Below are 110,573 nucleotides of genomic sequence, written 5' to 3' on the forward strand. Positions count from 1 at the left end.
GTCCTCCATCATCGCCTTGGCCTTGGCCCAGGCGGCCTCGGCGGCGGCGATGTCGCGGGCGCGGTCCTGGGTGTCCCAGGTGAAGCCCTCCCCCATCGTGTGGAAGTCCACCAGATCCTCGAAGCGCTCCAACGCCACCGTCTCGCCGGTGGACCAGGCGCCCTTGACGAACTGCACCATGCCGACGCGCATGCCGTGCCCGACCGCCCGCATCATCAGCCCGAAGGCGGCGGTGGACTTGCCCTTGCCCTTGCCGGTGTGGACCATGAGAAGCCCCTTCTCGATGGTCTTCGAGGCCAGCGCCCGTTCCTGCAACGCCTTGCGGCGCTTCATCTTCTCGGCGTGGCGTTCGTTGATGTCGGCATCGGCGGCGGTCATGGGGGCCGGTTCGGTCATGGCGCGTTTCCCTTGGCAAAGATCGGCAGGCCGGCGACGGTCAGCACGACGCGCGGCGCCACCGCCGCGACCGCCTGATGCAGCCGTCCGGCGTGATCGCGGAAGCGCCGGGCCAGCGCGTTGTCGGGCACAATGCCCAGCCCAACCTCGTTCGACACCAGAACCACCCGCCCCGGCAAGCCCGCCAGCGCCGCGACCAGCGCCGCCGTCTGGGATTCCACGTCGGCCTCGGCCATCAGCAGGTTCGTCAGCCACAGCGTCAGGCAGTCCACCAGCACGCCCGTGCCGTCCGCCGCGTGGCGGCGGAGCGCGCCGGTCAGGTCGAGCGGCTCCTCCACCGTCGTCCAGCCGGGGCCGCGGTCGCCGCGGTGCGCGGCGACGCGCTCCGCCATCTCGTCGTCCCAGATTCGGGCGGTGGCGATGTAGACGCGCGGACCGCCGAGCGCCGTCACCAGCCCCTCGGCGTAACGGCTCTTGCCGGAGCGGGCGCCGCCCAGGACCAGCGTCAGATCGGGCGCGCTCACCAGGGCGTTCCATCCCGGTGATGATAGGCGCCATCGCGCCAGACCATGTCCTCGTCGGAATAGTCGATGGCGTCGCCCGCGCTGCGGTCGCCGATCTCCAGATAGCTGGCGGGCCGGTCGCTGCGGTTGATCAGGCGGTGGCCGTCCGCCTTGCCCGCCGGGAAGCCGGCGCACAGGCCAGAGGTCAAAAGGGTCTCGCCGGCCTCGGTGACCAGCACCAACTCGCCCTCCACCACATAGACGAACTCGTCCTGGCGGCCGTGCCAATGGCGCAGGGCCGAACTCGCGCCCGGATCGAGTCGCGTCAGGTTCACCCCGAAATTGCTCAGGCCCAGCGGATCGCCCAGCGCGACACGGTGCCGGCCGGCGACCGCCGCGCGGAACGGATCGGGGTAGTCGGTCGCGCCGGTGCGCGCGGTCAGCGTCGCGGGATCGAGAACGGGCGCCTTGGGGGGAGCGGAATCGGTCGTCACGGCCCTCTCCTGGGGTTGCGGGGGTGGACTGTCGCAAACCCGGCCGGCGGCGTCAAACCGGACAGGCGCACCGGCGCAAGGCGGCTGGACGCGCGCCGGTCGGCCCGCCATTGTCACCGCACCGCACAACACGATGCCCGAGCCCGATGTCCCAGCTTGAAATCATCAGCCACCGTCCCGCCGGCCCGGCCAAGCCGACGCCGCTTCTCTTCGTCCACGGCGCCTTCAGCGCCGCCTGGATCTGGGACGCCAAGTTCCTGCCCTGGTTCGCCGAGCGCGGGTGGGAGGTGCACGCCGTCTCCCTGCGCGGCCATGGCGGCAGCGAGGGGACGGACCGCCTGCACAGCTTCGGCATCGCCGATTACGTGGAGGACGTGCTGGAGGCCGCCGGTCGCTGCTCCGCCCCGCCGGTGTTGATCGGCCATTCGATGGGCGGCTTGGTCGTGCAGCGGGCGCTGCGCCGCCGCCGCTTCCCCGCCGCCGTGCTGATGGCCTCATCCCCGCCGCACGGGCTGTGGTCCTCCACGCTGGGGCTGATGTGGCGGGCGCCGGATGTCTACCAGCAGATGTCGCTGCTGACGATGTTCGGCACCTCGGCGGTCAGCGCCGACCTGATCGGCCGCTCGATGTTCGCCGAGGGTATGCCGCGCGAGGAGGCGGCGAAATACGAGCCGCTGCTCCAGGAGGAATCGCGCCGGGTGCTGATGGACATCGGCGGCTGGATTCCCTTTCCGATCCTGCCGCCCCGCGACATCCCCGTGATGGTCATGGGGGCCGAGAAGGATCTGCTGTTCCCCCGCGCGGAGGTCGCCGCCACCGCCCGCGCGCTTGGGGTCGACCCCGTCTTCATGCCCGGCATGGGCCATGCGATCATGCTGGAGCGCGAGTGGGACCGCGCCGCCGAGCGGATCGACGGCTGGCTGTCCGAGACCCTGGCGGCCAAGCCCGACTGACGGCCCCCGATTGGTTTGTAAACGGATTGTTAGTAATACGATCAATATTCTTGCCTTGAGCGCGGCGCTTGCCGATCCCCGGTTCAGCGGCCGCGCCAACGGTGGGGGTGATCCATGAAGGGCTTCTCGATCGCGGCCAACGACTGGGGTGTCCACGCCATCCTCTACAAGGGCTTCACGGAGGCGGATTCGGCGGCTTGGCTGGCGGCACTGCGCGAAGCCGTCGGGATGGTGGGCAAGGCCGGGCGGGCGTCGAGCCTGTTCGCCGATCTGCGTGACGCGACCCTGTCGTCGGCGTCGCTGGATGGACTGTTCGCCCAATTGACCCGGATGGGCATCGGCCGAAGCGCGGTTCTGCTGTCCGACCCGGCGACGGCCAAACGGCTGCGCGCCGCGCTCGACACCGCCAACGCCGGTCATGCCGTGCGGGTCCTCGTCACCGACGGGCGCGACCGCGTGTCCATCGCCGCCGCCTATTCCTGGATCCTGAACGGCACGGAACCGCGCGCCGGCCGCGTGCCCGACGCCCTCAGCGGGGAGATCCTGACCTTCCCGGCGCCGGTACGGGACAGCTTCGCCACCCAGCCTCCGATGCGCGCGGCGTCCTGACGACGCCATGTTTCAAACCGGCCGCATGCCCGGCGGCGGCGCCTCGCGCAGCCGTTGCGCCAAGTCCCGGAAGCCCGGCGCGCGCGGATCGCTGGCCCGCCAGACCAGACCGATCTCGCGCCCCGGCGCGTCGCCCTCGAACTTGCGGTAGGCGACCAGACCGCCGACCGTGGTGCCCTCCCCGGCCGCCAAGCGCGGCATCAGCGTGTAGCCGGTTCCCGCCGCCACCATATGGCGCAGGGTCTCCAGCCCGGTGGCGTGGCGCATGCCGCGCGCCGTGGCGCCGCAGGCGACCAGGGCCTGGTCGCGCAGGCAGTGCCCCTCCTCCAGCAGCACCAGCTCGTTCGGGTCGAGATCCTTCAGGCCAATGGACGGCAGATCCTCCAGCCGGTGCCCGGCCGGGTGGGCGAGCAGGAAGGGTTCGAAGAACAGCGCCTCGGTCGCCAGCCCCTCGGTGTCGATGGGAAGCGACAGCAGCACGGCGTCGATCCGCCCCTCGCGCAGTTCCTCCAGCAACCCCTCCGTGCGTCCTTCCGACAGCACGAGTTGCGCGTTCGGCAGGTGGCGGCGCATCACCGGCAGAGCGTGGGGGAACAGATACGGCCCCAGCGTCTGGATGGCGCCGACCGACAGCGTCCCCGTCAGCGTGCCTTCCGTCCCCCGCGCCACGGTGAGCAGGCGCCGGGCCTCCTCCAGCACGACGCGCGCCTGCCGGATCACCGCCTCGCCCTGCTGCGTCAAGAGGACGCGGCGGCTGGTGCGTTCGAACAGGGCAATTCCCAGCGTATCCTCAAGCTTGCGGATCTGCGCGCTGAGCGACGGCTGGCTGACCGCGCAACGCTCCGCCGCCTTGCCGAAATGCCGCTGTTCGGCGACCGCGACGGCATACTCCAAATCCCGCAACGACAGCCCCGCCACATTCATAGATATATCCTATGGATTTGTTTGGAACGATGTTTTGGATATATCGACGACGGTGACGGATAACCAGAGGTGAAAGCGGTCCCAAGCCAAGAAAGCCAGAGAGGACACAACGCCATGACCACCCTGACCACCGCCGCCGGCGCGCCCGTCGCCGACAACCAGAACTCCCTGACCGCCGGGCCGCGCGGGCCGGTGCTGATGCAGGATTTCCACCTGATCGAGAAGCTGGCCCATTTCAACCGCGAGCGGATTCCCGAGCGCGTGGTCCACGCCAAGGGGGCCGGCGCCTACGGCGTCTTCCGCGTCACCCGCGACGTGACGCCCCACACCAAGGCGTCCTTCCTGTCGGCCATCGGCAAGGAGACCGAGGTCTTCCTGCGCTTCTCCACCGTCGGCGGCGAGAAGGGATCGGCCGACGCCGACCGCGACCCGCGCGGCTTCGCGCTGAAGTTCTACACCGAGGACGGCAACTACGATCTGGTCGGCAACAACACGCCGGTCTTTTTCATCCGCGATCCGCTGAAGTTCCCCGACTTCATCCACACGCAGAAGCGCAACCCGGCGACCAACCTGAAGGATCCGACGGCGGTCTGGGACTTCTTCTCGCTGTCGCCGGAGACGATGCACCAGCTGACCATCCTGTTCAGCGACCGGGGCACGCCGCGCGGCTACCGCCACATGGACGGCTTCTCCAGCCACACCTTCTCGTGGATCAACGCGGCGGACGAGCGCTTCTGGGTCAAGTACCACTTCAAGACCCGCCAGGGGATCGAGAACTTCACCGCCGAGCAAGCCGCCCGCATGGCCGGCATCGACCCCGACCACGCGACGCGCGACCTGTTCGCCGCCATCGCGGACGGCGATTTCCCGGCCTGGACCGTGTCGGTGCAGATCATGCCGGAGCTCGAGGCCGAGCGTTACGCCATCAACCCCTTCGACCTGACCAAGGTGTGGCCGCACGCCGACTACCCGCTGGTCGAGATCGGCGAGCTGGCGCTGAACCGCAACCCGGAGAACTACTTCGCCGAGGTCGAGCAGTCCGCCTTCAGCCCGGCCAGCGTGGTGCCCGGCATCTCCTTCAGCCCGGACAAGATGTTGCAGGGCCGGCTGTTCGCCTACGCCGACGCCCACCGCTACCGGCTGGGCGCCAACCACGGGCATCTGCCGGTCAACCGCCCGCACGCGACGGAGGCGCGCAACTACCAGCGCGACGGCGCCATGCGCTTCGACGGCAACGGCGGCGGACGGCCGAACTACGAGCCGAACAGCTTCGGCGGCCCGACGCAGGACCCGAGCAAGGCCGAGCCGCCGCTGAGGATTTCCGGTGACGCCGGCCGCTACGACCACCGCGAGGGGAACGACGACTACGCCCAGGCCGGCGCGCTGTTCCGCCTGATCGGCGCCGAGGCCCAGGCGCGGCTGATGGGCAACATCGCCGGCTCGCTGGGGCAGGCCCCCGCCGCGATCCAGCAGCGCCAGTTGCGCCATTTCCTGGCCGCCGACCCGGCCTATGGCCACGGCGTCGCCCAGAGGCTGGGCGTGACCATCGAGAGCGCCATCGCGGCCGAGTGATGCGCTGAAGGGCGCCGGTCAGAGGGCTTCGGACACCCTCCGGCCCTCGACCGGCGACCGGCGCGTCCGACGGAGCGTCCGCTGGCGCTCCAGCGTTAGGCCCAGCAGGATCAGCGCCCCCATGCCGCCGAGATTCACCGCCAGCACGGCGGCGATCCCCTGCGCCTTCAACAGCACGATGGTTCCGCAGAAGGACAGGATCAGACCGAGGCAGAACACCGGCAAGGAGTGTCGCCCGCAATTCGTCAGGAGTTGCATCGGCCCCCATCTCAGCCACTTGGCGTCGCGGGGCACCAGCAGGGCCGCCGCGCAGGCCAGGGCCAGGAAATGCAGCAGCCGCATCGGGCCGAGCGTATGCTTCTCGGCCAGCGGGATGCCCTGCTCCGGTAGGACGGCCTGCATTCCGCCCGGCAGCATCGCACGGATTCCTTCGGCCGCCGCCCCCTTCCACAGCATCATCCCCAGCAGGATCGCCAGCGCCGCCGCCAGCAGCGCGCCCGACCGGGGCAGCCGGTGGCCGCCGCGCAGGGCGAAGGCCATGGTCATGCCCAGGAAGAAGACGACCTGCCACGCCAGCGGGCTGAAGTTCCAGCGTTCCCCCCACAGATTCGGTGGCGAGAGGTCGGGCGCCACCTGCACGCCCGCGTAGAGCGCCACCGGCCCCAGGAACGCCGCCACCCCGAACCGGGCGAGTAGCCACAGATAGGCCGGCGCCGCCACGATCAGCACGATGTAGAGCGCCAGGATGTCGAAGGCGTATGGCAGGTAGAGCAGCACCGCGTGCCACGCCAGCGCCGTCGCCGGCTGCTCGAAAAGCGGCAGAAAGCTGGCCAGCCGGTGCGAATCCGTCACCGAAACCAGCCCGCCGAACACGGAGATCCCGACGATCAGGCCGCAGGTTAGCATGGTCAGGAAATTCGCCACCCAGAGCTGGCGGCAACGGACCAGCGCCTTCATCTGGGAGGGAAGGAAGCCGCGCTCCGCGAAGAGCGGCGCGTAGGCCAGCGCCACGGCGTAACCGGAGATGAAGATGAAGATCTCGGCCGCGTCGGAGGGGCCGAACCGGGCCGGCGTCACCTTCGCCAGAGGGTTGAGGCCGACGTGGTTGACGAAAATGATCAGAAGGGCTAGGCCCCGGAAAAGATCGAGCCGAACGTCCCTCGTTTGCCGTTCCAGCATGCTCCGATGTCCTCCTTCTCCTCACGACCGGTGCGTTCACGCAACCATACGTGCCGGGAAAGGAGAATCCTTCACACCATCATGCTCCGTTTCACCGCCTCCTGGGTGACCCGGATGTCCGCAAGGGAGCACAGGGGGTAGTCGATTCGGAGAGCACTCAGGCCGATTGAGTCGCCCCGGCGCGCCCATACAGCTGGTTGGCCCGCGTCTCGAAGGCCTGCACCATCCGTCGCACGGCTTCGTTGAACAACAGGCCCATGATCTTCTGCAGCATCTTGGAGCGGAACTCGAAATCCACGAAGAAATCGACGCAGCAACCGCCTTCGTGCTCGCGGAAGATCCAATGGTTGTTCAGGTACTGGAACGGCCCATCGGTGTACTGGACGTTGATCCGGCATTCCGGCTCGTTCAGCTCCACCCGCGAGGTGAAGCGTTCGCGGACCATTTTGAAACCGATGACGAGGTCCGCGAACATCACATCGCCTTCCCGGCGGCGGATGCGGGCGGCCAGACACCAGGGCAGAAACTCCGGATACCTCTCCACATCGGCGACCAGCGCGTACATCTGCATGGGCGTGTAGGGAAGAACCTTCTTTTCCGCGTGAGTCGGCATGCCCTTACCTTCAATCCTTCCTGTCTCAGGCCGCGAGGCCGAGCTTCTTCAGCCGGGCCGCCCGCAGCTTCTCGAAATCGGCGCCCGCGTGGTAGGACGACCGGGTCAGCGGCGACGACGCCACCAGCAGGAAGCCCTTGCCACGACCGACCGTGGTATAACCGGCGAACTCCTCCGGCGTCACGAAGCGATCGACCGCCGCGTGCTTCGGCGTCGGCTGGAGATACTGCCCAATCGTCATGAAGTCCACATCGGCGGCGCGGAGATCGTCCATCACCTGCCCGATTTCCTCCTTCGTCTCGCCCAGGCCGACCATGACGCCGGACTTGGTGAAGATGGTGGGGTCGAGTTCCTTGACCTTCGCCAGCAGTTGCAGCGAGGTGAAGTAGCGCGCTCCCGGCCGGATCGTCGGGTAGAGGCGCGGCGCCGTTTCCAGATTGTGGTTGAACACGTCGGGCTTGGCGGCGACGACGATCTCCAGCGCGCCCTTCTTCTTCTGGAAGTCGGGGGTCAGGATCTCGATGGTCGTGCCGGGCGACGCCTCGCGGATGGCGCGGATGGTGCGGGCGAAATGCTCCGCCCCGCCGTCCTCCAGGTCGTCGCGGTCGACCGAGGTGATGACGACGTGGCTCAGCTTGAGCTGGCCGACCGCCTCACCGACCTTCTCGGGCTCATGCGGGTCGAGCTTGTCGGGGCGCCCGGTCTCGACGTTGCAGAAGGCGCAGCCGCGCGTGCAGATCGCGCCCAGGATCATGAAGGTCGCGTGCTTCTGCTTCCAGCACTCGCCGATGTTCGGGCAGGCCGCCTCCTCGCACACCGTGTTGAGCTTGAGGCCGCGCATCAGCTGGCGGGTCTCGTTGTACTCCTGGCTCATCGGCGCCTTGACGCGAATCCAGGCGGGCTTGCGCTGGATCGGGTTGTCGGGCTTGTGGGCCTTTTCCGGGTGGCGAAGCTTCTCGGTCGGATCGACGAGGGTCATGGTCTGAAGGCTCCCGACGGCCGGCACGCTTGCGGCCCCGAAGATGAACGGAAAGGCGTCACGCCCGCCAGTCCGGCGGAAACAGAGCCGCCGGATAGGCCGGATCGAGCGCTTGGTCAAGCGTGAAAGGCGGCTCGACCGGTATGTGCGAATTGGGCACGTCGGCTTCGGCGGCGGCCTTGAGCCGGGCGTCCTCGTAGACGTCGTCGAAAACCTCGGCGACGTAAGGGCGCAGGCTCGGGCTGTCCTTGATGTCGCGGAGCAACTTCTTGCGCTGCTCGCGGATGGTCAGCCGCCACCCGCGCTCGCACCGCTCGCGCAGGTCGGGGCAGCACAGCCATTTCAGCAGATGCACCAGCAGCACGGACAGGCGGCTGTCGATCTCCGATTTCTGGCTGCGCCCCAGGATCTCGATCTCCTCGGCGACGTTCGCCCAGTCGATGGGGGCGTTGGTGCGCTCGGCGCCGGCGCGGCGAAGCTCCGCCGCCTGGGTTTGCGTCCAGGCGTAGAAATCCTCGTCGTATCCGGCGCTTGCGCGGTCCATCACCCGAACCTTTGGAAGAACGTCGTCTCGGAAAAGCTTAACTAGAAGTGGATAGCCCGGCCATAGGCATCAAGCACCGACTCGTGCATCATCTCCGACAGGGTCGGGTGCGGGAACACGGTGTGCATCAACTCGGCCTCGGTCGTCTCCATGGTCTTGGCGACGGTGTAGCCCTGGATCAGCTCGGTCACCTCCGCGCCGATCATGTGGGCGCCGAGCAGTTCGCCGGTCTTGGCGTCGAACACGGTCTTGACCATGCCCTCCGTCTCGCCCAGCGCGATGGCCTTGCCGTTGCCGATGAAGGGGAAGCGGCCGACCTTGACCTCGTAGCCCTTCTCCTTGGCCTTCTTCTCCGTCAGGCCGACCGAGGCGACCTGCGGGTGCGAGTAGGTGCAGCCCGGAATGCCCAGCACGTTCAGCGCGTGCGGGTGCTTGCCGGCGATGTGCTCGGCGACGATCACGCCCTCGTGGCTGGCCTTGTGGGCGAGCCAGGGCGCGCCCGTCACGTCGCCGATGGCGTAGACGCCCGGCTCGTCGGTCTCGCACATCGCGTTGGTCTGGATGTGCCCGCGGTCCGTCTTCACCTTGGTGCTTTCCAGCCCCAGGTTCTCGGTGTTCGGGCTGATGCCGACGGCGACGATGACGCGGTCGACCGTGATGTCCTCGGTCTTGCCGCCATGCTCGACGCCGACCGTCACGCTGTCGGCGGTCTTGCGCAGGTTGCCGGCCTTGCCGCCGGTGATGATGCGCATGCCCTGCTTCTCGAAGGACTTGCGGGCCATCGCGGAGATCTCCTCATCCTCCACCGGGAGGATGCGGTCCATCACCTCGACCACCGTCACCTTGGCGCCGAGCGCGTTGTAGAAGCTGGCGAACTCGATGCCGATGGCGCCGGAGCCGATGACCAGCAGCGACTTCGGCATCACGTCCGGGGTCATCGCCTTGCGGTAGGTCCAGACCAGCTTGCCGTCGTCCTCCAGCCCCGGCAGGGTGCGGGCGCGGGCGCCGGTGGCGATGATGATGTGCTTGGCGCCGAAGGTGCCGACCGGAGCCGACCCCTTGGTGACCGTCACCTGCCCCTTGCCGGCCAGCTTGGCCGAGCCTTCGATGACGGTGACCTTGTTCTTCTTCAGCAGGTGCTTGACGCCGCCGTTGAGCTGGTTGGCCACCTTGCGCGAGCGCTGCACGACCTTGTCGAGGTCGAAGGTCGCGTTCTGCACGGACAGGCCGTAATCGGCGGCGTGCTTGGCGAGATGCAGCACCTCGGCCGAGCGCAGCAGCGCCTTGGTCGGGATGCAGCCCCAGTTCAGGCAGATGCCGCCGAGGTTTTCACGCTCGATGACGGCGGTGCTGAGGCCAAGCTGCGCGGCGCGGATCGCCGCGACGTAGCCGCCCGGTCCGCCACCGATGACGATGACGTCGTAATTCATGTCGGCCAAGAAACTTCTCCCCAGTCAGGAGCGAGGCGTGTCCTGCGGGCCGGCGGCAAAGATGCCCTCCTCGACCCGGCACGCCTCGTCGATGATCATCTGGTACAGGGCGGCCATGAAAACCGGATCGAGGCCGTAATCCATGCCCCGCTCGGCCGCCAGCGCCTTCACCGCTTCGACGCGGTCGGGCAGGATGGCCGGAAGCCCTTCCGCCATCTTCACCACGGCGACGCGGTGGACGACGGACAGGCGCTTGCCCAGCAGCGCGACGATCTCGTCGTCGATGGCGTCGATTTCGGCGCGAAGCGGGGCAAGGCTGGCGATCACGATCCGGTTTCCCAAGGTCAGGTTAGAGGAGCATCGACAGCGGATCCTCGATCAGCTTCTTGAAAGCCGCAAGGAATTCCGCGCCGACCGCGCCGTCCACCACGCGGTGGTCGACCGACAGGGTGCAGCTCATCACTGTGGCGACGGCCAGCGCGCCGTCCTTGACGACGGGACGCTGTTCGCCGGCACCGACCGCCAGGATGCAGCCCTGGGGCGGGTTGATGATCGCCGCGAACTCCTTCACCCCGAACATGCCGAGGTTGGAGATCGAGAAGGTGCCGCCCTGGAACTCCTCCGGCTTCAGCTTGCCGTCGCGGGCGCGCTTGGCCAGATCCTTCATCTCGGACGAGATTTGGGCGAGACCCTTGCCCTCGGCCTTCTTGATGATCGGGGTGATCAGGCCGGTGGGCGTGGCGACCGCCACCGACACGTCGGCGTGGTCGTATTGCAGGATCGCCGAGTCCGTCCAAGCCGCGTTCGCCGCCGGGACCTTCTTCAGCGCCAGCGCGACCGCGCGGATGACGAAGTCGTTGACCGACAGCTTGTAGGCATCCGACCGGCCGTTCAGCTCGGTGCGCACCTTCAGCAGGGCGTCGAGCTGGATCTCCACCGTCAGGTAGAAATGCGGGACGGTCTGCTTGGCCTCGGTCAGGCGCCGGGCGATGACCTTGCGCATCCCGCTGTTGGGGATCTCGGTGTAGGTCATGCCAAGCTTGTCGGACAGGTCCTTGGCGTCCACGCCGGCGGCCGGCTTCGCCGCCGGAGCGGGCGCGGCCGGAGCGGCGGCGGGGGCCGCAGCCGCAGCCGGAGCGGCAGCCGCCGGGGCGGCGGCGGGCTTGGCCGGGCCGGCGGCCTTGGCGGCCTCGACGTCGGCCTTGACGATGCGGCCGTTGGGGCCGCTGCCCTTGACCGCCTTCAGGTCCACGCCGGCCTGTTCGGCGACGCGGCGGGCCAGCGGGCTGGCGAACACGCGCTCGCCATGGGCGGCGGCCGGAGCCGAAGCCGCCGGAGCGGCAGCGGCCGGGGCGGACGCCGGAGCCGGAGCGGCTGGGGCGGGCGCGGCGGCGGCCGGAGCGGGAGCCGGGGCCGGAGCGGCCGACAGCGCGCTCTCGTCCTCGCCCTCTTCCAGCAGGATGGCGATGGGCGTGTTCACCGCGACGCCCTGGGTGCCGGCGGCGATCAGGATCTTGCCGATGCGGCCTTCATCGACCGCCTCGACCTCCATCGTGGCCTTGTCGGTTTCGATCTCGGCGAGCACGTCGCCGGACTTCACCGTGTCGCCTTCCTTCTTCAGCCACTTGGCGAGGTTGCCCTCGGTCATCGTGGGCGAGAGGGCGGGCATCAGAATCTGAACGGTCATGATCTAGAGCCCCCTCTCAACGGTAGCAGGCTTGCTTGGCGGCCTTGACGATGTGATCGACCTGCGGCAGCGCCAGCTTTTCCAGGTTGGCGGCGTAGGGCATCGGCACGTCCAGACCGGCCACGCGGATCACCGGCGCGTCGAGGTAGTCGAAGGCCTGCTCCATCATCAGCGCGGCCAGCTCGGAGCCGATGCCGGCGAAGGGCCAGCCCTCCTCGACCGAAACCAGGCGGTTGGTCTTCTTGACGCTGTTGACGATGGTCTCGGTGTCGAGCGGACGGATCGTGCGCAGGTTGATGACCTCCGCCTCGATGCCTTCCTTGGCCAGGATCTCGGCGGCGGCCAGCGCGTGGCCGACCATGATCGAGAAGGCGGTGATCGTCACGTCCTTGCCGGCGCGCTCGATCTTGGCCTTGCCGATCGGCAGGGTGAACTCCTCGTCCTCCGGGACCTCGAAGCTCTGGCCGTAGAGGATCTCGTTCTCGAGGAAGACGATCGGGTTGCGATCGCGGATCGCCGACTTCAGCAGGCCCTTGGCGTCGGCCGCCGACCAGGGCGACACGACCTTCAGGCCCGGGCAATGCGCGTACCACGAGGCGTAGCACTGCGAATGCTGGGCGCCGACGCGGGCGGCGGCGCCGTTCGGACCACGGAACACGATCGAGTTGCTCATCTGGCCGCCCGACATGTACAGCGTCTTGGCGGCCGAGTTGATGATGTGGTCGATCGCCTGCATGGCGAAGTTGAAGGTCATGAATTCGACGACCGGCTTCAAGCCCTTGAAGGCGGCACCGACGCCCAGGCCGGCGAAGCCGATCTCGGTGATCGGCGTGTCGATGACGCGGCGGTCGCCGAACTCCTGCAGCAGGCCCTGGGTCACCTTGTAAGCGCCCTGGTACTGCGCGACCTCCTCGCCCATGACGAACACCTTGTCGTCACGGCGCATTTCCTCGGCCATCGCGTCGCGCAGCGCTTCGCGGACCGTCTTCTTGACGGTCTTGGCCATGAACTTGTCCTCGTCCGACGCGGGCGCCGCGACCGGGGCCGCCGGCACCGTGGGGGCCGGGGCCGGAGCGGGCGCCGCTTCCGCCGCCGGGGCGGGGGCAGCGGCGGCGGGAGCGGCGGCGGCCGGGGCGTTGCCGCCCTTGCTCAGCGCGCTCTCGTCCTCGCCCTCTTCCAGCAGGACGGCGATGGGGGTGTTCACGGCGACGTTGTCGGTGCCTTCGGCGATCAGGATCTTGCCGACGCGGCCTTCATCGACCGCCTCGACCTCCATGGTCGCCTTGTCGGTTTCGATCTCGGCGAGGACATCGCCGGACTTCACCGAGTCACCTTCCTTCTTCAGCCATTTCGCCAGTTTGCCCTCGGTCATCGTGGGCGACAGGGCCGGCATCAGCACTTCGATCGGCATTCCTCAACCTCCGGCGGCGCGGGGATTCCGGTTTCCCGTCCCACAGGCGCCGCTCCCGCTTATCGTTGACGTCAGGATTCGACGAGAATGTCGGTCCACAGCTCCGACGGATCGGGCTCCGGGCTCTGCTGGGCGAATTCGGCCGATTCGGTGACGATGGCCTTCACCTCGCGGTCGATCTCCTTCAGCTTGTCCTCGTCGGCGTGGTTGCCTGCCAGGATCTTCGCCTTGAGCTGATCGATGGGATCGGATTCCGACCGCATCTTCTCGACCTCTTCCTTCGTCCGGTACTTGGCCGGGTCGGACATCGAGTGGCCGCGGTAGCGGTAGGTCTTCATCTCCAGGATGACGGGGCCGTTGCCGCCACGGATGTGGGGCACCCACTGGTCCGCCGCGGCCTTGACCTCCAGCACGTCCATGCCGTTGACCTGATAGCCGGGGATGCCGTAGGCGGCGCCGCGCTGGTGCAGCTCGCCGGCCGAGGCGCGCTCCTGCGAGGTGCCCATGGCGTATTTGTTGTTCTCGATGATGAAGAGCACCGGCAGCTTCCACAGCGCCGCCATGTTGAAGCTCTCGTAGACTTGGCCCTGGTTGATCGCGCCGTCGCCGCAATACACGGCGGCCACGCCACCGTCGTTGCTGTACTTGTGCGCGAAGGCCAGACCGGTGCCGAGCGGGACCTGCCCGCCGACGATGCCGTGGCCGCCGAAGAAGTTCTTCTCCTGGCTGAACATGTGCATCGAGCCGCCCTTGCCCTTGGAGTAGCCTCCACGGCGTCCGGTCAGCTCGGCCATCACGCCTTTGGCGTCCATGCCGCAGGCCAGCATGTGGCCGTGGTCACGGTAGCTGGTGATGACGCTGTCGCCCTCGTTCAGCGCGGCCTGCACGCCGACGACGACGGCTTCCTGGCCGATGTAGAGATGGCAGAAGCCGCCGATCAGGCCCATGCCATAGAGCTGGCCCGCCTTCTCCTCGAAGCGGCGGATCAGCAGCATCTCGCGGTAATAGTGGAGAAGGTCTTCGGTCGAAGCGGCTTGAGCGGGCGCAGACTCGGTTTGCGCCTTGGTCGGACGGCGTCGGGACGCGGCCATGGTTCCTCCCCAGGGTTCATGCGGCGGCGGCCTTGAGACGGCCGCCGTCACCACGCGTTGCGGGCAACGGATTCCCGCACCGGAAGCGGATATGGCGCGCACAGTACACGAGCAAATCCGCTCGCGCAAACACCTGTTTTTGCAGGCGTATTTCGGATTAACCGGGTTTCGGTTAATTGGCTGATTTGACCGGCTTCTCCGAAGCGGTCTCGTCGTCGTACAGCTTGGGAAGCGTGACGACCACGTCGCGGGCGTTCGACAGGTTCAGCATCGAGCGCGCGCGTTCGTCCAGCATGTCGCGGTCGAGGTTGTCACCGCGCAGAAGCTGGGCGCGGCGCTCCATGCGCTCGCGCTCCCCCTTCAACTGTTCCAGAACGGTTTCGGCCTGCGCGATCTCACCCTGGATCTGCTTCATGGCAACCAAACCACGGTCGCCATGAATCGCGTAGTAGGCGAAATAGGTTACCACGCACGCGCACAACGAGGGCGCAATGGCTTGGCGGAGCGCGCTTTTTGCGGCGCGGGCGAGCGTATCGGTGAGATCGGCGAGCATCGTCATGATGCAGAGTATGGGATCACAGCGGCTTTCCGGGGGTCAAACAAAAAAGAAGCAACACAAAAGACGACACGCTTTCGTGGTCCTTTCGTGTTCTTCGAGCCACAAGACTTTGGCCCTATGCATTGCTTTCTTCCCCGGCCGACCCGGCTCCCGCGAAAAAATCGCAACGCAGCACGGAATGAATCCTGCCGCGCCCATGTTTGCAAGGAACAGCGGTTGCCAGACCGCGCCGCACCCGGTGGCGTGCGATCGTTCGGCAACCAGCCCCATGCGACCCATGGTAAGGAGAGACACTCCCATGCGCAGCAAGCTTCTGATCGCGGCCCTGCCCGCCCTGCTCCTCGGCTTGGCGGCCTGCGACGACCAATCGAACAACAACACCTCGACCGCCGAGAGGCCGGCCGCGACCTCGGGGTCGACCACCACGCCGCCCGCGTCGGGCGTCCCGGTGACCGGCGGCACGTCGGGCAACGACATGAACAGCACGACCGGTCCGACCGTCACCGCGCCGGGTGGCTCGACCGCCGGCGGCTCGGCCGGGGGCGGAGCGGGCACGACTCCGTCGAGCGGTCAGCAGTAAGGGCGGGTATAAAGCCCCTCCCTCTTGCGGGGAGGGGCTTCAAACATCCACGACTCGGGCCGGGCCGGCTCCCATCATGTCCGGCTCGAAGGCCACGCCCTTCACCAGCGCCACCACCGCGCGGCCGGGGGCGAGGTCCAGGTCGCGGGCGGCGGCCCGCGTGACGCGCGCGATCAGCACCGACTCGCCGACCGCGATGCGCAGATCGACCGAGGACGGCCCCGACTCCGCGATCTCCGTCACACGACCGCTCAGCGTGTTGCGCAGGCTGGTGTTCGTCGGCGGCTCCAGCGCCAGAACCACGTCGCGCGCGTGAATCTGCAAACGGACCGGCGCTCCGACCGGGCGGCCGACGCGCGGTACCATCAGCCGACCGCCGTCGAAGGCGAGCACGCTGAGCGCGTCCTCCTCCACATGCCGTTCGACGGTCAGGTCGAGCACGGCGCCGGTGTCGTGGATCCCGGTGACGGCCGACAGGTCGAGCCGCCCCATCACCGCACCCACCGAACCCGAAGCGACCACCCGGCCCTCTCCGATCAGCACCATGGTCGTGGCGAGGCGGATCACCTCGTCCAGCGCGTGGCTGACCAGCACGATGGGGATGTTCATCTCGTCGCGCAGGCGTTCGATGTAGGGCAGGATCTCGGCCTTGCGGCCGGCGTCGAGCGAGGCCATCGGCTCGTCCATCAGCAGCAGGCGCGGCTGCGCCAGAAGGGCGCGCCCGAGCGCCACGCGCTGCTTCTCGCCCCCCGACAGCCCGCGCGGCCGGCGGTCGAGCAAATGCCCCAGCCCCAGCAGATCGACCACCGGCCCAAGCGCGATGCGGCGTTCGGCCGCCGGGACGCGGCGCAGGCCGAACTCCAGGTTGCTGCGCACGGTCATGTGCGGGAACAGGCGGGAATCCTGGAACACGTAGCCGACGCGGCGCTTCTCCACGGCCACGTCGACGCGCGCCGCGCTGTCGAAATAGGTGGTGCCGCCAATGCGGATGTGGCCCGAATCCGGCCGGGTCAGCCCGGCGATGGCGTTGATGACCGAGGTCTTGCCCGACCCCGAACGGCCGAACAGGGCCGTCACCCCGCGCTCCTCCGCCGTAAAGGCGATGTCGAGTTGGAAACGACCCAGGCTTTGGCGAATGGAAACGTCCAACATGGCGCGGCCTACCCCTGCCCGATCAGGCGGCGCAACCGGTGCGCCAGGAACTCCGACACCATCAGCGCGATCAGCGCGACCGAGAAGGAGATCGTCGCCAGCCGCGCCGCCATGGCGTCGCCGCCCGGTTCCTGCGTCGCGGCGTAGATCGCCAGCGGCAGGGTCTGCGTCTTGCCGGGAATGTTGGAGACGAAGGTGATGACCGCCCCGAACTCGCCCATCGCGGCGGCGAAGGCGACGATGGCGCCCGACAGCAGGCCCGGTGCCATCAGCGGCAGCACGATGGTGAAGAAGCGGTCGACCGGGCCGGCGCCCAACGTGCGCGCCGCCGCTTCCAGCCCGGTGTCGATGGCCTCGACCGACAGGCGGATCGCCCGCACCATCAGCGGGAAGGAGGTCACGGCGACCGCCAGCGACGCCCCTTCCGTGGTGAAGATCAGCCGGATGCCGAAGGTCTGCAACAGCCAGCCGCCGATGACGCCCTTGGTGCCCATGGTGATGAGCAGGATGTACCCGACCACCACCGGCGGCAGCACCAGGGGCAAATGGACCAGCCCGTCGAACAGCGTCTTTCCGGGGAAGGAATAGCGCCCGAGGATCCAGGCGGCCAGAACGGCGAGCGGCAAACTCACCACGATGGCCAAGCCCGCGACCCGCAGGCTCAGCAACAGCGCGGTCGTCTCCATCGGCGACAGGAAATCCATGACGCGGAGCTTATGGCAGCTTCGGCGCCGGAGCGAAACCGAACTCCTTCCAGACCGCCATGCCGTCCGGTGACTTCACGTAGTCGAGGAAGGCGGCGGCCTGGCTGTTCTTCGAGGTGGCGACCAGCGCCGCCGGGTAGACGATGGCCGGATAGCTGTCCTGCGGGAAGATTCCGACCACGGTCACGCCGGGATCGACCGCCGCGTCGGTTGCGTAAACGATGCCGAGCGGCGCCTCACCCCGGCTGACCAGCGCCAGCGCGGCGCGGACGCTGTCGGCGCGGGCGAGCTTCGGCTCCACGGCCTCCCACTGGCCGAGCTTCTCCAACGCCGCCTTGGCGTACTTCCCGACCGGAACGTTCGAGGGGTCGCCGGTGGCGATGCGGCCGTCGCCGGCCAGCGCGGCCAGATCGCCGCCCTGGGTCAGCTTCGGCTTCAAGGTGGAGCCCTTCGGCCCGATCGCCACCAGATCGTTGCCCAGCAGGTTGACGCGGCTGTCGACCTTGATGAGGTCCTTCTTCTGGAGATAGTCCATCCAGTCGAGGTCGGCGGAGATGAACAGGTCGGCCGGCGCCCCGTTCTCGATCTGCTTGGCCAGGGCCGAGGACGCGGCGAAGGACGAGGTCACCGTTGCCCCGGTCTTGGCCTTGAACTGGACCGCCAGCTTCTCCACCGCGTTCTTGGTGGAGGCCGCGGCCATCACCAGCACGTCCTGCGCCATGGCGGCCGGAGCCGACACCATCAGGCCGACGCCGAACACCGCCGCCGACACCAGACGCGTCATCGCGCGCTTACGCACACCGAACATTCCGGATCTCCATGAGTTTCGTGTCACAGTTTATATACAAACGGATACAGCGCTTTGCGGACTCGGTAAAGCGGAAATAGCCCCTCAAACAAAAGGGGATTTTGCCGGCGTGGCCCCGCGCGGCCTGTCGTGCTATGGGGAGGCCATCACGCTCCGTCCGTCAGGGAACGCCGTCATGCCCGCCGTCAAAATCTCCCCGTCCATTCTTTCCGCCGATTTCGCCCGGCTGGGCGAGGAGGTCCGCGCGGTCGACGCCGCCGGCGCCGACTACATCCACATCGACGTGATGGACGGACACTTCGTGCCGAACCTCACCATCGGTCCGGGGGTGGTGAAGGCGCTGCGGCCGCATTCGGCCAAGGTCTTCGACGTGCACCTGATGATCTCGCCGGTCGATCTGTTCATCCCCGACTTCGTCAAGGCCGGCGCCGACATCATCACCGTCCATCCGGAGGCCGGGCCGCATTTGCACCGCACGATCCAGTTGATCAAGTCGCTGGGCGTGAAGGCCGGCGTCTCGCTGAACCCGGCGACGCCGGTGGACGCGATCCAGCACGTGCTGGAGGACATCGACATGGTGCTGGTGATGACGGTCAACCCCGGCTTCGGCGGCCAGAGCTTCATCAAGAGCCAGTTGCCGAAGATCCGCGACCTGCGCGCCCGCATCGACGCGCTCGGCAAGCCCATCGACCTGGAGGTCGACGGCGGCATCAACGTCGAGACGGCCCGTCTGGCGATCGAGGCCGGCGCCGACGTGCTGGTCGCCGGCACCGCCACCTTCACCGGCGGCCCCAGCCAATACGCCGCCAACATCGCCGCGCTGCGCTGACGCTTCCGCGCCCGGAAAGCACACACCCGTAGGAGCACCCCACAAAGGTCCCGGCCGTCGCAGAACCAAACGGCGTCTCAAGCGTTATTGGCTCTGGGAAGACGGTCCCGCAACGGAAGGGAACAGGACCATGGGCATTCTTTGGACCATCATCATCGGGTTTCTGGCCGGCATCGTCGCCAAGTTCCTGATGCCGGGCCGCGATCCGGGCGGCTTCATCATCACGACGCTGCTGGGCATCGCGGGCGCCTTCGTCGCCACCTACCTCGGCGCTGCCGTCGGCTGGTACCGGCCGGGCGAGGGAGCCGGCTTCATCGGCGCCATCGTCGGCGCCGTCGTGATCCTGGCGCTCTACCGCATGATCGCCGGACGCCGGACCACGGTCTGAGGCGTTCCGCACAGGATCGACGCCACTCGAAAGCCCTTCTCTCCACCGTGGGAGGAGGGCTTTCCCGTGTCTGGAGCCTTGTCTAGATCAGCGCCACCGGCCGGGGCATGAAGACGGCGCGCGAGATCGCGGCGCGGATCGCCTCGGCGGTGAAGGGCTTGCGGACGATCTGGCCGAGATGGCGGGCGTCCATTTCCTCCAGGTCGCCGTCGAAGGCGGTCACGAAGATCGTGCGCAGCGCCCGCGTGCGCCGCAGATGGCGGGCGATCTCCACCCCGCTGCTGCCGTCGGCCAGTCGCACGTCAAGCAGCGCCAGCGTCGGCTTCTCCGCCTTCAAAAGCGACAGCGCCTCGCGCTGGTTGACGGCGGTGCCGCAGACCACGTGCCCCATGTCGGCCACCAACTCGCCGATCTCCATCGCCAGCAACGCGTTGTCCTCGACCACCAGGACGCGCTGGGTCATCGCGGAGCGCACCATCTCCCGCGCCGCCTTCAGGTGATCGACCGCGTCGAGCGGGGCAAGGTTCAAAACCTGCGCGGCCTCGGCCAGCGACAGCCCCTCCAGCGTGATCAGAAGATAGAGCCGCCGGTCGGCTTCCGGCAACGCCGCCAGCGCCCGTTCGATGGGGTGCGGCGAGGCGGCCGGGCGTCCATCGTAGGCGCCGTCATCGGCCGACTGGTCGAACAGCAGGTGCAGCAACGCGTAGAGCGAAAGCCGCGCCCCTTCCCCCCGGTCCAGCCCGAACCGCGTCGGCGCCATCACCACCACCTCGACGCAGCGCGTCGCCAGCGCGTCGCCGGCCTCGGTCGTCCCGGTCAGAGCGCGCGCGTAGCGGCGCAGGTAGGGCAGATGGTCGTAGAGTTCGTGTCCGTACACCCGCATGGCCCACCATCCGCTTCCGAAATCCATCGTGGCGCCCGCGCCAAGATAGTTAATAAAGCGTTAACAATCTCCAACCCTATCACGCCCCCCCGCCCCTTCGCGACCCGAAAAGAACTCCCGGAAGGCAGAGGCTCAGTGGGCTTTTTCGCGAAGCTGGCGTGAGCGCCATTGCCAGGGTTTCTCGACCTGCCCGGCCCACAGCCCCATCCGCTTGCTCTGCGCGTAGGCCTCGCCCTTCTGGTAGACCGCCGACAGGCTGGCGTAGTGGAAGGCCCAGCCGCGCGACACCATCATCGCTCCCAGATCGACGTTGCGCACCCGACATTCGCCCTTCTTCTCGCCGGTCCGGTCCTTTTCGGCCACGGTGCAGGTGACCTCCTCGTCCTTGACCATGGCGGCGAGAACCGCCGTCGCGATCTTGAAGCAGTCGAGTTCGTGGCCGTAGCGGTTCCTGCATTTCTGCCCTGGATCGGGCGCATCGATTCCCATCAGCCGGATGGGCGTTCCATCGATGCTCAGAAGATCGCCTTCCATCGCGATCGCCTTTCCTTTTAACTCCACATTGGGGGTACCCGCCACCTTGCCTTTGGTCTTGCCGGCCCCCTGCCCCGCCGCCTGCCCCAACGCATAGGCCGGAACGCCAAGTGCGAGCATCAAGGTCAGGGTTGCAACCGCGATCCGGTCAGAACAGCGTCGGCTGGTCATCGCTGGCCTTCCGGCGCGGGTCGGGTGGCGGCGGATCGAGGCAGGACGGGTCATCGTTCCGCACGCTGTTGACACGCGGCCCAACCGGGACGACGTCCAGCAGCCCTTCGGGCGCCGGACGCAGCAGACTCCTTGCGTCCTCCACCGGCGTCGCCGGGTCGAGCCAGCGTTTCCAATCGACCGCGTCCAAAACCACCGGCATCCGTTCGTGCAGAACCGAAAGCGTCGTGTTGGCGGTGGTGGTGACGACCGTCACGCTTTCCAGCGGCACGTCCAGCGGCGGCCCGCCCTTCGGTCCGCGCCACACCTCCCACAACCCGGCCAGCGCGAAGGGCGCGCGGTCGCGGCGGCGGATGACGTGGCCCTGCTTGCTTGTCCCGGCGGCGGTCCATTCGTAGAAGCCGTCGAGCGGCACCAGGCAGCGCCGCTTGCGCAGGGCCTCGCGGAAGGCCGGCTTGTCGGCCACGGATTCGGCCCGCGCGTTGATCATCCGCGCGCCGACCGACGGATCCTCCGCCCAGAAGGGCACGAGGCCCCAGCGGGCGAGCCGCAGGCGCCGCCCCTCCTCTTCCCACCGGATGATGGGAATGTCGTGGGTCGGGGCGACGTTCCAGCCTTGCTTCAGGTTCGGACGGTCGGGAACGCCGAAAATCCGCTGAAGCTCGCTGACGGGGGTGGTGAGCAGCATTCGTCCACACATGCTTGTCAATATGGCGCCCTTTGTCCGGCTTCGCCAGCCGCGACCTTGCGCGTTTGCGACGGTGCCTCTGCGGTCCGGCGGGGTTCCCCTTTGCGGCACGCCGGCCTATCTTCGCAGGAGCCATCCACCGGATCGAACCGGCACAGCGGCCGGAACACACGCCAGAACAGGGGAGTGACTCCATGAAGTTCGGCATCGGCCAAGCGGTTCCGCGCACCGAGGACGCCCGTCTCCTGACCGGGAGCGGACGCTACACCGACGACGTGTCGCTGCCCGGCCAGAGCCACGCGGCGTTCGTGCGCTCGCCCCACGCGTTTGCCGCCATCGGCGCCATCGACACGGCCGAGGCGCTGGCGGTGCCCGGCGTGCTGGCGGTCTACACCGTGGCCGACCTCGACGCCGAGAACGTCGGCCCGATCCCCTGCAATTCGGATCTGAAGCAGCGCGACGGGTCGCCCTACGTCCGGACGCCGCGCCCGGCGCTGGCGCGGGGCTTCGTGCGGCATGTCGGCGATCCGGTCGCCATGGTCGTCGCCGAGACGCTGGACGCCGCCCGCGACGCCGCCGAGCTGGTGATGGTCGATTACGACGACCGCCCCTCGGTCACCGGCACCGCCGAGGCGCTGGAGCCCGGCCGCCCGCTGGTGTGGGACGAGGCGCCGAACAACCTCTGCTTCGATTGGGAGACCGGCGACGAGGCCGCCGTCGAGGCCGCCCTGTCCAAGGCGGCCCGCGTGGTCGAGCTGGAGATCGTCAACAACCGGGTCGTCGCCAGCCCGATGGAGGGCCGCGCCTGTCTGGCCGGGGTGGAGGCCGACACCGGACGCCTGTCGATCCACGTGACCAGCCAGGGCGTCCACAGCCTGCAGAAGCAGTTCGCCGAGCTTCTGAACGAGCCGAAATCCCGCATCCGCGTGCTGACCACCGACGTCGGCGGCGGGTTCGGGATGAAGCTGTTCAACTACCCGGAATACGTCGCCTGCCTGTTCGCCGCCCGCCGCCTGGGCCGCGCGGTGAAATGGGCCGCCGAGCGCACCGAGGGCTTCGTCAGCGACGATCATGGCCGCGACCACGTCAGCAAGGCGCGGCTGGCGCTGGACGCCGACGGGCGCTTCCTGGGGCTGCGGGTCGACACCGTCGCCAACCTCGGCGCCTATCTGTCCAACTACGGACCGTTCATCCCGACCGACGCCGGATCGGCGATGCTGGTCGGCTCCTACCGGACGCCCGCCGTCCACGTGCGGGTCAAGGGTGTCTTCACCCACACCCAGCCGGTGGACGCCTACCGGGGCGCCGGACGGCCGGAAGCCGCCTATCTACTGGAGCGGCTGATCGACCACGCCGGCCGCGTCACCGGGCTGGGGCCGGCGGAGATCCGGCGGCGCAACTTCATCCCCGGCTCGGCGATGCCCTACGCGACACCGATGGGGCAGGTCTACGACACCGGCGAGTTCGCGCAGAATCTGGAGGACGGCCTGATCCTCGCCGACATGGCCGGCCTGCCCGCCCGCAAGGCGGAGGCCAGGGCGCGCGGCAAGCGTCGCGGCGCCGGCCTGTCGACCTACATCGAGGCCTGCTCGGGCGGCGGGCCGGAGCAGGCGACCGTGCAGGTCGGCGGCGACGGCAAGGTCGTCCTGCTGATCGGCACCCAGACCAACGGCCAGGGCCACGAGACCGCCTACAAGCAAATCCTCGCCGACCGCCTGGGCGTGCCGCCCGAGGACGTCGAGGTCGTGCAGGGCGACACCGACCGCATCAGCTTCGGCGCCGGCACCGGCGGGTCGCGCTCCGTCCCGGTGGGCGGATCGGCCCTGGCGGAAAGCGCCGCGAAGGTGGTGAAGACGGCGATTCCCGTCGCCGCCGACCTCCTGGAAACCGCCGAGGTGGACATCGAGTTCGCCGAGGGCCGCTTTACCGTCGCCGGCACCGACCGCAGCGTCTCGCTGAAGGAGGTCGCGGCCAAGGCGGCGGCCGCCGGAGGCGGCATCGCCTTTTCCGAGCAGGCGCGCTGGACCCCGCCGGCAAGCACCTTCCCCAACGGTTGCCACATCGCCGAGGTCGAAGTCGATCCCGACACCGGCCATGTCGAGGTCGTGCGCTACAGCGTGGTCGACGATTTCGGCACGGTCGTGAACCCGATGCTGGTGATCGGGCAGGTGCATGGCGGCATCGCCCAGGGGCTGGGCCAGGCGCTCCAGGAGCGCGTGGTGTTCGACCCGGACAGCGGCCAGTTGCTGACCGGCTCCTTCATGGACTACCAACTCCCGCGCGCCGAGGACATGCCGCCGATCGAGGTGAAGCTGAACTGCGTTCCCAGCACCACCAACCTGCTGGGCATGAAGGGCGCCGGCGAGGCCGGAGCCATTGGCGCCCCGCCGGCCATCGTCAACGCGCTGGTGGACGCGCTGTCGGAATACGGCGTCGAGCACATCGATATGCCGGCGACCCCGCTGGCGATCTGGACGGCGATTCAGGGGGCACCGAGCCGCGCGGCGGCCGAATAGGGGAATCCGGATAGACGAAGGTGTTGCCGTTGTCACACCTCCGTTGGGTTAACACCCGCGACGAAACCGCCTATTTATGAACTTGTTTGCCTGGGCACACGAGCGTTGGAAAGAGAGGCTGGACGATGACGACAGCGGGAGCGGGTTGCGGTGGACATTGCGCCGAGAAATTTCCTCTGGATTTCACCATGGCGTTCCAGCCCATCGTCGATCTGGCTGCCCACGGCGTCTGGGCGCATGAAGCGCTGGTTCGCGGAGTCGAGGGACAGGGCGCCGGCTGGGTCCTGGGGCAGGTCAACGAGGGCAACCGCTACGCCTTCGACCAGTCCTGCCGGGTCAAGGCCATCGAACTGGCGGCCGGGCTGCCGATGAACGGCGCCCGGCTGTCGATCAACTTCCTGCCCAACGCCGTCTACAAGGCCGAGGCCTGCATCCAGGCGACGCTGGCCGCCGCCCGGCGCACCGGCTTCCCGACCGACCGCATCATCTTCGAGGTGACGGAGAACGAGCGGATCGTCGATCACGACCACCTGAAAAGCATCTTCACCGAGTACAAGCGCCAAGGCTTCCTGACCGCCATCGACGATTTCGGCTCGGGCTATTCCGGGCTGAACCTGCTGGCGGAATTCCAGCCGGACATCATCAAGCTGGACATGGAGCTGACCCGGCACATCGACAGCGACCGTCCCCGCCGCAGCATCGTGAAGGCGATCCTGACCGTCTGCGACGACCTCGGCATCATCCCGGTGGCCGAGGGCGTTGAAACCGTCGACGAGGCCCGCGCGCTCCGCGACCTCGGCGTGACGCTGATGCAGGGCTATCTGTTCGCCAAGCCGGCCTTCCAGGCGGTGGTGACCGACCCGCCGCTGATCCTGGCCGCCTGAGCGGCCACCGCGTTTTCAGCCCTTGGCGTTCTTGCGCCGTTTCTGGGGCGGCGCCGGAGCCGGAGCGGTGACCACCGGCTCCTCCGTCTTCGGCAGCTTCTCGGCGATGCCGAAGGCCTGTTCGCGCCGCCGCAGCTCGGCCATGATCTCGTCCGGCGGAATGCCGAGATCGGCCAGCAGGACGACCAGATTGTAGAGCAGGTCGGCGCTTTCCATCACCACCGCGCCCCGGTCGTCGCGCATCGCCTCGATGGCGACCTCGATCGCCTCCTCCCCGACTTTGCGCGCCATGCGCGCACGCCCCTGGGCGATCAGCTTGCCCGTGCGGGAGGTGTCGGACGGCTGCTGCCGCAGCGCCAGAACGGCGTCGTAAAGGGTGCGGAGCGGATCGGGACCGATGTAATGCGTCATGCTGTCTGAGGTCGGGACCGTCCCCGCTTCCGTCAAGCGGCTCTGCATTTTGCCATTTTTCCTTTTTTGCCCGATCGAAGGGTCCCGCCCGAAGAGTTGCCGGGCTTTCCGCCAGAGTCCGCCAAGATCACAGATCGTTCGCATAACAAACCATCCCTCTTGCCAAACATCCGTCGAAGAAAATCTCTGGGCAGCTGTAATTTTTGCGCCGTCCAGCAATGCAGAGACTGCGTATTTGGCATCTGGTGTACCAGAGTATAGTCCTCTTCATCAGCTTGATGGAGAGCGACATGACCACGACGACCTTCTCCCACAACACCGCCGAACACGCTTCGTCGCAGTCCCTGCACGGCGTCGTCGAGTTCCCGGTCTCCTGGTTCCAGGCCACCCCCGCCTACCTCGTCCTGCGCCCCGTGGCCGCGTTCGTGAAGGAGTGGGCGCAGGCCACCCCGGCCTGCATCGCGCTGCGCGCCCTGCTCCACTGAGTCCCGGCGAACCGTTCCTCTTTCCCTTCCGTCCTTGGAGGCCATCATGAGCACCATCACCGTCCCGCACGCCGGCCATCACCACGAAGCCCCGGTGTCCCACAACGCGGTCGCCGAGTTCGTGACTTCCTGGTACGAGGCCACCCCGGCCGCCATCCTGCTGCGTCCGGTCGGCGCCTTCCTGAAGGCGTGGTTCCACGCGACGCCGGTGTCCATCGCCCTGCGGATGATGTCCCACTGACCGTTCCGATCGTCACTGCTGACGCTTGATTTCGACGCGTTGCCTGGGACTGCCGCCCACCAAGAGGGACGGCGTCCCGCGCACGCGCCTTTTCGCGTTCCGGCCCGTCGCGCCAGCCCCATGGCAGCCGGTCAGGCGCCGCCGCGCACGTCCTCGACCATCTCTTCCAGCCGCGCCACGTCGCGCACCACCAGCGCGTCCGGACGGCGTTCGACCAGCCCGTCGCGGGTCAGGTCGCTCAACACGCGCGCCACCGTCTCGCGCGTGGTGCTGACGCGGGCGGCGATGTCGGAATGGACGGGGATGGGCGCGATCCACGCCGCCCGGCCATCGGCGCGGCCCCGCGTCTTGGCGAGGCGCAGAAGCTCCGCGTGCACCCGGTTGTTGGCGCCCAGCGTGGACAACTCCATGATCCGGTCGGTCGCCACCCGCAGCTTGTCGCACAGCCGCGCCATCATGGTCATCGCCAACGCCGGATGACCGGCGATCAGCTCCCGGAACGGCCGGGGGGCGAGGAAGGCGATCAGCGTGCCCTCCGCCACCGCCACGACCGAGGCCGAGCGCGGACGCCCGTCCAGCGCCGACATCTCGCCCACGAATTCACCGGCCTCGACGTCGTGGAAGCTGATCTCACGCCCGCCGGCCGAATGGCTGACCACCCGCGCGCGCCCTTCCACGATGAAGGCAACGTCGCCGGTTTCCGCCCAATGGTCGATCAGTTGCTCGTCCTGGGCGAAGCGGCGCCAGCGGCATTGGCGCGCCACCGCCGCCCGCTGCTCCATCGTCAGCGGATCGAGCAGGTGGATGCGGTCGAGCGCCAGGGCGTGCGTCGATTCGGCGGGAGTGGACAAGGCGCTGAGACCTTCGAACCGGGGGAAACCTTCGCGCAAAAGAATAACCCGAGCCGCGCAAAGGTGGAAAGGGATGTGACCAATGAACCGCGTCAATCGTCCGTTAACCCTAACGGGTGAGAACGGAGGGAACACGCCATCCGCACCCGCCCGGAGATCGACCGCCATGCCGTCCACCTTCATTCCCACCGCCCGCCGCGTCGACACCCAGCGGCTGCTGTCGGTCGCCGCGATCCCCTTGGCGGCCGCCGTCGCCATGGCGACCACCGTCGCCGCCGTCGGCGGCGTGACCGACCCGGTCGCCGAGGCGGGCGGCGCCATGGCCTTTGTCCTGGAATTCATCAAGTTCTGCTATCTGGCGGTCGCCACCGCCCATCTGTCCGGCGCGATCACCGACCGCATCTGCGGCGGGATGGCCGCCGGCCTGTGGCTGGACGAATTCGACGCGCCGGAGCCCGCGCCGAAGGAGGAGTTCTGGCAATCCTTTCCCAACCACGTCGACGGCGCGGCCATCGCCGGCGCGGTGACGATGCTCTGCATCGCGTTAGGCTGACGCATCGTCTCTGGATGAAGGGGCAACGTTTTTCGCACTGCGGCGGTTGAGCCGCGCGCGCGCTTGCATCACTATGGCCGGAAACGGCTTTCGACGGATGGGCGGGCGTGGACAAGGACGCGACGGAGCAGAATGGGCAGCCGGCCGAACCGCCGCGCCCCCGCCGTGAACGGATCGGTTTCATCGGGCGGCTGCGGGCCTATTTCCTGGCCGGCGTGCTGGTCACCGCTCCCATCGCCATCACGATCTACATCGCGTGGTGGTTCGTGTCCTTCATCGACGGGCACATCCGGCCGCTGATCCCGGCGGCCTACAACCCGGAAAACTATCTGCCCTTCTCGATTCCGGGCATCGGCGTCCTGACCGTCCTGATTGTCGTCACCCTGATCGGCACCTTCACCGCCGGCTATGTCGGCCGTCTGGTGCTGGGGCTGGGCGAGGGGCTGGTGGAGCGGATGCCGGTCGTCCGCACCGTCTACGGCGCGGTGAAGCAGATCTTCGAGACGGTCCTCGCCAAGAAATCCAACGCCTTCCGCGAGGTGGTGATGCTGCAGTACCCGCGCGACGGCGTGTGGTCGCTGGGCTTCATCACCGGCAGCGCCCATCCGGAGGTGCAGCGGGTCAGCGGCGAGGAGATGGTGAACGTCTTCATCCCCTGCGCGCCGCCGACCGCCGGCTATCTGGTGATGGTGCCGCGCCACGCGGTGACGGTCCTGAACATCACGGTCGAGGACGGGCTGAAGCTGGTGATGTCCGGCGGCATCGTCGTGCCGACCGAGCGCCGCGCCGCCATGCCCGCCGCCCTCCCCCCCGCCGACGTTACCACTCAGCCCGAGCGCAGCGTCTTGGCCGCCGCGTCCCGCTCGAACAGGTAGAGCAGCGTCCGCAGCGCCTGACCGCGCGGCGTTGCCAGTTCGGGGTCGCGGTCCACCACCAGCTTGGCGTCGTCGCGCGCCACCGCCAGCAGATCGCCATGCACCGCCAGATCGGCCAGCCGGAACCCCGGCAGGCCCGACTGCCGCGTACCCAGCACCTCGCCGGCCCCGCGCAGCCGCAGATCCTCCTCGGCGATGACGAAGCCGTCCTCGGTGTCGCGGAGCGTCTTCAGCCGGGCGCGCGCCGTCTCGGTCAGGTGCGGGTCGAACAGCAGCAGGCAGCTCGACGGCTTCTCGCCGCGCCCGACCCGGCCGCGCAGCTGGTGGAGTTGGGCGAGGCCGAAGCGCTCGGCGTGCTCGATCACCATCACCGTCGCCTCGGGCACGTTGACGCCGACCTCGATCACCGTGGTGGCGACCAGCACGTCCAGATCGCCGGCCGCGAAGGCAGCCATCACGGCGTCCTTGTCGGGACCGCGCATCTTGCCGTGGACCAGCCCGACGCGCTCCCCGAAGGTGGCGCGCAGGAAGGCGTGGCGCTCGGTCGCGGCGGCGAGGTCGGTCTGTTCCGATTCGTCCACCAGCGGGCAGACCCAATAGACCCGCGCGCCCTCCCCCACCTTGCGGTGGATGCCGTGGACGACCTCCTCCAGCCGGTCGAGCGCGATGGTGACGGTCTGCACCGGCTTGCGGCCCGCCGGCTTCTCGGTCAGACGCGACACGTCCATGTCGCCGTAGGCGGTCAGGGTCAGCGTGCGCGGGATCGGCGTCGCCGTCATCACCAGCACGTCCACCGCCCGCCCCTTGGCCGAGAGCTGCAAACGCTGGTGGACGCCGAAGCGGTGCTGCTCGTCGATCACCGCCAAGGCCAGATCCTTGAAGGCGACGTCCTCCTGGAACAGCGCGTGGGTGCCGACCAGCAATGGCAACTCACCGGACGCCAGCCGGTCGAGCACCGCCTGACGCGCCTTGCCCTTGTCCCGCCCGGTCAGCAGGCCGATCTCCACCCCCGCCGCCTTGCACAGCGGCGCGAGGCTCTCGGCGTGCTGGCGGGCGAGGATTTCGGTCGGCGCCATCAGCGCGGCCTGCGCGCCGGTCTCCACCGCGTTCAGCATCGCCATCAGGGCGACCACCGTCTTGCCGCTGCCGACGTCGCCCTGCAACAGGCGCAGCATCCGGCGTTCGGCCGCCATGTCGGTGTAAATCTCGGTGAGCGACTGGCTCTGCGACCCGGTCAGCGAGAAGGGCAAGGCGGCGAGCGCGGCCTGCCGCAGCGCCCCGTTCCCCTCGGTCGCCCGGCCGGCGAGGCGGCGCTGGCTGGCCCGCACCAGCATCAAGGCCAATTGGTTCGCCAGAAGCTCGTCATAGGCCAGCCGGCAGCGGATCGGCGAGGTGGCGGCGAGGTCGGCCTCGTCGTCCGGCGTGTGGGCGCGCTTCAGCGCGTCGGCCCAATCCGGCCATTGCCGGCGGGCGAGCCATGCCGGATCCTGCCATTCGGCAAGCGTCGGCACGTCGCCCAGCGCCGCGCGCACCGCCTTGCGCAGCGTCTTGGCCGGCAGCCCGGCGGTCATCGGGTAGACCGGCTCCACCGTTTCGATGTCGTCCTTCGATTCCAGCGGAACGACGGCGTCGGGATGGGTGATCTGCGGGGTGTCGTTGAACCATTCGACCTTGCCCGACACCACCATCGTGGTCCCGGCCGGAATCTGCTTGCTCAGCCAATCGCCCTTCACATGGAAGTAGATCAGCTCCAGCACGCCGCTGTCGTCGGTGCAACGGATGCGGTAGGGGTGGCGCGGATTCACGGGAGCGACGTGGGAATCGATCCGCACGGTCAGCGTCGCGATGCGGCCGTTCGGCGCCTCGGCGATCCTCGGCGAGAACCGGCGGTCGACGACCCCGCAGGGCAGATGCCACAACAGATCGACGACATGAGCGCCGGCCAGCTTTTCCACCAGCTTGCCCAGACGGGGGCCGAGACCGGGGAGCGCCGTGACCGGCTTGAACAGCGGGAAGAGGATGACTGGGCGCACGGGCGGGATTTTCACGGGGGCAAGGGCTTGGGACCGCACCCAGAAAGCCGGTTGCCACGCCTCTCGTCAAGGCCGCGCTGTACGGATCGGGAAAGGAGAAGGGTGGCGGAGCGCGCCGGGACCGGCGGTCACTGTGGGGGGCAACGATGGCCGCGAGAATGGCCACGCCGCGCTCCGCCGAGGAGGCCGTCCGGGGGGCTTGCGGGAGAAGCCGGACGGCCGTTTTCGGTGGCAGGGAACCACCGGAAGAGACGCAAATGACAAACGCTTCAACAAGGCTTCAAGGACGGGACCGATCTTGGGGGATAACCGTCCCCGTCACACGACAAACAGTAGCGTCCGGCATGTGTCCCACGCCTGTCCGCACCATGAATTCGTTTTCATGAAACATTTTGCGGGCGGTTTGCCCCCATGCTGCGGCAACCCCATCAGCATTCAAGGCCAGTCATACATCTTCCGGCAAGTCTACAGGCCATGTCACAAGAACAAGCCACCGTCTGTCACAGACCAGGCAAGACAACTACCGCGCATACACACAATATCGAAAGTGGTAATTCCTATTCCCATGACGGATTAGATCGCATTTAATCTTCTTTTAACCGTGATGGTCGTTAATTGGGGCTGTCGGGAGGTTGAACCCGGCAGTGATACAGACCCCAACCCGAAGACAGGGAAGCCGACCATGTCCGCACCGATGATCGCCGATGAAGTCCGCACGGCCAGCCGCATCCACGCGCGCCTTCTGGATGGCTTCATCGCCATGACGGAACAGGAACTCGCCCGTCTCGCCCCCGGCTTCGCCGAGGAAAGCCTGCTGGAATCGCTGGAGCGTCTGCGCGCCGCGCGCAAGTCCTACGGCACCACCGCCGGTGTCGTCGTCGCCACCGTGACCGAGCCGGTCCTGGCCGCGTCCAACGCCGCCTGATCGGGCGGCGCCGGTTTCAAGTTTCAGATCATACGCCTGCAGCGTCCTATGGAACCGGCCGTTCAGGCCGGTACCGTCTTCCGGGCGCGCGGCTTGCGCGCCTTGACCGGCGCCTCGGACACCACCGGCGCGACCGGTTCGGCCTCCACCGCCTTCTTGGCCGATTTGCGCGGTGCCTTCACCGCCGGGGCCGCCGTTTCCGCGGGGATGCCGATGGGCGTGACCGTCGCCGCGACGTCGCGCTCGGCTTGCAGCCAATGGTCGCCGTCCTGACCATGCGGACAGCCTTGTTCCAACCAGATCGTGTAGGCGCGGTCCCGGATGCGCTGCTCGACGTCCACGCTCATGGCACTCTCCTTGGCTAGGGTCGCGTCGGTTTTGTTGCAGTGCAAAGACTGCCGAAGCCTGACGGCTCCCGCAACCGGGCGAAACGTTATCGGCAATTCGGCCGTCAATCGGCCGAGGTTTCGCCGTGGCCGCCCGTTTTGCTCTGCTGGAATTCCCGCCACTTCGCAACGTTCCGGTTGTGGTCGGGAAGAGTCTTCGCGAAGACATGGCCGCCGGTGCCGTCGGCGACGAAATACAGGAACTCGTGCTTCTCCGGTTTCGCAACCGCTTGGAGCGAGGCCTTGCCGGGGTTCGCGATGGGACCCGGCGGCAAACCGGTGATTTGATAGGTGTTGTAGGGCGACTCGAACTTCCAGTCGTTGCGGGTCAAGGCCCGCCCCAGTTCGCCCTCGCCGCCGGTCAGCGCGTAGATCACCGTCGGGTCGGATTGCAGCTTCATGTCGGCTTCCAGCCGGTTGATGAAGACACCGGCCACCTTGGCGCGCTCCGCCGCGATGCCGGTCTCCTTCTCGACGATGGAGGCCAGCGTCAGGATCTGCTGCGCCGTCTCGAACGGCAGCCCTTCGTCCCGGTTCTTCCACACCTCGGCCAGAGCCTGGGTCATGGAGGTGCGCATGCGCTCGACCAGCGCCGCGCGCCCGTCGCCATAGGCGTAATGGTAGGTTTCCGGAAGCAGCGTCCCATCCTTCGGAACGGCGGCCACTTGACCGGTCAGCGCCGGCTCCTTGTCGAGCAGGGCGACGACTTGGGCCGAGGTCAGCCCCTCCGGCACGGTGAAGCGCCGGACCACGGTGCGCCCTTGGCGCATCTGCTCCAGCACCGCTTCCATGCTGATGGCGGCGGGAAACAGATACTCGCCCGCCTTCAGGTCGCGGACGTTGCCCATCAGCTTCGCCCCGGCGGCGAACAGCAGCGGCGACTCGATGACGCCCGCGTCACCCAGCGTGATGGCGATGGCCTCGATCCCGCTGCCGCGCGGGATGACGACCGTCTCGGCGTGTTCGAGCGGTCCGGGAGCCACGACGCGCGAGGCTCCCCAGTACCCGACTCCAGCGGCGGCGGCGCTGACGACGACCAGCACCCCCGCGATGATCCGGAGGCCCCAGCCCATCGCGCTTACGCGAACTCCTTGAAGACCAGCGACGCGTTGGTGCCGCCGAAGCCGAAGGAGTTGGAGAGCGCGGCGCGCACCCGGCGTTCCTGGGCCACCTTCGGCACCAGATTGACGCCCAGGCAGCTTTCCGAGGGGTTTTCCAGGTTCAGCGTCGGCGGGACGACGCCGTGGTTGATCGACTTGATCGAGTAGATCGCCTCGACCGCGCCGGCCGCGCCCAGCAGATGGCCGATGGCCGATTTGGTGGAGGACATGGCGAGCTTGTCCATGTCGGCGCCGAACAGGCGCTTGGCGGCGCCCAGTTCGATCTCGTCGCCCAGCGGCGTGGAGGTGCCGTGCGCGTTGAGGTAGTCGATGTCGCCGGTGGACAGGCCCGACCGCTTCAGCGCCGCGCTCATCGCGCGGAAACCGCCGTTGCCGTCCTCCGCCGGGGCGGAGATGTGGTGGGCGTCGCCCGACAGGCCGTAACCGACGATCTCGGCGTAGATGGTGGCGCCACGGCGCTTGGCGTGCTCAAGCTCCTCGAGCACGACGACGCCGGCGCCCTCGCCCATCACGAAGCCGTCGCGGTCCTTGTCGTAGGGACGCGAGGCCTTCTCGGGCGTGTCGTTGAAGTTGGTGGACAGCGCGCGCATGGCGGCGAAGCCGGCCATGCCGAGGCGGTGGACCGCGCCCTCGGTGCCGCCCGCGACCATGACGTCGGCGTCTTCCCACATGATCAGCCGCGCGGCGTCGCCGATGGCGTGCGCGCCGGTCGAACAGGCGGTCACCACCGCGTGGTTCGGTCCCTTGAAGCCGTACTGGATCGAAATATGGCCCGAGGCCAGATTGATCAGGCAGGACGGGATGAAGAAGGGCGACAGGCGTCGCGGCCCCTTCTCGTGCATGGTGATGGCGCCGGCGGCGATGCCGGGCAGGCCACCGATGCCGGACCCGACCATGACGCCGGTGCGCTCGCGCTCCTCGTCGGTCTGCGGGACCCAGCCGGAATCCTTGATGGCGTCCTGGGCGGCGGCGATCGCGTAGAGGATGAAGTCATCCATCTTGCGCTGATCCTTGACCGGCACGTAGGCGTCGGGGTTGAAGTCCCCCTCGCCGGTGCCGCGCGGGATCTGGCCGGCCACCTTGGCGGGCAGGTCCGAAACGTCGAAGCCCGTGATCGCGCGGATTCCCGATTGACCGGCAACCAGCCGCTCCCAGTTCAGCGCGTGGCCGACGCCCAACGGCGTGACCAGACCGAGGCCGGTGACGACAACACGTCTCATGAGGCTGTTCCTTGACCCTTGCCCATAGAAATTCGTCGACGGCCAGGCCACCGCGTCGCGGATCGCCTGGCCCTCGGGAAACGCTGGACGACCGCGATCAGGCGGCCGAGGCGTTCGCCTTGATGAAGTCGATGGCGTCCTTCACCGACAGGATCTTCTCCGCGGCGTCGTCAGGGATTTCGACCCCGAACTCTTCCTCGAAGGCCATGACCAGCTCGACGGTGTCGAGGCTGTCAGCGCCCAGATCGTCGATGAAGGAGGCGTTCTCCACCACCTTCGACTCCTCGACACCCAGGTGGTCCACAACGATCTTCTTCACGCGCTCGGCGATGTCGCTCATCTTTTAAGACCTTCCAATCCTTGAAACCGCTCGGGATAATCCGGTCGGAGCAACACGCGAAGAACGTGCCGTCCTGCCGCGAAAAGCCCCGTCCGATAACACATTTCCGCAGCCTTGACCAGCGCCCGCGGGGGCCGGGGACTGCGAAGCTTCACAAGAGGCGCGACGCCTCAGATCATGGCCATGCCGCCGTTGATGTGCAGCGTCTGGCCCGTGACGTAGGCGGCCTCTTCGCTCGCGAGGTACACGACCCCGGCGGCGATCTCCCCCGGCTCGCCCATGCGGGCGGCCGGGATGGCGGGGAGCAGCTTCTGCTTCTGCTCGTCGTTCAGGGCGTCGGTCATCGCCGTGGTGATGAACCCCGGCGCGACGCAGTTGACGGTGATGTTGCGCGAGGCCAGCTCGGCGGCAAGGGCCTTCGACATGCCGATCAGCCCGGCCTTCGAGGCGGCGTAGTTCGCCTGCCCCGGATTGCCGGTGACGCCGACCACCGACGTGATGTTGACGATGCGGCCCCAGCGGCGCTTCATCATGCCGCGCATGGCGGCCCGCGACAGGCGGAAGGCCGCCGTCAGGTTCACGTCGAGGACCGCCTGCCAGTCGTCGTCCTTCATGCGCATGGCGAGCTGGTCGCGCGTCAGCCCGGCGTTGTTCACCAGGATGTCGATCTTGCCCAGCGCCGCCTCGGCGTCCTTGGCGAGCTGCTCGGTCGAGGCCGCCTCGGCGAGGTTGCCCGGCACCACGAAGGCGCGCTCGCCCAGATCGGCGGCCAGGGCCTCCAGCGGAGGAACGCGGGTGCCCGACAGCGCAACGGTGGCGCCCTGCGCGTGGAGGGCGCGGGCGATGGACGCGCCGATGCCGCCGGACGCGCCGGTGACGAGGGCCGACTTGCCGGTCAGGTCGAACATGGGATGGGGCCTCACAGGGTCTTCAGGAACGACTCGACGTCCGCCGGCGTGCCGACCGACGACGCGGAGAGTTCCTTGTCGATGCGCTTGGTCAGGCCGGCCAGCACCTTGCCGGAACCGATCTCCACCAGCGTCGTCACGCCCTGCTCCTTCATGAACAGGACGCTCTCGCGCCAGCGGACCATGCCGGTCACCTGCTCGACCAGCAGCTTGCGGATCGCGTTGGGGTCCGACACGGCGGATGCGGTGACGTTGGCGATCACCGGCACGACCGGCGCCGAAATGGTGACGGCGGCCAGCGCCTCGGCCATCGCGTCGGCGGCGGGCTGCATCAGCGAGCAATGGAAGGGCGCGGAAACCGGCAGGCGGACGGAGCGCTTCAGCCCCCGCTCGGCGGCCAGCGCGATGGCGCGGTCGATGGCGTCGGCGCTGCCGGAGATCACCACCTGACCGGCGGAATTGTCGTTGGCGACCGAGCACACCTCGCCCTGCGCGGCGTCGGCGGCGATCGCCTGGGCCTGCTCGGGGTCGGCGCCCAGCAGGGCCGCCATGCCGCCCTTGCCGACCGGAACCGCCTTCTGCATGGCCTGACCGCGCTTCTTCAACAGGCGCGCGGTGTCGGCCAGGGTGAAGGCTCCGGCGGCGCAGAGCGCCGAATACTCGCCCAGCGAATGGCCGGCGACGAAGGAGGCGTGCTTGGCGAGATCGACCCCGCCCTCGCTTTCCAGGACGCGCAGCACGGCGACGCTGACCGCCATCAGGGCGGGCTGGGCGTTCTCGGTCAGGGTCAGGTCGGCCTCGGGGCCTTCGACCATCAGGCGCGACAGCCGCTGGTTCAGCGCGTCGTCGACCTCTTCGAAGGTGCGGCGCGCGACTTCGAACGCTTCGGCGAGTTCGCGGCCCATGCCGACGGCTTGGCTGCCCTGCCCCGGAAAGACGAACGCCCTGGTCATGCTGTGTATGAAGCCCTGATGAAAGCGCCCCGCCCTATCGCGGCGGCACCGTGGATTGGGCGACAGTCATACCCTCACTTTTGGGCAAGTCAAGCGACGCGCGATGATGAAACCGCCAACCGGTCGATAAAATGCACCCGATCCAGGCAAAAGCCACACGAACAGCCGTTTCGACTCCGGCGTTGTTCGTGGGTCCGGGCCGTTCGAATCTTGCTCTGTTCATAAGCTGTGCCGTGAGACCGGCGGCAAAATGGCGGAGACCGCAAGGGATCGCGGTCTCCGCCCCTGGCGCTCAGGCCTTTCCGACCAGCGCGACCCGCGTCCAGGGCCGCATCTGCGCCAGCGCCTCCAGCACCATCGGCCCGGTCAGCCCGGCGAGCAGCGCCACGGTGAACACCGCGGCGTCGTCGAATCCGAGCTTGTGCAGCGCCACCCGCGCCCCCGCCGTGAAGAAGGCGTGGTGGAGATAGATGGCGTAGGAGGATTTTCCGACCGTGCGGAACACCAGGCTCGACGGCATCACGTGCAGCAGGGTCACCGCCCCGCCCATCCCGCACAGCAGCGCCACCACGCTGTTCCAGCCGAAATAATGCTGGATCACCCCGAACAGCGACGCTTGGTGCAACGCCAGCCCGACGAGCAGCGCGGCGGCCCCCGCCCCCAGCAGCGCGCGGCGCGGCAGACGGTCGCGGAACCGGGTGACGGCCACGCCCAGCAGGAAATGCGGCAGCAGGACGAAGGTCTCGTTGATCGAGAAGACGTTCGATTCGGTGTGGATCGTCTGGCAGGCGACCATCGCCAACCCCAGCGCGACCGCGAAGGGCAGCGGCCGGTCGATCAGCTTGGCCGCGTCCAGCAGCGCCACCACGGCGAAGATCAGGAACAGCGACTGGAGGTACCAGAAATGGGCGTAGGAATAGACGTAGATCTCCCACATCGCCCCCGGCGCGAAGCTGCCGTTCGCCCCCGGCGCGCGGGTCTGCACCAGATAGAAGAGCGTCGAGACCACCAGGAACGGGAAGCCCAGGCGGCGCAGCTTCTTCACGAAGAAGGACGGCAGCGCCCCGCCGCGGGCCGGGCGGTAGGCGTAGACGAGCCCGGAGATGAAGGTGAACAGCGGCATCCGGATCAGTTCGAAGCTGCTGGTCGCGTAACGGTAGATGGATCCGTCGTCCACCTGCATGCCGGTGCCCGGCACCCCGACCACATGGTAGGCCACCAGCAGGATGCAGGCGAGGCCGCGCAGTTCCGCGATGTGGAAGGACTGGGAGTCTGTGCGCATTGGTTTCCCCGTGCGAGCCGAAATGTGGATGGCGACCGTCGCGCCGGCCCGGTGACCTTGTCTCCCGGCCTAGCGAACGCCGCACGGCCCTGGGACGCAGGCGGGAACGGCGCTCCTGCGGGCTTGTTCTGCCGTTTGGCTGTATGCGTCACGGCTTTCTCGCCTTGGCGCCCGGCGGCGCGTCGGCGTTACCCTCGCAGGTTGGAGCGGGCGTTTCGCGCCGGGGCGCTTGGCGAAGGAAGCAACGCCGGAGGGCGCTTGAATTTCCTTCGGATTTCCACTGGACAGCGGGGCTCGCCTGTGCATACTGCGCCGCTTCATAACTCCTTGCCGACGGCATGCCGCCGGCTAGGCCCGGGCGGCTGACCTCATCCATTGGGGATGACGGCGCAGCGCCGGACCATGAACAGCCATGGGGAGTGCAATGGCACTTTACGAGTGCGTGCTGATCGCACGCCAGGACATCTCGGCCGCCCAAGCCGAAGCGCTCGGTGAGCAGTTCGCCCAGATCGTCCGCGACAACGGCGGCACGGTCGCGAAGACCGAGTACTGGGGTCTGAAGACCCTGACGTACAAGATCAAGAAGAACCGCAAGGGTCACTACACCCTGTTCAATCTCGACGCGCCGGCCGCCGCCGTCGCCGAGATGGAGCGGAACATGAGCATCAACGAAGACGTCCTGCGCTACATGAGCGTGCGCGTCGACGAGCTCGACGCCAACCCGTCGGCGATGATGCAGAGCCGGAACGAGCGCGGTGATCGCGGCGACCGTGGCGACCGTGGTCCCCGCCGCTTCGACGACCGTGGCCCGCGTCCGCCGCGCCGTTCGGAGACCATGGCCGCTGGTGAAGGGGAGACCGCGTAATGAGCGACAAGCAGACCACGGGCGCCCCGGCGGCCCGCACCGGTGGCGGCGCTCGCCGTCCCTTCTTCCGCCGCCGCAAGACCTGCCCGTTCTCGGGCGCGAACGCTCCGGCGATCGACTACAAGGACGTCAAGCTGCTGTCCCGCTTCATCTCGGAGCGTGGCAAGATCGTCCCGAGCCGCATCACCGCGGTCTCGACGAAGAAGCAGCGCGAACTGGCCCGCGCCATCAAGCGCGCCCGTTTCCTGGCTTTGCTTCCGTACATCGTGAAGTAAGCCCGGATCGGGATCGAAGGTTCAGGCAATAGGTTCGAAAGGGTTCCCATGGCCGCCGGTCTGGCCGCTCCGCTGGTTGTCGCCGTCGGTGGCGGTCTGGTCAGCGCGTTCTTCTACCTGTCGGTCATGTTCGGCGGGTTCGGAACGCTGATCCTCGGCTATCTCGCTCCCCTGCCGCTGTTCCTTGCGGGATTGTGGCTGGGGACGCCCGCGGTGCTCTTCGCCGGTCTGGCGGGGACCGTCGCGGTGATGGCCGGGACATCCGGAAGCTGGCTGGTGTCGCTCGCCTATCTGATGACCGGAGCGCTTCCGGCCGTCCTGGTGGTGCGGCAATCGCTGCTGGCGCGGGTGTCGGGCGACGGGAGCCTGGAATGGTATCCGCCCGGCCGGGTCCTGATGGGCCTGACCGGACTGGGTGTGGTGGCCGTCCTCGCCGCCGTGATCCTGACGTTCGACCAGCCCGGCGGGCTGGAGGGCGTGGTGCGCCGGATGCTGGCCCGCGTGGCCGAGCCTCTGTTCCGCGCGCAGGGCCAGTCGGCCCCGGGTCCGGAGGAGATTTGGATGGCGGCGGCCCTGCCGGGGCTGGTGGCGATCTCGTGGGTCATCATGACGATCGTCAACGGGGCCCTGGCGCAGGGCGCCTTGATGCGGTTCGGCCGCAACAAGCGTCCGCCCATGCGGTTGGCCGAGCTGGAGCTGCCGCGCTGGCTGGTTCCCGCCTTTCTCGCGGCGTTGCTGGGAGCGAGCGTCCTGCCGGACACCTTTGGGTTCCTGGCGGTCAACGTCGCGCTGATCCTGGCGGTGCCGTTCGCCTTTGCCGGGCTTTCGGTGGTTCATGTGACGGCCCGGAGCCGATCGGCGCGCACGCCGATCATCGTCGGGTTCTACATGGTGCTGTTTCTCTTCGGGTGGCCGATCCTGCTTTTGGTCGGCCTGGGCATGATCGAGCAATGGATCGGGCTGCGCCGCCGGTTTACCCGTGCCGCCCCCGGTCAGGAGGACGAGTGATGGAAGTTATTCTGCTGGAGCGGGTCGAGAAACTCGGCCAGATGGGCCAGGTCGTCAACGTCAAGCCGGGCTTCGCCCGCAACTATCTGCTGCCGCAGAAGAAGGCCATGCGCGCCACCAAGGCGAACCTGACCGTCTTCGAGAAGCAGAAGGCCCACCTTGAGGCCGTCAACCTGGAGCGCCGCAAGGACGCCCAGGAAGTCGCCGCCAAGATGGACGGTGTCACGGTCGTCGTGATCCGTCAGGCCGCCGAGACCGGCGTCCTGTATGGTTCGGTGAACAACCGCGACATCGCCGACGCGCTCGACGCGGCCGGCTACAAGACCGACCGCAAGCAGGTCGTGATCGAGAACCCGATCAAGACGCTGGGCCTGTCCAAGGTCCGTGTCGTCCTGCATCCGGAAGTCTCGATCAGCGTGACGGTCAACATCGCCCGTTCGCAGGAAGAGTCGGAGCTGCAGGCCCAGCGCGGTGGCATGGTCACCGCCGCCGACCTGCGCGACGAAGAGGACGAGGAAGACACCTACGTCCAGAACACCGCGACCGAGGAAGACGAAGAGGCCTGATCGCCTTTTCGGCCGCTCGGCTCCGGCTTCGGTCGGGGGTGAGCGTCGCTCGTCCGAGAAACCGCCCATCCCAGACCGGGATCGGGCGGTTTTTCGCATTCGGGGTCCGGCTTATGGGCCGGTTGGCCTACCTCCGTACTCGCCCGAATGGGTTAGCAAGTCTGACCTACCGGCGGGTTGCCTTCCGCTTTTCCCGCGCGCCATGCTTGAACGGATATCGCGTGAGGATTTCGGCATGCTGCTCGCCCGCCTGCTCGGCGCCGCCATCGGTGGCGGATCGCTCGACCTCGTCACCGCCGACGGCCGTCGCCGGCGCCTCGGCCCGGCCGGGGTTCCGGCCCTGACGCTGTGGCTGCACGATCCAGGGGTGGCGCGCGACCTGCTGATGAACCCGCGCCTGCGCTTCGGCGAAGCCTACATGGACGGGCGTCTGTCCATCAAGGGCGGGACGATCTACGACATGCTGTCGCTGCTGATGACCGACAGCACCGTGCAGGGCGCCCTGGGGCGTGTCCTGGAGACGCTGTCCCCCGCCCTGCGCCGCCTCCAGCAGCACAACCCGATGCAGCGCTCGCGCCGCAACGTCGAGCACCACTACGACCTGTCGCGCCGCTTCTACGAACTCTTCCTTGACCGCGACATGCAGTACTCCTGCGCCTATTTCGCCGACCCGGCGATGACGCTGGACGAGGCGCAGGAGGCCAAGAAGCGCCACATCGCCGCCAAGCTGCTGCTGGTGCCGGGGATGCGCGTGCTCGACATCGGCTGCGGCTGGGGCGGCATGGCGCTGTACCTCGCGCGGACCACCGGCGCGCGGGTCACCGGCATCACCCTGTCCTCCGAGCAACTCGCCGTCGCCCGCGAGCGGGCCGAGGCGGCCGGCCTGTCCGACCGCGTGACCTTCGAGCTGCGCGACTACCGCGAACTGGCGGCCAGCAACACCGAGCGCTTCGACCGCATCGTCTCGGTCGGCATGTTCGAGCATGTCGGTCTGCCCCACTACCGCGCCTATTTCGACGCGGTGCGCGCGCTGCTGACGGAGAACGGAGTCGCGCTGCTCCATTCCATCGGCCGGCTGGACGGCCCCGGCGCGACCAACCCGTGGATGCGCAAGTACATCTTCCCCGGCGGCTACTCTCCCGCCCTGTCGGAGGTGCTGCCGGTCGTCGAATCGTCGGGTCTGCTCTCCACCGACGTGGAGATCCTGCGCCTGCACTACGCCGAGACCCTGCGCCACTGGCGCAACCGCTTCGAGGCCCGGCGCGACGAGGCGCGGGCGCTCTACGACGAGCGCTTCTGCCGGATGTGGGAGTTCTATCTGGCCGGAGCCGAGTTGAGCTTCCGCACCCAGGGCCACATGGTGTTCCAGATCCAGCTTGCCCGCTCCCTGGGAGCGGTGCCGCTGGTGCGGGACTACATGGTCCACGCCGAACGGGAGCTGGCGCTGGCCGCGTCCCCCCCGGTCCACGGCGCGCGTTCGACGGAGTCGGCCATCTGAAACCACCGCAATCCAGCCATGCTTATGCGACATTGAAGCCGTGCGGTCCGCCGCGCCTTCCTTTCCGTGACGGGGCAGTGCTATATAACCGCGATTAATTTCCGCCCGGGGTACCGGGAGACCGTCCTCGCGCGGTTTCCCGGCAACAAGCGCCCGCTGGATGACGCGCCCGGCATCGAAGGAAACACAACGCCCTTACCCGTTCGGGGAGATCTCGCACCCATGTCCAAGATCAAGGTCGCCAATCCGGTCGTCGAACTCGACGGCGACGAGATGACGCGCATCATCTGGCAGTTCATCAAAGACAAGCTGATCCTGCCCTACCTCGACATCGATCTGAAATACTACGACCTGAGCGTCGAGAACCGCGATGCGACCGACGACAAGGTCACCGTCGAATCGGCCAAGGCGATCCAGCAGTACGGCGTCGGCGTGAAGTGCGCGACCATCACCCCGGACGAGGCGCGGGTGACGGAGTTCAACCTCAAGAAGATGTGGAAGTCGCCGAACGGCACCATCCGCAACATCCTGGGCGGCACCGTGTTCCGTGAGCCGATCGTCTGCTCCAACGTTCCGCGCTACGTGCCGGGCTGGACCAAGCCGATCATCATCGGCCGCCACGCCTTCGGCGACCAGTACAAGGCGACCGACTTCGTCGTGCCGGGTCCCGGCAAGATGACGATCAAGTGGGAAGCCGCCGACGGCGGCCAGACGATCGAGCACGAGGTCTTCGACTACCCGAGCGCCGGCGTGGCGATGGGCATGTACAACCTCGACGACTCAATCCAGGGCTTCGCCCATTCCAGCTTCATGTACGGGCTGGAGCGCGGCTACTCGGTGTATCTGTCGACGAAGAACACGATCCTGAAGGCCTATGACGGCCGCTTCAAGGACATCTTCCAGCAGATCTTCGACGAGACCTACGCCGAGCAGTTCAAGGCCAAGGGCATCGTCTACGAGCATCGCCTGATCGACGACATGGTCGCCTCGGCGCTGAAGTGGGAAGGCGGCTTCGTCTGGGCCTGCAAGAACTACGACGGCGACGTGGAGTCCGACGTGGTGGCGCAGGGCTTCGGCTCGCTCGGCCTGATGACCTCGGTGCTGGTGACGCCGGACGGCAAGACCGTCGAGGCCGAAGCCGCCCACGGCACGGTGACCCGCCACTACCGCGAGCACCAGAAGGGCAAGGAGACGTCGACGAACCCGATCGCCTCGATCTACGCCTGGACCCAGGGCCTGGCCTATCGCGGCAAGTTCGACAACACCCCCGACGTGATCAAGTTCGCCGAGACGCTGGAGCGTGTCTGCGTCGAGACCGTCGAGTCCGGCTACATGACCAAGGATCTGGCGATCCTCATCGGCCCGCAACAGCCGTGGCTGACGACCAAGCAGTTCCTCGACAAGCTGTCGGACAATCTTCAGAAGAAGATGGCCGCCTGGCAGTAACCTTGCCGTAAAAGGCATGGGTGCGACGCCGCGTCCGGGTCAAACCGGGCGCCGGGTCGGCTAGGGTTCGAGCGGGAAGCTTCGGCTTCCCGCTTTTTTTGTTGCCCAATTTTCGGAAAAATCCGGGAGGAAACGACCCCATGCCCAACGACCTGTTCCGCGTCGCCGTCATCGGCGCCGGCGAGACCGGCACGCCCTTGCTGCGCACGCTGCTGGACGCCCCCTTCGTCGAGTTGCTGGGCGTGGCCGACCTCGACGCCGAAGCACCGGGCGCGCGTCTGGCCCGCGAGCGCGGCGTCGCGACCACCACCGATTTCATGGAGCTGGCCCGGCTGGGCGACCGGCTCGACATCCTGATCGACGTCACCGGCGTTCCCGCCGTGCGCGAGGCGCTGCGGCGGGAGATGCTGGACTCCGACAACCACCACACCCTCATCGTCCACGAGACGGTGGTGCAGTTGATCCTATCGCTTCTGTCGGGGCAACTGGTGCGGCTGAAGCACGACGCGCAGGATTACTGAACGCGCAAAAAGCGGAAAAGCCCTTCTCTCCCCCGAGAGAAGGGCTTTTCCGCTTTTGCTTTCGGCGTTCGGGCGGGAAGGAAACGGGCAGCCGGTCAGGCGGCGCCGACGTTCCGAACCCGTTCCTCTTCGCGCTTCTTGCTGGTGCCGGTCGGCTGGTAAGCCAAGGCGGCGTGTTCCGCGCAATAGGGCAGACCGCTGAGCGAGGTCTTGCCGCAGAAATGGAAATCCTGGTGCTTGGGGTCGCCGACCGGCCATTTGCACATGCGCTCGGTCAGCGCCAGGATGGTTGCCCCGCGCGTGGGCTTCTTCTTGATGGGCGAGGGACGGCCCGACAACCCCAGGCGGTGCGCCTTGCCGATCACCGCGTTGCGGCTGATGTCACCCAGAGTGTCGGCGATCTCGCTCGCGCTCAACCCCTGGGACCACAGATCCTTGAGCTGTTGAATCCGCTCGTCCGTCCAACTCATCCCCGTGTACTCCCGATCCGGTGCCGCTGCTTGGCTCGTGGTCGCGGTCTGACGCCGTTTTCCATAAGCCGCAACATTTTGTGCCAGCCGAGGAGGAACCTACCAGATGAACGCCGCAAACGATAGAGGCTCGCGACAACAATCCTGTGCATAAGTCCGGGGGTGCCCCGTCAGGAGTTCAGGGCACCATACACCTCCTCGGCAATTCCGGAAAGGGTAGCCCGATCGAGATCGCCGGTCACGGCCAAGGCCAAGCCGTTGTCACGCCAGTACAAAGCCCGCAAGGATCCGTCCTGGGCGAAGCGGAAGGCGGTCCCCGCCGTGTTCGGGCTGGGCCGGATGTAGAGGGTTATGCGGCGTCCGGCCGCATCCTCATACATATAAAGCGCTACCGGCCCGTCGGCGTCGGCGAGCAGCCGTCCCCCCATCAGCGCATAGCCGCCTCGGGTCACCTTGGGACAGCGCATCGGCTTGCCGATCCGCTTGGACAGCCAAGCGACCAGATGCGCCTCCTGGTCGACGCCGATCTCGATGGGGTGGCGGACCTCGACGGTGAAGACCCGGTGCGCGGCGACGGCGTCGGCGATGAAGGCGGCGGTGGGGGGATCGCCGCGCAGACCCGCGCGGTCGCGCAGCAGCCAGCCGCCCGCCCCACCGGCCAGGAAGACCAGCAGGGACGCCGCCAGCGCCATTGCCCAGAACCGCAGCCGCCCGGTCCCTACGGGCAGGGACGCACGGGCTTCGAAGGGCGGGGTCAGGCGGTCGGGAACCGGCTGGTCGATCAGCGGGCCGAAGCTGTGCGACAGCAACGCGCGCTGGGCGCGGTAGCGCTCGATGCGCCGGGCTTCCTCCGGGTGGTCGGCGAGGTGGCGTTCGACGGAGGCGCGCCGCTCCTCGGGCAGTTCACCGTCGAGCCAAGCGTGCAGGTCGGCCTCGGTCACGGGAGTCTGGGGGCCGTTGGCGCCGGTCGTCATCACTTGATCCTCCTCACCGCCTGCTCCGCACCGCCGTCGAGCAGGACCCTCAACCGTTCGCGCGCCCGCGCCAACCGTGACATCACGGTGCCGATGGGCAGTTCCAGCACCTCCGCCGTCTCGCGGTAGGACAGCCCCTCCATGCCGGTCAGCAGCAGCACCGTGCGGTGCTCGTCGGTCAACTGCCCGAAGGCGCGGACGAAGTCCCGCACCGCCCCCCGGTCGGCCGGCGGGGCGCTGAGCGCCAGATCGTCGGCCAGTTCCTCGACCGGAATTTCCGCTCCGCGCCGCCGCCGTCCGCGCAGGCCCGAGATGTGGAGGTTGTGCAGGATCGACATCAGCCAGCCGCCGAGCCGCGACGGGTCGCGCAGGGCGTGGCGGTTGGCCAGCGCCTTCTCCACGCAATCCTGCACGAGGTCGTCGGCGTCGGGGCGGTTGCCGACGAGCGCGGTGGCGTAGCGCCGCAGCCGGGGCACATGCGCGGCGATGGCGCGGTCGTCGATTTGGTGACCGATCCGGTGATCGTCGGGGCTGGGGCCGGTCATGTCGGGTCCATCGGGGGCGTCTTCACCGGTCATGACGCTCGGCCCCTCCCGTTTATTCCCGCGATCGGATTCTTACCCTGGCGTCGAGAAGCCGGCCTTGCCGTCGAAGTTGCAGAGGTTCTCGGTCTGGGTGAAGTCGATCCCGGCCTCCGCCAGACGGCTCAGCAGTTCCACGATGGCGCCATGCTTGACCGGCCCGCCCAGCGCCTGGAACCGGCAGCGCCAGTGATCGGTGCAGAAGACGTCCAGATTGCCGTCCGGCCAGACCCGCTGCGAACGGTTGGAGATGCTGGTCAGCGTCAGCGCCTCGGTCGAAAGCGGCCCGACCAGATCGGCCAGATCGTTGGGCACCCCGCCCGACCATTGCAGGAAGACGTCCACCCCGACCAACTCCTTCACCGCGATGCGGCGGGGCGACAGCCGGTTGACGCCGTCATAGGCGGGACGCGCGGTGGTGTAGCCGACGGTCGGCATGGTGACCGGCATCTGGCCCAGCCGCTCGACCACCGCGTCGGCGAAGGCACGGGTGCCGACGCGGACGCGGCCGATGCCGCGCGCGAAGATGTCGGCGGTGTGAACGCCGTCCTCGATGGTCTTGAGCCACGCGTTGTGGATGCGCGCGGCGATGTCGCCCTGCCCGATGTGGACCAGCATCATCACGGCGGCCATCAGCAGGCCGGAGGGGTTGGCGGTCCCCTGCCCCGCGATCATCGGGGCGGAGCCATGGATCGCCTCGAACATGGCGCAGGTCTCGCCGATGTTGGCGGAGCCCGCCAGCCCGACCGACCCGGTGATCTGCGCGGCGATGTCCGACACGATGTCGCCGTAGAGGTTCAGCGTGACGATCACGTCGAAGCGCTCCGGCTGGTCGGCCAGACGGGCGGCGCCGATGTCGACGATCATGTGGTCGGCCTTGATCTCCGGATACTCGGCGGCCAACTCGTAGAAGATCTTCAGGAACAGCCCGTCCGTCATCTTCATGACGTTGTCCTTGACGAAGGCCGTCACCTTCTGCCGGTGGTTGGACCGGGCGTAGTCGAAGGCGTAGCGGACGATGCGCTCCGACCCCGGCCGCGAGATCAGCTTGACCGACTGGATCACCTCGTCGGTCTGGCGGTGCTCGATGCCGGCGTAGAGATCCTCCTCGTTCTCGCGGATGATCACCACGTCCATGCGCGGGTGGCGCGTGCGGACGTAGGGGTGGTACGCGACACAAGGGCGCACGTTGGCGAACAGCCCCAGCGTGGTGCGCGCCGTGACGTTCAGCGACTTGTTGCCATAACCCTGCGGCGTCGTGATCGGCCCCTTGAGGAAGACCCGCGTGCGGCGGATCGATCCCCAGCCGGCGGCGTCGAGCCCGCCCGCGTGGCCGCGCCGGTAGACGGCCTCGCCGGCCGGCACCTCCTCCACCTTCAGCCGCGCGCCGGCCGCGTTCATCACATAAAGCACCGCGTCCATGATCTCGGGGCCGATGCCGTCGCCGGGGGCGACCGTGATGGGGGTGATATCGCGCATACACTCGCTCCGAAGGGTCGCGCGACCGTAGACGGAAAGCGGGGTGATTTTCAATGGGGGGAGGTGGCGCACCCCGGCCGCGACGGGACGGGCGCAAAGCGGCTGAAGCGCCCTTCGCCGCCATGTTCGGACGGGTTCGCAATGCCGCGTTGGGAAGGTGGGAGTTCCTGCCATTTCAGCTTGCTTCCAACGCCCCGCTTGCGGTCACTATGCCGCAAAGGTCAACCCACCGCCGAGGACCCGGCAAGGCCCACGTGCCGCTCCGTGGAAACGGCGCGGACCACCGGACAGCGTGCCCCACAGCAGCATGACAAAGAATCAGAAGACGCCGTTGCGCGGCAACGCCATCCTGGCCTCCGGCATGATCGGGCTCGTCGCCGGGATCGACAATCTCGGAAACGGGCTGGCGATCGCCGCGTTGTTGTTTTCCGGCCCGCTGGCCTCCGGGCTGGGGCTGGGCGTCGGCGTCGTGCTGTTGAGCGCGGCGATCCTCGCCCTGCTGGTCGGACTGCGCAGCACGCAGCCCAACACCGTCGCCCTGGTTCAGGAGACCGGCGTCGCCGTGCTCGCTTCGACCGTCGCGGCGATGGCGGCCGACACACCGGACGCCCCCGACGCGGTCCGGGTCGCGACCGCGCTGGCGATCCTGGGAACCAGCACGCTGGTCACCGGCGCCCTGTTCTGGCTGGTCGGACGGCTGCGGCTGGGAACCCTCGTCCGCTTCTTTCCCTACCCGGTCGTCGCCGGCTTTCTCGCCGGATCGGGCTGGCTGCTGGTGGAAGGCGGGCTGACCATGCTGACCGGCGAGCACGCGCCGCTCGCCAACCTGGGATCCCTGGCGAATCCGCCGACCCTGGCCAAGCTGGCGCCGGCGGCCCTCCTCGCCGCCCTGCTGGTCGTGGTCCTGCGCCGCAACGCCCCGCCCTTCGCCCTGCCGGCCGTGCTGGTCGGGGCCGCCCTCGCCTTCCACGCGGCGCTCGCCGTTCTGGGAATCACCCCCGACCAAGCCCGCGCCTGGGAATGGTTGCCGACGGTGTCCGGCGCCGGCGCGGTCAGCCTGCCGTGGCCGACGGAAATCGTCGCGACGGCCGACTGGTCGCGGGTGCTGGCGGCGGCCCCGGCGATCCTGTCGGTGGCGGTTCTCGGCCTCGTCGGACTGCTTCTCAACAGCAGCGGGATCGAACTGGCCAACGGCCACGACATCGACGCCAACGCCGAGCTTCGCGTCACCGGAAGCGCCAACCTGATCGCCGGGCTGTTCGGCGGGCCATCCGGCTTCGTCGGGCTCGGCATGACGCTGCTCGCCGGCCGGCTCGGCGCCGCCGACCGCTGGGCCGGAATCGCCACCGCCGCCGTCATCGGGCTCGGGCTGTTCTTCGCCGGCTGGCTGGTGGCCAACACGCCGGTCTTCCTCACCGCCGGGCTGATCCTGTTCCTCGGCATCGAGTTGCTGCTGGAATGGGCGGTGGCCTCGCGCAAGCGGCTGCCGCGCGGGGACTGGCTGATCGTGCTGGCGGTGCTGGTCGCCATCGCCGTCGTCGGCTTCATCGAGGGGCTGGCGCTGGGGCTGGCCGTGTCGCTGGCGATGTTCGTCTACACCTACGCCCGCCTGCCCGTCATCCGATCGAGCACCACCGGCCACGCGCTGCGCAGCCGGGTCGACCGCTCCCCGGCGGCGATGCACCATCTGACAGAGGCCGGCGGCGCCATCGAGATCCTGCAGCTTCAGGGCTATCTGTTCTTCGGCACCGCCGAGCAGATCGTCCACCATGTGCGCCGGCGCCTGTCCGACGCCGGGGCGCCGCCGCTCCGCTTTCTGATCGTCGATTTCGCCCACATCAAAGGCATGGATTCGGCGGCGGCGAGCGGCTTCACCCGGATCCGCAACCTGACCGCCACGGCGGGCGTCCGTCTGCTCCTCAGCGGCCTGCCGCCCAAGGTCGCCGCGGCGCTGGCCCTGACCGAGCTGGATCTGGAGAGCGACCCGGCGCTGGCGCGCGTCATCGACATCGACCACGCCCTGGAGCATTGCGAGAACGGCCTGCTGGCGACGGCCCCCCTACCCCCGCCCGATGGCGCGCTGATCCGCCATCTGGAAGAGGCCCTCGGCCCACACGCGCGGCTCGCCGACGCGGTGGCGGCGCTGGACGAGCTTCGGCTGATGCCGGAGACGGTGCTGATCCAGGCCGGCGAGACGGCCAGCGACGTGTTCATCATCGGCCGGGGCCGCGTGAAGGTCCAGACCACCCGGCCCGACGGCCAGCGGCTGCGGCTCCGCACGATGACCGGCGGCGCCGTGGTCGGCGAGATCGCGCTGCTGCTCGGCCAGCGGCGCATCGCCGACGTGGTGGTCGACGAACCCTCGGTCATCTACCGCCTGACCGCCGCCACGCTGGCCCGGCTGGAGCGCGAGGACGCCGAACTGGCCTTCGTCTTCCACCGCCTGCTGTCGACGACGCTGGCCGAGAAGCTGACGCGGGCCACGTTGGTAATCGAACAGGCCCACCGCTAGCCGCAATCGCGGGCCCCGGCGCTCCTAAACCATCGAGTCCAGTTCGCGGCGGCGTTCCTCCGACAGGCCCAGGCGGGAGGCGAGGTAGGACAGATACTGGCGATCCACCTCGCTGCCGCCGCGCACCGCCAGTTCGGAGGCCAGATAGACCTGTTCGGCCGTCTCGGGATCGCGCACCGCGCGGACCACCTCGTCCATCGGCTTTGGAGAGCGCAGTTCGGCCTCGACGATGCGGCGGTCCTCCGGATCGGCCTGGGCGGCGTCGAGGCTGCCGAGGATCCGGTGCTGCTCGTCCGACGATATCCGTCCATCGGCGTTGGCCGCCGCGATCATCGCGCGGATCAGCAGCAAGGCCTTGGCGTCGCCGAGGTCGGGTTCCGGTGTGCCGCCGCGCAGCACGCCGGCCAGCCGGTCGCCGAGACCGCCCGCCGCCCCGCCGGCGATTCCGCCCAGAACGCCTCCCAAGGCCCCCCCTCCCCCGGACGCGGCCCCTCCGCCGAGCACGCCACCAAGGCCGAGCCGGTCGAGGATGCCCCCCAGCGGCCCGCCCGCCGAACCGGCCGTCGGGAAACCGGTCGATGGGGTGGAGGGATGGGACGACGGCGCCGCGCCCTTCTGGCCGTCCTGATAGGCGCGATAGGCCAGATAGGCGAGCGAGGCGAGCCCGGCCTTCTGGAACAAGCCCATGCCACCGGCCGGCGCGTGCGGGATGCCGTGCCCGTGATAGCCTTTCTTCTTCCCCTTCTTGCCCATAAGCAGAGGCATCGCGGCGGCGAAGGCCGGTCCCCGCCCCGTGCGGCCGGCCAGCCCGTTGGCCAGGATGACGCCCAGAACCTTGCTCAGATTGCCCATCGTTCCCTTCCTTGCCGGGGGCCGTTCCTTAGCCCATGGCCGAATGCCCATGAACCTGTGGCCCGTGCACACATGGGGAGGCTTCGGGCCGTTGAAACCCGCCCCACCCCCAAGGAGTCCGTCCGCCATTTGTTCGCCCTACGCATTGGTTGTATGCGAACGTTATGGGCTGCGGTGCGGAGCGGAGCGGGTGTAGGCTGGTCGGGATCGTGGTTCGATCCATCCTTTCGCACGCGGACGGCCGGGCGTCGCGCCGGCCCTGAAACGACCGCCGGATCGGCCCCCTCGCGACACCGCATGCACACCCCATCGCGCCCCGCCGACGCTGCGGCCCGCGGTCGGGATGACGGAGGTCGGACGATGGCACAACGATGGTCCATGCCCCACATGCCGAGCCAGCGCAGCATGGCCGACATGGTGATGGTCCCCACCACCCCCATGGTGCGCAGGATCGACGCGCGGGATCTGCGCGACGCCCTGGCGATGGGCTGGCGCGATTTCATGGCGTCCCCGACGCAGCTGCTGTTCCTCGGCATCATCTACCCGCTGGTCGGCCTCGTGGCCGGGCGGGTGGCCTATGGCGGCGACATGCTGCCGCTGCTCTACCCGATGGTCGCCGGGCTGGCCTTCGTCGGCCCGATCGCAGCCGTCGGCCTGTACGAGCTGAGCCGCCGCCGCGAGCGGGAGGAGCCGGTGTCCTGGCTCAACACGCTGGACGTCTTGCGGTCGCGGGCGATCTGGTCCATCGCGGCGCTGGGGCTGCTGATGCTGACGCTGTTCCTGCTGTGGCTGGGGGCGGCGCAGTTGGTCTACGACACGACGCTGGGCACGCTTCACCCCGCCTCGGCCAGCGAGTTCGTCCGCCTGCTGTTCGCGACGCCGGAAGGCTGGCAAATGATCGTGCTGGGCAACGCGGTCGGACTGCTCTTCGGCGCGGTCGCGCTGGCTCTCAGCGTCGTGTCCTTCCCGATGATGCTCGACCGCGAGGTCGACTGGGTCATCGCCATGCAGACCTCGGTGCGCGCGGTGATGGCCAATCCGGGGACGATGGCGCTGTGGGGCATGATCGTGGTCGGCGCACTAGCGCTCGGCTGCCTGCCGGCCTTCGTCGGGCTGGCGGTCGTCATGCCGGTGCTGGGCCACGCGACGTGGCACCTGTACCGGATGACCGTGCGGGGATGAACGTGGACGGCCTCAGTCGTCGCTGGGGCCGGAGCGGCGGCCCTGCTTGACCTCCGAGCGCTTGGCCTTGCCCTCCAGCCGCCGCTGCTTCGATCCGAAGGTCGGCTTGGTCGCGCGGCGGGTCTTGGGCGGGATCGAGGCGTCGCGGATCAGGTCGATCAGACGCTCCCGCACGTCCTCGCGGTTGCGGAGCTGGCTGCGGTAGCGGTCCCCAGCGATGATCAGGACACCCGCCGCCGTCATCCGCGACCCGGCCAGCCGGGCCAGCCGGGCCTTCACGTCGTCCGGGATGTTCGGCGACGCGGCCACGTCGAAGCGCAGTTGGACCGCCGAATCCGTCTTGTTGACGTGCTGGCCCCCCGGTCCGGAGGCGCGGACGAACTCCTCCTGGAGTTCGCTTTCGTCCAGGCTGATGCGGGGGGTAACGCGGATCGTCGTCATGCCGGGGGCGTCGCCTCCCCCGCGAGCGCTTCCCGCGCGCGGTGGGCGCGGGCGAGCGCCGCGAAGCCGGCGACGTCGATCTCCTCGGCCCGCGCGGTCGGGGCGATGCCGACCTCCTCCAGCAGGGCCTCGGCGTTGCCCAGCGACTTCAGGCTCTGCCGCAGCATCTTGCGGCGCTGGCCGAAGGCGGCGGCGGTCACCTTTTCCAGGGTCTTCCAGTCCGCCGGCTCCGGGTTGGCGCGCGGGGTCAGGTGCACGACGGTGGATTCGACCTTGGGCGGCGGCGTGAAGGCGCGCGGCGGCAGGTTGAACAGCACCCGCGCGTCGGACCGCCACTGGGTGATCACCGACAGGCGACCGTAGGCCTTGCTGCCGGGTTCGGCGACCAGCCGGTCGGCGACCTCCCGCTGGAACATCAGCGTCAGGCTGACATAGGCGTCGATGCGGGCCAGCCAGCCGAGCAGCAACGGCGTCGCCACGTTGTAGGGCAGGTTGGCGACGATGGCGCGCGGGGCCGGGGCCAATGTTTCCGGATCGACGGTCAGCGCGTCGGCCTCGACGATGCTCAGGCGGCCGCCGGCGGCGTCGACCACGTCCTGAAGCGCCTCGATGAAGCGGCGGTCGCGCTCGATGGCGATCACCTTCGGCGCGTCGGTGGTGAGCAACGCGCGGGTCAGGCCGCCGGGGCCGGGGCCGACCTCGATGATGGACACGCCCTTCATCGGCCCGGCCGAGCGCGCGATCCGCCCGGTCAGGTTCAGGTCGAGCAGGAAGTTCTGCCCGAGCGACTTCTTCGCCCCCAGCTCGAACCGCGCGATCACGTCGCGCAGCGGCGGCAGGGCGTGCGGGTCGAAAGCCGGCACGGGGGCCGGCATGGGCGCCGGTACGGCAATCGGGGCGGCGGAGTCGGTCGTGGGCATGGCGGTCGGATCGTCGGTCATGATTGGTCTTATAAGCCGCCGCCGCGCCGCCGTCAGCCCTCCACGCGCAGGGCGATGCCGGCGGGCGGCGAGTCGAGGCGCCCGGTGCAGGTGACCCGGCGGGGATCCTCGAAGGCGTCGGGCGCCCGCGCGCCGAGCGTGACCTGCAAGGCGACGCGGTCGGCCATCTGCTCGCCCAGCTCCGGCGGGCGGTTGGCGCCGCGCGCCTCGTGGCCGAACACGCTTTCCAGATACCAGCTCGCGCCGCCCGAGCCCTGCGGCGCGCCGCGCACCAGCGCCCCGGCGACCCGGCCGAACAACTCGACGCAGACCGCCTCGGTCCGGTTGGCGGCCGGCTCCACGAAATTGGCGTAGGCGACGATGCGGCGGTCCTGCGGGCGGTAGAACGCCCCGCTGCGGGCCAGCGTCGAGCGCCCGCCCTGCGCGGCCTCCGCCGCCGCGTAATCGAGATCGCCGCGCAGCCGGGCGATCCCCCAATCCAGCAGGGTCATCGGTTCGCCCGCCAGCCAGTCGAGCGCGTCCACGCGGGGGGCGGCGCGGTGATCCTGGGCGGCGGCCGGTCCCGCCGCCACCCCGACCAGCAGGGCGAGCAGAAGCGCGCGCATCGGCGTCGCGCCCTCAGGCGTCCAGAAGGAAATCGCGGACGACGGCGATCTGGTCCTCGCTCATCAGGGCCGGGGCGTGGCCGGTGTGGGGAAACTCGACCACCCGGACGTTGCCCTTGGCGCCGGGACCTCGCCGGGTCATCTCCTCGGCGGTCTCGGCGGTCAGCAGGTCGGAATCGGCGCCACGCAGCACCAGGACCGGGCATTGGATGCGGTCCCACACCGCCCACAAATCCACGTCGTCCATCGGCTGGTTCTTGAACGCCTCGGCGATGCCGGGGTCGTAGGCGAGGCCGTAGCGCCCATCGGGGCGGCGGCGCGCGCTGTGCTCGGCCATGTGGCGCCAGCAGGAGTCCGACAGCCGCCCGAAGCCCATCAGAACGAAGCGCAGGTAGGATTCGACGGCGGCCAGATCCTCGAAGACCGGATCCTTGCCGACGTAATCGGCGATGCGCTGCAACCCGGCCTTGGCGATGAAGGGGCCGACGTCATTGATCACCATCCGGCGGATCGGGCTGTTGGGCTGCGCCGCCAGCGTCATGCCGATCAGCCCGCCCATCGAGGTGCCGACCCAGTCGACCTCCTCCACCCCCAGCCGGGCGATCAGGGCGGTCATGTCGGCGCAGTATTGCGGGTAGCCGTAGAGCGCCGGCACCGGCAGCCAGCCGCTGCGCCCGCGCCCCACCACGTCCGGGCAGGCGACCCGGCGCTGGCCGGCGAGCGCCAGGGCCAGCGGATCGAAATCGCGCCCGTTGCGGGTCAGGCCGTGGACGCAGACGACGGTGCGCGCCGCGTCGTCGCGCCCCCACTGCGTATAGGCCACCGGATGGAAACCGGCGGCGCTGAGGCCGAGAAAGCTGCGTTCGGACATCGGCACGGGACGGGGTCTCCTGATCCGGGCGGTCGGCTCGCGGGCGGTCCGCTCACCCCTTTTTCGGCGATTTGGCCGGGCGTGGCAACTCCCCAGCGGGGGCGGCGGCGAAGAGCGGCGAGGTTTCTCCAGCGGCGCTCCCGTCGTAGGGGTGGCGGTCGGCGTCGTAGAGGCGGCGGATGATGCGCACGTAGTTGCGGGTTTCCTCGTAGGGCGGGATGCCCTTGTAGCGGTCCACCGCGCGCTCCCCGGCGTTGTAGCCGGCCAGCGCCAGATTGACGTCGCCCTGGAAATAAGCCAGCAGCCAGCGCAGATACCTCACTCCGCCGGTGATGTTCTGCGCCGGATCGAAGACGTCGCCGACGCCGAAGCGGTCGGCGGTGTCGGGGATCAGCTGCATCAGCCCGGCCGCGTCCTTGGGCGACACCGCGTTGGTGCGGAAGGCGCTTTCCGCCTGGATCACCGCCAGCACCAGCGCCGGATCGACGCCGTGCTTGGGCGCGATGGTCTGGACCAGCCTGACGATCTCGGCCGGCGGCGCGGACAGCGCGCGCACCGGACCGGCGCCGGGGCGGCACCAGGGGCGGATGCGGCCCATGCGGCCGGGGATGTAGTTCGCGAGGCGGCGCGCGTCGGCGTGCCCGCGCGAGGCCGCCGCACGCATCCACGCGGTGCCGAGCCGCTGGTTCTTGCGGACGCCGACGCCGAACAGGTAGCGGCGGGCCAGCCGGAAGGCGGCGTTGGCGTCGCCTTGCTCCGCCGCCTCGCAATCGCTCAAGCTCTTGGACAGCTTGGGCGGCGACGGCGGGGTCAGCTCCGCCACGGAGGGAGCGGGCTTATCGGCCGCCAGCACTGCGGGTGCCGCCAGGGCAAGGAACCCCGCCAGCACCACCGACACGACGCGACCGCTCAAACCCTTGTCCTCCGGAACCGAAACCACGCACACGCAACGCTTGGGAAGCACAGGCGAGCCGCGAGTATGGTGACGGGAATGCGCATCGGCAAGGTGGGGGTGGTGCTTATCGGCCTCCCGCATGCCATCCCCTCACCAACGCCGCGACCCGTCGCCCCGCCTCACGCAACCGCCGGGCGGCACGGCGGACGGCCTGCCAGGGCGGCAGCGCCTTCAGCCAGTCGAGCCCGCGGACCGCGCGCGCATAGATCCAGGCGAACCAGGGGATGGTCAGCAGCTTGGGCCGCGTCAGGTGGAACAGCCGCTCGACCAGCGTGAGCTTGACCAGCTCCGCCCCACCCAGCACCAGCAGCGCCGGCCACGGCCGTCCGGTGGCGAACAGCCAGGCCGCGACCGGCTTGGCCGGTTCCAGGATGGCCAGCGGCAGCAGGACCAGCAGCAACGCCGGATAGGGCCGCAACCCGGCCGCCCAACCGGCCACGCGCCCGAACACCGGCAGCCGCCCGATCCAGCGGGCAAAGGGGCGCACCACCCAGTAGACCAGCGCGTCGATCAGGAAATACGCGAGCGCCAGAACCGTCACCAGCGGGCGCAGCACCCGGCGCAGGACGGAGCGGAAAAGGGGGACGCTTTCGCTCATCGGCTATGCCCACACATACGTCTTAGGTCGTTTTCTACCACGAAGGGGGGCCTTTCGTCAGATTGGTGAGGATGGCACGCTCGCCCAAATTGTCATTACGTTGGGGAGAACTCTCCCCCATCCAGTTCAACCCCGACAACTTGGCGATACACCCCCCGTGCCCGGCCATTACGACCCTCTCCTCGTCGCCCTGTCCTACGCCGTCGCCGTGTTCGGCGGCTACGTGGCGCTGGACCTCGCCCACCACGCCCGCGCCATCCGGCAGGGCGGCGGGCTGTGGATGACCGGAGCGGCGCTGGCGTTGGGGGCCGGCATCTGGTCGATGCATTTCATCGGGATGCTGGCCTACCGGATGGAGACCGCCGTCGGCTACGACGCCGGCCTGACGGTCCTGTCCTTCGCGCTGGCCGTGATCATGTCGGGGGCGGGGCTGTTCGCCATGGCACACAACCGCCCACACGGCCTGGTCCTGCCGGCCGCCGGCACCATGACCGGGCTTGGAATCGTCGGCATGCACTATGTGGGCATGGCCGGTCTGCGTATGGAGGCTCGCTTGTCCTACGACACGGCGCTTGTCGCGGCTTCGGTCGCCATCGCCATCGCGGCCTCGACCGCCGCCCTGTGGCTCGCCTTCCGCACCACCCGCCCCCTGGAGCGCGCGGCCGGCGCCGTCCTACTGGGGCTGGGCGTGGTCGCCATGCACTACACCGGCATGGCCGCCGCTGGAATGGAAGCCGAGGTCGCCCATGACGCGATGGCCGAACACGGCGCGATGCCGGCCCTGTCCTCGTCCCTGCTGGCGGCGCTGACCGGGGCCGGGACGCTGCTGCTGCTGACCCTGGCGTTGGCCTCCTCGCTGCTGACCCGCCAGCGGCAGGCGGAGAAGACGGCGGAGCAGGACGCGCGTTACCGCGCCATCGTCGACAGCGCGGTGGACCCCATCGTCGTGATCGACGAGCGCGGTCTCATCGAATCCTACAACCGCGCCGCCGAGCGCACCTTCGGCTACACCGCCGACGAGGCCGTCGGCCGCAACGTCTCCATGCTGATGCCGGAGCCCTACCAGACCGCCCATGACGGTTACCTGTCCCGTTACCACCGCACCGGCGAACGCCACATCATCGGCGTCGGCCGCGAGGTGGAGGGCCGGCGCAAGGACGGCAGCACCTTCCCGCTCGACCTGTCGGTGGCGGAATGGCGGGCGGGGAAGCGACGCCTCTTCACCGGCATCATGCGCGACATCACAGCCCGCAAGGCGGCGGAGGACACCATCCTGCGCGCCCGCGACGAGGCCGAGGCCGCGCGCGAGGAGGCGCTGCGCGCGCAGAGCGCGGCGGAGCGCGCCGACCGCGCCAAGACCAAGTTCCTCGCCGCCGCCAGCCACGATCTGCGCCAGCCGCTGCAATCGCTGTTCTTCTTCGCCCACGCCCTCTCCGACAAGCTGGACGGCCACCCGACCGCGCCGCTGCTGGCGAGCATGAGCGAATCCCTGAACGGACTTCGGGTGATGCTGGACAGCCTGCTGGACGTGTCGCGGCTCGACGCCGGGGTGGTGAAGCCGAGCGTCACCGAATTCGCGCTCGGCCCCCTGCTCGACCGGCTGGCCGAGGAATACGCCATCCGCGCCTCGGAAGCCGGCCTGCGGCTGCGCCACGTGCCGACCGCCGCCTGGACCAGCAGCGACCCGGCGCTGGTCGAGCGCATCCTGCGCAACCTGATCGAGAACGCCATCCGCTATTCGGAAAAGGGCACGATCCTGCTCGGCTGCCGGCGGCGGAACGGCTCGGTGCGGCTGGCCGTCTACGACCAGGGCATCGGCATCCCCGCCGACAAAACCCAGGACATCTTCCAGGAGTTCACCCAGCTCGCCAACCCCGAGCGCGACCGCCGCAAGGGCCTCGGCCTCGGGCTGGCCATCGTGAAGCGGCTGGCGGGCCTGCTCGGCCACACGGTGACCCTGCGGTCGGAACCGGGCCGGGGCAGCGCCTTCCTGGTCGACCTGCCGTCGGCGGCCCCGCGCCCGATCCCCAAGCCGGCGCGCGCCGCCATCGAACGCCCGCGCGGCAAGGGCCTGATCGTCATCGTCGAGGACGACACCATCATCCTGCTCAGCATGCGCGCGATGCTGGAGGAATGGGGCTACGACGTGGTCGCGGCGGTGTCGGCCGACGAGGCCATCGACACGCTGCTGAACATCGGCCAGCGTCCGGCGATGATCGTCGCCGACTACCGCCTGCGCGAGGGGCGGACCGGCGTGCAGGCGATCCGCGACATCTACGGGGTGTGCGGCGTGCGGGTGCCCGCCGTGGTGCTGACCGGCGACACCGACCCGGCCCGCATCGCCGAGGTGCAGCGCAGCGGTCACCGCCTGCTGCACAAACCGGTGTCGCCGACGATCCTGCGCGACATTTTGTCCTCGGCGGCGTAAGCCTCTCCCCCGACCTCCCAAAACCGGAACCCGCCGGTTCCAATCCCCGTTGCACGGACCGTGATGCCCCGCCGACTTCTCATCCGCATCGCCATCGCGGTGGCGATCCTGATTCTCCTGCCGCCGCTGTTCGCCGGCGGGCTCTTCCTCTGGATGCGCGCGCAGCAGCCGCAGACGGCCGGGAACGTGGCGCTGCCGGGGCTGGACGCACCGGTCGAGATCATCCGCGACGCCCACGGCGTGCCGCACATCTTCGCGACGAACGAGCGCGACGCCTACCGCGCGCTGGGTTACGCCCACGCCCAGGACCGGCTGTGGCAGATGGAGACCATGCGCCGCGCCGGGTCCGGCCGGCTGGCTGAGCTGGTCGGCACGCGGTTCGGCGATTTCGCCCTGCGCAACGACCGGATGATGCGGACGCTGGGCGTCCGGCGGTCGGCCGAGGCGATGCTCGGCACGCTGTCGGCGCAGGCCCGCGACGCCTTCGAGGCCTACGCGGAGGGCGTGAACGCCTACCTGGATACCCGGCGCGAGGCCCTGCCCATCGAGTTCCAGCTTCTCCGCCACACGCCGGAGCCGTGGACGCCGACCGACAGCCTGGTCTGGGCCAAACTGATGGGGCTGCAACTGTCGGCCAATTACCGCGACGAATTGTTCCGCGCCCGCGTGCTGGAAAAGCTGACGCCGCAGCAGGTGGACGATTTGTTCCCCCCCGACCCGCCGGGATCGCCGGTGACGCTGGCGGCGGAACTGCGCGGGCTGAACCTGCAACAGGAACTCCGTCGGACCCTGGCGGCACTGCCGGATCTGGGCTTCGACACCGCGTCGAACGAATGGGCGCTGACCGGTGCCCGCACCACCACCGGCAAGCCGATCGTCGCCAACGACCCGCATCTGGGTCTGGACGCGCCGATCCTCTGGTACCTTGCCCGCATCGTGACGCCGCAGTACAGCATCGCCGGGGCGACGGTCCCCGGCGTGCCGCTGCACGTCCTGGGACACAACGGCAAGGTCGCCTGGGGCTTCACCACCACCCACAGCGACACGCAGGACCTCTTCGTCGAGAAGATCGACCCGCAGGATCCCACCCGCTACGCCGGCCCCGAAGGCCCTCTGCCCTTCGAGAACCGCGCCGAAACGATCCGCATCGACGGCCAGCCCGACGAGACCCTGACCGTCCGAGCCACCCGCCACGGCCCGGTGATCTCCGACCTTGAGGGCGGCGGGGCAACGCCCTCCGGCCATGTGCTGGCCTTGTCCTTCCCCGGCCTGTCCGACGACGACAGCTCGGCCGAGGCGCTCTATCGCCTGAATCACGCCGAAAACGCCGAGGGCGTGCGCGAGGCCCTGCGCCTGCACGTGGCGCCGCAGCAGAACGTGGTCTACGCCGACCGCGCGGGCGAGGTCGGGCTGATCTCGCCGGCCCGCGTGCCGATCCGCCGCAAGGGCGACGGACGGGTGCCGGTGCCGGGCTGGACCGGGGAGTACGACTGGACCGGCTTCCTGCCCTATTACGCGCTGCCCCAGGCGGTCAACCCGCCGTCCGGGCAGTTCGTCAACGCCAACAACGCCATCGTCGGCGCCGACTACCCCTACCGCATCGCCACCGAATGGCCCGACCCGTCGCGCGCCAAGCGCATCGTCGAGATGCTCGGCACCAGCCGCCATTCGGTCGATGACGTGGCCCACCAGCAGATGGACAGCGTCTCCCTGCCCGCCCGCGAGTTGCTGCCGGAACTGCTGAAATACCCGGTCCCGCGCGGCATGGCGACCGACGCCGTCGCCCTGCTCAAGACCTGGGACGGCACCATGTCCCGCGACCGGCCGGAGCCGCTGATCTTCGAGGCGTGGCTGCGCGAGCTGGTGCGCACCGTCTTCGCCGACGAACTCGGCCCCGACTTCGCGTCCTACTGGGATCTGCGTCCGGCGGCGCTGGTCCGCGTGCTGCGGGACAAGCCGCAATGGTGCGACGACGTGGCGACCTCCGCCACCGAGACCTGCGGCGACGCCATCGCCGCCGCGCTGACCGACGCCTTGACCGCGCTGGAGAAGCGCCACGGCTCGACCGTCGCCCGCTGGCGCTGGGGCGACGAGCACCGCGCGGCGTTGAAGCACCGCATGCTGGGCGCGGTGCCGCTGCTGGGCGGCATGACCGACCTGTCCATCGAGACGGACGGCGGCTTCTTCACGGTCAACCGGGGAACCACCCGCATCCGCGACGCGGCGGCGCCCTTCGCGCATGTCCACGGCGCCGGCTATCGCGGAGTCTACGATCTGGCCGATCTCGACAACTCGCGCTTCGTGATCGCGACCGGCCAGTCGGGGAATCCGCTGTCGCGCCATTGGGGCGACCTCGTTTCGATGTGGCGCGACGGCGGCTCGTTGCGTCTGTCCGGCGACCGTGGCACGCTGACCACGGCAGGGGCGGAGGTGCTGACACTCACACCACGCAACACCGGGACGAACCAATGACCACCACCATCAGCCTGGAGGACGTGCGCGCGGCCGCCGTGCGCATCGCGGGGCATCTGCCCCTCACACCGGCGGTGCCGGCGCCCCGCCTGGGGGACATGGCGGGATGCCGGCTCCACCTGAAGCTGGAAAGCCAGCACGCCACCGGCTCCTTCAAGGAGCGCGGCGCGCTGAACAAGCTGCTGTCGCTCAAGGATGAGGAGCGGAAGGCCGGCGTCATCGCCATGTCGGCCGGCAACCACGCGCAGGCGGTGGCCTGCCACGCGACGCGGCTGGGCATCCGGTCCACCATCGTCATGCCCAGCTTCACCCCCTTCACCAAGGTGGAGCGAACGGAAAGCCTGGGCGCCAAGGTCGAGTTGCACGGCGATACGCTGAGCGACGCGGCAGCCTTCGCCCGGGAATTGGCAACACGCGAGGGGCTGACCTTCGTGCACCCCTACGACGATCCCTTCGTCGCGGCGGGACAAGGCACGGCGTCGCTGGAGTTCCTTGACGCGGTACCGGACCTCGACACGCTGGTGGTTCCCATCGGCGGCGGCGGACTGATCGCCGGCATGGCGACGGCGGCCAAGGCGGTGAAGCCGGGCATCCGCGTGGTCGGCGTGCAGTGCAGTCAATACCCGGCGATGCGGCAGGCCCTGGCCGGCCAGCCCATCGCCTGCGGCGGCGTCACCATCGCCGAAGGCATCGCGGTGAAGGCGCCGGGAGGGATGACCCTGCCCATCGTCCGCGCCCTGGTCGACGAGGTGGTCGAGGTCAGCGAAGCTAGGCTGGAGGAGGCCGTCTACCGCCTCTCCACCATGCAGAAGCTGGTGGCCGAGGGAGCGGGGGCGGCGGCGCTGGCGGCGGTGCTGGACAACCCGGAGGCGTTCAAGGGCCGCAACGTCGGGATCGTGGTGTCGGGCGGGAACATCGACTCCCGCATCCTGGCGCAGGTCTTGATGCGCGGTCTGGTCTACGAGGGGCGGATCGTCCGGCTGCGCATCGGCATCACCGACGCCCCCGGCGCGCTGGCCCGCGTGACCCACCTGCTGGGCGAGGCCGGGGCGAACATCGTCGAGGTCTATCACCAGCGGCTGTTCCACAATGTGCCGGTGAAGATGGCCGAGGTGGACGTGCTTCTGGAAACCCGCGACCAGACGCATGTGCAGGCGCTGATGGTGCGGATGAAGGAGGCGGGCTTCCCGACGTCGCTGATGACGGACGTGTCGTAAGGGAGAAAGCGCTTGCTCCCCTCTCCCGCAACCCGGGGGAGGGTTAGGGAGGGGGCATCGAAGCCGAAACCTCCCCCCTCAAATGCTGTAATTGTCCGCGATCTCCAACCGCAACTGTTCGACCTGCTCGCGGAACACCGAGCCATCCCGCCCCGCGCTGTTGCGCACGTCGCGCACCACCCGCGCCGGGGTGCCGCCCAGCACGATGATGCGGTCGGCCAGATGCACAGCCTCTTCGAGGTCGTGGGTCACGAACAGGATCGTCTTGCCGGTCTCCCGGTGGATCCGCCGCAGTTCGTCCTGGAGGTTGTTGCGGGTGATGGCGTCGAGCGCGCCGAAGGGTTCGTCCATCAGCAGGATGTCTGGATCGACCGCCATCGCCCGCGCGATGCCGACGCGCTGGCGCTGCCCACCCGACAGCTCATACGGCCAGCGCCGGGCATAGCCGTCGAGCCGCACCAGCTTCAACGCCTCCTCGGCCCGGCGCAGGCGCTCGTCGCTGGTCACCGGCAACCCCTCCAGCCCGAACTGAACGTTTTTGACCACGCGGCGCCACGGCAGCAGCCGGGCGTCCTGGAACACCAGCCCGACCGGGCGGTGGGCCGGGCGCGGGTCCTGGTGAATGGTCACGCCGCCGGTGCGCGCCTTGTGCAGCCCGGCGACGACGCGCAGCAAAGTGGACTTGCCGACCCCGGACGGCCCGACGATGGCGACGAAGCTGCCGCGCTCCACCGACAGATCCACGTCCACCAGAACCGGCGGCGCGTCCTTCCCATAGCCGATGGAGACGTTCTTGAGGTCGATCACCGCGGCACCGCTCAGCGGTGCCCCTTTTACCGTTGCCATGAGAGAACCCGCGACTGCACTTGCATGAACAGGAAGTCCGACACGCCGTAGAGCAGCGCGATGGTCACCATGTAGAGCACGACGATGTGGGTTGCCAGCAAGCTCGACGCTTCACCCATCCGCATGCCGAGGCCGGAGATGCCGAACAACTCCGCCGCGACGACGGTCATCCAGCCCTGCCCCAGCCCGGCCCGCAGGCCCGACAGGATGCCCGGCAAGGCCCCCGGCAGCACGATCTTGAACAGGCGCGCCACCAGCCCGCCCTGCCCGAAGGCGTAACCGAGTTCGATCAGATCCTTGTCCACCCCGCGCACGGCGGCGTAGGTGGCGTAGTAGTTGATCCAGAACACCGTCAGCGCGATCAGGAAGGACGCCGCGGCCTCGCTGATGCCAAACCACATGATGGCGAAGGGGATCCAGGCGATGGCCGGGATCGGGCGCAACATGCGCACGACCCAGGCCTGGCACGCGTCCCACACGCCCCACAGCGCCGCGGCCGTCCCGAAGGTCACGCCGAGGAAGGCCCCCAGCGACAGCCCGACCAGATAATGCGACAGGCTGGCCGCCACCATCGCCTGCCAGATTCCGCTGCGGAATTCGGTCAGGAAGGCGGCGGGAACGGCGCTGGGCGACGGGATCAACTGGGCGGGCACGATGCCACTCCGCGCCACCGCCTCCCACAGCAGAAGGAAGCCGATGACGCCGAGCGCCGACAGGGCGAGTGAGTTGCGGGTCTTCATTGAACGTCCGGGTGTCGCTTACTTGGCCACGGCGGCGTCATAGAAGCGGAAATCGAACGCCTCCGCCACCGGAATGACGCCGTCGGCCGAGCCGATCTCCTTGGCGTAGTTCATCATGTTCTCCACCGCCGGGACGACGCCGTGCGGGTCGGCGACGAACTTGGAGCCCGGACCACGGAAGGCGGCTTCCAGGGTCGAGGGCTCCAGCAGGCCCTTGCCGAGATACTCGTTGACGATCTTCGAGGCGCCGGCCGGGTCCTTGGCGATCAGCTCGACGGCGCGCAGATGCGCCTTGATCAGGGCGCCGATGGCCTCGGGGTTCTTCTTCAGAACCTCGCCGCGCGCCGACACCACGGTGCCGGGCTGGTCGGGGAACATCTGGGCGCCGGTCGCCAGCAACGCGACGCTCGGGTCCATCTGCTGGGTGACGGTCACCGTCGGCTCGCGGATCGTGGCGGCGTCGAGCGCGCCGGCCAGCAGCGCCTGCTGGGTCTTCTCGATGCCCATCGGCACCAGTTCGACATCGGCCGGGTTGACCTTCACGACCTTGAACAGCCAGTGCTTGAGCACCGTGTCGGGAACCGAGCCCGGCGGCTGGGTGCCGATCTTGGCCTTGCGACCGTTGTCGGCGGCGAATTTCTTGAAAGTGTCGGCGGTCGGGGTGGTGCCCACCGCCTTGGCGAAGGGACCGCGCGCGGCGACCACCATCTCCTCGACCGCCGAGTTGGCGATGACCGACACGTCCACGCCCTTGGTGCGGGCAACCAGCACCGGCGCGACGCCGGCGTAGAGCAGGTCGATCTGTCCGGCGGCCATCGCCTGGATGGCGTGGGGGCCGGATTCGAAACGGGTCAGCTTCAAGGTGATGCCAGCGTCCTTGGCCCAGCCCTGGCCGTCGATGATGAACAGCGGAGCGGCGGCGAGGATCGGGATGTAGCCGATTTCGAGCTTCACCGGGTCGGCGGCGCGCGACGCGCCGGGCGCCAGGGTCGCGACGGAAACAAAGGCGGCCATCGCGGCGATGGCGGCACGGCGGGTCAAGCTGTACATCGAATCTTCCTCGACAGGGTTCTCACGCTATTTAGCACGAATTCCCCAAGCTGGAAGATCGATTTCAACAGAAGAGCGGAAGAGAATCCCGAATTTCACTTCATAATTTTGTTCATTATCAGCCAAAAAACCTTTCACGGCGGCGCCGCAGTGGCGTCAGGCCAGCATCGCCTCCGGAACCGCGTCCTCGTCGCGGAGTTCTTCCCAGATACGGTCGAACTCCATGTGACGCTCGGCGAACAGCGCGATCAGGCGGGGGTCGAAATGCTGCACGGGGTCGAGCCGATCATCGCCCAGCGTCAGGATGTTGACCGTCTTGTCGTGGCTGAAGGACGGCTTGTAGGGGCGCTTGCTGCGTAGCGCGTCGTAGCAGTCGGCGATCGCCACGATGCGCGCCGACAGGGGAATCTCCTCCCCCTTCAAACGGTTGGGGTAGCCGCCGCCGCCCCATTGCTCGTGATGGCTCAACGCGATCTCCGCCGCCATCTTCAACCGGTCCGAGGTGACCAGGATGGCGTGGCCGTAGACCGGGTGGCGGCGCATCTCGGCCATCTCGCGGTCGTCCAGCCGGCCCCGCTTGTGCAACACCGCCTGATCGACGCTCATCTTGCCAACGTCGTGCAGAGCGGCGGAGAAACGCAGTTCGTCGCAGAAGGCGCGCGGGCAGCCCGCCCATTTGGCCAGCGCGTAGGCGTATTCGTTGACCCGCAGGATGTGGTTGCCGGTGTCCTCGTCGTGGACCTCGGCCGCGCGGGCCAACAGGTTGACCGACACCATGAAGGCACGCTCGGTCTCCTTCTGCTGCTCGGCGACACGGCGGCGTTCCTGGGCCAAGGCGCGGTTGCGTTCCTTCAGTCGCTCCAGCGTCGCGGCGCGCTCCAGGGCGCGGCCGACGAGGTGGTTCACCGGCGCGATCATCGCCTCGTGATCCAGCAGGAAGGGCAGCGGCCCGGCGCTGTCGGCGGAGCGGCGGTTGATCAACTGCACCACCCCCACCGGCTTGCCGCGAAACCCCTTCAGGGCGAAGGCCATGATCGAGCGGGTGCGGAACCCGGTGCGCTGGTCGAAACCCGGATTGAAACGGTAGGGCCGGTCTTCCCCCATGGCGTAGGCGTCGTCGATCAGCACCGTCTCGCCGGTGGCGGCGACGTGCCCGACGATGGAGGACGGATCGACCGGGATGGTGAAGGAGGCCGTCTTGGCGCGGATCACGTCGTTCTGGACGCTGACCGCCTCCAACTGCCGCGACCGCCCCTGGCCGCGCAGCATGAAGACGCTGCCGGCTTCGGCCGCCGTGAGCTCGCGACACTTGTGCAGGACCCGGCCGCTCAGCGAGCGCAAGGTCTGGTTGGGCGTCTGCTCGATGAATTCAAGGAATTGGCCGACGAGACCCACGACACCCGCACTCCCCACAACTAGGCAGTCCCAGACTACCCCAATCGAGGGGGGTGGCAGAAGGGTTTCGACGAATTTATCACAACAGCCTCATCCATCCGCCGCCCCAAAGCCACAACCCGGCCACCGCCATCGACAGCAACGCCATGGGTATGCCGCAACGGGCGTGCTCGGCGAAACTCAGGTGCACCCCGGAGGCCGCCGCCCGCTCCGCCACGATGATGTTGGCGAGGCTGCCGGGCAGCAGGAAATTCCCCGCCAGCGTCGTCAGCAGCGCCAGCCCGTAGAGCGCCCCCTCCGGCGGGGACGGCCAAGCGGCCAGCAGCAGGATCACCGCCGGCACGTTGCCGATGCCGTTGCTGCCGGCCAGCGCCAGCGGCGCCATCACCGCCAGCCGGTCGGGCAGCCAGCCGGCCGTCTCCAAGTCGCGGACCAGCGCGCCCGGAATGCCGGTCAGCCCCAGCGCGTGGTTGATAGCGAACAGCGCCGCGAACAGCACCAACAGATGCCAGTCGACCATCCCCAGCATGTCGCGGCTCGCCAGCCGCCGGCTGATCATCATCACCCCGGCGACCAGCAGCACCGCGTGCTCCTGCGGCATCGGCGAGGCGAACAGGGCGAGCAGCGCCACCGTCGCCGCCACCGCCTTGCCCAGTTGCCAGCGGTCGAGCTTGGTTTCGGCGACCGTCCCCTCCCCGTCCGGCAGGCCGAAGCGCCCGCGCCAGACCAGCCAGACCGTGGCGTAGACGATGACCAGCGCGGCCAGGGCCGGCACGCCGCAGACGCCGAGGAAGCGCCAAAAGTCGAGATGCCCGACCTGCCCGATCAGGATGTTCTGCGGATTGCCGATCACCGTCGCCGCCGACCCGGCGTTGGCGGCGCCCGCCAGCGCGATCAGGTAGGGCCGCGCGTCGAGCCGCCGCGCCGTCAGCCCGACGCACAGCATCGGCGTCATGGCGAAGACGACCACGTCGTTGGCCAGCACCGCCGACAGCCCGCCGGCCACCGCGACGATGACCGCCAGCAGCCGGGCCGGCGACCGCGCCGCCCGCGCGACCCGCAGCGCGCACCAGTCGTAGAATCCGCTGCCGGCGTATTGCGCCGACAGGATCATCAGGCCCAGCAGGATGAAGATGGTCGGGAAATCGACCGCCTCGACCACTTGGCCGGTGTCGAGCGCGCCGGCCGCCAGCAGCAGGATGGCCGCGACCAGCGCGATTCCGGTTCGGTCGATGCTGAGGCCCGGAAAGCGGCCGAGCGCCATGCCGAGATAGGTCACGGCGAACAGAACGAGGATGAGAAGGGTCATGATTCGGCGTGCCGGCTCACCGCAGGGTGACCGTCGTCCCTTCCCGCGCGGCGAAACAGTTGGGAAGCTCGGCCTGCGCCGCCGCCTCGATGGTTTCCATGGTCCGGTCGTCGTGGTCCGGGTCGTGGTGGAACAGGCACAATCTCTTGACGTTGCCGCCCTTCGCGATTCGGATCGCCTCGCGCCACGTCGAATGGCCCCAGCCGATGCGCTGGCTCCATTCCTCGTCGGTGAAGGTCGAGTCGTAGAGCAGCAGATCGACGCCGTCGACCAGATTCAGGATGTTGCGGTCGGGCTGGTCGGGCACATGCTCGGTGTCGGTGACGTAGGCCATCGAATGGCCGCGATACTCGATCCGGTAGCCGGTGGCGCCGTCGGGGTGGTTCAGCGCCGCCGTGTGGATGCGAACGCCCCCCTCCAGCTTGAAGCTGTGGCCCGCCGGCACCTCGATGAAGCTGAGGTCGCCGCCCATCGTCCGCATCGGCACCGGGAACAGCGGGCGCTCCATCTGGCGGGCCATCACCGCCTCGATGTTGGGGCTGCCGGAGAGGTGGCCGGAGACCACGCGCAGGCTGAACCCCTTGGTGTAGGCCGGCGCGAAGAAGGGAAAGCCGCTGATGTGGTCGAGATGGGTGTGGCTGAGCAGCAGGGTCGCCGCCGTCACCCCCTCGGCCAGCAGCTTGCGCCCCAGTGGGCGCAGGCCTGTCCCGGCGTCGAGGATGATCCGCTGGCTGCCCGCCCGCACCTCGACGCAGGACGTGTTCCCGCCAAAGCCCAGATGCGACGCCATCGGACAGGGAATGGTGCCCCGCACGCCCCAGAAGGTGACCGTGAACCCCATGCGTCCCGTCCTTTTCGCGCGCCCCGGCGCCGCCCGATCCCGTTTCGGCGCCGAGTTTAGCGCGAAAGCGTCGCTTTTACACCTTATACGCCAGACGCAAACCGCCCCAATGACGGCCGCGCACCGAGACCGGGGCCGAAACGTCCTTCATCAGCACGTAATTGCCGCCGCCCATGTCGCGCCGGTAGGTCTGGAGCAGGAAGGGCTTGGTGTTGCGCCCGGCCGCCAGCCCGACCCGGTCGTTGAACAGGCGCCGATTGCGGCAGTTGGCGGCGTTCCACACCGGATCGCGCCCCTGCGGCTGGCTGAAGGCCCGGTTGTGGGTCGGCAGATAACCGTTCTCGTCCAGCGCCACGCAGAAGACGATGCGGTCGTGGCCCGACAGCACCGGCTCCTGGATGCCCGGCAGGAGCCGGTCGCAGATCTGGGTAAAGCGGGTGGTGAACTGCTGCGGCTCCGAGCCGACCACCGGCTGGTAGGCGCGGTCGAACAAATCGGACTCGCCGACCTCGCCACGGGCAACGGCGTCCTCGAAGGCGGCGGAGACCTTGGCGGCGGCCTCCGTCACCATCTTGATGAAGGGGGTGTCGACCGTTTCGATGTTCAGCTCGGCGGTGACGCCGATCAGCCGCTCGCTCATCCCGACGAGGTTGTTCACGCGGTCGCGGGCCTGGGACAGGTTCTCGCTGGACAGCTTCACGCCCACCGCCAGATCGGCGATCTCGCTCTCCAGTTCCGCGCAGTTGCTGCCGATCTCCGAGGAAGCGGCGTCGATCTTGTCGGTCTCGCCGTGCAGCTCGCGCATGGCGCGGCCGACCGTCTCGATCACCGTGCCGATGGCGGCGGTGCCCTCGCTGACCGCGCGGGCCTTGACCGCGCTGGCGGAGCTTTCGGTCATCAGGCGCTGCGCCTGCTCGTTCAGGTATTTCAGCGTCGCGTCGATCTCCGTCGTCGCCTCGCTGGTCTTGGAGGACAGCGCCTTCACCTCGTTGGCGACCACGGCGAAGCCACGGCCCGCCTCCCCCGCCCGCGCCGCCTCGATGGTGGCGTTCAGCGCCAGCAGATTGGTCTGCTTGGCGATGGTGAAGATCTCCTTGGCGACCCGGCCGACCCGGTCCAGCGCGTCGCGCAGGCCGACGATCTGGCTTTCGATCCCGGTCACCGAGGACACCAGCGCGTGGATGTCCGACAGCGACCGCTGCACCCGGTCATGGGAGGAGTCGACCTCCTGCCTCGCCTGTTCGGTGACGTGTCGGGCGACGGTGGAGGCGGCGGAAATGCGTTGCGTGCTTTGCGACATCTTGCCGCCGGTGTCGCGCAACTGGGCGAACACGGCCGACTGCCGGTTCACGCGCGCGTTCACGTCCTCGATGTGGCCGGCGATGTCCGCGATCTCGATGCCGAGATTGCCAGCCTCCGTGGCGATGTCCGCAATCAGGTGCGGACGCAACCCGAACGCACTGTCCATATTCCACCACCATTCTTATAGATTTATAGCTTGGCGCTCACTCCCGTGAACGATTATTGCTGTTTTCCGGTTTTGCCGCAACCGGTGGCCATACCAACCAATGCGCCCGCCCCCTCATCAATTGGTCGAATACATTCGAAATTGCGCAGACCGCGGCATTGTGCAGCGGCCGGACCGCGTCCGTCATGCGGGTTTTCGCTCGGCTGAAATTTATCATCGGTGGTTGGCGGAGAGGGATTGTCCCTTCACCGTTCAGCGGGGCATCGTTCCGCCGCCGACCTATCGAATCCGGTGGTCGAGGCGCTCGTCGGCCAACCCGGCCGGTTCCTGATGAACCAGCACATCGGTGTTGGCGAAGGCGTCGCGCAGCCGCCGTTCCACCCGGTCGGCGATGTCGTGCGCGGCGGTCAGCGTCAGGGTTCCATCCAATTCCAAATGCAGTTCGATGAAGCTGCCGGTGCCGGCGTTGCGGGTCCGCAGGTCGTGCAGGCCCCGCGCGCCGGGCTCCTCCATCACCAGGGCGGCGATGCGGGCACGGTCCTCCTCCGGCAGTTCGCGGTCCATCAGGACGTTCAGCGCCTCGCGCGCCACGCCCCTGGCGCCGAACAGCAGAAAACCGGCGATGCCCAGTCCGAACAGCGGGTCGAAGGCGGCGACCCCGGTCCAGCCGGTCAGCAGGATGGCAACGATCACCGCCCCGTTCGACAGCAGATCGCCGGAGTAGTGCAGCCGGTCGGCACCGATGGCGACCGAGCCGGTGGCGCTCTGCACCCGCCGTTGGAAGGCCAACAGCGCGGCGGTCAGGACAATGGACAGCACCATCACGGCGACGCCGACCGCCCCCTCGGCGACCGGCTCCGGATGGACCAGCCGCCGCACCGCCTCGACGCTGAGCAGCACGGCGGAGCCGCCGATGAAGGCGGCCTGCGTCAGGGCGGCCAGCGCCTCCGCCTTGCCGTGGCCGTAGCGGTGGTTGGCGTCGGGCGGGCGCAGGGCCTGGCGCACCCCCAGCAAGGTGACCAGCGAGGCCATCAGGTCGGTGCTGGAGTCGATCAGCGAGGACAGGACGCTGACCGACTCCGTCGCCAGATAGGCGGCCAGCTTGGTGGCGATCAGCGTCGAGGACACCGCCACGCTGGCGTAGGTCGCGTAACGGCGCAGCTGGTCCGGGGTGAGGTTGGGCATGGAGATTCGGAGTCCTTGCCCCCTCCCCATCCCTCTCCCGCCAAAGGCGGGAGAGGGATGGGGAGGGGGCTTGTCGGCGTTCGGCGGCAGCCCCCTCTCCCGCCAAAAGCGGGGGAGGGCTAGGAAGGGGGCCGGCAACCTTCCTCAGGGATACAGCCGCTCCGTCTCCCACCCGCCTTCGCCGGCCAGATACAAGGTCCGCTCATGCAGGCGGAACGGCCGGTCCTGCCAGAACTCGATGCGCTTGGGCAGCACGCGGAAGCCGGTCCAATGCGGTGGGCGCGGCACCGTGCCGATGGCGAATTTCGCGGCGTATTGGGCGACCCGCTTCTCCAACTCCCACCGCCCTTCCAGCGGGCGCGACTGCTGCGACGCCCAGGCGCCGATGCGGCTCTCGCGCGGGCGGCTCTCGAAATAGGCGTCGGCCTCGGCGTCGGTGACCGACTCCACCGCGCCCTCGACCCGCACCGATCGGCGCAGCGTCTTCCAATGGAAGCAGAGTGCGGCGTTCCGGTTGGCCAGCAGTTGCTCGCCCTTGCGGCTTTCCGTGTTCGTGTAGAAGACGAAACCTCGGTCGTCGATGCCCTTCAGCAGCACCATCCGCACCGAAGGCACGCCCGAGGCGTCGGCGGTGGCGAGCGCCATGGCGTTGGGATCGTTGGGCTCGCTGCGCCCGGCCTCGTCCAGCCAGTGGGTGAACAGCGTGTAAGGGTCGCGGTCGTTGGCGTCGGTCATGCTTGGCGGTCCTGTTCCATCGGACACCGCTCCATGGGCCGCCCAAAAAATCCCTTGAGGGTTTCCTTGGGAAAACGACATGGTCACAGCGTCATCACAATTCACAGCAAGGATAGGCTCGCTTATATCACTGTCCACCGCGACGCTACCGGTTTAGGCATCGCGGCACCAAAACCTATTCGAGGCAAAGATGTTCGTGAAGAAGCTCGTTCCGGCCGTGCTGACGGCGGCCCTGCTGGCCGGTTGCACCACCGGCGGCACCAAGGAGACGGTCGGCACCGTCGGCGGCGCCGTCGCGGGCGGTTTGATCGGCTCGCAGATCGGCGGCGGCAGCGGCAAGCTGGTCGCCACCGGCGTCGGCACGCTGCTGGGCGCCTTCGTCGGCAGCCAGGTCGGCTCCTCGCTGGACAAGGCCGACGCCGAATACGCCAGCGGCGCCGCGCGCCGCGCCTATGCCGCCCCGGTGGGCGACCGGATCGCCTGGAACAACCCGCAATCGGGCAATTCGGGCACGGTCACCACGACGCGCGACGGCTACAGCAGCGCCGGCACCTATTGCCGCGAATACCAGCAGACGGTCGCCGTCGGCGGCAAGACGGAGATGGCGTACGGAACCGCTTGCAAACAACCCGATGGAACGTGGAAGATCATCGGCAACTCTTAACCTTTGAATGCCCCGACTTTTGGGGTGGGAATGCCCGGACCGTGGCCACGCGTGACCCTTACAGCGTTCTCGGCGTCAGCCGTTCCGCCAGCGCCGAGGATATCAAGAAGGCGTACCGCAAACTCGCCAAGCAGCATCACCCCGACCTGAAACCGGGGGATGCCGCGAACGAGGAGCGCTTCAAGGAAATCTCGGCGGCCTACACGCTGCTGTCGGATACGGAGAAGCGCGCCAAGTTCGACCGGGGCGAGATCGATTCGTCGGGGCAGGACCGCCACGCGGGCTTCGGCTCGCGCTCGCACGCCGGGCGCGGCCGGGCCTACAGCGGCAACGCCGACGATTCGTTCTTCAGCAGCACCGGCGGGGCGGGCGACGACTGGTTCTCCGACCTGTTCGGCGGTGGCCGGCGGCGAGGCACCGCCGGGGCCGGGGCTGGCTCCTCCAGCGGCCCGAAGGTGCGGGGCAGCGACATCGCCTATTCGGTGACCGTCCCCTTCCTGGAGGCGGCGCAGGGCACCAAGCGGCGCATCAACCTGTCCAACGGCAAGAGCATCGACGTCGCCGTCCCGCCGGGGACGGAAAACGAGCAGAAGCTGCGCCTGAAGGGTCAGGGTCTGCCCGGCATGGGCGGCATGCCCAACGGCGACGCCATCATCGAGGTGCATGTCGAGCCGCACCCGCATTTCACCCGGCAGGACGGCGACATCCACGTCGACGTGCCGATCACGCTGAACGAGGCGGTTCTCGGCGCCACCATCCATGTGCCGACGATCAGCGGCAAGGTCGCCCTCAAGATCCCGCCCGGCACCAACACCGGGGCGACGCTGCGCCTGCGCGGCAAGGGCGTGGTCAACCAGACGACCAAGCAGGCCGGCGACCAGTACGTGAAGCTGAAGGTGGTCCTCCCCGACCCGCCCGACGCCGAACTGGTCAAGTTCATGGAGCAGTGGTCCAAGACCCGCAGCTACGACGTCCGCAAGAAGGCCGGGCTGGAGTAAGGGGCGAACAGCCCCCTATTTCTTCACCGCCCGGATCGGCACCGCCGGGGTTCCCTCCCCGGTGGGGCTGTCGTCCGACAGCAGCGCCTTGATCGGCACGTTCAGCAGGTCGCCCTGCCGCGCCTCGGCCAGTTCCAGCAGATGCCCGGCGCGCGCCTGCCACGGCAAGTCCAGCCCGCCCAGCCCATGGACCGAGCCGCGCAGCCCGATCCCCAACGCCTTCATCAGGTCGAACAGCGTCGATTCGCCCAGATCGCGGGTCGTCACCCAGGCGTCGCGCGTGGTGTGGGCGACCCAATGGGCGTCGCGCAGTTGCTCCAGGATGCCGTCGATCAGCAGCGTCCCCACCGGCACGCGCGCGACCAGGGTCCGCCGCCGCAAGCCCACCCCCAGCCGGCTAGCGTCCATCAGTTCGTGCAGCACGGCCAGCGCCAGCGCCAGACGCTGGGCCGGCAGCAGCCCCTCCGGCCCGCCGCGCGTGATCTTGCCGGCCCGCCATTCCGGCAAGGAGGCCGCGACCACCGCGCCGAACAGCACGGTCGACCACGCGATGTACAGCCAGAACAGGAAGATCGGCACGACCGACAGGGCGCCGTAGATGGTCTGGTAGGCCGGGTATTCGCGCATGTACCACGCGAAGACCGCCTTGGAGCCTTCCAGCAGGATCGACCCCACCGCCCCGCCGCACAGCGCGTCCATCCACAGCACGTCGCGGTTGGGGATGATCAGGTACAGAAGCGTGCAGCCGATCAATTGCAGCACGAAGGGCAGGACCATGCCGAAGCCGACCAGCGGGTGGACGACACCCTCCAGATGCGCGAACTCCAGCGCGCTCCACAGGCTGCTGGACAGCGACAGGCTGGCCCCGGCGAAGAGCGGGGTCAGCGACACCACCGCCCAGAAGGACAGGATGCGGGTGACGTAGGAGCGCGGCTCCCGCACCCGCCAGACGGTGGCGAAGGAGCCCTCGATCGTCCAGATCAGCAGCACCGCCGACACCGCCAGCCCGACCACCCCGAAGATCGGCATCTGCCCGGCGTTGGCCATGAAGGTGCCGAGGTATTGCAGGATCGCGTCGCCGATCTCCGGCACCAGATTTTTGATGACCGCCGTCTGGATCCGCATCTGCAACGCGCTGAACGCGGGAAAGGCGGAGAAGATCGCAAAGCCGATGGTCATCATCGGCACCATCGCCAGCAGCGAGGTGTAGGTCAGCGCGGCCGCCGTCTGGAAACAGTTGTCGTTGTAGAAGCGCAGCATCGAATGGCCGAGGAAGCCCAGCAATTCGCGGACGTAGACGGCGGGACGCCGAAGCTTGGCCTGGCTCTTGTCAGACTCCGCCATGGCGGTACCCCCGCGTCGGTTTGACCGCGCACCGCTTTCGTGTAGGATGCGCCCCACTTTTCGCGGCAATAGCGCAGTTTACGAGGTTCCGATGTCCAATCCGATGCCGCTGATGTACGGCAAGCGTGGCCTGATCATGGGCGTGGCGAACGATCGCTCGATCGCCTGGGGGATTGCGTCCACTCTGGCCCAGCACGGGGCGGAGCTGGCCTTCACCTACCAAGGCGACGCCCTGCTGAAGCGGGTCAAGCCGCTGGCCGATCAGGTCGGCGCAAAGCTCGTCCTGCCCTGCGACGTGACCGACGAGGCCAGCGTCGACGCGACCTTCGCCGCCATCGAGGCCGAATGGGGCAAGCTGGACTTCGTGGTTCATGCGATCGCGTTTTCCGACAAGAACGAGTTGGACGGTCTCTACCTCGACACCACGCGGAGCAACTTCCTCCGCACCATGGACATCTCCTGCTACTCCTTCACCGCGGTGGCGCAACGCGCCGTGCCGCTGATGACGGACGGCGGCAGCCTGCTCACCCTATCCTATTATGGGGCCGAGCGCGTCATGCCGCATTACAACGTCATGGGCGTCGCCAAGGCCGCCCTGGAGGCGAGCGTGCGTTACCTCGCCGTCGATCTGGGGGGTAAGGCGATCCGTGTCAACGCCATCTCGGCCGGACCGATCAAGACTCTGGCCGCCAGCGGCATCGGCGATTTCCGCTACATCCTGAAATGGAACGAGCTGAACGCCCCGTTGAAGCGCAACGTGACCATCCAGGAGGTCGGCGGCGCCGGTCTGTTCCTGCTCTCCGATCTCGGCACCGGCGTGACCGGTGAGGTCATGCACGTCGACAGCGGCTACCACACGGTCGGCATGGTCGCGGTCGACGAGGCCGCCGGGGTCGCGCAGCTGCTCAACTCGCTGGGCGGCACGCCGAAAGCCGGCTGAGCCGCTCGACGCACGCCAAGATTGCAAAGAGGGATCGGCTGTCCGATCCCTCTTTGCGTTTGTGATAGCGGCGTTTATGCTCTGCACAATAATCCTGGCTTCGGGTAATTTTAATGCGCGCTCGCAAGAAAATGGATTCGGTTTCTCCGATCCTTGAGCAGATTCTCTATGGCGGCTCCAGCGTCTCGATGAATCTCATCGCGATCACGCGCGAGATTCCCGAAGAGCAGCGCATGTTCAAGGCCCAGGGCCTGAATGGCGCGATCCTGTTCAAATACCCCAGTTTCAACGGCCTCGACGACGGCGGCGAAGCCATGTCGGACGAGGACGACGGCAACGAAGAGGGCGGCGGCCGGCCGGTCGAGACCGGTATCTACGTGCCGCACAACGTCCGGTCCCCGGAATCCGGCGGCGTCGCCGTCTACCTGCGCGGCCACAACAGCGAAGCGCTGTTGGAGGAGCAGTTCGGCATCAAGAACGGCCCGGCCGAAAACGGCATCATCGGCGACATGAAGATGCTGTCGATGATCGACGAGGTGCCGTCGCTCGACGCGTTCCTGCTGAAGACCTGCTTCGAGGCGGAGAAGGTCAACGTCGATCCCCGCCATTGGCTGATCAGCAACGAGGAAGACCACCAGCTCCGCCGGCTGATCCGCGCCCGCATCGAGCCGATCGTCCGCAAGGCGCTGTCCGGCGGTGGCGGCGGCAACGCCCAGAGCATCGAGCGTTTCCTGGAAGCCATCTGGAACCCCAACCTCGAAGAGGCCGGGCTGTTCGTGTCGGCCTTCGGCATCGAGCGCAGCGAGGCGGACACCATCTTCAGCGCGTGGAAGGGGACCACCTTCTACGAGTACCAGCTGCGCCGCATCGCGCCGCGCGCCCGCGTGATCCTGAACTGGCTGAAGTCGAAGGAGTGCGTGCCGGTCGACATCCGCATGCACAAGCCCTACGAGACCCAGCTGCTGATGCACATCGAGAAGGTGGGCAAGCTGCTGGAGACCACGCTGATGGACATCCGGGGCATCCTGTCGGACTACGAGACGGCCTTCAGCTCGTTCATGGCCGGCAAGCCGGAGCCCTTCCGCGACTACCTGCGCACCATCCGCTCGCGCTACTGGCTGCTCGGCTACTGCGTGTCGGCGCTGACCAGCGTCGGGCATCTCGACGCCCGCTGCATGAAGAACACGCCATCGCGCAAGCTGTACTTCGAAGGCACCCAGAAGCTGCTGCGCCAGTTCGACATCGCGCTGGACCGCCGCCGCGAGCAGAAGGGCTCCTTCTAAACACGGGTCCGGAAAAGGGGGGCGCACAGCCCCCCTCTCCGCCTCAGTTGCCGGTGCCGCTGCGCTTGGGCGCGGCGGCGCTCGACCCCGAGGCCGTGCCCTGGAAGGCGGTCGTCAGGTTGGCGGCGGCAACCCCCTCGGCGGTCTTGGCGTCGGCGACCACGCTGCCCATCCCGAAGAACTCGTGCGTCACGCCCGCGTAGTCGTGGGCGTCGACCGGCACGCTGGCCTGACGCAGCTTGTCAGCCAGACGGCGGCCGTCGTCGCGCAACGGGTCGATCTCGGCCGTGATGACGGTGGTCGGCGGCAGCCCGCGCAGGTCGGCGCGGCCGACCAGATCGAGGCGCGGATCCTGGAGGTCCGCCTCGTTGCGCACCGTCTGCTTGACGAACCACTCCATCATCGGCTTGTTCAACGGCTTGGCGTCGGCGTTGTCCTTGTAGGACTGGGTGTTCATGTCCACACCGGCCACCGGGTAGACCAGCACCTGATGCACTGGAAGCTGGATGTTCGCGTCGCGCGCCTTGATCGCCGTGTTGATGGCGAGGTTGCCGCCGGCGCTCTCACCCATCACCGCGACTTGGGCCGGATCGCCGCCGAAGCTCTTCGCGTTCTTCAGCACCCATTGGTAGGCCGCGAAGGCGTCGTCATGCGCCGCCGGGAACTTGCTTTCCGGAGCCTGCCGGTAATGGGCGGACACGACGATGGCGCTCGCCTGCTTGGCGATGGCGCGCGGCGAGGCGTCGTAGGTGTCGAGATCGGCGATCACCCAACCGCCGCCGTGGTAGTAGACGACGACCGGCAACGGCGTGTTCTTGTTAGCGTTTTCGGGGATGTAGACCCGCGCCGGCAACGAGCCGGCCGCCCCGGTCAGGGTGATGTTCTCGGTGCGGATTCCGGCCTCCGGCGCGGTGCTCTTGCCGTTCTTCTTCAGCAGGGCCATCACCGCGTCGGTCGGCGTCGGCTGCTGGCGGGCCTCGGCGGCGGACAGGTCACCCTCGATGGGCTTGGGCTTCAGATCGGCCAGCGCGTCGAGCACATGCTTCATGTCCGCGTCGGCCTTGGCCAGCGGGCTGCCGGTGACGGTGCCCACCGCCTGATCCAGGCGGTCCTTGGCGGTCGGCCCGGCGCCGGGCGACTGCGCCATCGCGGACGCGGCCATCATCGCCGTGCCGGCCAGCAACAGGGTGCCCAAGGTCTTCGCAACATGACTCATCGAGGTATTCCTTGTCGTTCGCGTGACGTGCGTCAGACAACAAGGCGCCCCTGAAAAACGTTCCGCTTCCGAACCGAACGCAGGTCCAAACAAAAGGCGGCGCCCGCGAAGGCGCCGCCTTTGTCAATTCACGGAAGACCGTGGACGTGGGGTCAGGTGCCCTGCGGCTCTGGCCCGATCCCGCCCCCGCCTTCCTTGCCGCCACTCGACGGCACGGAGGAGCGACGGCCCGAGGTCGGCTGGCGCGGCGGGGTCGAATAGCTCTCCCGGTCGTCGTCGCGGATGATCGGGTCGCCGCGCAGCAGGCGGTTGATGTCCTCGCCGCTCAGCGTCTCGTACTCCAGCAGGCCCTTGGCCAGCGTGTGCAACTGATCGATGTTCTCGGTCAGAATCTGCCGCGCCTTCTCGTAGCTCTCGTCGACGATGCGGCGGATTTCCTCGTCGACCATCTGGGCCGTGCGGTCGGACATGTTCTTGTGCTGGGTCACCGAGTGGCCCAGGAACACCTCCTGCGTCGGCTCGCCATAGAGCAGCGGCCCGAGCTTGTCGCTCATGCCCCACTCCGTGACCATGCGGCGGGACATCTCGGTCGCCATCTTGATGTCGCCCGAGGCGCCGGTCGTGACGCGGTCCTTGCCGAAGATCAGCTCCTCGGCGATGCGGCCGCCCATGGCGACGCAGAGGTCGGCCAGCAGCTTGGCCTGCGACAGCGAGATGCGGTCGCCTTCCGGAAGGCGCATCACCATGCCCAGCGCACGGCCGCGCGGGATGATGGTGGCCTTGTGGACCGGGTCGCTGTCGGGGCTGTGGACGGCGCAGATGGCGTGACCGGCCTCGTGGTAGGCGGTCAGCTTCTTCTCGTCCTCGGACATCACCATGGAGCGGCGTTCCGCGCCCATCATGACCTTGTCCTTGGCGGCCTCGAACTCGCCCATGCCGACCACGCGCTTGCCGATGCGGGCCGCGAGCAGCGCCGCCTCGTTCACGAGGTTGGCCAGATCGGCGCCCGAGAAGCCCGGCGTGCCGCGCGCGATGATCTTCGCGTCGACGTCCGGCGACAGCGGGACCTTCCGCATGTGGACCTTGAGGATCTTCTCGCGGCCCAGCACGTCGGGGTTCGGCACCACGACCTGACGGTCGAAGCGGCCGGGACGCAGCAGCGCCGGGTCGAGCACGTCGGGACGGTTGGTCGCGGCGATGAGGATGACGCCCTCGTTCGCCTCGAAGCCGTCCATCTCGACCAGCAGCTGGTTGAGGGTCTGCTCGCGCTCGTCGTTGCCACCGCCCAGGCCGGCGCCGCGATGGCGGCCGACCGCGTCGATCTCGTCGATGAAGATGATGCAGGGGGCGTTCTTCTTGCCCTGCTCGAACATGTCGCGGACGCGGCTGGCGCCGACGCCGACGAACATCTCGACGAAGTCCGAACCGGAGATGGTGAAGAACGGCACGTTGGCTTCACCGGCCACGGCACGCGCGGTCAGCGTCTTGCCGGTGCCGGGCGGGCCGACGAGCAGACAGCCCTTCGGGATCTTGCCGCCCAGGCGCTGGAACTTCTGCGGGTCCTTCAGGAAGTCGACGATCTCCGTCAGCTCCTGCTTGGCCTCGTCGATGCCGGCGACGTCGTCGAAGGTCACGCGGCCGACCTTTTCGGTCAGCAGGCGGGCCCGCGACTTGCCGAAGCCCATGGCCTTGCCGCCGCCCGACTGCATCTGGCGCATGAAGAAGATCCAGACGCCGATCAGCAGCAGCATCGGGAACCAGGACAGCAGCACCGAGAACAGCGAGGGCACGTTGCTGTCGTCGGGGACCGCGCTGATCCGGACGTTCTTGTTCGTCAGCCGCTCCACCAGCCCGGCCTCGGGCGGGATGAAGGTGCTGAACGAGCGGCCATCGGTGAAATGGCCGGACACTTGGTTGCCCTTGATCGTCACGTCGGCAACCTGACCCCGGTCCACTTCGGCGAGAAGCTCGCTGAACGGGACGGTCGTCTGCGGGCTGCGGGTCGAAGAGCTCTGGAACAGGTTGAACAGGGCCACCAGCAGCAGCCCGATGATGATCCAGAGCGCGAGATTCTTGCCGAAATTGTTCACGTCACACGCCTTTCTGCGAACCCATCGCCACACGGTGCGCCGACAAGGCCGCACCCCGGTCTCCACGGGCACGTTCCCTGATTAAATAATGCCGTCGTCGCACGAAACAACCTGAAAAGCTTGTCTGCCCAACGGCAAAACCGGAGAGAATGTGGCGGCATCCATCGGGATGTGTCCATTCGCGTCGAACCCCAGGGTCGGAACCGCCTCCAGGCGCCCCTCCGACCACAGGCCCGGCAAGGATTCCCGCACCGCCGGGTGCAGGTCCAACCCCGCCATGTCGGGCCGGGACGCCTTCAAGACGTCCCATCCGGCGGCTCCCAGCCTCGCAACGGTCACAGGCGATTCGCGCCGGGCGGACGGCATGACGGCGAAGCGGCGGTCCCAACGGATCCGCTCCCCCGGCAAGGCGTCCCGTTGCTCCGCCGCCGCTTCCGGCTCGCGCGCAATCAGAATAGCGCCCCGGCGGCGCAGCACCCGGCACCCGGCCAACGTCCGCCCATGTTCAAGGCCAGCCGCCAGTTCCGCGTGGAGGCGTTCGACCGCCTCGTCGCGAGCCGGGTGCCCGCCGCCGCCGATTACGGCCAGGCAGCGCGTCAGGGCACGCAGAGCGATCTCCGCCGGGGCGGCGAGCAGCGGCGCGGGATCCAGGCGGATCCAACCCTCGGGGTAGAGCGCGGCGGCCTCGGCCAGCAGCAGCGTCGTGGCGGTTTCCAGCGCCGCCCGTGCCCGCCCGGCCCGCCGCGCCGTCTCGGCAAGACGCTGGGCGTCAAGGCCCTCGGCCTCCAGCAGACTGCGCGCGGCGCGCAGTCGGGCGCGGGCGTAGCGGGGGTTTTGGTTCGACGGGTCCTCGACCCAGACCGCACCGGCGGCGGCGCAGGTGGCGAGAAGCCGCTCATGCGGCAGGCCGAGCAAGGGGCGGAGGATGCGGACAGCGCCCTCGGCGCGAATCGCGGCCATCCCGGCCAAGCCATCGATGCCGGAGCCGCGCGCCAGCCGAAGAAGCACGGTTTCCGCCTGATCGTCGCGATGATGGGCGAGCGCGAGGTGGAGGATTCCCTCCTCCGCGCAGGCTTCGGCGAGCAGCCGGTGCCGCGCCGTCCGCGCCGCCGCCTGGACGCCGCCGGCCGGCTTGTCGCCGGTCCAGCGCAAAATCCGATGCGGAACACCGAGCGCAGCCATGCTTTGGCCGACCGCGATGGCCTCCTCCCCCGACTCGGGGCGCAGACCATGGTCCACGGTGAGCGCCAGCACATCGCCGCCCTGCCCCGCCGCCCAGCGGTGCAGCAGCAGCGCCAGGGCCACGCTGTCCCCGCCGCCAGACACCCCGACCGCGACGCGCGGGGCCGGCTCGAAGCCGCCCAGCCGGTCCATCAGGCGGGCGAACTCCGGGTCGGAAACCGGGCCGGTGGTCAGGTCGCGCAATTGATGCGCTTGCGCTCCGTGTCGGCGCGGCGCTTCACGCTGGCCGAGGCCTCGGGGAACTTGGTCATCAGTTGGTTGAAGGCCGTGCAGGCGTCCGACTTCTTGTTCAGCTGTTGCAAGCTCATGCCCAGCTTCAGCAGGCTGTCGGGAGCCTTCGGGTTCTTCGGATACTTCGACAGGGTCTCGGCGAAGGCCTGGGCGGCCTCGGGGAACTTGTTGCGGACGTAATAGCTCTCGCCCAGCCAATACTGCGCGTTTCCGGCGTAGGCGTGGCTCTTGTTCTTGGCGATGAACTCCTGGAGCGCCTTCTCCGCCTTGTCGTAATCGGACTGGCGCAGCAGCTCGAAGGCCCGCTCATACTGCTTCTCCGGCGTGGCGTTGGCCGGCAGCGGCGGCACGGCGGCGGACGCGGTCTGCGTCGGCTTCTCGGGCGCCTTCTCCGGAGTCTTGTCCGCTGCCTTGGCCGGGGTCTTCGCCGGCCCCAGCGCGCTGTCGGACATGGCGCCGCCGCCCATCGCCCCGCCGCCGCCCTTGGACTCCAGCTCCTTGAAGCGGAAATCCAGGTCGGCGTTCATCTTTTCCAGACGGTCGCGCATCTGCGACACCTGATAGGTCGATTCCTCGTATTTCCCGGTCAACTCGGAGATCGCGCGCTCCAGATGCTGGAGTCGGATCTCGAAATCGGCGGCGAGCGACGGCGACATCTGCGCCACCTCGACGCGTTCGCCCAGCGCCGCGACCTGACTCTCCAACCGCTGCGCGCGGTCCATCTGGGACGCCGTCTGGGCAAGGGCGGACGTGCCGCACAGCAGGCCGCTCAACAGCAGGGCGGCGAAGGAGGAGGCTTTGGTCATGCGCGAGTTTCCTGTCCGGGCGGATGATCCCAAGAATAACCGTATTGGGTCATTGGGGCGACGCGATGGCGCTGTTTAGCAGAAGACGGCGCGCCGCGCACCCAAACAGCCGGCTCGCAAAGAAAAGGGGCGCCGCCCCGGTGTCCCGGAAACGGCGCCCCCTTCAGACCCCTAAGGGTCAAACCCGTATGGGCGACGTCGTCAGTTGACGACGGTCACGCCACGACGGTTCTGCGACCAAGCGGCCTCGGTCGAACCGACCACGGCCGGCTTCTCCTTGCCGTAGGACACGACCGCGACGCGGGCCGGGCTGATGCCCTTGGCGGCGAGGTAGTTCTTCACCGAGTTGGCGCGACGCTCGCCGAGCGCCAGGTTGTACTCGCGGGTGCCGCGCTCGTCGGAGTGGCCTTCCACGGTGATGGTGACCGAACCATAGGTCTGCAGCCAGGCGCCCTGACGGTCGAGGGTGGCGCGAGCCTCCGGCGACAGGTCGAAGCGGTCGAAGCCGAAGAAGACACGGTCGCCGACGTTGACGGCCAGATCTTCCTGCGAGCCCGGACGGATCGAGGAGGAGGCGGCGCCGGTGTTGGCGCCGGTGCCGGCGTCCTTCGGAGCGGTTTCGCAAGCGGCGAGCAGAGCCACGGCGGCGAGAGCGATGAACTTCATGCGCATGTTAGGGACCCCTTAAAGCGACACTCGTTGATTGGATCGGTTCTGTATCACGAGAGCCGCTGATTTCCGACAGACCCCGACGGAAATCTCGACGTCCGACCCTTGTCTTGAGCGCTGCTCTCGCGCGCCGCAAAATAGGGCTACTCCTCTAGGGAATCAAGGGCGACCACGCCGGGTCCGACGCGTCGAGCGGCGTGCTCACGCGGCGCTCGTTGGCACCCGTGATGTCAACAGAATACAGCTTGGAGTTGCGACCACGCCCATCACCCGCCGGCAAGTCCTTGAAAAACATGATGACGCGACCGTTGGGCGCCCAGGTCGGGCCTTCCACATGGTAGCCCTCGCTGAGGATGCGCTCGCCCGTGCCGTCCGGACGGATTACGCCAATTGCAAAGCTGCTGCCACGCTGACGCGTGAAGGCGATCAAATCACCGCGCGGGGACCATACGGGGGTACCGTAACGGCCCTCGCCGAAGCTCAGACGCTTGGTGCCGCCGCCGTTGGCGTCCATGATGTAGAGCTGCTGGCTGCCGCCCCGGTCCGACTCGAAGACGATCTTCTGGCCGTCCGGCGAATAGCTGGGAGCGGTGTCGATGCCCGGCGAATCGGTCAGCTGGGTCTGGCGGCGGGTCCGCAGGTCCAGCGTGTAGATGTCGGTGTTGCCGTTCTGCGCCATGCTCATGACGACACGGTTGCCGTCCGGCGAGAAGCGCGGCGCGAAGGTCATGCCGGGGAAGTCGCCCAGCACCTCCTGGCGGCCGGTGTCGATGTTGAACAGGTACACGCGCGGCTTCTTGTTGAAGTACGACATGTACGTGATTTCCTGGGTCGTTGGCGAGAAGCGCGGCGTCAGGACCAGGGTCTGCCCGTCGGTCAGGAACTGGTGGTTCTGGCTGTCCTGATCCATGATGGCCAACTGTTTCTTGCGCACGTTCGCCGGGCCGGACTCGGCCACGTAGACGACGCGCGTGTCGAAATAGCCGTCCTCGCCGGTCAGGCGCTTGTAGATGGCGTCGGCGACGATGTGGGCGATGCGGCGCCATTCCTGGGCCGGAGCGGTGTAGCTCAGCCCGTGCATGTACTGGCCGGCGGCGACGTCCCACAGGCGGAAGTCCACCTTCATGCGGCCGTCGGCGCCCGTCGTCGTGTTGCCGGCGACCAGCGCCTGGGCGCCCAGCGCCTTCCAATCCGGATAGCGCGGGTCGCCGGTGCGCAGTTGCTCCGGCGTCTGCAGGAAGCCGCGCGGGTCGAGCGGACGGAACAGGCCCGAGCGCTCCAGATCGGCGGAGATCACCTTGGCGATGTCGGCGCCGGTCTGCACGTCGCGTCCGCCGGCCCCGGCGAAGCTGGTGATGGCGATGGGCAGCGGCTCGACCACGCCGCGCGTGATGTCGATGCGCAGCTCGGCGCGCGCCTCCTGCGGAGCGGCCACGCCGAGGGAGAGGAAAAGCGCGCCGGTCAAGCCGGCGAACTTCAGCAGGAGCCTCGTCTTCGTCGTCATGTCAGAACATGTCCCTCGGGTCGAAATTGAACACGATGTAACGCCAGCTTTCGTAGGTGTCGGCCGTGAACTCGCTGGTCAGAAGGTCGAGCGGGCTGGACCGCTTGACCGCGCGAACGGCGGCGTCCGCCGACGCGCGGAAGGCGGCGTCGGTCATGTAGCGCGAGCGGTACTTCTCGTCGATGTAGGCCTGGATCACCGAACGGTCGCGGGCGACCTCCACATGGATCTCGATCTGCATCGAGTTGGCGTCCTTGCGGCCGCTGTCGAAGTTCCAGTTCTTGCTGAGTTGCCCGCGGATCGCGTCCAGCGCCCGGCCCGACGGCTTGAACGGCTTGTCGGGGCCGTTCGCCGCCTTGGCCGCGCCCGCCGGAGCCGCCGAGGCGGATTTCTGGCTGGTCGGCTTGGCCGTGCTGTCCGACTTGGCCGAGGCCTTGCCGTCCGCCTTCGGGTCGTCCGACGGCTTCAGCTTGCCCACGTTCGACAGCAGGTCGGACAGCGGGTCGGTCTTGGCCGGAGTCTTCTCGGTCGGCTTGGCCGGGGCGTCCTTCTTCGGCTCGGCCTTCGCCACCTCCGGCTTGGCCGGCTGCTTGGGCGGCTCGGGCTTGGCGGGTTCCGGTTTGGCCGGCTCGGGCTTCGGGGGCTCGGGCTTCTTCGGCTCCGGCTTGGGAGGCTCGGGCTTCGGCGGTTCCGGTTTGGGCGGCTCCGGCTTCGGGGGCTCGGGCGGCTTGGGCGGTTCCGGCTTCGGCTCGGGCTTGGGCTCCGGCGGCTTGGGCGTGGGAACGGGCGCCGGCTCCGGGGTGGGAGGCGGCGGTGGGGGCGGCGGAGGCGGAGGGGGTGGCGGCGGGGTCGGAACCGGCTTGGGCGGCGTCGGCTCGCGCGGGGCCGGCGGCACCTGGGCGACCTTCGGCGGCTCCGGCGCCTTGGTGGGCGGCGGGGGCGGAGGCGGCGGTTCGTCCTCGTCGTCGGGCGGGGTCGGCGCCGGGGGCGCCGGCTTGGACTCCGGCACGGGCGGGCGCGGCGCGGCGGTGGCCGGCTTGGGCTCGCCCTTCTCGACGCGGGCGGCCTGGGTGACCTCCCCCATCTCGACGATCTCGATGGGAATCGACGACGCGATTTCGAGCTTGCGATCGCTGGGCGGCATGCCGAGCACCATCAGCGCGACAAGCGCGACGTGCAGCACGGCCGAGGCGATCAGGGGCTTGCGCATGAACGTTCCGCCCGCCTCAACGCACCGGCTTGGCGCCGACGCGCGCCGTCGGCGCGCTCGGGCCGCTCGGCATCTCGGCGACGAGGCCGACCTTCTTGAAGCCGGCGGCGCTCATGGTGCCCATGACCTCCAGCATCTTGCCGTAGGCGATCTTGGCGTCGCCGCGCACCAGGATGCGGGCCTCCGGGTTGTTCTCGGTCACGGCGATCAGCAGCGGCACCATGTTGGCCAGCTCGACCGGGGTCTCCTGCACGAAGACGCGTCCATCGGTCTGCACGGTGACGAACAGCGGATCCTTCTGCTGCTCCAGCGGCGCCGCGTTGGTCTTGGGCAGGTCGACCGGCACGCCGACCGTCAGCATCGGGGCGGCGACCATGAAGACGATCAGGAGCACCAGCATGACGTCGATGAAGGGCGTCATGTTGATTTCGGCCATCGCCCGGTAGCCGCGGCGCTTGCCGCGGCCATGGGATTTGCCTGCGAGTTGTCCGGCCATGGTTCAGGCGGCTCCCCGCTCCTCGAGGTGGCGCGACAGGATCGCCGAGAACTCGCCCGAGAAGGTGTCGAGACGGTCGGCGTAGCGCCCCAGGTCGGTCGAGAACTTGTTGTAGGACAGCACGGCCGGGATGGCGGCCAGCAGGCCCATGGCGGTGGCGAACAGCGCCTCCGCGATGCCCGGCGCCACCACGGCGAGGCTGGTGTTGCCCGAACCGGCGATCGAGGTGAAGGAGTTCATGATGCCCCACACCGTGCCGAACAGCCCGATGAAGGGCGCCGTCGAGCCGACCGAGGCCAGGAAGGTCATGTAACGCTCGGCCCGCGCCATCTCGCGGCCGATGGTGACCGACATCACCCGCTCGACGCGCTGCTGGAGCGAGCCCTTCATGGTGCCGGCGATTCCACGGTCGGCGGCGTGGCGCCATTCGCGCATGCCGGCGGCGAAGGTCGCGGCCATCGGGTCGGCCGGGTTCTGGCCGATGCGGTCGTACAGCGCGTCCAGCGAACCGCCCGACCAGAACCCCTCCTCGAAGGCGTCAGCCTGGGCGTTCAGCTTGCGGATGCGCATCAGCTTCTCGATGATGATCGCCCAGCACCAGACCGAGGCGACGACGAGCATCATCATCACGAGCTTGACGACCGCGTCGGCCTGCCAGAACAGGCCGAGAAGCGTGATCTCATGGGCCGTCGCGGCGGCGTTGCCGGCCAGCTGGGCGGTTTGCAGGGCATCCATCGCAGTCAGTCTCGCGTTTGCGCTGTGGTTGGCGTGGTCAAAACAGGGTGTGGGCTCTGGCGGCGCCGCAGGGCGTCGATCGCCGCGCGCACCGCCTCCGGCAGGCGCACCGCCCGGCCGGCCGGGTTGATCGTCACCAGTTGGAGGTCGGCGCGCACGAGCGCGCGTCCATCCCGCCGGATGATTTGTGCAACTGCGAAGGAGGCTCCGCGGATATCGGCGATCCGGGTGTCCACTTCAAGCGTATCCTCCAGCTTGGCCGGAGCGGTAAAATCGATCGTCGCGCGCCGTACCGCAAATGACACACCTGTGACAACGTCCGAACCCGTCGTGACGCCCTTCGCCATCTCGGTCTGGCGGAAGCCCAGCAGAGTCAGCATCTCCGACCGCGCCCGCTCGGCGAAACGCAGGTAGTTGGCGTGGTAGACGATGCCGCCCGCGTCGGTGTCCTCGTAATAGACCCGCAAGGGGTAGCGGTGCGAGCCGTCCTCCGCGAACCAGCCGGAGAGCGAGGGACCTTCACTCATCGTCGGCCTCCCCCGGCTCGTCGGCCAGACGGTCGAGCATGTCGAGCTGCCGGCCCGGCGCGCTCGGCGGGTTGAGGCCGAGGTAGCGGAAGCCCTGGTCGGTCAGCATGCGCCCGCGCGGCGTCCGCTGAAGGAAACCCTGCTGGATCAGGTAGGGCTCGACCACCTCCTCCAGCACGTCGCGCTGCTCGCCGAGCGCCGCGCCCAGCGTCTCGACGCCGACCGGCCCGCCGCCGTAGTTGGTCGCCACGAGGCCGAGGTAGCGCCGGTCCATGCTGTCGAGGCCCAGGCGATCCACCTCCAGCCGGGTCAGGGCGGCGTCGGCGACGCGCTTGTCGACCTCCGGCACCCCGGCGACGGCGGCGAAGTCGCGGACCCGGCGCAGCAGCCGCCCCGACACGCGCGGCGTACCGCGCGCCCGGTTGGCGATCTCGCGCGCGCCCTCGGGCGTGATCAGCATGTTCAGCACCCCGGCGGCCCGACGCACGATCAGCTCCAACTCGTCCGGCTCGTAGAATTGCAGCCGCACCGGAATCCCGAAGCGCTCGCGCAAGGGGCGCGTGATCAGGCCGCTGCGGGTGGTGGCGCCGACCAGCGTGAAGGGCGGCAGGTCGATGCGGATCGACCGCGCCGAGGGCCCCTCGCCAATGATCAGGTCAAGCTGGAAGTCTTCCATGGCGGGATACAGCACCTCTTCCACGGCGGGATTAAGGCGGTGAATCTCGTCGATGAAGAGGACGTCGTGCGGCTGGAGGTTGGTCAGCAGCGCGGCCAGATCGCCGGCCCGCGCAATGACCGGGCCGGAGGTCGCGCGGAAGCCGACCCCCAGCTCGCGCGCGACGATCTGCGCCAGCGTCGTCTTGCCCAGCCCCGGCGGGCCGAACAGCAGGACGTGGTCCAGCGCCTCGTTGCGGGAGCGGGCTGCCTGGATGAAGATGGACAGGTTCTCGCGCGCCTGCCGCTGGCCGATGAACTCGGCGAGCGACAGGGGGCGGATGGAGGACTCCCCGCCGTCGCCGCTGCCCTGCCCCGGCTGGACCAGCCGGTCGGGGCCGGTTGTGGGTCCGGTCATTGGCTAAGCTCCTTGAGGCCCTGGCGGATGAGGTCGGACACGCCCGCGCCGTCGCCCAATACGCGCCCGGCGGCGACCACCGCGCCGAAGGCCTCCGAGCGGCCATAGCCGAGGTTGACCAGCGCCGACACCGCGTCGGCCAAGGCCGGGCTGGCGCCGGGAACGCCGGCCGGCGCGCCCTTGACGGGGGTTCCGCCCGAGGCGGCGGGGCCGAGCGCCAGATTGCCGACCTTGTCCTTGAGTTCGTTGAGGATGCGCGCCGCCACCTTCGGCCCGACGCCATCGGCGCGGATCAGCGCGGTCTTGTCCTGCGACGCGATGGCGCGGGTCAGCTGCTCGGGGTCGAGGATGCCGAGGATCGACAGCGCCAGCCGGGCGCCGACGCCCTGGATGGTGGTCAGCAACTTGAACCACTCCCGCTCGCCCTGGTCGCCGAAGCCGTGCAGGACGATGCGCTCCTCGCGGATGAAGGTCTCGACGACCAGCGAGGCGCGCTCTCCCACGGCCATGCGCGACAGCGTGCGGTTGGAGCAGGACAGCAGGTAGCCGACGCCGTTGACGTCAAGCACGACCCAATCGGTGCCGGTGGAGTCGACGATGCCGGTCAGCTTGGCGATCATGCGCGTTCGTCCTCCAGATCCCTCTCCCGCCCCGGGAGAGGGTGGCCCGCAGGGCCGGGTGAGGGGCTATCGGTCGCGGCCGGCCGCCGCAGGACCGGCGTTTCGTCGATCCGCGCCTTGATGGCGGTAAGAACGCCGTCGAGGTTGTCGGCGACGTCGTTGTTCCAGAAGCGCAGCAGCCGGAAACCGGCTTGTTCCAGAAGCTTGGTGCGACGCGCGTCGTGGGCGGCGGTCTGCTCGGCGTGCTGGCCGCCGTCAAGTTCGATGATCAGACGGCAGTCGTGCGACACGAAATCGACGGTGAACCCGAAGATCGGCTCCTGGCGGCGGAATTTGGCGCCGAGCTGGGCGTTGCGGAGTTTCTGCCACAGGAGTTTTTCCACTTCTGTGGAGTCGCGCCGCAGGATGCGGGCGCGCTCGGTTTCCTGTGGGGTGGGATAGCGTTTGGCTTGAGAGGGAGGTGCCGCGGCCCATAGCCCCTCACCCTCCCCGCCTTCGGCGGGTCCCTTCCCTCTCCCGGGGCGGGAGAGGGACACCGCCTTCGCCTCGCCCTTCCGCCACATGGCCCAGCTCGACCGGTGGTGGGCGTGGCAAATCGCCACGGCGAGCGCGTCGGCGGCGTCGGGGGAGCCGATCTGGCAACCCGGCAGCATCATGCGGACCATCGTCTGGACCTGCGCCTTCTCCGCGCGGCCCTGCCCGACGACGGCCTTCTTCACCATGTTGTTGGCGTATTCCGCCACCGCCAGACCGGCCAGCGCCGGCACCAGCAGCGCCACCGCGCGGGCCTGTCCCAGCTTCAGCGTCGAAACGGCGTTGGCGTTGACGAAGGTCTCCTCCACCGCCGCCTCGTCGGGACGGTACTGCTCCAGCACCGCCGACAGGGCGTCGTGGATCTGCACCAGCCGTTCGGCCAACGAGCAGTTGGCGTCGGAATGGACGGCGCCGTCGGCCACGTGGGTCAGGCGGTTGCCAGCCACGTCGATGATGCCCCAGCCGGTGTGGCGCAGGCCCGGGTCGATCCCCAGCAGGCGGACTGCCATAGGCGACGATGCCACCCCGTTCCGTCCGGCCTGCGCAAACACGACCCGTCTCCCGCTCGTCCGACCCCCTGGGTATCAGGCGGTCAGCTTCTGCATCAGCTCGTCGGAGATGTCGAAGTTGCCCTCAACCACCTGGACGTCGTCGTTGTCTTCCAGCACATCGATCAGCTTCAGCAGACTGGCGGCGGCCTCCTCGCTGGGGGCGACCGTGTTCAGCGGCAGCCAAGTCAGCCGCGCGCTCTCCGCCCCGCCGAACTTGGCCTCCAGCGCGTCGCGGACGGCACCGAAGCTCTCCACCGTGCTGGTGATCTGATGGCCGTTCTCGTCGGATTCGACGTTGTCAGCCCCGGCTTCCAGCGCGACCTCGAACACCGTGTCGGCGTCGGCCACCGAGGCCGGGTAGAAGATCGCGCCGACGCGGTTGAACATGAAGTTCACCGAGCCGGTCTCACCCAGGCTGCCGCCGTGTTTGGTGAAGGCGGAGCGCACTTCCGAGGCGGTGCGGTTGCGGTTGTCGGTCAGCGCCTCGACGATCAGCGCGGTGCCGCCGGGGCCGTAGCCCTCGTAACGGACCTCCTCGTAGTTCGTGTCGTCGCCGCCGCCCGGCGTGCCCTGCTTGATGGCGCGGTCGATGCGGTCGCGCGGCATGTTCTGCGCGCGTCCGGCCAGGATGGCGGCGCGCAGGCGCGGGTTGGCCGCCGGGTCGGGCAGGCCCGACTTGGCCGCCACGGTGATCTCGCGGGCGAGCTTGTTGAAGATCTTCGACCGCTTGGCGTCTTGCGCGCCCTTGCGGTGCATGATGTTCTTGAACTGGGAATGACCGGCCATGGTCGAACGAGCCTCGGGAGATGGGTCGGGGTGGCGGGCGGTTGGTCGAACGACACCTGATAGCAGGTCCGAGCCGCCGCCGCACGCTTTCGGCGCGGGAGACGACACCCACCGGATTAGAAAGTCAATATGGCGAGATTGCGGCGTGGCCTTGGCCGCACCCCGCATCGACCGTCCGGCGTTGCCGCCGCGCCACGCCGGTCAACCTCCCGTTACTGGCCCCGCTCCGGCACCGTCTGGCTCAGACGCCCGCCCAGCCGCAACGGCTCGATGCGGACGGCCAGACCGGTGCGGTCGTCGGTCTCCACGTAGCAGCCGCAGACGGTGCCCTCGCCCTCGGCCGGCGTCAGGCGCTCGGTCGGCAGCTTGCGCACCATTTTCGCCATGGCGACCTCCTTCTTCATGCCGATGACGCTGTCGTAGTCGCCGCACATGCCCGCGTCGGTCTGGTAGGCGGTGCCCTTCGGCAGGACGATATGGTCGGCGGTCGGGACATGGCTGTGGGTGCCCACCACCAGCGAGGCGCGGCCGTCGCAGAAATGGCCCATGATCATCTTCTCGCTGGTCGCCTCGCCATGGACGTCGACCAGGATCGCGTCCACGCCGCCGGCCCCGAGGCGATGCGCCTTCAGCACCCGGTCCACCGCCGCGAAGGGGTCGTCCATCGGCTCCATGAACAGGCGCAGCAGCACATTGATCACAAGCACCTTGCGCCCGCCGCGCGCCTGCAACAGCACGAAGCCGCGCCCCGGCGTGCCTTCCGGGTAGTTCACCGGGCGGACGATGCGCGGCTGCTGCTCGATGGTGCCAACCAGTTCCTTCTGGTCCCAAGTGTGGTTGCCCAACGTCACCACGTCGATGCCGGCGGCGAAGAACTCCTCGGCGATCTTGACGGTCACGCCGAAGCCGCCGGCGGCGTTCTCGCCGTTGACCACGGTCAGGTCCGGGTCCAGCCGCTCGCGCAGGGCCGGCATCTGCGCGATCACCGCGTCGCGCCCGGCCCGGCCCACCACATCGCCGAAAAACAGAATACGCATCGTTTCGCCTTACTTCCCAATGCGGAGCGTCTCGCGCTCCGTCACGATCCAATCCAGCCGCTCGTCGTGCTCCGCGCAGGGCACCGTCGCGATTTCCTGCGCCGCGAAGGCGACGCCGACCGCCAGCACCGGCCCCGCCGCCCGCAACAGGTCGAGCGTCCGGTCGTAATAGCCGGCCCCATAGCCCAGCCGATGCCCGGTGCGGTCGAAGGCCAGCAGCGGCACCAGCAGCACCGAGGGCAGCAAGACCGCCCGTCCCTCGCCCGGCTCCAGGATGCCGTAGCGGCCCGGCAGCGGCAGCTCGTCCGGATCCCAGTCGCGGAACAGCAGCGCCGTGCCGCGCGGCCCGGAGACCGGCAGCCCGACGCTTCGCCCAAGTCGCTTAAGATGGATCAAAGCCGGCCGCGCGTCGAGTTCCGATCCGAACGGCCAGTAGCCCCCAACCGCGCCATCCGGCAGCGGCAGCGCCGTCACCCGCTCGCGGATCGCCAGCGCGGCGCGCGCGCGGGTATCGGGATCGGCGATGGCGTCGCGCACGGCGCGCGCCTGGATGCGGGCGGCGCCCTTGCCGTACGGGTCGGTCATCGTCGCGGGGAATCAGGAAAAAAGAGAGGGTGGAAGGCGCCGCCTCGGCCGGTGGCCATATGCCTATCCTCCATGGCCTGCATGAGCAGGTGGGCGCCATGTATCCGGACCAAGGGTCCGGACAGGGACAGCTCCCTAGAGATCAAGGTTATCGGCCCTGGGGATTATTGCAGCCTGTCGAACCAGGCAGCATCCTTCCGTTTACCAATCTAGGCGCGTTCGAGCCGCGCGGCAACCTCTTCGATGCGTTGGGCGACGTGATCGATGCCCGACGCCACCTCCGCCTCGTCGATTCCGGGGGTGACGGGGATGCCGCGCCCGGCCATCACGTCCTGAAGTTCGTCGGCCAGGACGAGACAGGTCATCAGCATCATCTGAGCCTCCGAACCGCTCTTGCCGCCGCCGGTCAGCTGCTTCAGACGGCCGTCCACGTAGGCAGCCAACTCGCGCAGCCGCCCCTCCTGCCCGTCCTCGCACAGCATGCGGTAGGCGCGTCCGTTCACATCGATGTCGACCTGGGCCATGCGTCAGTTCTCCAGCACCTGTTCGAGCCGGGCAATGGCCACCTCCAGCCGTTGCGACACGGCCTCGGCGGTGGCCTGGGCGGTGGCCCGTTCGGCGCGCGCGGTGTCGAGCGCGCGGGTCAGTTCCCCGTCGCGCCGGGCGATGCGTTCCTCGCGGGCCAAGGCCGCGTGTTCCAGGCGATCCACCGCCTTGCCCAAGCGCGACAGCGCCGCTTTCAGCGAATCCATACAGCGAAGACCTTCGAACCAAATGGGCGTCCCGCACGCGTCGTTCTGACGCGGAAGTGGTAAAGGTGGGGCCGGGGGCCGGAACCGTCAACGGCAAATCCGGTGCGGCCGATGGACCCGCCCCTTCCGCACACCGATCCCACCCCGGTCCGCCGGGCCTGCCCCCTCCCATTCGCATGTTGACCTTGGGCCTAGGCTTCTGCATGGTGCGCGCGTTTCACGGAGCCTTGACAGGCGCCCGTGCATCTGCCGTTGCCTCGTCGCCCCTTCGCGCGTCCGACCTTCAGGAAAACGCCCCGATGTCCGCTGAGACCTCCGCCCAGCCCTCCCTCCACACGATGGCCAGCGCGATCCGCGCCCTCGCCATGGACGCGGTCGAGGCCGCGAAGTCCGGCCATCCGGGCATGCCGATGGGCATGGCCGACGTCGCGACGGTGCTGTTCACCAAGTTCCTGAAGTTCGACCCGAAGAACCCGACCTGGGCCGACCGCGACCGCTTCGTGCTGTCGGCCGGCCACGGCTCGATGCTCATCTACTCGCTGGCCTACCTGACCGGCTACGAGCGGATGAGCGTCGACCAGCTGCGCAACTTCCGCCAGCTCGGCAGCCTGACCCCCGGCCACCCGGAGGTCGATCCCTCCCTCGGCATCGAGATGACGACCGGTCCGCTGGGCCAGGGCGTCTCCACCGCCGTCGGCATGGCGCTGGCCGAGCGGATCACCAACGCCCGCTTCGGCGACGATCTGGTCGATCACTTCACCTACGTCATCGCCTCGGACGGCGACCTGATGGAGGGCGTCAGCCACGAGGCCTGCTCGCTGGCCGGCCATCTCGGCCTCAACCGCCTGATCGTGCTGTGGGACGACAACCACATCTCCATCGACGGCTCGACCGACCTCAGCTTCACCGACGACACCCCAGCGCGCTTCCGGTCCTACGGCTGGAACACAATCTCGGTCGACGGCCACGACACCGACGCCATCGCCAAGGCCATCGCCGAGGCGCAGACCTCCGCCGACAAGCCGACGCTGATCGCCTGCCGCACCATCATCGGCAAGGGCGCGCCCAACAAGGCCAACACCCACGGCTGCCACGGCTCGCCGCTGGGCGCCGACGAGGTCGCCGCGACCCGCGAGGCCATCGGCTGGACCCATGAGCCCTTCGTCGTTCCCGACGACGTGCTGTCCGCTTGGCGCGCCGCCGGCACCCGCAGCGCCGGCGCCTTCCAGGCCTGGACCGAGCGCTTCGCCGGTCTCGACGCCGCCGTCGCCAAGCAGTTCACCCAAGCCGTCGACCGTGGCGTCCCCGCCGGGCTGACCGACGCCATCGTCGCGCTGAAGGAGAAGATCAGCGCCGACAAGCCGAGCTGGGCGACCCGCGTCGCCTCGGGCAACGTGCTGGACGCGCTGGTCCCGGCAATCCCGGAGATGATCGGCGGCTCCGCCGACCTGACCCCCTCGAACAACACCAAGGCGAAGAACACCGCCGACGTGAAGGGCCGTGGCGACTTCAACGGCCGCTACATGCGCTACGGCGTGCGCGAGCACGGCATGGCCACCGTCATGAACGGCATGGCGCTGCACGGCGGCGTGATCCCCTACGGCGGCACCTTCATGCAGTTCGCCGACTATTGCCGTCCGGCGATCCGTCTGGCCGCGCTGATGAAGCAGCGCACGATCTTCGTGATGACCCACGACTCGATCGGGCTGGGCGAGGACGGTCCGACCCACCAGCCGGTCGAGCATCTGGCCGCGCTGCGCGCCATCCCGAACCTGCTGGTCCTGCGCCCCGGCGACGCGGTGGAGACCGCCGAGTGCTGGCAGATCGCCCTTGAGGCGACCGGCACCCCGTCGGTGCTGGCGCTGACCCGCCAGAACGTCCCCACGCTACGCACCGAGCACACCGCCGAGAACCGCAGCGCGCGCGGCGCCTACGTGCTGGCCGAAGCCGAGGGCGAGCGCAAGGCGACCATCCTCGCCACCGGCTCGGAGCTCTCGCTCGCCATGGAGGCCCGCAAGGCGCTTCAGGCCGAAGGCGTAGGCACCGCCGTCGTGTCTATGCCGAGTTGGGAGCTTTTCGCGGCGCAGGACGACGCGTACAAGGCCTCCGTGCTCGGCACTGGCGTCCGCGTCGGCGTCGAGGCGGCGATCCGTCTCGGCTGGGACCGCTGGCTGGGCGACAAGGGCGCCTTCGTCGGCATGACCGGCTTCGGCGAGTCGGCGCCCTACCAGGAACTCTACAAGCACTTCGGCATCACCGCCGAGGCGGTCGTCGCGGCCGTCAAGGCGCGTCTCTGAGAAAAGCGAAAGGGGCGTCCGGCCGATCTGGACGCCCTCGATTCCAAACTGGAGGAAGACATGGCTGTTCGGGTAGCGATCAACGGTTTTGGCCGCATCGGCCGTCTGGTTCTGCGCGCCATCTACGAGAGCGGCCGCACCGATGTGGAAGTCGTGGCGATCAACGACCTCGCCGACTTGCACGCCAACGCGCATCTGCTGAAGTATGACAGCGTCCATGGCCGCTTCCCCGGCACCATCGAGACCCGCGACGGCGTCCTGATCGTCAACGGCCACGAAATCAAGGTCGTGCAGGAGCGTGATCCCGCCAAGCTGCCCTGGAAGGATCTGAACATCCAGATCGCCATGGAATGCTCGGGCATCTTCACCAAGCGCGCCGACGCCGCCAAGCACCTGGAAGCGGGCGCCGAGAAGGTGCTGATCTCCGCCCCGGCGACCGACGAGGACATCACCGTCGTCTACGGCGTGAACCACGACCAGTTGAAGGCCGAGCACCGCATCGTCTCCAACGCCTCCTGCACCACCAACTGCCTGGCGCCGGTCGCCTTCGTGCTGAACAATCTGGTCGGCATCGAAAAGGGCTTCATGACGACGATCCACTCCTACACGGGTGACCAGCGCATCGTCGACACCAACCACAAGGATCTGCACCGCGCCCGCGCGGCGGCCTTGAACCTGATCCCGACCTCGACCGGCGCCGCCAAGGCCGTCGGCAAGGTGCTGCCGGAACTCAAGGGCAAGCTGGACGGCACCTCGATCCGCGTGCCCTCGCCCAACGTCTCGGTGGTGGACTTCAAGTTCAACACCAAGCGCGCCACCACGGTGGAGGAAATCAGCAAGGCCATCAGCGACGCCGCCGCCGAAGGCCCGCTGAAGGGCATCCTGACCGCCTACAGCGAAGACCTCGTGTCGACCGATTTCAACCACGACCCGAGCAGCTCGATCTTCGCGCTGAACGAGACCAAGGTGATCGACGGCAACTTCGTCCGCATCATGACCTGGTACGACAACGAGTGGGGCTTCTCCAACCGGATGAGCGACACCGCCATCGCCATGGCGAACGCGAAGTAAGACACTCCTCCGGTCCTCCGGATGCCGAAAGGGCGCCCTCTTCGCGGGGGCGCCTTTTTTCGTCTGGCCGGAGCGCCCTTCGATGCGGCGACATGGCCTGAAACCGGCATGATCGCACCCCCGAATTCCTCGCCATCAACGGATGCGGGTGTCCCGGGAAAAGGCCGCGACCGAGAGCGTGCGCACGCCTCGGAAAATTCAACCAATCCAGGCTTTCCAACGGTTACAGCGAGTCGGACCGGTCTTTTGATGGCGACACTGAACAATTTGTTGCGCTATCGTCGTACCTCTGTCGGAGAGTACGCATCCACCCCATGGCAAGCATCACCGAAGCGCTCAAAGCCGCCCTGGATTTGCACGGTGCCGGTCGACTGGATGAGGCCGCCACGCTGTACGGCCGGATCCTGTCCGTCGATCCCGAGCACGCCCGCACGCTTTACTTCGCCGGCACATTGCTGTGCCAGCAGGGTCGCTTCGCCGACGCCCGTGGCCTGTTGGTGCGGGCGCTGGCCCAGGAACCGGACCTTGTGGCCGCCCACGCCAATCTGGCGAAGATCGACGCCGGAGCGGACGACTGGAACGATGCCTTGGCGGGTTGCCGCCGCATCGTCGCGCTCGCTCCCGCCGACGCGCCGGCCTGGGAGTTGCTGGGCACGGCGGAACGCCGGAACGGGAGGGCCGACGACGCCATCGCCGCTCTGAGGCGTGCTCATCGCCTCGTTCCAGGAACCGATGGCTCAAAGCTCGGCCTGCTGCTGTTCGAGCGTGGCCGCGCCCACCTGGACGCGCGCCGAAACGCGGCGGCACTGGCGGATCTGACGGCCGCCGCCGCCCTGATGCCCTTCGATCCCGAGTTGGGTTTTGCGCGGGCCACGGCGCTGGTCGAACTCGGTCGGGACACCGAGGCCGTCGCGCTGTGCGAGCGCCTGATGGCTTGGAGCCCGGCGGAGCCTCCGCTTCTGCACAATCTCGGTGTCGCCCTGATGCGGACCGGACGGGCGGACGCCCGGCTGAACGTCCTGCGGCGCGCCAGCGCCCTCGATCCGGACAATCCGGAACCATGCCACGCGCTGGCGGCGGCGTTCGACGGCCGCGATCCGGAGGAAGCCCGTCGCTGGTCCACCCGTGCCCTTTCGCTCAAACTGCACGCGGTTGCCTCACCCGTGCCGCCCGTCACCCTCCCGCCGGCCTCGACGACCGGACGCACGCTCGACGTGGTGAGCTTCAGCCTGTGGGGACGGCTGGAGCTTTACTGCGGCGGCGCGCTGGAGAACGCGCGGCGCATTCCAAGAGAACTGCCCGGCTGGCGCTGCCGCTTCTATCACGACGATTCGGTCCCCGCGCATGTCCTGGCGGAACTGACGTCACTGGGCGCCGAATTGGTCGGGATGCCGAACGCCTCCACCGACCGGCAGGGACTGTTTTGGCGCTTCTTCGTCGCCGACGATCCAACGGTCCGGCGTTTCCTGTGCCGGGACTGCGATTCCCGGACAACCGCGCGGGAACACGCGGCGGTGAGGGCGTGGCTGGACTCCGGGCTGCCCTTCCACGTCATGCGCGACCATGTCATGCACATGGAGCCGGTCATGGGTGGCATGTGGGGCGGAGTGGCCGGCCACCTGCCCCCGCTGCGGCCCCAAGTCGACCGCTTCACGGCCAGCCGCTCCGGCCGCTGGGACGACCAGCATTTCCTGGCGGAATGGCTGTGGCCGCGCATCGCCGGCCGCGTCCTGGTCCACGACGACCTGCATGGCGCGCTGGGGCAGCCCTTTCCCGAACCGATGGCGGCTGGCGACTCCCATGTCGGCGCCAAACTGTTCCCTCTCGTCCGCCTGTGGGAAACCCGCGCGGCCATCGAGGCGGAACTGGACGACGCGCCGGGACGCCATGGCCGCCTCGTCTTTCCGGCGGCCGCCCCGCATATCGGGGACTCCCTCGAAACTCTGGGTGAGTGGCTGGAGATCGAGACCGCGCTGTGCGCCCGTTTCCTAAAACCGGGCGGCATGGCGTTGGACGCCAGCGCCGGAATCGGCGCCCATGCCTTGGCCTTCGCGAAGGCCGTCGGGCCTCGGGGGCAAATTCTGGCGGTCGAGCCGTCGCCCGGATTGTTCGCCTGTCTGGTCCGCAGTCTCGCGTTGAACGGAGAGGCTCCCATCGCCGTCTGCCGGACCCTGCCCGAAGCGGTCTCACGGCCGCCATCGCACGGGCGCGTCGATCTGGTGCGGGCGACGCTGGCCAGCGCCGACGCCGCGCTGGACCCTCTCATCCTGGAAATCGCCGCCCGGCATCGCCCCGCCTTCTATTTCCGCATCGCCGGAGATGGAGCGCAGCGCGATGCCGCGACCCGGCTGATGCCGCTTGGCTATCGCCTGTGGTGGCACATCGCGCCCGTCTTCAACCCGGCCAACCGGAAGGGACGGGTTGGCACCCCGTTCCCCGGCTTGGTGTCCATCAACACGCTGGCCCTGCCGGACGAACGCGGCGACTCCACGCCGGGTCTCACCCGGATCGATACGCCCGACTCCTCATGGCAGGAGGCGGCTTGGCGCGTCACCTGCGATGGGCTCTGAAAGAAGGAGGGAGAGCATGGCCGCCATCGGGAAGGCGCTGCTGGCGGCGTTGGAGCATCTGGAAGCCGGCCGGCTCTCCAAAACCGAAACGTTGTGCCGCCGTATTCTGAGCGCGGCTCCAAAACAGGCGGACGCTTGGCATCTCGCCGGGCTGGCCGCCGCGAGGGCCGGACGGCTGGCCGAGGCCCGCAAGCGCCTTGCCACGGCGGTCCGTCACGCGCCCGACCGCAACGACCTGCGCCTCAACCATGTGACGGCGCTCGCCGCGTCGGGAATGCCGAGTGCCGATGCGCTGCGGTTGACCTTGGCGCTGGAGCCGGCGCGGGACGATCTGTGGGCCGCCTTGGCCGCCGCCGCCGCGCATGAGGAGGGAACCGCCGCGACGGTCGGCCCTTGGCGGGCGCTGGCCGGGCTGCGGCCGGCGGACGGGACCTTGCGTTACAATTTTGGCGTCGCCCTCCATGAAGCCGGCCATCTTCACAAGGCCGTGACCGCCTACAGGGAGGCCACGCGCCTGTCTCCGTTTCTGGAGGAGGCGCATTTCAACCATGCCAACGCGCTGCGCGATCTGGGCGACCGGCGGGCGGCCGCCCTCGCCTACCGGGCCGCGTTGGCGATCGCTCCCGCCTCGCCGGGCGCCGCGCGGAATCTTGGCCTCCTGCTGATGCCGACGGATCCTCGCGCCGCCACCGCCGCTTTTCGCATCGCGGCCCGCGTCGAGCCGGAACGGGTCGGGGGCGCGCTCGATGTCGCTACGGCCCTGTTGGCGTCGGGCGATCCGGCCGGCGCGCTGACGGCCTTCGACGAGGCCCTGGCCCGGCATCCCGAATGCTCCGTCGGACACAACGGACGGGCGCTCGCCCTGCGCGACCTGGGACGATCCGGCGATCCGGCGACGGCGCGCGCGCTGGCCCTCGACCCGGGCATGGCCGAGGCATGGGTCAACCGGGCGCAAGGCTGGCTCGACCTTGGGCGCCCCAGCGACGCCGGGATCGGCAGCCGGCGGGCGCTGCGCCTGCGCTCCGACTATCCCGCGGCGCTGGATCTTCTGGCCCGCTCCCTCCACGCCTCCGGTCATCCCGAACGGGCGATGATGGTCCTCCGCCGCATGATCGCCGTCACGCCGGCCCTGCCTCCTGCTCTGCACAGCAATCGGTTGCTGATCCAGCAGAGCGATCCCGCTTCCGATTGGCGCGTTCTGCTGGCGGAGCATCGGCGCTGGAATCAACTGCACGCTCCGCCACCCGGCACGCGTCCCCTCCCCTCCAGGAGAGAAGCATCCGGCAAGCTTCTGCGCATCGGCTACCTGTCCGCCGATTTCCGCGCCCATTCGGTGATGGCCTTCTTCGAATCCCTGCTGGCGGCGCACGACCGGCGGGTTGTTCACACCGTCTGCTACGCCGCGGCCCGCCGTCCCGACCCGACGACCGTCCGGCTGCAAGCGCTGGCGGATGAGTGGCGTGACGTGGCCGGGCTCGGCGACGAGGCTCTGGCCGCGCTGATCCGGGCCGATGGGATCGACGCGTTGATCGATTTGGGCGGACACACAGGGGGGAACCGCCTCGGCGTGTTGGCGCTGGCGCCCGCACCGGTGCGGCTGACGGCCATCGGCTATCCCGGCACGACTGGGCTGCCGCTCGAAGGCCGGCTCGCCGATCCGATCATCGAACCGCCGGACAGCCGGGACCGGAGTTCGGAGGGGCCGGTTTATCTGCCCGACGGTTTCCTCCGCTACCGCCCGCCGGAGGATGCACCCGATCCGCAACCACGAAGCGGGCAAGGGACAACGGTCACCTTCGGGTCGTTCAATGCGTTGGGCAAGCTGACAAGGGCCGTGGTCGAGGCCTGGGCCGGCATCCTGTCGGCCGTGCCGGATTCCCGGCTTCTGCTGAAAAGCTCCGGGTTGGGCGACCCGGCGGTCCGCGAGGATCTCCGCGCACGCTTCATCGCCCATGGGGTGGCGCCCGACCGCCTCGAATTCCTGGGGTGGACCGCCAACCGGGCCGATCACCTGGCGTTGTACAGCCGGATCGACGTCGGCCTCGACCCTTTTCCCTACAACGGCACCACCACGACCTGCGAGGCGCTGTGGATGGGGGTGCCGGTGGTGACGCTGGCGGGCGGGCGGCACGCCGCGCGGGTGGGAGTCGCGCTGTTGACCCGCGTCGGGCTGACGGACCTGATCGCACCGACCCTTCAGGACTACCGGGAGATCGCCGCAAGCCTCGCCGCCGACGCGCCGCGTCGCGCCGAACTGCGGCTGGAACTGCGCCGCCGCATGCGCGACGGTCCGTTGGGGGACGCGGCCGGGCTGGCGCGGGCGGTGGAGGCCGCCTGCCTTCACCTGCTGGAGGCGGCTCCGTGTTCGTGATTCCCCGCCGGCGGGCTTGGGGCCGGTGCCGGACGGCGGCGCCCTATCCCCCCGTCTTGACCGTGTTCACCCCGGCGGCCCGGCTCAGACACTCGGCGATCCAGGCGGCGACGCTCTTGCCTTCCCGCTCCGCGCAATCCGCGATGGCCCGGTGCAGGATCGGATTCACGCGGATCGCGAGACGACCGGAGAAGGGCTGCTCCGCGTCGCCGCCCATGTCGCAGGACAGTTCCAGATAGTCATCGACCGCGCGGTGGAAGGAATTGCGCAGTTCCTCGACCGACCGACCGGAGAACGTGATGCCATCGTGTGTGTTGATGACCTCGCCAACGAAGATTCCGGCTTCGCTGTCGAAATCGATTTGGCCTTTGTAGCCCTTGTATTCCATCATCGTGGCGTTCCCGAGGGAGGCAGTCCCGAAAGTCCGAGCGGCCGAAGACATCAGCGACCGCATGACGCAGACCATAGCGTGGGAATGATCCGGGGCGGTTTGACCTGCCTCAATTTTTGCAACCGGACTTTGGACTTGCACCCGAGGCGGTGAAATTAGCCCTTCTTTGTTCCCGCTTCCCCTCCGAAAGGCCGCCGCATGACCGCCATCGTTCCGCCGCTCAAGCCCATCCGCGTCCATGGCCTCGCCGACGCGCGGGTGGCGGCGGCGGCGGCGGCGGCTCTGGGCGTTTCCGTGACCCTGCTCGCCGACGGCGCCTGCGGCGCGGCGTGGCTGTTGGCCTTGGCCGGCCGCGCGATGCGTGAGCACCCTTCGGTCGCCGTCACCGCTCTGCTCGACTGCGGCGACCGGGCCGGGGAGGCGCAAGGCGCGCTGGCGGCCGGCGTGCCCCTGGTGATGTTCACCGGCCCGCCCGGCCCGGCGGCCCGGCTGGCGGCGATCGCCGAGGCACACGGCGCGGCACTTCTGACGGAAGTCCCACCCACCCTCGACCAAAGAAAGAGCCGCGATCCGGTGACGGCCTGCCGGGATTGGCTTTCGGCGCCCTACCATTGACCGTGGGAATACCGCTTTTTCGCCCAGCGATGGCGCGCAAAAGGGGTGTAGCATCTCAATGGGGCCGCCCATGCGGCGACCGAGCTCAAAATTCCCCTACCCGATGGTCCATGTCCGATGACCAGCACGATCATCCTGCCGCCGGAGCATGAGACCGGCCAATCCACCATGGTGCCGTCCGCCGTGCTGCACGGCGGGTCGGGTGCGCCGGCCCACAACGGCGGGCGCGGCACGCCGTTTCCCGAACCGCGGGTCGACAAGCTGCGCGGCCTGCGGCTGGTCGCCTTGTGGACGACGTTGACGCTCGGGGCCTGGGCGGTGCTGGGCGGGGCCGGATACGGCCTCTACGTCGTGGTGCATTCCTTCCTTCTGTAACCCTTTCGCGACCCGGCGCCGCAATTCGGCCGAGCCCCTTCGGCCGGTTGCTCTGGCCGGGCGTCCTAGGCTCTTCGACGGGGAAACGGACCGGTTTACGCCCCTCCCGCCGTTGCAAAACCGGCTTTTCTGGGCTAAGACGGCGCCATTCCAGAAAAGCCCCAGGGGAAGAGCCACAATGAAGCTCACGCGCCGCGTCAAAGAAATTCTCGCCAACTACGAGAGCGACAATCCCGGCACCAAGGCGAACCTCGCCCGCATCCTGATGGAAGGCAAGCTGGGCGGCTCCGGCAAGCTGGTGATCCTGCCCGTCGACCAGGGCTTCGAGCACGGGCCCGCCCGCAGCTTCGGCCCGAACGACGCCGGCTACGACCCGCACTACCACTACCAGCTCGCCATCGACGCCGGCTGCAACGCCTACGCCGCCCCCCTGGGCTCGCTGGAGGCCGGCGCCGGCACCTTCGCCGGCTCGATCCCGCTCATCCTCAAGATGAACAGCGCCAACAGCCTGTCCACCCAGAAGGAAGCGGCCGACCAGGCGGTGACCGCCTCGGTGCAGGACGCGCTGCGCATCGGCGCCTCGGCCATCGGCTTCACGATCTACCCCGGCTCCGACTGCATGTACGACCAGTACGAGGAGTTCCGCGAGCTGTCGAAGGAGGCCAAGTCCTACGGCCTCGCCACCGTGCTGTGGTCCTACCCGCGCGGCGGCGCCGTCACCAAGGACGGTGAGCTGGCGATCGACGTGATCGGCTACGCCGCCCACATGGCCGCCCTGCTCGGCGCCCACATCATCAAGGTGAAGCTGCCCTCGGCCACGCTGGAACAGCCCGAAGCCAAGAAGATCTACGAGTCCAAGCAGATCGCCATCGCCACCCAGGCCGAGCGCGTGAAGCACATCATGCAGTGCGCCTTCAACGGCCGCCGCATCGTGGTCTTCTCCGGCGGCGCCACCAAGGGCGAGGACGCGGTGTTCGAGGACGCCCGCGCCATCCGCGACGGCGGCGGCAACGGTTCGATCATCGGCCGCAACGCCTTCCAGCGCCCGCGCGAGGACGCCCTCAAGCTGCTCGACCGGATCATGAAGATCTATCAGGGCCGGGAGTAACACTTGGCCAAGGGAAAGCCGTCCCAGGCGGAACCGTCCGCCTGCCGACTGTACCTCGTGACGCCGCCGGCCCTGGTGCCGGCGGCGTTCGCGCCGCTTCTGGTCGAGGCTCTCGACGCCGGCGACGTCGCCTGCGTCCAGCTTCGCCTGAAGGATTGTTCCGACGACGAGATCCGCCGGGCCTGCGACGCCCTGCGCCCCATCGCGCAGGAGCGCGAGGTCGCCTTCATCCTGAACGACCACCCGAGGCTGGCCCGCGAGATGGGCTGCGACGGTGTGCATGTCGGGCAGGGCGACACGCCCTACCGCGACGCGCGCAAGATCATGGGCAACGACGCCATCGTCGGCGTGACCTGCCACGACAGCCGCCACCTCGCCATGGTCGCGGCGGAGGACGGGGCCGACTACGTCGCCTTCGGGGCGTTCTTCCCCACCGACACCAAGCTCACCGAGCACCACGCCGCGCCTGAGCTCCTGAACTGGTGGTCCGAGCTGATGGAGGTCCCCTGCGTCGCCATCGGCGGAATCACCGCCGCCAACTGCGCGCCGCTGGTGTCGGCCGGCGCCGATTTCCTGGCGGTGGTCAACGCCGTCTGGGGTCATCCGGGCGGGCCGGGGGCCGGGGTCAAGGCGTTGAACGCCGCCATCGCCGCCGCGCCCAGCGACTGGGTCATCGACACCGCCAGCGATGCGGCCACCATCGCGGCCGACGACGCCACCTCCACACCCGACGGGTCCGACGCCGGCTGAAGCCGTCGCAGGGCATGGACACATCATGGATTTGCTGACGCCCGAGGTGCTGGGCACGTTGTTCGCCGTGGGCCTGCTCGCGGGATTCATCGACGCCATCGCGGGTGGCGGCGGGCTGCTGACCATCCCGGCTTTGCTCGCCGCCGGCATCACCCCGGCCGAAGCGCTGGCGACGGGCAAGCTGCAATCCAGCTTCGGGTCGCTGTCGGCCACCATCAAGTTCGTCCGCCGGGGCGAGGTGCATCCGGGCGCCATGCGCACGATGATCGCCTGCACCTTCGTCGGTTCGGGGCTGGGCGCCATCCTGGTGCAACTGCTCGATTCGAGCTTCCTGCGCGACGTCATCCCGATCCTGCTGATCGGCATCGCCCTCTACCTGCTGCTGTCGCCCAAGGCCGGTGACATCGACGCGCACCAGCGCATCGGCGAACACAGCTTCGCCTTCGCCATCGGCACGGGAATCGGCTTCTACGACGGCTTCTTCGGGCCGGGAACCGGCACCTTCTTCAGCATCGCCTTCGTCTCGCTGCTCGGCCACAACCTGCGCAAGGCCACCGCCCACACCAAGGTGCTGAACCTGACCAGCAACATCGCGGCGCTGGTCTTCTTCATCATCGGCGGCCACGTGCTGTGGACCGTCGGGCTGCTGATGGGGGTCGGCCAGTACATCGGCGCGCAGTTGGGCGCCCACATGGTCATCCGCAACGGCGCGCGAATCGTCCGGCCGATGCTGATCGTCGCCTCCGTCGCCATCACCGCCAAGCTGGTGTGGAGCGACGAGCACAACATCCTGCGCGAGGCGTTCCTCGCCCTGACCGGCCTGTTCGCCTAAAGCCCGCCGTACCCTTCTCCCCACACGGTCGCGCAACGTCTCAGCGTTGCCGAAATGGGACAGTTTTTCCCGAAAATCATGACCTCGACGATGCGCCGGCTGGCTGGCGCGTCGCGCCGATGGCATTGTTTGTACGTATAATCAATTAAGTTCCGGCGCCCCTCTTTACGTAAGCGTCAGTTTGTGTATCATAGCGTCAACAACACAATCTGGGGAAGGAACCATGTCCACCATGACGCTGAGACTCCGTCTGCTCACCGCCGCCGCCGCGATCGCCCTGACCGCTCCCGTCGCCGCCCCCTCCTCCGTCCTCGCCGCCGGTTTCGCGTTGAAGGAGCAGAGCGTGTCCGGCCAGGGCACGGCCTATGCCGGCGTGACGGCGGGCGGCAACGGTGACGCCAGCGCCATGTTCTACAACCCGGCCACCATGGGGCTGGTCAGCGGCACCCAGTTCGTGCAGACCGCGTCGGGCATCCTGGTGAAGTCCAAGGTCGAGGACGCGCGGTCCACCCGCGCCGCGCGGCTGGGCGGCACCGCCATCGCCGGCAACTCCTCGCCGGGCGACATCGCGCAGGACGCCATCATTCCCGCCGGGTATTTCGTCTATTCGATCAACGACGACCTGAAGGTCGGCCTCTCGGCGAACGGCCCCTGGGGTCTGGTGACCGATTACGGCGACAACTGGATCGGCCGCTACCACGGCATCCGCTCGGATCTGAAGACCTACAACTTCACCCCCACCGTGTCCTACCGGATCAACCCGATGATCACGCTGGGCGGCGGCGTCCAGATCCAGTACGCCAAGGCGAAGCTGTCGCAGGCGTCGGACTTCGGCGCCAGCCGGCTCGGCCGTCCGGGCGCGCTGGACGTGACCAGCGACGTGACCGGCGACGACTGGGGCTGGGGCTTCACGCTCGGCGCGCTGATCGAGCCGGTCAAGGGCACCCGCGTCGGCCTCGCCTACCGCTCGGCGGTCAAGCACCGGCTGACCGGCAACATCTCCTTCACCGGCCTGCCGGCGGCCCTCGCCCCGCTGCTGCCGACCCAGAGCGCCAACGCCGACCTGACCACCCCCGACATCGCCTCCATCGGTCTGTACCACGAGGTCAACGACCGCTGGGCGGTGATGGCCGACGTGCAGTGGACCAACTGGTCGCGCTTCAAGGAGCTGCGCGTCAACATCGCCAACCCGGCGCTATCCTCGCTGACCGAGGAGCATTGGAAGGACACGTGGTATTACGCGCTCGGCACCTCCTACAAGGTGACCGACGACCTGACGCTGCGCGGCGGCGTCGCCTTCGACAAGGGCTCGGTCGACGTGGATTACCGCACCCCGCGCATTCCCGAGCAGAACCGCTATTGGCTGTCGGTCGGCGCCGGCTACAAGGTGACCGAGTCGCTGCATGTCGACGCCGCCTACTCGCACGTCTTCATCCCCAAGACCTCGATCGCCCTGACCGACGACCTGACCGGCCCCGAAGCCGGGCGCGGCAATTTGTCGGCCAACTACAAGAGCAGCATCGACATCATCGGCCTCCAGGCCCGCCTGTCGTTCTGATTTTCCGGCCATCCGGAGCGCGAAAGGCCGCCGGGGCATCCCCGGCGGCCTTTCGCGCTCCTTACCCGCCCTCAGACGCTCAGGCGCTCGCCACCGGCAGCCACAACACCTGCTCGATGGACTCCGCCCCGCTGCACAGCATCGCCAGCCGGTCGAACCCCATCGCGATGCCGCTGCTTTCCGGCATGCCGTGCTCCAGCGCGGCGAGGAACTCCTCGTCCACCGGGAAACGTTCGCCGTAGAGGCGCTGCTTGAGGTCCATGTCGGCCTCGAAGCGGTCGCGCTGCACCGCCGCGTCGGTCAGTTCGCCGAACGCGTTCGCCAGTTCCAGCCCGCAGGCGTACAGCTCGAACCGCTCGGCCAGCCGGGGGTTGTCAGGCTTGGGCCGAGACAGCGCGGCCATGCACAGCGGGTAGTCGGTCAACACGCAGGGCACGCCCGCCCCCAGATGCGGTTCGATGCGGTCGAACAGGAGGCGGAAGACGATGTCCTCCCAACGGTCCCCGGCGTGCGCCGGGCTGCCGATCCGCGCCGCCTCGGCCGCCAGGGCCGCCGGGTCGGGATCGTGCGAGCCGTCGTAGGTCGCCATCAGGTCGATCCCAGCGTATTCCGCGAAGGCGTCCGGCACGGTGAGGATCCGCCAATCCTGGAACGGGTCGCACTCCATCCCCCGAAAGGCGAAGCGACGCCGGCCGGCGGCCTCCGCCCCGCCGCGCAGCAGATCCTGGCAATCCTCGATCAGCGTGCGGTAGCCCTCCCCCGCCCGGTACCATTCCAGCATCGAGAATTCCGGCGCGTGCGTGCCCGACCGCTCGCCGTTGCGGTAGACGTGGGCCAACTGCCACAGGCGCGGCAGCCCCGCGACCAGCAGCTTCTTCATCGCGAATTCCGGGCTGGTGTGCAGGTATAGCCGGCGGCGGTCGTCGGGATGGGGGCCTTGCAGGTCGGTGGCGAAGGCCTGGAGATGCGGCTCCATCCCCGGCGACACCTGGAGCGCCGGCGTGTCGACCTCGACGAAGGCGCGCTCCTCGAAGAAGCGGCGGACGCTGCCCAGCACCCGCCCGCGCGCGGACAGGAACGGGCGGCGGCGGGCGAACTCCTCGGGGTGCCAGGGCGGGAGCGGCATCGTGCGGGCAACCATGTCGGGTACGGACCATGCTGGAAAGGGGTGCGCGAAAGCGTCGCATCAGACCATCCGCGCCCCCGAACCGCAAGCGCCGCCCACCAATGGGCGGTCCGGTCACGAACAGGGTATCGCCACCGCCCGCCCCTCCCCGTCCCGGCCATCACCCGTCCGCGCGAAAGACAGGCATTTGTCCGAAATTTAGTATCAAGGCCAGGAAAAACCCACCCAAAGCGGAGAACGGAATTATGGCCCTGGTCATCGGATCGACCCTTTTGAACTGGCTGTTCGGCACGTCCGGCGCGGATCTGATGATCGGCAATTCCGGCTTCGACTACATGGACGGCAAGGAGGGCAACGACGTCCAGATCGGGCTCGGCGGCGACGACGAGCTGCGGGCCGGCTACAGCAACGACTGGCTGTTCGGCAACAGCGGCAACGACATCCTCGACGGCAGCGCCGGAGCCGACGTGATGGTCGGCGGCAGTGGCAACGACGTCTATTACTACGACAACCCCAAGGACCGCATCGTCGAGACCCTCTTCGGCGGCACCGACGAGGTGCGCGCCTGGATCGACTGCACCCTGCCCGATCAGGTGGAGAACCTGACCCTGCTGGACAGCGCCACCAAAGGCACCGGCAACGGGCTCGGCAACGTCCTGACCGGCAACGGCTCGGCCAACTATTTGTCAGGCATGGCTGGAGCGGACCGGCTGTTCGGCGGCGCCGGCAACGACACGCTGGACGGCGGCACCGGGGCGGACACGCTGATCGGCGGGATCGGCAACGACCTGCTGATCGGCGGCGCCGGGGCCGACCGCTTCGTCGCGACGGCCGGCGGCGGGGCCGACGTCATCCAGGACTTCAGCTTTGCCCAAGGCGACCGCATCATGCTGACCGACGGCCTGACCTACCGCGTCTCGTCGGACATCCAGGGCAACGCGCTGGTCTCCTTCAACGACGGCGGCTCGATGACGCTGTCCGGCGTCGCGGCGAACCAAGTGAAGACGTCCTGGTTCCAGACCGCCTGAAAAGGGGCGCAAATCGTCCGGATGGGCGGCGGCAAGCCTTGCGCGGCGTTGCCTATGGCGGGTCAAACTGCTAGGGTCCCCGCCGCCCGTATCCTGGAAATCGATGAGTAAGTCATGAAGGTCAACGCCAACACGATGCGCCCCGGCCATGTGCTCGAGCACAACGGCAAGCTCTGGGTCATCACCAAAACCGCCATCGTTCAACCGGGTAAGGGCGGCGCCTTCATCCAGCTTGAAATGAAGGACGTGCGCACCGGCACCAAGTCGACCGACCGCTTCCGCACCCAGGAGACGGTCGAGCGCGCCCGCCTGGACGAGCACGAGATGACCTTCCTGTTCGCCGAGGGTGACAGCTTCACCTTCATGGACAAGGAGACCTTCGAGCAGGTCACCATCGACCGCGAGATTATCGGCGACCCGGCCGTCTTCCTCCAGGACGGCATGGAAGTCACCGTGCAGACCCACGAAGGCAGCCCGCTCGGCGTCGAAATCCCCGGCAAGGTCACGCTGCTGATCACCGAGGCCGACCCGGTGGTGAAGGGCCAGACGGCCTCCTCCTCCTACAAGCCGGCCAAGCTGGAGAACGGCGTGTCGGTGC

General features: G+C 68.5%; 111 protein-coding genes, 1 other RNA gene and 2 pseudogenes (2 of these 114 cut by a window edge). 41 read left to right on the forward strand and 73 right to left on the reverse strand.

Features of this window, described 5'->3' with window-relative positions:
• The 3 genes in view from cobO to EJ913_RS14155 are tightly spaced (each overlapping or abutting the next) and all read right to left on the reverse strand, a layout consistent with a single transcriptional unit that may run on beyond the window.
• Positions 1–396, reverse strand: the 5' portion of a protein-coding gene (cobO, locus tag EJ913_RS14145) for a cob(I)yrinic acid a,c-diamide adenosyltransferase (RefSeq protein WP_185909778.1). It extends 237 nt beyond the left edge of the window; the window shows 396 of its 633 coding nt (coding positions 1–396); its start codon is at positions 394–396; its stop codon lies beyond the left edge, outside the window.
• A complete protein-coding gene (gene cobU / locus EJ913_RS14150) occupies positions 393–920 on the reverse strand; it encodes a bifunctional adenosylcobinamide kinase/adenosylcobinamide-phosphate guanylyltransferase (RefSeq protein WP_244939354.1) in 528 nt (175 codons plus the stop codon). Before cobU ends, cobO begins: the two co-directional genes overlap by 4 nt.
• Positions 917–1,393 (reverse strand): cupin domain-containing protein, encoded by a 477-nt coding sequence (locus EJ913_RS14155; protein ID WP_244939355.1) that lies wholly within the window; start codon positions 1,391–1,393, stop codon positions 917–919. Before EJ913_RS14155 ends, cobU begins: the two co-directional genes overlap by 4 nt.
• Before the next feature lie 146 nt (positions 1,394–1,539).
• Here EJ913_RS14155 and EJ913_RS14160 point away from each other — a divergent pair, with 146 nt between their 5' ends.
• Both EJ913_RS14160 and EJ913_RS14165 read left to right on the forward strand, forming a co-directional pair.
• Positions 1,540–2,346: an alpha/beta hydrolase gene (locus EJ913_RS14160; protein ID WP_126998909.1), complete on the forward strand. Its 807-nt coding sequence runs from the start codon at positions 1,540–1,542 to the stop codon at positions 2,344–2,346.
• A 114-nt stretch (positions 2,347–2,460) separates the two neighbouring features.
• Complete coding sequence (locus tag EJ913_RS14165) at positions 2,461–2,955, forward strand: hypothetical protein (RefSeq protein WP_126998911.1); 495 nt, start codon at positions 2,461–2,463, stop codon at positions 2,953–2,955.
• A gap of 12 nt (positions 2,956–2,967) precedes the next feature.
• Here EJ913_RS14165 and EJ913_RS14170 read toward each other — a convergent pair whose 3' ends face one another.
• Positions 2,968–3,879, reverse strand: a complete 912-nt coding sequence (locus EJ913_RS14170) for a LysR substrate-binding domain-containing protein (protein WP_126998913.1) — start codon at positions 3,877–3,879, stop codon at positions 2,968–2,970.
• A gap of 114 nt (positions 3,880–3,993) precedes the next feature.
• On the opposite strand from EJ913_RS14170, the gene EJ913_RS14175 reads away from it, so the two are divergent.
• Entirely contained in the window at positions 3,994–5,451 is a 1,458-nt protein-coding gene (locus EJ913_RS14175; protein WP_126998915.1) for a catalase, read from the forward strand.
• Positions 5,452–5,469: 18 nt separating this feature from the next.
• On the opposite strand, the gene EJ913_RS14180 is transcribed toward EJ913_RS14175, so the two are convergent.
• The 10 genes from EJ913_RS14180 to EJ913_RS14225 all read right to left on the reverse strand — a co-directional run bounded on the left by EJ913_RS14180 (position 5,470) and on the right by EJ913_RS14225 (position 14,944).
• Complete coding sequence (locus EJ913_RS14180; RefSeq protein ID WP_126998917.1) at positions 5,470–6,630, reverse strand: OpgC family protein; 1,161 nt, start codon at positions 6,628–6,630, stop codon at positions 5,470–5,472.
• 157 nt (positions 6,631–6,787) lie between these two features.
• Positions 6,788–7,243, reverse strand: coding sequence for a type II toxin-antitoxin system RatA family toxin (locus EJ913_RS14185; RefSeq protein ID WP_126998919.1), 456 nt, complete (start codon positions 7,241–7,243; stop codon positions 6,788–6,790).
• Positions 7,244–7,268: 25 nt separating this feature from the next.
• A complete protein-coding gene (gene lipA / locus EJ913_RS14190) occupies positions 7,269–8,222 on the reverse strand; it encodes a lipoyl synthase (RefSeq protein WP_126998921.1) in 954 nt (317 codons plus the stop codon).
• A 58-nt stretch (positions 8,223–8,280) separates the two neighbouring features.
• Positions 8,281–8,766 (reverse strand): DUF29 domain-containing protein, encoded by a 486-nt coding sequence (locus EJ913_RS14195; protein WP_126998923.1) that lies wholly within the window; start codon positions 8,764–8,766, stop codon positions 8,281–8,283.
• A gap of 41 nt (positions 8,767–8,807) precedes the next feature.
• Positions 8,808–10,205: a dihydrolipoyl dehydrogenase gene (gene lpdA, locus EJ913_RS14200; RefSeq protein WP_126998925.1), complete on the reverse strand. Its 1,398-nt coding sequence runs from the start codon at positions 10,203–10,205 to the stop codon at positions 8,808–8,810.
• 15 nt (positions 10,206–10,220) lie between these two features.
• A complete protein-coding gene (locus EJ913_RS14205; RefSeq protein WP_126998927.1) occupies positions 10,221–10,523 on the reverse strand; it encodes a chorismate mutase in 303 nt (100 codons plus the stop codon).
• Positions 10,524–10,545: 22 nt separating this feature from the next.
• Positions 10,546–11,883, reverse strand: a complete 1,338-nt coding sequence (locus EJ913_RS14210; protein WP_126998929.1) for a pyruvate dehydrogenase complex dihydrolipoamide acetyltransferase — start codon at positions 11,881–11,883, stop codon at positions 10,546–10,548.
• Positions 11,884–11,899: 16 nt separating this feature from the next.
• Positions 11,900–13,294: a pyruvate dehydrogenase complex E1 component subunit beta gene (locus EJ913_RS14215; RefSeq protein ID WP_126998931.1), complete on the reverse strand. Its 1,395-nt coding sequence runs from the start codon at positions 13,292–13,294 to the stop codon at positions 11,900–11,902.
• A 71-nt stretch (positions 13,295–13,365) separates the two neighbouring features.
• Positions 13,366–14,385 (reverse strand): pyruvate dehydrogenase (acetyl-transferring) E1 component subunit alpha, encoded by a 1,020-nt coding sequence (gene pdhA, locus EJ913_RS14220; RefSeq protein ID WP_126998933.1) that lies wholly within the window; start codon positions 14,383–14,385, stop codon positions 13,366–13,368.
• Between the two features lie 172 nt (positions 14,386–14,557).
• Complete coding sequence (locus tag EJ913_RS14225) at positions 14,558–14,944, reverse strand: FtsB family cell division protein (protein ID WP_126998935.1); 387 nt, start codon at positions 14,942–14,944, stop codon at positions 14,558–14,560.
• 298 nt (positions 14,945–15,242) lie between these two features.
• Between EJ913_RS14225 and EJ913_RS14230 the strand changes: the two genes are divergently transcribed.
• Positions 15,243–15,524: a hypothetical protein gene (locus EJ913_RS14230; protein WP_126998937.1), complete on the forward strand. Its 282-nt coding sequence runs from the start codon at positions 15,243–15,245 to the stop codon at positions 15,522–15,524.
• A gap of 39 nt (positions 15,525–15,563) precedes the next feature.
• Here EJ913_RS14230 and modC read toward each other — a convergent pair whose 3' ends face one another.
• From modC to modA, 3 genes are read right to left on the reverse strand one after another with little or no spacing between them, the layout of a single operon-like run.
• Entirely contained in the window at positions 15,564–16,676 is a 1,113-nt protein-coding gene (gene modC, locus EJ913_RS14235) for a molybdenum ABC transporter ATP-binding protein (protein ID WP_126998939.1), read from the reverse strand.
• A gap of 8 nt (positions 16,677–16,684) precedes the next feature.
• Positions 16,685–17,380: a molybdate ABC transporter permease subunit gene (modB, locus tag EJ913_RS14240; RefSeq protein ID WP_126998941.1), complete on the reverse strand. Its 696-nt coding sequence runs from the start codon at positions 17,378–17,380 to the stop codon at positions 16,685–16,687.
• Positions 17,381–17,390: 10 nt separating this feature from the next.
• Positions 17,391–18,188 (reverse strand): molybdate ABC transporter substrate-binding protein, encoded by a 798-nt coding sequence (gene modA / locus EJ913_RS14245; RefSeq protein ID WP_126998943.1) that lies wholly within the window; start codon positions 18,186–18,188, stop codon positions 17,391–17,393.
• Between the two features lie 175 nt (positions 18,189–18,363).
• Here modA and rpe point away from each other — a divergent pair, with 175 nt between their 5' ends.
• Both rpe and EJ913_RS14255 read left to right on the forward strand, forming a co-directional pair.
• Complete coding sequence (gene rpe, locus EJ913_RS14250; protein WP_126998945.1) at positions 18,364–19,017, forward strand: ribulose-phosphate 3-epimerase; 654 nt, start codon at positions 18,364–18,366, stop codon at positions 19,015–19,017.
• 130 nt (positions 19,018–19,147) lie between these two features.
• Entirely contained in the window at positions 19,148–19,405 is a 258-nt protein-coding gene (locus tag EJ913_RS14255) for a GlsB/YeaQ/YmgE family stress response membrane protein (protein ID WP_126998947.1), read from the forward strand.
• A gap of 82 nt (positions 19,406–19,487) precedes the next feature.
• On the opposite strand, the gene EJ913_RS14260 is transcribed toward EJ913_RS14255, so the two are convergent.
• The 3 genes from EJ913_RS14260 to EJ913_RS14270 all read right to left on the reverse strand — a co-directional run bounded on the left by EJ913_RS14260 (position 19,488) and on the right by EJ913_RS14270 (position 21,681).
• Positions 19,488–20,288, reverse strand: a complete 801-nt coding sequence (locus EJ913_RS14260; protein WP_126998949.1) for a PhyR family response regulator anti-anti-sigma factor — start codon at positions 20,286–20,288, stop codon at positions 19,488–19,490.
• A 132-nt stretch (positions 20,289–20,420) separates the two neighbouring features.
• On the reverse strand, positions 20,421–20,993 hold the full coding sequence (locus tag EJ913_RS14265; RefSeq protein ID WP_126998951.1) for a thermonuclease family protein: 573 nt from the start codon (positions 20,991–20,993) through the stop codon (positions 20,421–20,423).
• A complete protein-coding gene (locus EJ913_RS14270) occupies positions 20,971–21,681 on the reverse strand; it encodes an SOS response-associated peptidase (RefSeq protein ID WP_126998953.1) in 711 nt (236 codons plus the stop codon). The genes EJ913_RS14265 and EJ913_RS14270 overlap by 23 nt, the downstream gene beginning before the upstream one ends.
• 194 nt (positions 21,682–21,875) lie before the next feature.
• Here EJ913_RS14270 and EJ913_RS14275 point away from each other — a divergent pair, with 194 nt between their 5' ends.
• Together EJ913_RS14275 and EJ913_RS14280 are read left to right on the forward strand one after the other, a co-directional pair.
• On the forward strand, positions 21,876–24,197 hold the full coding sequence (locus EJ913_RS14275; protein ID WP_126998955.1) for a xanthine dehydrogenase family protein molybdopterin-binding subunit: 2,322 nt from the start codon (positions 21,876–21,878) through the stop codon (positions 24,195–24,197).
• 188 nt (positions 24,198–24,385) lie between these two features.
• Positions 24,386–25,081 (forward strand): EAL domain-containing protein, encoded by a 696-nt coding sequence (locus EJ913_RS14280; protein WP_238520979.1) that lies wholly within the window; start codon positions 24,386–24,388, stop codon positions 25,079–25,081.
• A 15-nt stretch (positions 25,082–25,096) separates the two neighbouring features.
• Here the strand turns inward: EJ913_RS14280 and hisE are convergent, their stop codons facing one another.
• Complete coding sequence (gene hisE / locus EJ913_RS14285; protein WP_126998959.1) at positions 25,097–25,492, reverse strand: phosphoribosyl-ATP diphosphatase; 396 nt, start codon at positions 25,490–25,492, stop codon at positions 25,097–25,099.
• Between the two features lie 290 nt (positions 25,493–25,782).
• On the opposite strand from hisE, the gene EJ913_RS14290 reads away from it, so the two are divergent.
• Both EJ913_RS14290 and EJ913_RS14295 read left to right on the forward strand, forming a co-directional pair.
• A complete protein-coding gene (locus EJ913_RS14290) occupies positions 25,783–25,977 on the forward strand; it encodes a hypothetical protein (protein WP_126998961.1) in 195 nt (64 codons plus the stop codon).
• Positions 25,978–26,023: 46 nt separating this feature from the next.
• On the forward strand, positions 26,024–26,218 hold the full coding sequence (locus tag EJ913_RS14295) for a hypothetical protein (RefSeq protein WP_126998963.1): 195 nt from the start codon (positions 26,024–26,026) through the stop codon (positions 26,216–26,218).
• A 131-nt stretch (positions 26,219–26,349) separates the two neighbouring features.
• Here EJ913_RS14295 and EJ913_RS14300 read toward each other — a convergent pair whose 3' ends face one another.
• Positions 26,350–27,069, reverse strand: coding sequence for a Crp/Fnr family transcriptional regulator (locus EJ913_RS14300; protein WP_338019107.1), 720 nt, complete (start codon positions 27,067–27,069; stop codon positions 26,350–26,352).
• 166 nt (positions 27,070–27,235) lie between these two features.
• Here EJ913_RS14300 and EJ913_RS14305 point away from each other — a divergent pair, with 166 nt between their 5' ends.
• Positions 27,236–27,622: a hypothetical protein gene (locus EJ913_RS14305; RefSeq protein WP_126998965.1), complete on the forward strand. Its 387-nt coding sequence runs from the start codon at positions 27,236–27,238 to the stop codon at positions 27,620–27,622.
• A 107-nt stretch (positions 27,623–27,729) separates the two neighbouring features.
• Entirely contained in the window at positions 27,730–28,497 is a 768-nt protein-coding gene (locus EJ913_RS14310) for a DUF502 domain-containing protein (protein ID WP_126998967.1), read from the forward strand.
• On the opposite strand, the gene recG is transcribed toward EJ913_RS14310, so the two are convergent.
• Positions 28,449–30,530, reverse strand: coding sequence for an ATP-dependent DNA helicase RecG (gene recG / locus EJ913_RS14315; protein ID WP_126998969.1), 2,082 nt, complete (start codon positions 30,528–30,530; stop codon positions 28,449–28,451). The genes EJ913_RS14310 and recG overlap by 49 nt on opposite strands.
• A 682-nt stretch (positions 30,531–31,212) precedes the next feature.
• Between recG and EJ913_RS14320 the strand changes: the two genes are divergently transcribed.
• The gene (locus EJ913_RS14320) at positions 31,213–31,455 is read left to right on the forward strand and encodes a hypothetical protein (protein WP_126998971.1); all 243 of its coding nucleotides are present in this window, start codon (positions 31,213–31,215) and stop codon (positions 31,453–31,455) included.
• A 62-nt stretch (positions 31,456–31,517) separates the two neighbouring features.
• On the opposite strand, the gene EJ913_RS14325 is transcribed toward EJ913_RS14320, so the two are convergent.
• The 7 genes from EJ913_RS14325 to EJ913_RS14355 form a co-directional block, all read right to left on the reverse strand.
• Positions 31,518–31,802 carry a DUF2934 domain-containing protein gene (locus EJ913_RS14325; RefSeq protein ID WP_126998973.1) on the reverse strand — a complete coding sequence of 95 codons (285 nt, stop codon included), beginning with the start codon at positions 31,800–31,802 and terminating at the stop codon, positions 31,518–31,520.
• A gap of 104 nt (positions 31,803–31,906) precedes the next feature.
• Complete coding sequence (mltG, locus tag EJ913_RS14330; RefSeq protein ID WP_126998975.1) at positions 31,907–32,914, reverse strand: endolytic transglycosylase MltG; 1,008 nt, start codon at positions 32,912–32,914, stop codon at positions 31,907–31,909.
• 5 nt (positions 32,915–32,919) lie between these two features.
• Entirely contained in the window at positions 32,920–34,182 is a 1,263-nt protein-coding gene (gene fabF / locus EJ913_RS14335) for a beta-ketoacyl-ACP synthase II (protein ID WP_126998977.1), read from the reverse strand.
• A gap of 97 nt (positions 34,183–34,279) precedes the next feature.
• On the reverse strand, positions 34,280–34,522 hold the full coding sequence (locus EJ913_RS14340) for an acyl carrier protein (RefSeq protein WP_126998979.1): 243 nt from the start codon (positions 34,520–34,522) through the stop codon (positions 34,280–34,282).
• A 170-nt stretch (positions 34,523–34,692) separates the two neighbouring features.
• On the reverse strand, positions 34,693–35,430 hold the full coding sequence (gene fabG, locus EJ913_RS14345) for a 3-oxoacyl-[acyl-carrier-protein] reductase (protein WP_126998981.1): 738 nt from the start codon (positions 35,428–35,430) through the stop codon (positions 34,693–34,695).
• Positions 35,431–35,441: 11 nt separating this feature from the next.
• Positions 35,442–36,383, reverse strand: coding sequence for an ACP S-malonyltransferase (gene fabD, locus EJ913_RS14350; protein ID WP_126998983.1), 942 nt, complete (start codon positions 36,381–36,383; stop codon positions 35,442–35,444).
• Between the two features lie 292 nt (positions 36,384–36,675).
• Positions 36,676–37,665 carry an acyltransferase family protein gene (locus tag EJ913_RS14355; protein WP_126998985.1) on the reverse strand — a complete coding sequence of 330 codons (990 nt, stop codon included), beginning with the start codon at positions 37,663–37,665 and terminating at the stop codon, positions 36,676–36,678.
• A 424-nt stretch (positions 37,666–38,089) separates the two neighbouring features.
• Here EJ913_RS14355 and rpsF point away from each other — a divergent pair, with 424 nt between their 5' ends.
• From rpsF to EJ913_RS14390, 7 genes are all read left to right on the forward strand, one after another.
• Positions 38,090–38,530 carry a 30S ribosomal protein S6 gene (rpsF, locus tag EJ913_RS14360; RefSeq protein ID WP_126998987.1) on the forward strand — a complete coding sequence of 147 codons (441 nt, stop codon included), beginning with the start codon at positions 38,090–38,092 and terminating at the stop codon, positions 38,528–38,530.
• Positions 38,530–38,805, forward strand: a complete 276-nt coding sequence (gene rpsR, locus EJ913_RS14365; RefSeq protein ID WP_126998989.1) for a 30S ribosomal protein S18 — start codon at positions 38,530–38,532, stop codon at positions 38,803–38,805. Before rpsF ends, rpsR begins: the two co-directional genes overlap by 1 nt.
• A 48-nt stretch (positions 38,806–38,853) precedes the next feature.
• Positions 38,854–39,813, forward strand: coding sequence for a YybS family protein (locus tag EJ913_RS14370; RefSeq protein WP_126998991.1), 960 nt, complete (start codon positions 38,854–38,856; stop codon positions 39,811–39,813).
• A complete protein-coding gene (gene rplI / locus EJ913_RS14375; RefSeq protein WP_126998993.1) occupies positions 39,813–40,379 on the forward strand; it encodes a 50S ribosomal protein L9 in 567 nt (188 codons plus the stop codon). Before EJ913_RS14370 ends, rplI begins: the two co-directional genes overlap by 1 nt.
• A gap of 235 nt (positions 40,380–40,614) precedes the next feature.
• Positions 40,615–41,877, forward strand: a complete 1,263-nt coding sequence (locus tag EJ913_RS14380; RefSeq protein WP_126998995.1) for an SAM-dependent methyltransferase — start codon at positions 40,615–40,617, stop codon at positions 41,875–41,877.
• Positions 41,878–42,099: 222 nt separating this feature from the next.
• Entirely contained in the window at positions 42,100–43,323 is a 1,224-nt protein-coding gene (locus EJ913_RS14385) for an NADP-dependent isocitrate dehydrogenase (protein WP_126998997.1), read from the forward strand.
• A 140-nt stretch (positions 43,324–43,463) separates the two neighbouring features.
• Positions 43,464–43,844 carry an oxidoreductase gene (locus tag EJ913_RS14390; RefSeq protein ID WP_126998999.1) on the forward strand — a complete coding sequence of 127 codons (381 nt, stop codon included), beginning with the start codon at positions 43,464–43,466 and terminating at the stop codon, positions 43,842–43,844.
• Positions 43,845–43,939: 95 nt separating this feature from the next.
• Here EJ913_RS14390 and EJ913_RS14395 read toward each other — a convergent pair whose 3' ends face one another.
• The 4 genes from EJ913_RS14395 to EJ913_RS14410 form a co-directional block, all read right to left on the reverse strand.
• Positions 43,940–44,314: a GcrA family cell cycle regulator gene (locus tag EJ913_RS14395; RefSeq protein ID WP_126999001.1), complete on the reverse strand. Its 375-nt coding sequence runs from the start codon at positions 44,312–44,314 to the stop codon at positions 43,940–43,942.
• 170 nt (positions 44,315–44,484) lie between these two features.
• Positions 44,485–45,288: an anti-sigma factor family protein gene (locus tag EJ913_RS14400; protein WP_126999003.1), complete on the reverse strand. Its 804-nt coding sequence runs from the start codon at positions 45,286–45,288 to the stop codon at positions 44,485–44,487.
• Positions 45,288–45,866, reverse strand: coding sequence for an RNA polymerase sigma factor (locus EJ913_RS14405; protein WP_238520967.1), 579 nt, complete (start codon positions 45,864–45,866; stop codon positions 45,288–45,290). Before EJ913_RS14405 ends, EJ913_RS14400 begins: the two co-directional genes overlap by 1 nt.
• 39 nt (positions 45,867–45,905) lie before the next feature.
• Positions 45,906–47,348 carry an NADP-dependent isocitrate dehydrogenase gene (locus EJ913_RS14410; protein WP_185909779.1) on the reverse strand — a complete coding sequence of 481 codons (1,443 nt, stop codon included), beginning with the start codon at positions 47,346–47,348 and terminating at the stop codon, positions 45,906–45,908.
• Positions 47,349–47,655: 307 nt separating this feature from the next.
• On the opposite strand from EJ913_RS14410, the gene EJ913_RS14415 reads away from it, so the two are divergent.
• A complete protein-coding gene (locus EJ913_RS14415) occupies positions 47,656–49,860 on the forward strand; it encodes a SulP family inorganic anion transporter (RefSeq protein ID WP_126999005.1) in 2,205 nt (734 codons plus the stop codon).
• A gap of 24 nt (positions 49,861–49,884) precedes the next feature.
• Here EJ913_RS14415 and EJ913_RS14420 read toward each other — a convergent pair whose 3' ends face one another.
• Positions 49,885–50,712, reverse strand: a complete 828-nt coding sequence (locus EJ913_RS14420; RefSeq protein ID WP_126999007.1) for a tellurite resistance TerB family protein — start codon at positions 50,710–50,712, stop codon at positions 49,885–49,887.
• A gap of 378 nt (positions 50,713–51,090) precedes the next feature.
• Between EJ913_RS14420 and EJ913_RS14425 the strand changes: the two genes are divergently transcribed.
• Positions 51,091–51,894: a DUF2189 domain-containing protein gene (locus EJ913_RS14425; RefSeq protein WP_238520964.1), complete on the forward strand. Its 804-nt coding sequence runs from the start codon at positions 51,091–51,093 to the stop codon at positions 51,892–51,894.
• 12 nt (positions 51,895–51,906) lie between these two features.
• Here the strand turns inward: EJ913_RS14425 and arfB are convergent, their stop codons facing one another.
• From arfB to EJ913_RS14455, 6 genes are all read right to left on the reverse strand, one after another.
• Positions 51,907–52,335, reverse strand: a complete 429-nt coding sequence (arfB, locus tag EJ913_RS14430; RefSeq protein WP_126999009.1) for an alternative ribosome rescue aminoacyl-tRNA hydrolase ArfB — start codon at positions 52,333–52,335, stop codon at positions 51,907–51,909.
• Positions 52,332–53,210, reverse strand: coding sequence for a 16S rRNA (adenine(1518)-N(6)/adenine(1519)-N(6))-dimethyltransferase RsmA (gene rsmA / locus EJ913_RS14435; protein WP_126999193.1), 879 nt, complete (start codon positions 53,208–53,210; stop codon positions 52,332–52,334). Before rsmA ends, arfB begins: the two co-directional genes overlap by 4 nt.
• A 98-nt stretch (positions 53,211–53,308) precedes the next feature.
• Positions 53,309–53,881, reverse strand: a complete 573-nt coding sequence (locus EJ913_RS14440) for a hypothetical protein (RefSeq protein WP_126999011.1) — start codon at positions 53,879–53,881, stop codon at positions 53,309–53,311.
• Between the two features lie 13 nt (positions 53,882–53,894).
• Complete coding sequence (locus EJ913_RS14445; RefSeq protein WP_126999013.1) at positions 53,895–54,758, reverse strand: alpha/beta fold hydrolase; 864 nt, start codon at positions 54,756–54,758, stop codon at positions 53,895–53,897.
• Between the two features lie 46 nt (positions 54,759–54,804).
• Positions 54,805–55,665 (reverse strand): lytic transglycosylase domain-containing protein, encoded by an 861-nt coding sequence (locus EJ913_RS14450; protein WP_244939356.1) that lies wholly within the window; start codon positions 55,663–55,665, stop codon positions 54,805–54,807.
• A gap of 106 nt (positions 55,666–55,771) precedes the next feature.
• Positions 55,772–56,305 (reverse strand): hypothetical protein, encoded by a 534-nt coding sequence (locus tag EJ913_RS14455; RefSeq protein WP_126999017.1) that lies wholly within the window; start codon positions 56,303–56,305, stop codon positions 55,772–55,774.
• A 157-nt stretch (positions 56,306–56,462) separates the two neighbouring features.
• Here EJ913_RS14455 and EJ913_RS14460 point away from each other — a divergent pair, with 157 nt between their 5' ends.
• The 3 genes from EJ913_RS14460 to EJ913_RS14470 all read left to right on the forward strand — a co-directional run bounded on the left by EJ913_RS14460 (position 56,463) and on the right by EJ913_RS14470 (position 62,422).
• On the forward strand, positions 56,463–58,733 hold the full coding sequence (locus EJ913_RS14460; RefSeq protein ID WP_126999019.1) for a hybrid sensor histidine kinase/response regulator: 2,271 nt from the start codon (positions 56,463–56,465) through the stop codon (positions 58,731–58,733).
• A 63-nt stretch (positions 58,734–58,796) separates the two neighbouring features.
• Positions 58,797–61,205: a penicillin acylase family protein gene (locus tag EJ913_RS14465; protein WP_126999020.1), complete on the forward strand. Its 2,409-nt coding sequence runs from the start codon at positions 58,797–58,799 to the stop codon at positions 61,203–61,205.
• A complete protein-coding gene (locus EJ913_RS14470; RefSeq protein WP_126999022.1) occupies positions 61,202–62,422 on the forward strand; it encodes a threonine ammonia-lyase in 1,221 nt (406 codons plus the stop codon). The genes EJ913_RS14465 and EJ913_RS14470 overlap by 4 nt, the downstream gene beginning before the upstream one ends.
• A 78-nt stretch (positions 62,423–62,500) precedes the next feature.
• On the opposite strand, the gene EJ913_RS14475 is transcribed toward EJ913_RS14470, so the two are convergent.
• From EJ913_RS14475 to pdxH, 9 genes are all read right to left on the reverse strand, one after another.
• The gene (locus tag EJ913_RS14475; RefSeq protein WP_126999024.1) at positions 62,501–63,268 is read right to left on the reverse strand and encodes an ABC transporter ATP-binding protein; all 768 of its coding nucleotides are present in this window, start codon (positions 63,266–63,268) and stop codon (positions 62,501–62,503) included.
• A complete protein-coding gene (locus EJ913_RS14480) occupies positions 63,256–64,008 on the reverse strand; it encodes an ABC transporter permease (protein ID WP_126999026.1) in 753 nt (250 codons plus the stop codon). Before EJ913_RS14480 ends, EJ913_RS14475 begins: the two co-directional genes overlap by 13 nt.
• 18 nt (positions 64,009–64,026) lie before the next feature.
• Entirely contained in the window at positions 64,027–65,058 is a 1,032-nt protein-coding gene (locus EJ913_RS14485) for an ABC transporter substrate-binding protein (RefSeq protein WP_126999028.1), read from the reverse strand.
• 156 nt (positions 65,059–65,214) lie between these two features.
• On the reverse strand, positions 65,215–66,453 hold the full coding sequence (locus tag EJ913_RS14490; protein WP_244939357.1) for an HD domain-containing phosphohydrolase: 1,239 nt from the start codon (positions 66,451–66,453) through the stop codon (positions 65,215–65,217).
• A 79-nt stretch (positions 66,454–66,532) separates the two neighbouring features.
• Positions 66,533–67,762, reverse strand: a complete 1,230-nt coding sequence (locus EJ913_RS14495) for an SLC13 family permease (RefSeq protein ID WP_126999032.1) — start codon at positions 67,760–67,762, stop codon at positions 66,533–66,535.
• A 16-nt stretch (positions 67,763–67,778) separates the two neighbouring features.
• On the reverse strand, positions 67,779–68,603 hold the full coding sequence (locus tag EJ913_RS14500) for an MBL fold metallo-hydrolase (RefSeq protein ID WP_126999034.1): 825 nt from the start codon (positions 68,601–68,603) through the stop codon (positions 67,779–67,781).
• Positions 68,604–68,679: 76 nt separating this feature from the next.
• The gene (locus EJ913_RS14505; RefSeq protein ID WP_126999036.1) at positions 68,680–70,071 is read right to left on the reverse strand and encodes a methyl-accepting chemotaxis protein; all 1,392 of its coding nucleotides are present in this window, start codon (positions 70,069–70,071) and stop codon (positions 68,680–68,682) included.
• Positions 70,072–70,350: 279 nt separating this feature from the next.
• Positions 70,351–71,256 (reverse strand): cation diffusion facilitator family transporter, encoded by a 906-nt coding sequence (locus EJ913_RS14510; RefSeq protein WP_126999038.1) that lies wholly within the window; start codon positions 71,254–71,256, stop codon positions 70,351–70,353.
• Between the two features lie 144 nt (positions 71,257–71,400).
• Positions 71,401–71,991, reverse strand: coding sequence for a pyridoxamine 5'-phosphate oxidase (gene pdxH, locus EJ913_RS14515; RefSeq protein WP_126999040.1), 591 nt, complete (start codon positions 71,989–71,991; stop codon positions 71,401–71,403).
• Positions 71,992–72,181: 190 nt separating this feature from the next.
• On the opposite strand from pdxH, the gene EJ913_RS14520 reads away from it, so the two are divergent.
• Positions 72,182–72,655, forward strand: a complete 474-nt coding sequence (locus tag EJ913_RS14520; RefSeq protein WP_126999042.1) for an RT0821/Lpp0805 family surface protein — start codon at positions 72,182–72,184, stop codon at positions 72,653–72,655.
• A gap of 41 nt (positions 72,656–72,696) precedes the next feature.
• Positions 72,697–73,653 carry a DnaJ C-terminal domain-containing protein gene (locus EJ913_RS14525; RefSeq protein WP_126999044.1) on the forward strand — a complete coding sequence of 319 codons (957 nt, stop codon included), beginning with the start codon at positions 72,697–72,699 and terminating at the stop codon, positions 73,651–73,653.
• Positions 73,654–73,668: 15 nt separating this feature from the next.
• On the opposite strand, the gene EJ913_RS14530 is transcribed toward EJ913_RS14525, so the two are convergent.
• On the reverse strand, positions 73,669–74,997 hold the full coding sequence (locus tag EJ913_RS14530; RefSeq protein WP_126999046.1) for a YihY family inner membrane protein: 1,329 nt from the start codon (positions 74,995–74,997) through the stop codon (positions 73,669–73,671).
• A 91-nt stretch (positions 74,998–75,088) separates the two neighbouring features.
• Here EJ913_RS14530 and fabI point away from each other — a divergent pair, with 91 nt between their 5' ends.
• The gene (gene fabI, locus EJ913_RS14535; protein WP_126999048.1) at positions 75,089–75,937 is read left to right on the forward strand and encodes an enoyl-ACP reductase FabI; all 849 of its coding nucleotides are present in this window, start codon (positions 75,089–75,091) and stop codon (positions 75,935–75,937) included.
• 131 nt (positions 75,938–76,068) lie between these two features.
• Positions 76,069–77,220, forward strand: a complete 1,152-nt coding sequence (locus EJ913_RS14540; RefSeq protein ID WP_238520955.1) for a hypothetical protein — start codon at positions 76,069–76,071, stop codon at positions 77,218–77,220.
• A gap of 43 nt (positions 77,221–77,263) precedes the next feature.
• Here EJ913_RS14540 and EJ913_RS14545 read toward each other — a convergent pair whose 3' ends face one another.
• The 20 genes and pseudogenes from EJ913_RS14545 to EJ913_RS14635 all read right to left on the reverse strand — a co-directional run bounded on the left by EJ913_RS14545 (position 77,264) and on the right by EJ913_RS14635 (position 93,883).
• On the reverse strand, positions 77,264–78,436 hold the full coding sequence (locus tag EJ913_RS14545; RefSeq protein ID WP_211098955.1) for an alpha/beta hydrolase: 1,173 nt from the start codon (positions 78,434–78,436) through the stop codon (positions 77,264–77,266).
• Between the two features lie 152 nt (positions 78,437–78,588).
• Entirely contained in the window at positions 78,589–80,526 is a 1,938-nt protein-coding gene (gene ftsH / locus EJ913_RS14550) for an ATP-dependent zinc metalloprotease FtsH (protein ID WP_126999052.1), read from the reverse strand.
• A gap of 81 nt (positions 80,527–80,607) precedes the next feature.
• A complete protein-coding gene (gene tilS / locus EJ913_RS14555) occupies positions 80,608–81,951 on the reverse strand; it encodes a tRNA lysidine(34) synthetase TilS (RefSeq protein ID WP_244939358.1) in 1,344 nt (447 codons plus the stop codon).
• Entirely contained in the window at positions 81,939–82,805 is an 867-nt protein-coding gene (ybgF, locus tag EJ913_RS14560) for a tol-pal system protein YbgF (RefSeq protein ID WP_126999054.1), read from the reverse strand. Before ybgF ends, tilS begins: the two co-directional genes overlap by 13 nt.
• A 201-nt stretch (positions 82,806–83,006) precedes the next feature.
• Entirely contained in the window at positions 83,007–83,477 is a 471-nt protein-coding gene (pal, locus tag EJ913_RS14565; RefSeq protein WP_126999056.1) for a peptidoglycan-associated lipoprotein Pal, read from the reverse strand.
• A gap of 148 nt (positions 83,478–83,625) precedes the next feature.
• Entirely contained in the window at positions 83,626–84,978 is a 1,353-nt protein-coding gene (gene tolB, locus EJ913_RS14570; protein ID WP_126999058.1) for a Tol-Pal system beta propeller repeat protein TolB, read from the reverse strand.
• A 1-nt stretch (position 84,979) separates the two neighbouring features.
• Positions 84,980–86,188 (reverse strand): cell envelope integrity protein TolA, encoded by a 1,209-nt coding sequence (locus tag EJ913_RS14575; RefSeq protein ID WP_126999060.1) that lies wholly within the window; start codon positions 86,186–86,188, stop codon positions 84,980–84,982.
• A gap of 16 nt (positions 86,189–86,204) precedes the next feature.
• Entirely contained in the window at positions 86,205–86,684 is a 480-nt protein-coding gene (locus EJ913_RS14580; protein WP_126999062.1) for an ExbD/TolR family protein, read from the reverse strand.
• A gap of 3 nt (positions 86,685–86,687) precedes the next feature.
• Entirely contained in the window at positions 86,688–87,419 is a 732-nt protein-coding gene (gene tolQ, locus EJ913_RS14585; RefSeq protein ID WP_126999064.1) for a protein TolQ, read from the reverse strand.
• Positions 87,420–87,424: 5 nt separating this feature from the next.
• The gene (locus EJ913_RS14590; RefSeq protein ID WP_126999066.1) at positions 87,425–87,946 is read right to left on the reverse strand and encodes a YbgC/FadM family acyl-CoA thioesterase; all 522 of its coding nucleotides are present in this window, start codon (positions 87,944–87,946) and stop codon (positions 87,425–87,427) included.
• A complete protein-coding gene (ruvB, locus tag EJ913_RS14595) occupies positions 87,939–89,018 on the reverse strand; it encodes a Holliday junction branch migration DNA helicase RuvB (RefSeq protein WP_126999068.1) in 1,080 nt (359 codons plus the stop codon). Before ruvB ends, EJ913_RS14590 begins: the two co-directional genes overlap by 8 nt.
• On the reverse strand, positions 89,015–89,638 hold the full coding sequence (gene ruvA, locus EJ913_RS14600; protein ID WP_126999070.1) for a Holliday junction branch migration protein RuvA: 624 nt from the start codon (positions 89,636–89,638) through the stop codon (positions 89,015–89,017). Before ruvA ends, ruvB begins: the two co-directional genes overlap by 4 nt.
• Positions 89,635–90,051, reverse strand: a pseudogene (locus EJ913_RS32495) (endonuclease domain-containing protein); the annotation flags it as partial. The pseudogene EJ913_RS32495 and the gene ruvA, both read right to left, overlap by 4 nt.
• Before the next feature lie 93 nt (positions 90,052–90,144).
• Positions 90,145–90,681: pseudogene (gene ruvC / locus EJ913_RS32500) on the reverse strand (crossover junction endodeoxyribonuclease RuvC); the annotation flags it as partial.
• Between the two features lie 75 nt (positions 90,682–90,756).
• Positions 90,757–91,509, reverse strand: a complete 753-nt coding sequence (locus EJ913_RS14610) for a YebC/PmpR family DNA-binding transcriptional regulator (protein ID WP_126999073.1) — start codon at positions 91,507–91,509, stop codon at positions 90,757–90,759.
• Between the two features lie 212 nt (positions 91,510–91,721).
• Positions 91,722–92,546 (reverse strand): TIGR00282 family metallophosphoesterase, encoded by an 825-nt coding sequence (locus tag EJ913_RS14615; protein WP_126999075.1) that lies wholly within the window; start codon positions 92,544–92,546, stop codon positions 91,722–91,724.
• 9 nt (positions 92,547–92,555) lie between these two features.
• Positions 92,556–93,131 carry a 5-formyltetrahydrofolate cyclo-ligase gene (locus EJ913_RS14620; protein ID WP_126999077.1) on the reverse strand — a complete coding sequence of 192 codons (576 nt, stop codon included), beginning with the start codon at positions 93,129–93,131 and terminating at the stop codon, positions 92,556–92,558.
• A 32-nt stretch (positions 93,132–93,163) separates the two neighbouring features.
• Positions 93,164–93,327: non-coding RNA, 6S RNA (ssrS, locus tag EJ913_RS14625), on the reverse strand.
• 13 nt (positions 93,328–93,340) lie between these two features.
• On the reverse strand, positions 93,341–93,655 hold the full coding sequence (locus EJ913_RS14630) for a cell division protein ZapA (protein ID WP_126999079.1): 315 nt from the start codon (positions 93,653–93,655) through the stop codon (positions 93,341–93,343).
• Positions 93,656–93,658: 3 nt separating this feature from the next.
• Positions 93,659–93,883 carry a hypothetical protein gene (locus EJ913_RS14635; RefSeq protein ID WP_126999081.1) on the reverse strand — a complete coding sequence of 75 codons (225 nt, stop codon included), beginning with the start codon at positions 93,881–93,883 and terminating at the stop codon, positions 93,659–93,661.
• 299 nt (positions 93,884–94,182) lie between these two features.
• Here EJ913_RS14635 and tkt point away from each other — a divergent pair, with 299 nt between their 5' ends.
• The 4 genes from tkt to EJ913_RS14655 all read left to right on the forward strand — a co-directional run bounded on the left by tkt (position 94,183) and on the right by EJ913_RS14655 (position 102,192).
• Positions 94,183–96,180, forward strand: a complete 1,998-nt coding sequence (gene tkt / locus EJ913_RS14640; RefSeq protein WP_126999083.1) for a transketolase — start codon at positions 94,183–94,185, stop codon at positions 96,178–96,180.
• Positions 96,181–96,240: 60 nt separating this feature from the next.
• Positions 96,241–97,251 carry a type I glyceraldehyde-3-phosphate dehydrogenase gene (gene gap, locus EJ913_RS14645; protein WP_126999085.1) on the forward strand — a complete coding sequence of 337 codons (1,011 nt, stop codon included), beginning with the start codon at positions 96,241–96,243 and terminating at the stop codon, positions 97,249–97,251.
• Positions 97,252–97,565: 314 nt separating this feature from the next.
• Positions 97,566–99,821 (forward strand): tetratricopeptide repeat protein, encoded by a 2,256-nt coding sequence (locus tag EJ913_RS14650; protein WP_126999087.1) that lies wholly within the window; start codon positions 97,566–97,568, stop codon positions 99,819–99,821.
• Positions 99,822–99,837: 16 nt separating this feature from the next.
• Positions 99,838–102,192 carry a tetratricopeptide repeat protein gene (locus EJ913_RS14655; RefSeq protein WP_185909781.1) on the forward strand — a complete coding sequence of 785 codons (2,355 nt, stop codon included), beginning with the start codon at positions 99,838–99,840 and terminating at the stop codon, positions 102,190–102,192.
• 43 nt (positions 102,193–102,235) lie between these two features.
• Here the strand turns inward: EJ913_RS14655 and EJ913_RS14660 are convergent, their stop codons facing one another.
• Positions 102,236–102,583, reverse strand: coding sequence for a type II toxin-antitoxin system HicB family antitoxin (locus EJ913_RS14660; protein ID WP_126999091.1), 348 nt, complete (start codon positions 102,581–102,583; stop codon positions 102,236–102,238).
• A 198-nt stretch (positions 102,584–102,781) separates the two neighbouring features.
• Here EJ913_RS14660 and EJ913_RS14665 point away from each other — a divergent pair, with 198 nt between their 5' ends.
• The 6 genes from EJ913_RS14665 to EJ913_RS14690 all read left to right on the forward strand — a co-directional run bounded on the left by EJ913_RS14665 (position 102,782) and on the right by EJ913_RS14690 (position 107,821).
• The gene (locus EJ913_RS14665) at positions 102,782–103,198 is read left to right on the forward strand and encodes a hypothetical protein (RefSeq protein ID WP_126999094.1); all 417 of its coding nucleotides are present in this window, start codon (positions 102,782–102,784) and stop codon (positions 103,196–103,198) included.
• A gap of 117 nt (positions 103,199–103,315) precedes the next feature.
• Complete coding sequence (locus EJ913_RS14670; protein WP_126999096.1) at positions 103,316–103,573, forward strand: hypothetical protein; 258 nt, start codon at positions 103,316–103,318, stop codon at positions 103,571–103,573.
• A gap of 178 nt (positions 103,574–103,751) precedes the next feature.
• On the forward strand, positions 103,752–104,681 hold the full coding sequence (locus EJ913_RS14675) for a class I fructose-bisphosphate aldolase (RefSeq protein ID WP_126999098.1): 930 nt from the start codon (positions 103,752–103,754) through the stop codon (positions 104,679–104,681).
• Positions 104,682–104,684: 3 nt separating this feature from the next.
• On the forward strand, positions 104,685–105,431 hold the full coding sequence (thiE, locus tag EJ913_RS14680) for a thiamine phosphate synthase (RefSeq protein WP_126999100.1): 747 nt from the start codon (positions 104,685–104,687) through the stop codon (positions 105,429–105,431).
• Between the two features lie 25 nt (positions 105,432–105,456).
• Positions 105,457–106,263 (forward strand): TSUP family transporter, encoded by an 807-nt coding sequence (locus EJ913_RS14685; RefSeq protein ID WP_126999102.1) that lies wholly within the window; start codon positions 105,457–105,459, stop codon positions 106,261–106,263.
• A gap of 232 nt (positions 106,264–106,495) precedes the next feature.
• Positions 106,496–107,821 (forward strand): OmpP1/FadL family transporter, encoded by a 1,326-nt coding sequence (locus tag EJ913_RS14690; RefSeq protein WP_244939359.1) that lies wholly within the window; start codon positions 106,496–106,498, stop codon positions 107,819–107,821.
• A gap of 79 nt (positions 107,822–107,900) precedes the next feature.
• Here the strand turns inward: EJ913_RS14690 and epmA are convergent, their stop codons facing one another.
• Positions 107,901–108,947, reverse strand: a complete 1,047-nt coding sequence (gene epmA / locus EJ913_RS14695) for an EF-P lysine aminoacylase EpmA (RefSeq protein ID WP_126999106.1) — start codon at positions 108,945–108,947, stop codon at positions 107,901–107,903.
• Between the two features lie 245 nt (positions 108,948–109,192).
• On the opposite strand from epmA, the gene EJ913_RS14700 reads away from it, so the two are divergent.
• A complete protein-coding gene (locus tag EJ913_RS14700; protein WP_185909782.1) occupies positions 109,193–109,975 on the forward strand; it encodes a calcium-binding protein in 783 nt (260 codons plus the stop codon).
• A gap of 114 nt (positions 109,976–110,089) precedes the next feature.
• A protein-coding gene (efp, locus tag EJ913_RS14705; protein ID WP_126999110.1) for an elongation factor P crosses the window boundary here: on the forward strand, positions 110,090–110,573 show its 5' portion. 83 nt of this gene lie beyond the right edge of the window; 484 of the gene's 567 nt are visible here — the first part of the coding sequence; it begins with the start codon at positions 110,090–110,092; the stop codon falls past the right edge of the window.

It is taken from the genome of Azospirillum doebereinerae (assembly GCF_003989665.1).
Classification (GTDB): Bacteria; Pseudomonadota; Alphaproteobacteria; order Azospirillales; family Azospirillaceae; genus Azospirillum; species Azospirillum doebereinerae.

Coding starts and splice junctions, on each gene's coding strand:
- EJ913_RS14165 (WP_126998911.1), top strand. CDS start 2,461: ATGAAGGGCTTCTCGATCGCGGCCAACGACTGGGGTGTCCACGCCATC.
- fabD (WP_126998983.1), bottom strand. CDS start 36,383: ATGACCAGGGCGTTCGTCTTTCCGGGGCAGGGCAGCCAAGCCGTCGGC.
- pdxH (WP_126999040.1), bottom strand. CDS start 71,991: ATGACCGACGCCAACGACCGCGACCCTTACACGCTGTTCACCCACTGG.
- EJ913_RS14540 (WP_238520955.1), top strand. CDS start 76,069: ATGGATTCGGTTTCTCCGATCCTTGAGCAGATTCTCTATGGCGGCTCC.
- ybgF (WP_126999054.1), bottom strand. CDS start 82,805: ATGACCAAAGCCTCCTCCTTCGCCGCCCTGCTGTTGAGCGGCCTGCTG.
- EJ913_RS14400 (WP_126999003.1), bottom strand. CDS start 45,288: ATGACGACCGGCGCCAACGGCCCCCAGACTCCCGTGACCGAGGCCGAC.
- tkt (WP_126999083.1), top strand. CDS start 94,183: ATGTCCGCTGAGACCTCCGCCCAGCCCTCCCTCCACACGATGGCCAGC.
- EJ913_RS14395 (WP_126999001.1), bottom strand. CDS start 44,314: ATGAGTTGGACGGACGAGCGGATTCAACAGCTCAAGGATCTGTGGTCC.
- EJ913_RS14590 (WP_126999066.1), bottom strand. CDS start 87,946: ATGAGTGAAGGTCCCTCGCTCTCCGGCTGGTTCGCGGAGGACGGCTCG.
- EJ913_RS14175 (WP_126998915.1), top strand. CDS start 3,994: ATGACCACCCTGACCACCGCCGCCGGCGCGCCCGTCGCCGACAACCAG.
- EJ913_RS14520 (WP_126999042.1), top strand. CDS start 72,182: ATGTTCGTGAAGAAGCTCGTTCCGGCCGTGCTGACGGCGGCCCTGCTG.
- EJ913_RS14195 (WP_126998923.1), bottom strand. CDS start 8,766: ATGGACCGCGCAAGCGCCGGATACGACGAGGATTTCTACGCCTGGACG.
- EJ913_RS14650 (WP_126999087.1), top strand. CDS start 97,566: ATGGCAAGCATCACCGAAGCGCTCAAAGCCGCCCTGGATTTGCACGGT.
- EJ913_RS14280 (WP_238520979.1), top strand. CDS start 24,386: ATGGCGTTCCAGCCCATCGTCGATCTGGCTGCCCACGGCGTCTGGGCG.
- EJ913_RS14320 (WP_126998971.1), top strand. CDS start 31,213: ATGTCCGCACCGATGATCGCCGATGAAGTCCGCACGGCCAGCCGCATC.
- EJ913_RS14495 (WP_126999032.1), bottom strand. CDS start 67,762: ATGACCCTTCTCATCCTCGTTCTGTTCGCCGTGACCTATCTCGGCATG.
- EJ913_RS14480 (WP_126999026.1), bottom strand. CDS start 64,008: ATGAAGACCCGCAACTCACTCGCCCTGTCGGCGCTCGGCGTCATCGGC.
- EJ913_RS14230 (WP_126998937.1), top strand. CDS start 15,243: ATGCGCAGCAAGCTTCTGATCGCGGCCCTGCCCGCCCTGCTCCTCGGC.
- EJ913_RS14500 (WP_126999034.1), bottom strand. CDS start 68,603: ATGGGGTTCACGGTCACCTTCTGGGGCGTGCGGGGCACCATTCCCTGT.
- EJ913_RS14610 (WP_126999073.1), bottom strand. CDS start 91,509: ATGGCCGGTCATTCCCAGTTCAAGAACATCATGCACCGCAAGGGCGCG.
- tolB (WP_126999058.1), bottom strand. CDS start 84,978: ATGACGACGAAGACGAGGCTCCTGCTGAAGTTCGCCGGCTTGACCGGC.
- EJ913_RS14510 (WP_126999038.1), bottom strand. CDS start 71,256: ATGCCCAACCTCACCCCGGACCAGCTGCGCCGTTACGCGACCTACGCC.
- fabF (WP_126998977.1), bottom strand. CDS start 34,182: ATGAGACGTGTTGTCGTCACCGGCCTCGGTCTGGTCACGCCGTTGGGC.
- EJ913_RS14690 (WP_244939359.1), top strand. CDS start 106,496: ATGACGCTGAGACTCCGTCTGCTCACCGCCGCCGCCGCGATCGCCCTG.
- mltG (WP_126998975.1), bottom strand. CDS start 32,914: ATGGGCTGGGGCCTCCGGATCATCGCGGGGGTGCTGGTCGTCGTCAGC.
- pal (WP_126999056.1), bottom strand. CDS start 83,477: ATGCGCATGAAGTTCATCGCTCTCGCCGCCGTGGCTCTGCTCGCCGCT.
- EJ913_RS14255 (WP_126998947.1), top strand. CDS start 19,148: ATGGGCATTCTTTGGACCATCATCATCGGGTTTCTGGCCGGCATCGTC.
- EJ913_RS14670 (WP_126999096.1), top strand. CDS start 103,316: ATGACCAGCACGATCATCCTGCCGCCGGAGCATGAGACCGGCCAATCC.
- lipA (WP_126998921.1), bottom strand. CDS start 8,222: ATGACCCTCGTCGATCCGACCGAGAAGCTTCGCCACCCGGAAAAGGCC.
- EJ913_RS14295 (WP_126998963.1), top strand. CDS start 26,024: ATGAGCACCATCACCGTCCCGCACGCCGGCCATCACCACGAAGCCCCG.
- EJ913_RS14260 (WP_126998949.1), bottom strand. CDS start 20,288: ATGCGGGTGTACGGACACGAACTCTACGACCATCTGCCCTACCTGCGC.
- EJ913_RS14340 (WP_126998979.1), bottom strand. CDS start 34,522: ATGAGCGACATCGCCGAGCGCGTGAAGAAGATCGTTGTGGACCACCTG.
- modB (WP_126998941.1), bottom strand. CDS start 17,380: ATGGATTTCCTGTCGCCGATGGAGACGACCGCGCTGTTGCTGAGCCTG.
- EJ913_RS14475 (WP_126999024.1), bottom strand. CDS start 63,268: ATGGCAACGGTAAAAGGGGCACCGCTGAGCGGTGCCGCGGTGATCGAC.
- rpe (WP_126998945.1), top strand. CDS start 18,364: ATGCCCGCCGTCAAAATCTCCCCGTCCATTCTTTCCGCCGATTTCGCC.
- EJ913_RS14620 (WP_126999077.1), bottom strand. CDS start 93,131: ATGACCGACCCGTACGGCAAGGGCGCCGCCCGCATCCAGGCGCGCGCC.
- EJ913_RS14700 (WP_185909782.1), top strand. CDS start 109,193: ATGGCCCTGGTCATCGGATCGACCCTTTTGAACTGGCTGTTCGGCACG.
- EJ913_RS14305 (WP_126998965.1), top strand. CDS start 27,236: ATGCCGTCCACCTTCATTCCCACCGCCCGCCGCGTCGACACCCAGCGG.
- EJ913_RS14185 (WP_126998919.1), bottom strand. CDS start 7,243: ATGCCGACTCACGCGGAAAAGAAGGTTCTTCCCTACACGCCCATGCAG.
- EJ913_RS14455 (WP_126999017.1), bottom strand. CDS start 56,305: ATGAGCGAAAGCGTCCCCCTTTTCCGCTCCGTCCTGCGCCGGGTGCTG.
- ruvA (WP_126999070.1), bottom strand. CDS start 89,638: ATGATCGCCAAGCTGACCGGCATCGTCGACTCCACCGGCACCGATTGG.
- EJ913_RS14660 (WP_126999091.1), bottom strand. CDS start 102,583: ATGATGGAATACAAGGGCTACAAAGGCCAAATCGATTTCGACAGCGAA.
- EJ913_RS14685 (WP_126999102.1), top strand. CDS start 105,457: ATGGATTTGCTGACGCCCGAGGTGCTGGGCACGTTGTTCGCCGTGGGC.
- EJ913_RS14390 (WP_126998999.1), top strand. CDS start 43,464: ATGCCCAACGACCTGTTCCGCGTCGCCGTCATCGGCGCCGGCGAGACC.
- EJ913_RS14210 (WP_126998929.1), bottom strand. CDS start 11,883: ATGACCGTTCAGATTCTGATGCCCGCCCTCTCGCCCACGATGACCGAG.
- EJ913_RS14470 (WP_126999022.1), top strand. CDS start 61,202: ATGACCACCACCATCAGCCTGGAGGACGTGCGCGCGGCCGCCGTGCGC.
- EJ913_RS14575 (WP_126999060.1), bottom strand. CDS start 86,188: ATGCGCAAGCCCCTGATCGCCTCGGCCGTGCTGCACGTCGCGCTTGTC.
- EJ913_RS14355 (WP_126998985.1), bottom strand. CDS start 37,665: ATGCGCACAGACTCCCAGTCCTTCCACATCGCGGAACTGCGCGGCCTC.
- EJ913_RS14545 (WP_211098955.1), bottom strand. CDS start 78,436: ATGAGTCATGTTGCGAAGACCTTGGGCACCCTGTTGCTGGCCGGCACG.
- EJ913_RS14265 (WP_126998951.1), bottom strand. CDS start 20,993: ATGACCAGCCGACGCTGTTCTGACCGGATCGCGGTTGCAACCCTGACC.
- arfB (WP_126999009.1), bottom strand. CDS start 52,335: ATGACGACGATCCGCGTTACCCCCCGCATCAGCCTGGACGAAAGCGAA.
- fabG (WP_126998981.1), bottom strand. CDS start 35,430: ATGTTCGACCTGACCGGCAAGTCGGCCCTCGTCACCGGCGCGTCCGGC.
- EJ913_RS14290 (WP_126998961.1), top strand. CDS start 25,783: ATGACCACGACGACCTTCTCCCACAACACCGCCGAACACGCTTCGTCG.
- EJ913_RS14180 (WP_126998917.1), bottom strand. CDS start 6,630: ATGCTGGAACGGCAAACGAGGGACGTTCGGCTCGATCTTTTCCGGGGC.
- EJ913_RS14615 (WP_126999075.1), bottom strand. CDS start 92,546: ATGCGTATTCTGTTTTTCGGCGATGTGGTGGGCCGGGCCGGGCGCGAC.
- EJ913_RS14580 (WP_126999062.1), bottom strand. CDS start 86,684: ATGGCCGGACAACTCGCAGGCAAATCCCATGGCCGCGGCAAGCGCCGC.
- EJ913_RS14630 (WP_126999079.1), bottom strand. CDS start 93,655: ATGGCCCAGGTCGACATCGATGTGAACGGACGCGCCTACCGCATGCTG.
- EJ913_RS14675 (WP_126999098.1), top strand. CDS start 103,752: ATGAAGCTCACGCGCCGCGTCAAAGAAATTCTCGCCAACTACGAGAGC.
- gap (WP_126999085.1), top strand. CDS start 96,241: ATGGCTGTTCGGGTAGCGATCAACGGTTTTGGCCGCATCGGCCGTCTG.
- epmA (WP_126999106.1), bottom strand. CDS start 108,947: ATGCCGCTCCCGCCCTGGCACCCCGAGGAGTTCGCCCGCCGCCGCCCG.
- EJ913_RS14420 (WP_126999007.1), bottom strand. CDS start 50,712: ATGGGCAATCTGAGCAAGGTTCTGGGCGTCATCCTGGCCAACGGGCTG.
- EJ913_RS14370 (WP_126998991.1), top strand. CDS start 38,854: ATGGCCGCCGGTCTGGCCGCTCCGCTGGTTGTCGCCGTCGGTGGCGGT.
- EJ913_RS14410 (WP_185909779.1), bottom strand. CDS start 47,348: ATGCGCGATATCACCCCCATCACGGTCGCCCCCGGCGACGGCATCGGC.
- EJ913_RS14655 (WP_185909781.1), top strand. CDS start 99,838: ATGGCCGCCATCGGGAAGGCGCTGCTGGCGGCGTTGGAGCATCTGGAA.
- EJ913_RS14415 (WP_126999005.1), top strand. CDS start 47,656: ATGACAAAGAATCAGAAGACGCCGTTGCGCGGCAACGCCATCCTGGCC.
- EJ913_RS14215 (WP_126998931.1), bottom strand. CDS start 13,294: ATGCCGATCGAAGTGCTGATGCCGGCCCTGTCGCCCACGATGACCGAG.
- EJ913_RS14270 (WP_126998953.1), bottom strand. CDS start 21,681: ATGCTGCTCACCACCCCCGTCAGCGAGCTTCAGCGGATTTTCGGCGTT.
- EJ913_RS14405 (WP_238520967.1), bottom strand. CDS start 45,866: ATGACCGGTGAAGACGCCCCCGATGGACCCGACATGACCGGCCCCAGC.
- modC (WP_126998939.1), bottom strand. CDS start 16,676: ATGTTGGACGTTTCCATTCGCCAAAGCCTGGGTCGTTTCCAACTCGAC.
- rplI (WP_126998993.1), top strand. CDS start 39,813: ATGGAAGTTATTCTGCTGGAGCGGGTCGAGAAACTCGGCCAGATGGGC.
- rpsR (WP_126998989.1), top strand. CDS start 38,530: ATGAGCGACAAGCAGACCACGGGCGCCCCGGCGGCCCGCACCGGTGGC.
- pdhA (WP_126998933.1), bottom strand. CDS start 14,385: ATGGCCGCGTCCCGACGCCGTCCGACCAAGGCGCAAACCGAGTCTGCG.
- EJ913_RS14665 (WP_126999094.1), top strand. CDS start 102,782: ATGACCGCCATCGTTCCGCCGCTCAAGCCCATCCGCGTCCATGGCCTC.
- EJ913_RS14530 (WP_126999046.1), bottom strand. CDS start 74,997: ATGGCGGAGTCTGACAAGAGCCAGGCCAAGCTTCGGCGTCCCGCCGTC.
- rsmA (WP_126999193.1), bottom strand. CDS start 53,210: ATGCCGGCCCCCGTGCCGGCTTTCGACCCGCACGCCCTGCCGCCGCTG.
- EJ913_RS14425 (WP_238520964.1), top strand. CDS start 51,091: ATGCCCCACATGCCGAGCCAGCGCAGCATGGCCGACATGGTGATGGTC.
- fabI (WP_126999048.1), top strand. CDS start 75,089: ATGTCCAATCCGATGCCGCTGATGTACGGCAAGCGTGGCCTGATCATG.
- rpsF (WP_126998987.1), top strand. CDS start 38,090: ATGGCACTTTACGAGTGCGTGCTGATCGCACGCCAGGACATCTCGGCC.
- ruvB (WP_126999068.1), bottom strand. CDS start 89,018: ATGACCGGACCCACAACCGGCCCCGACCGGCTGGTCCAGCCGGGGCAG.
- EJ913_RS14160 (WP_126998909.1), top strand. CDS start 1,540: ATGTCCCAGCTTGAAATCATCAGCCACCGTCCCGCCGGCCCGGCCAAG.
- tolQ (WP_126999064.1), bottom strand. CDS start 87,419: ATGGATGCCCTGCAAACCGCCCAGCTGGCCGGCAACGCCGCCGCGACG.
- EJ913_RS14225 (WP_126998935.1), bottom strand. CDS start 14,944: ATGACGATGCTCGCCGATCTCACCGATACGCTCGCCCGCGCCGCAAAA.
- EJ913_RS14440 (WP_126999011.1), bottom strand. CDS start 53,881: ATGCGCGCGCTTCTGCTCGCCCTGCTGGTCGGGGTGGCGGCGGGACCG.
- EJ913_RS14275 (WP_126998955.1), top strand. CDS start 21,876: ATGAAGTTCGGCATCGGCCAAGCGGTTCCGCGCACCGAGGACGCCCGT.
- EJ913_RS14380 (WP_126998995.1), top strand. CDS start 40,615: ATGCTGCTCGCCCGCCTGCTCGGCGCCGCCATCGGTGGCGGATCGCTC.
- EJ913_RS14325 (WP_126998973.1), bottom strand. CDS start 31,802: ATGAGCGTGGACGTCGAGCAGCGCATCCGGGACCGCGCCTACACGATC.
- EJ913_RS14485 (WP_126999028.1), bottom strand. CDS start 65,058: ATGTACAGCTTGACCCGCCGTGCCGCCATCGCCGCGATGGCCGCCTTT.
- EJ913_RS14385 (WP_126998997.1), top strand. CDS start 42,100: ATGTCCAAGATCAAGGTCGCCAATCCGGTCGTCGAACTCGACGGCGAC.
- EJ913_RS14465 (WP_126999020.1), top strand. CDS start 58,797: ATGCCCCGCCGACTTCTCATCCGCATCGCCATCGCGGTGGCGATCCTG.
- modA (WP_126998943.1), bottom strand. CDS start 18,188: ATGTTCGGTGTGCGTAAGCGCGCGATGACGCGTCTGGTGTCGGCGGCG.
- EJ913_RS14635 (WP_126999081.1), bottom strand. CDS start 93,883: ATGGATTCGCTGAAAGCGGCGCTGTCGCGCTTGGGCAAGGCGGTGGAT.
- EJ913_RS14170 (WP_126998913.1), bottom strand. CDS start 3,879: ATGAATGTGGCGGGGCTGTCGTTGCGGGATTTGGAGTATGCCGTCGCG.
- hisE (WP_126998959.1), bottom strand. CDS start 25,492: ATGACGCATTACATCGGTCCCGATCCGCTCCGCACCCTTTACGACGCC.
- EJ913_RS14505 (WP_126999036.1), bottom strand. CDS start 70,071: ATGGACAGTGCGTTCGGGTTGCGTCCGCACCTGATTGCGGACATCGCC.